This is a genomic window from Bradyrhizobium sp. CCGUVB4N (genome assembly GCF_024199945.1).
Classification (GTDB): Bacteria; Pseudomonadota; Alphaproteobacteria; order Rhizobiales; family Xanthobacteraceae; genus Bradyrhizobium.
On record NZ_JANADP010000001.1, the window covers coordinates 1,478,676 to 1,594,018 of the forward strand.

Consider the following 115,343-nt stretch of genomic DNA (forward strand, 5'->3'; position numbering starts at 1 on the left):
GGCACATCTGCGCCGCCTGGTTCGGCGCATTCGCCGGCGCTGGCCCGATACGCGTATCACCTTCCGCGGCGACAGCCATTACGCCTGCCCACAGGCGATGACTTTTTGCGAGCAGAACGGCGTCGATTACATCCTCGCGCTGGCCGGCACCAAGCCGCTCGCCAGAAAGGTCGACGAGGTCTGCGATGCTGTTCGAACCGAACGTGCGGTCGAGAACAAGATCGTGGTTCGCGGCTACACCGAGACCCGCCACGCGGCAGGTTCCTGGCATCGTGAGCGCCGCGTCATCGCTCGCATCGAGGCAACCCAACAAGGGCTCGACGTCCGCTACGTCGTCACCAGCCTGAATATCGGCTCGGCCGAGCGGATCTATGACAGCCTCTATTGCTCACGCGGACAGGCAGAGAACCTGATCAAGCTGCACAAGACCCAGCTCGCCTCCGATCGCACCAGTTGCCGCTCGGCGCTCGCCAACCAGGTCCGCCTCGTCTTCCACACCGCCGCCTATTGGCTCATCCTCGCCGTGCGCGATGCCATCCCGAAGCCGCGTGATCTGGCAACGGCCGAGTTCAACACGATCAGGCTCAGGCTTCTCAAGATCGCAGCCCGCGTCATCGAGACCGCCACCCGCGTCCGTCTAGCCTTCGCTGCGGCGTGCCCCGACGCCGACCTGTTCCGCGGCTTGGCCAACGCTCTGGCCCCGCAAGCGCCCTGAGGCGCGGGGCATGAGCCCCTGGTCACCCCGCCGCCGTCCTCCAACGCGTTCACGAAGTCCGGTCGAAAAACGGCGTCAAAGCCGTAGCGTTCGCGCACGCCTTCAACCCTGACCGAAAATGTTCCAGAAGCCCGCCCGGCAATCATGAATAAGACGGGCTAGGCCGGAATAAACGTGATCCGGCCGGATTCGCCCCGCTTCCGATGTGGCTTTACCGTTATTTCAACGTCTTGGTCGAACGCTGTCAGCATCCGAAGCAGCTTTTCCACTGAAACCAGCGTGAAACTCCGAGCATTCGGCATGCATGGCGCCTGCCGCGTGCACCCAGGCAACGATGGCGGCTTGCACCCGTGCGATGCGCTTCGGCTTAAGCCCCTTGCTCGGGGTGGATGGCGAAGGTGAGGCGATGCTGCCGCCGGGAGACGGCATCTGGCGATCGAGCGCGCTGGCGATGGGCGCGACGAATCGTCGAAGCCGATGTCCCTGTGAATCTGTCCGTCAAAGGCTTCGACGGTGCGCTCGAGCGCATAGGTCTTCCCCGCCAGGTCGAATATTCGACTGGCGGGCCGACCCGCTCGTCCTCCGGCGAGGTTGCATTCGTACGTCGCTCGGCGAAGCGCTCCTCCAATACCTTTGCCACGGCGTCGCGCGTCGTTCATTGTCGATTGGCTTGGTCGCCATCCTCAACCTCTGCTCTTTAGGCGTGAATGGCCGCAGCATGCGCTCGGATCGCGTGTTGGCATCCCTGCCTTCGTCGAGCAGCCTCGTCGGCGATTGAACCCCCGAACTTGCGATAGGAAGGGGTGATATCCCGATTCCAATGGCGATAGCGCCGATCGAAACCGCTAAACAGCCGATACATTGCTATTTGAGGTCTTGCCGAATCAGGCGAAAATCGATATGAATCGGCTGCAGCAGATTCATATGGCGGTTTTTACGATATGGAGCACTTCGCGGTTGTCCAAAGCATCATTCGCGCCGGCCTTGCCGGAGACCGAGAGGCTCTGGACAAGCAGGTACTGCGTCTTTGCGAGCGCCTGGAAAAGGCCGGAGAGGCGAAGGAGGTCGCCACTTTGCAGCGTCTGCGAGCTGCTACGCGGGATACGCAGGAAATGGTGCCGAGCCGCGTGGAGATGTCCCGTGGTCAGGTCTCTGGCGAGATACTCGAACCTGGCGTCAGTCCGCCGATTGATAGAGAAACGGGTGCCCGGTTGTGCTCGATCGATTTTCCGAGTCAAGGTAATCGCGCCCCTGTCTACTCTAGCAGTATGCTGGAGACGGTTGAGGGATTATTGCGCGAATGGACCAATGAGGCCGCCTTGCAAGCGATCGGGGTGTCGCCCACGCGCACTTTGCTGATTTATGGTCCACCCGGATCGGGAAAGACCGTCACAGCCCATTATATCGCTGGCCGATTGAATTTACCGCTTGTCACTGCGCGCATCGACGGCCTCATTTCATCGTTCCTGGGAACGACCGCGCGCAACATCGCCAATCTCTTCGATTTTTCTAATCGCTATGCCTGCGTCCTGCTCCTAGATGAGTTTGATGCGTTGGCGAAGCTCAGGGATGATCCGCAGGAGATCGGCGAGATCAAGCGCGTGGTAAACACCCTTCTCCAAAATCTCGATCTGCGGCGAAGCTTCGGCGTCACGATTGCTATCACTAATCATGATAGGCTTTTGGACCCAGCTGTTTGGCGACGATTCGAGACCCACCTTCAACTCGGTGAGCCCGATGACAGCGCGCGCGAAGGTCTGATTTCGCGCTTCCTGCAGCCAATCGATGCACCCAGTTCAACGCTGCGGGTATTCTCCTATTGCCTGGCGGGGCGCACAGGAGCCGACATCGAGAGGGTATGCACGGCGGTTAAGCGAACACTGGCGCTCAGCGGCGAATCGCACGATGGGCCAGGCTTGTTCCGTTCTCTGAGTGCCGTCCTGGCTCGCACGCCGCATCATGATCATGCTCCGGCGCGTATTCTTGCAGCTGATCAGGAGGCCTTCGTTAGCCTGATCGCCAATGATGGTGCCCTTTCGCTCAAGCAGACCGAAATCGGGGAGGCGACGGGTTACGGACAGTCGCGCGTGAGTGACCTCAAGAAGGCGAAGCGACACTTGCCGCTGATGGAGGCCCCGCATGCCCAATAATCCTGTCCAGATCATTCTGAACGACCGAGATTTTCATCAGGCGCCAGACCCCGGCCAGCCACCTAGGAATAAGGACTTCTTTGAAAGCGCCGACAGGGCGTTCGTCGCGCATCAGACCTCGCTCTTGGCCGCGGTCGATCGGATCATCGACGAGATCAGGAAGAGCCCCTACGGCCCAGCCGCATACCTCAAGGTCCAGATGCGGAACGAGGCACTGGCGAAATCGTATCGGCCCGTCTGGTGGTTGTTCAAGCCGGACCAGTTCCCGTGCGTGGGAGCTGACGCGGTAGGAACGCTCTATTTCCGAGCGCCGCTAATTTACTTGAGAGGCTTGCGGCGGCGCATTGAAGAGGCGGAGCCCTCGGTCGAGATCAAGTATCGGCGATCGGACAATCAGCCATACAAGGCCCCCACCATCGCGCGCGCCGAAGTCGGCGCCATTGAAACGATTGAGATTGCGCCTGCCGAGCAGAAGCGCTCGTTTTCCACCGCGGCCGCGCTCGCCGCGCTCGAGGATCCTCGGGCCGTTTCCGGGTACCAGGTCGAACTTTTCGAGACGCCACTCGAAAGAGTGATTGCGGATGACCCGCTTGGACGATTCGCACTGCGGCGCTCGCTCGAACATCTGCTGCTGTCGCTCGGTATGGGAGCGCGAAGCTATCTCGCTTTTGAAGTCGGGCGGACGCCTGTTCTTGAAGTGCAACTGACGACCCAGCGTGCGAGGGCACTGATCGACAACCGAACAGGAGTGGCAGGAAGCGACACGGGCGTTGCTGTCGATCTATCCTCCATGGATCGCAATCCTGAAAGACACGAGGCCGCCCTCACGGCGCTCCAGAAGCACCCTTTGGTGCGTGCGATTTTGCCCCCTGTGCTGCTCGAGCTGACCGACGACCGCTCAAGCCCGGAAGCGGACAAGGCTGCTGATTCTGTTTCAATCCCAGTTCCCCAGGACCAATCGATCTACCCTGTCGTCGGTGTCATTGATTCAGGGGTGGCTGCAATTCTTGATGACTGGGTGACAGGCCGCTTCGACTATCTCTCATCCGGGGAATACGACGCGGTTCACGGCACGAACGTTGCCGGCCTCCTGACGGTCGGCCAATCGCTTAATGGCGCAACCGTCGCGCCCGAGGCCAATGGTTGCAATCTCTACGACATACCGCTCTACCCGAGCGGACCATTTATGGCCCGCTACCCCAGGGGATTCTCCGACTTCCTTGAGGAGATCGAGCAGGCTGTCGCTGAAGCAAAGACCGAACACGGCGTCAGAGTCTTCAATCTCTCCATCAATGCAGTCGCGGCGGTTGAGCGACATCGATACGGTATCTATGCTTCCCGTCTTGATCAGATAGCAGACGCCTATGGGGTGATCTTCGTGAACTCTGCAGGAAATCTGCCATCGTCCCAAGCGCGCTCCGCTTGGCAAACGCGTCCGGTCGACGTCATCAATTATTTCGCGTCACGAACCTCGCCAGACACTATCTTTAAGCCAGCCGAGAGCGTCAGGTCGATCTCGGTGGGAGCCCTGAATCCACCGAACACCGATCAGATCACGGACGCGCCTACCATTTATACCACGCGCGGGCCGGGTCTCCAGGTTGGAGTCAAGCCCGATGTCGCGTGCTATGGCGGAGCAGGCGGCAGTCGCCCCGGACGACCGACCGGGCTTTCATCGGTATCGGCCGCGGGCACCAAGCAGAGTGTTGTCGGAACGAGCTTCGCCGCGCCGCTTGTTGCGCGCACCCTTGCGGGCCTCGACGTAGCTACCGAGGGAGGCCTGTCTGTTGAAGCCCTCCGGGCCATGTTGCTGCATCACGCAACGATGCCTGAGCCGCTTACGAAACGTGGTCTCAGGGAGATCGGCAGGCAATTTGCCGGCTTCGGCAAGCCGCAAGCCGTCAGCAGGATGTTGGAAACAGATGATCATCAGATCACTCTGTTATTCCAGAGCCGCCTTAGCATTGGTGAGAAGAAGCCTGTCATTCTCCGTTTCCCATTCACCTGGCCGCAGAGTCTCGTCACGGGCGGAAGATGCTCCGGTCGCGCTCGGATAACCCTGGTTTATGCGCCGCCCCTCGATCCAGCGTTTGGTGCTGAGTTCGTTCGCGTCAATTTGGAAGCTGCGCTAAAGCAGCGTCAGCCAGAGCCCGCGTCCGACGGAAGCGTTCGGTTCACCAATCAAATCGCAGCCCGATACCTGCCAAAGTCGACGAATCTCGCCATACCTGAAAAAGCTCTCATTGATCATGGTCTGAAATGGTGGCCGGCGAAGCAATATGAGAGCGCACTTGTCGAGAATGGGAGCTCGTCGCAATGGCGCTTGGAAGTCACAAGCCTCGTTCGGGCCGAAGCACAATTTCCTGTCGAAGGCGTGCCCTTCGCTGTTGTCTTCACGCTTGAAGATCCCGAGGGTGATCGGCCGGTTTTTCGCGAGATGCGGCAATGGCTGCAGGCGAGCAACGCCGTAGCGCAAGATGTTAGAACCGCAACGAGAGTGCGTCCTCGGGGGCGATAGTGCAGGCCGAGGCACCTAAGCATGCCCTAAGCGAGCAAGCTTCAATGATCCGAAGAAATTCGCCGCGGTACCGCGGGCGCAGGACGATATGAGTCAAGAAACGCAACTACTTTCGAGACCTTGCTATCTCAGCCGAACTTCTCGGGTTGCCCTTGCTTGCAGCCAGAATCGTTGCGGAAAGCCCACCCACAAAAGATGTCACCGCCATGGAACCGACGCGATGGGACGTGGGGCTTCGTAGCGCGACGCTCGGGAAAGCGCACGGTTTCTATGACTCGCTTGCCACGATCGCCGAAGGCGGCGCGGTCACAGGCCTCCGCGTGTTCGAGACAATTCTGAAAAATACTCCCGCAATCATCCGGGCAAAAGGCATCGAACCGTCGAGCGAAGCCGAAGTACGCGCCGCGATATACGACGTTCTGAAGTTTGCTTTTCATGACGCGGTACGAGAAATTCCGGTAGCCCAAGTGCTGAAGGTCTATAAGCCCGATTTGGGCGTCCGCTCATTGATGGCGGCGGCGGAATACAAATTTGCTGACACCGAGGCCGAAGTCAAAAAGGCGCTGGATGAGATCTATGCCGACATGAAGGGCTACAGCGGGCATGATGACTGGCGCACATTCTTTGCAGTCATTTACACAACCGATGCTCTTGTCCACCAAGATAAGCTAGAGGCAGAGTTCCGCGGCGTTAAGGCGGATGTAAACTGGGCGCCTATCATTCTTGTCGGCAAAGGAGGTCGAAAGAAGAAGGTTGCGCCATGATCAAGCATGCGAGGGCAAGTAAGAATATAATCGTTTGCCATCGCGATTTGAGGATCGATGGTTCTCTTGGGAGCTCTCCGACGCTAAAGCGCAAGTCTGTTCTCATTCTCTTTAGCGATCGATGAATCGTCGTCAGCCTTAACGATCTTGATAAAGGCCTCTGGCGATGCCATTGCCTCGTCGAGTAGCTCTCGCTCAGTCAGTGCCACAAATAGAGCGCATGAACGGGCCTGACAGTTGATGGACTTGCTTGGGTTGAACTCAATATCGGTGAAGCCGGCGAACCGTTCCTGCATAACAATCCGCTCTTTCAGCCACTCGCGGTGTGGGTAGATTGCTGTCAGGTACAGCCAATCATAGAACACGTTCGGCGGAACGAGAGGGAATGAGTGGCCCTCGAATTCAAAGCGGATCAATCGCCCAGAATCCCGCAAGCGCCCATCCCGTTTAGCTGTCCTGGCATCGACATCGTATATGTCTATGTAGGGTCAGCGAGGTCAAGACGGCGCTCCCATGACATTGGCCGGTGTCCGGTCCGCGCCGCGCTCGCCGCAAAGATGTGCATGCAGCGCGGCCACGCATTGATCCGCGTTCTTGTTGTCACGCTTTTGGCCCGGGACGATCGTGAGATCGGCAAGTTGATAGAACGGCGCGCGCTCGCGGATCAGTTGCGTGATCTTGTCCGCTCGGTCCTCGGTCTGCAACAGCGGTCGGGCGGTGTCACGCCTAAGGCGTCTCTTGATTTCGCCTGCGTCCGTATTGAGCCAGATCGAAACCCCCTTCTCGGCGACGCAGCGCCGCGTCTCCTCGCGCATGAACGCGCCGTCACCGATGGCGAACACCGCCGGCCCTCGCTCGAGAAACTCCGCGATCAACCTCGCCTCGAGGTCCCTAAAATGCCGCTCCCCTTTGGTTGCAAAAATATCCGCTATCGACAGACGAGCCATTGTCTCGATTTTCTTGTCGGAATCGATGAAAGGCAACCCCAGCCGTCGCGCAAGATGTGAGCCGATAGCGGATTTGCCGGCACCCGGCATGCCGACGAGCACGACCGGCCGCGCGCCCAGGGCGCCAACGACCTCTCTTGCGATCGCGGAGTGTGCCGTACGGCCCGGCGGCGACTTTTGCAACCGGCGAACGAGGCTGGTACCGGCTGTACCACCCGCGTCGGCTTCCCAATGCGGGATTGATGTGGCTCCTTCGGGAACGACAACCTTGCTGCAGGCCTGTCGTACGCGCTCCAAGAGTGGCTCGGCCATTGACTGGTCCGAGGGCTCTCGGCTCGTTCGCTGCCCCTCCTGCAGCTTCTGCAGCTCCTTGTAAGTGTCGTGATTGATGATCTTGGCGGTGTAACTGTCTGCCGTGTGGAACTCCACCTCGAAGCGGTAGCCGCTGGTCGTGGCGAAGACAGTCTTGATGCCGACGAAGGTCGGTGATCTGGCTTTGAACCAATTGGTCGTACTGACCTCAGCACAGCCGCTCTCGTCAAAGGCTAGAATGGCCTTCTTGACGGCACGCGTAAAATCCCGATCAGGGAGCTCGAGGACGTGGCGTACAGCGTTGCTGATCAGCTGAACGCTGGCCTCAGACGGGGCCTGCATGCCGGCGAGTTGGTCTGTCATCGAGCTTTCTGATCTCAAACGCTCAGCGAGATGGGGCATCTTCACCTCTATGTTAGCCCGTCTGAGGGCTTCGGCGACCGAGCCCACCATAGCGGTAATGCTGTTCTCTTCGGCCTGAGCGCGGGAAGCCTCCATTTGGGCGCGCTGTGCAGCCTGCTCACGTGTCAACGTGATCGTCGTCGCGGAATCATCGGCAGCAAGCTCTCGGCGCGAGGGTTCAGGCAGAATGCCTTGCTCGGCTGCAAGCTTGATCGAGACTTGCATAACTGAAGCCGCCAGCGTTGGATTGTCCTTGAGATCGTCCAAGGTGGCATCAACATCGAACTGACCCTGGTTGAGGGCAGCCGCGACGCTCTTGGCGTAAGGCACTGATTTCAACCCCGGTGTCTGTTGCAGCAGACGCTGAAGATACCCGCTCTTGATCATAAAGGTGTGGGCACCGGTGTCGGATTTATAGGCGTCAGTCCCGACCTTGATACCGAGGCTCAGTAGATTGCTTGCACTTTGGACGAGATCGTGCGGATTGTAACCATCCGGCCGCGGGTCGATGCGCACGGGGTAACGATCGACGATAAGCTGGATACGGTCGCGTGGCTGAGCCGTTGCCGGATAGACCTCCGCCAGCTCCGGGAACAGCTCGCAGAGCGGTTGGCTCAAGGCGAGCTGTGTCTCACTCACGCTGGCCGCTGTTTCGGGCACCAGTTGTCCGGGCAGGGCTTGCTCATCCAGCCTTTCGGTCCATGCCTCGAGCTCGGTGACGAGCAACTCGGCCATTTCGCGCGCGACCGGATGGTCTGCCAGCTCGATCTCGTGCCGCGCCTTCTTGAGTTTGTCCTGGACGTCCTGAACACTGACTTGCTCCTGTTCCAAGAGGTCTCCGATTCCTCGCTTGAGCTCTTGGTGAACGCCTTCATAGGTGCCGAAGATGGCACGCTCGGCAAACCACTGTCGGGCCTCATTGGATTGAGCCAGAAAGCCTCGCTGCAGGCCGGTGTATATTTCAAGAACATTCCGCGTGGCGGCGAGGATCTGACTGGCGCGACCGAACTTGTAATGACCGTCCTCAATCGCTGGGGTATGCGACTTTGGCGGCTTGAGCGAGCGCAATCCGCGAGCTTGCTCCTCTTGATCGAATTGCCCGACATGCTCGTAAAGCTGCGGCCGGTCGCCGATGATGAGAAGGCTATCCCCGTCGAAGTCGCCGTCAAGCTTCTTCTGTTCATCGGGCGGCACGGCAACCACCGAGCCTGAGGCAAACAATTCAGTCGCCTGGAGGATGCCGACACAGTCGATCGCTGTGTCTACTTTTGCGCGGTCTTTGCTCTTGGTCCAGTTCGAATGGCACTTGACGTCCTCGGCAGACATCACCAGCGCCCGGTCGGCGAAGTCGGTCGGCCACATCTCATCCGGCACCACGATCAGAAGCCCTTTTGCGAAGAACGTCGGATCGTTGGCTGCCAACTCCTTCCCCGACTTCTGGGCAACATTAAAACTGTATTGGATGGTCACGCACTGATCGAGGAACGTTGCGGTCGGGTCCACATCAGCAGGCGACCTGACCTGGTCGGGGGCGAGCGGACGCAGGTTAGGCTTGTCATAAGGTGATCGCCCAATCAGCACGCCGCCACCGCTCAACATCCCGCTCTTGAGCGTCGGCACATGAAGACGACCGTCTGCGGACGGGATCGCGATTGCGCCCAGACCATTGATATGTCCGGCGGTCACGGTGCGAAACAGCTCCTCAGATGTCAGCTTATGATCTTTCCGGCTCTCAAGCCAGCTCCTGGCCTTCTCGCGCACCTCATCCGCCACTTGCTCGCTACGGGGATAATGTTGCAGCGCCGAGACCGGCAGGACCGAATGCCTTGCCTCACCATATGCGAGCACCCGGTCAGGGCCTTCCTGTTGGCCGGTGCGACGCACAGCTGGCATAAGGTTGGCTAGCGAGGCCCTGATGAAGCCGCACCCATCATGCGGTCGCAACGCGATAGGGCCGTCTAGCCCCCTCAGCTTGAAGGGATGCTCCTCGTTGGTCGGGCGGTCCGGCAGCAATGCCAATTTGAACGCGCCTTCAAGCGCGTAGTCATGCGGAGATAGATCCTTGATCGCGGGAGGCGCCGCAAAACCCCTGCGCTGAGTGTAATAATAGGCCTCCTTGAAAGGGGCCCAGGCGCGAGACAGCTGCTCGAAGGCGGTGCCCGGTGCGGTTTCGGCATAGGGAATCGCCAGAAGCTTTCCCCCGGTAGGTTTTGCTGGCTCACCTGGAGCACGGGCTGCCACCTGAGACACGGTCAGTCGCGGCGGCTTCAACTTGCTGCCGCCGAACAGGTCCATGCGGTATGGGACTCCGTTGACGTTCACCGTACGCGCCAGCATGAACGCGCTCGGTGTTGCTGGCAGTTGCACCGCGACCACCGGAAGGACTCCGGAGGTCAGGCGATGAAAAATCGAATACCGCATCTCCGGCTCCTTGGCCAGCGGCCGCCCCTGCATGTCCACTACAGGCAGCTGCATCAGTCCCGCGTCACCCTGCGGAGTTCTTGGCGCGTGGTCCATGGATCGCAAGACCTGATGCACGTCGAAGACCGACGCAGGATGTTGCGCCTGGATCGCCGCCGCATCCTGCTCCATGAATAAGTCCAGCGCATCTACGGGACTGTCGGCCTCGATCTGCGCAATCAGATTCCAGCTCATGCTGGAAAGATCGCCTTGAATCAGGTCGCGCGCCCCGGCCAAGATCTCTCTGGTCCCATCGTGCAGCTCTTCCTGCCTGATCCGTAACTCGGGCCTCTTGCCCTCGACATACGGTGACCTGAACAATCTCTCCAGGACTGCACGAGCCTTGAGCGTCTGATAGATCGATAAAGCGGGACAGCGGCTTGCAAGCGGCCCACGGATCCGCTCGGCATCGTTTGCGTTCAGATGCGCCTCGATCTTGTGCTCGACCACAGGTTGGACGTCGTTGAGCAGGTTGAGGGCCTGCCTGCGGTGCCAGCGTAGCGGCCTCTGTGGGCTACGCGCCAGCGGCAGCAGAGCAGCACAGAGATTGCCCATGGTTTCCAGATCGTTCTTGGCCGAAAAGTCAGGGGCTTGACGCAATTCCGACAGCCGATTCAAGCCTGTCGGCGCGAGCAAACCGAGATCATCAACCAGCCGAGCCTTACCTAGCCCCTTGAAAATGGTTGTGATGTGCAGAACGTCTGCCTGTTCCAGACGATCATGATCATAGTACAGGTAGTGGGCGAGCTTGTGCAACCGATCCTTCGGGAGAGCAGCCTCCGTAATCTCCCCACTGTCCTCTGTGCTCATGATCGTTCGCGACAGAGCATTGGCGAGCATACTCAGCTGAGGCGTGGTGAACACACCGAATCGCCACTCTCGAACGCCTAGGCCGCGCGCAATGTCCATCGTGGACTGCCGGCACGCCGCCTCTTCCGGCCATTTGGCGAACCCGTTCACCAAGGTCGCCACTACCTGTGGAGCGAAATCAGCGTGCTGGCGCCGACGGGCTTCCTCGGCGATCGCGGCCGCGGCTTTGCGGCAGTCCTCCTCGTCCGGCCACTTGCTGAAGCCGTTCACCAGACTCGCCAGTCCCTGTGGAGCAAAATCAGAGAGTTCGGCGCGGCGAAGTACCTCGCTCGCGATCGCGAACGTGGCGTCGCGAGAGGCCGACGCTTCCGGCCATTTGCTGAAACCGTTCACCAGGTTCGCTAGCCACTGCGGAGCAAAATCAGAGAGTTCGGCGCGGCGAAGTACCTCGCTCGCGATCGCGAACGTGGCGTCGCGAGGGGCCGGCTCTTCCGGCCATTTGCTGAAACCGTTCACCAGATTAGCAAGCTCCTGGTGGGTAGAATCGCGGAGTCGGACATCGTGGCGAAGAACCTCGTTCGCTATCGCGACTGTGGCTTGCTGAAACGCCGCCTCATCTGGCCACTTGCTGAAGCCGTTCACCAGGTTCGCCAGCTCCTGCGAGGTAAAATCAGAAAACCAGATGTCGCGAGCAAGGACCTCCCGTGCGATTGCGACCGTGCCGCCCCGACACTCCGCCGCTTCCGGCCACTTGCTGAAACCGTTCACCAAATTAGCTAAGTGCTGGTGGCTAAAGTCAGAGAGCCACGCGCCGCGGCGACAAACCTCGTCGGCGATCGCGACTGTGGCTTGGCCAGAGGCCGCCATTTCCGGCCACTTGCTAAAACCGTTCACCAGGTTCGCTAGTCCCTGCGGCGTAAAGTCAGAGAGCTGGCGGCCGGGCACCTCCGCAGCGATTGCGACCGTAGCGTCGCGACAATCTGGAGTTTCCCGCCACTTGCTGAAACCGTTAACCAAATTAGACAGATGCTGATGGTCAAAGTCAGAAAGCGGGGCGCCGCGGCGGAGGATTTCATGCGCTATCGCGACGGCGGCTTGCTGAGACGCCGGCGCTTCTGGCCACTTGCTGAAACCGTTCACCAAGTTCGCCAGTTCATGTGCAGCAAAATCGGAGAGCTGGCGCCCGCGGATCTCCCCAGCGATTGCGACTGTCGCCTCGCGACAACCCGCTGCGTTCGGCCACTTGCTGAAGCCATTCACCAGATTAGTCAGGTGCTGGTGAGTAAAATCACGGAGCTGGGCGCCGCGGCGAAGGACCTCATGCGCGATCGCGTCGGCGGCTCGCTGATTTCTTGCCCCTTCCGGCCACTTGCAGAAACCGTTCACCAGGTTCACCAAGTCCTGGTGATTAAAATCGGAGAGCCCGAACTCGCCGCGCGCGGCGCGACGACGGACCTCACCGGCAATCGCTCCGGTGGTCTGGCGAGACCACTCGTTTTCTGGCCACTTAGTGAAGCCGTTTACCAGGTTTGCTAGGTCTTGCTGACGGAATTCAGAGAGACGGGCACGGCGGTCACGACGGAGCACCTCACTGGCCATCGCGCCTGCTGCTTGACGCGATGGCGCCTCTTCCGGCCACTTGCTGAACCCGTTCACCAATGTCGCCAGCGTCTGTGGAGTAAGATGAGACAACTGGTCGTCGCGGCGAAAGATCTCACTGGCGATTGCGAGCGCGGCGTCGCGACAGTCCGTCCCGTCCGGCCACTTGCTGAAACCATTCACCAGGTTCGTCAGATTTTGGTAATTAAAATCGGACAGTTGGCCGCGGCGGTCAATAACTTCGCCTGCGATCGCGATCGTGGCCTGGTGACAGTCTGCATCGTCCGGGCATTTGCTGAACCCGTTCACCAGGTTCGCCAGTTCCTGCGAAGTAAAATGAAAGAGCCCTTCCTCGTGGGCGCGGCGAGAGAGTTCTGTGGCGATGTTGGCTGTGGCTTGGCGACAGGGTGTCTCTTGCGGCCATTTGCTAAAACCGTTCACCAAATTCGCCAGCCCCTGGCGATCAAAGTCAGAGAGCCCTAACTCGCCGCGAACAGCGCGGCGAGCGACCTCACTGGCGATCGCAACACTCGCTCGGAGAGACGCCACCTCTTCCGGCCACTTGCTGAACCCGTTCACCAATGACGCGAGCGCCTGCTGAGTAAGATGAGAGAGCTGGTCATCGCGGCGACAGATCTCGTTGGCGATTGCCAGTGCGGCGTGGCGACAGTCCGCCCCGTCCGCCCACTTACTGAAGCCATTCACCAGATTCGTTAGATTCTGGTAAGTAAACTCAGACAGTTGGGCGCGGCGGCCAATAACCTCACTGGCGATCGCCACCGCGGCCTGGTGACAGTTCGCATCGTCCGGGCATTTGCTGAACCCATTCACTAGGTTCGCCAGCTCCTGCGGACTAAAATGAGAGAGCCCTTGCTCGGGGGCGCGGCGAGAGAGTTCTGTGGCGATGTTGGCTGTGGCTTGGCGACAGACCGCCTCTTCCGGCCATTTGCTGAAGCCGTTCACCAAGTTCGCCACGTCCTGGTGATTGAAATCAGAGAGCCCACACCCGCGGGCGGCGCGGCGAGCAACTTCACCGGCAATCGCTCCGGTGGCCTGGCGAGACGACGCCTCTTGCGGCCACTTGGTGAAGCCGTTCACCAGGTTCGCCAGTTCCTGCTGACTGAATTCAGAAAGCCGGGCGCGGTGGTCACGACGGAGAACCTCACCGGCTATCGCGCCTGCAGCTTGGCGAGAAGCCCTCTGTTCCGGCCATTTGCTGAAACCGTACACAAGGTTGGGCAGTTCCTGGTGAGTGAATTCAGAGAGCCGGGCACGGCGGTCGCGACGGAGGACCTCGTCCGCGATCCTGACTGCCGCTTGGCAAAAGGCCTCCTCTTCCGGGCATTTGCCGAAACCGTTCACGAGATTCGCCAAGTCCTGGTGATTAAAGGCAGAGAGGCCGAAGTCACTGGAAGCGCGGCGAAGGACCTCACTGGCGAGCGTGGCCATAGCATCGCGGCAATCGGCTGCATGCGGCCACTTGCTGAAACCGTTTACGAGGTTCGCTAAGTTCTGCTGATCAAAATCCGAGAGCCGAAAACGGCGGTCGGCGCGACGACGGACCTCACGGGCGACGGCTTCCGTGCCCTCACGAGTTTCCTCCCGTTGCGCCCACTTGCTGAAACCGTTCACCAGCAACGACAGACCTTGACTATTCAGCGGCCCAAGTGCCCCGTCTTCGTCGCGACAAAATTCGGCGATTCTGATCGTTCCATTGCGGCATGTCCTCGATTGCGGATGCCGACCAAATGATGCAGCCAAAAGCGAAAGAGTTTTTGGCTCGACTTCGTATAACAACGCACCATGACACTGCGACACGCGAGCCGCCATCGCCTTGCAAGCCCCGACACCTTCCTGACCTCCGACCTCGCGACTCACCACGTTGCATACCGTCGCGTAGCCCCACGATTTACCCCGGCGGATATCGTCCTCGAAGCGAGGGACAAATTGACTTCTGAAGTGGGCGGCGGCCTTTCGTACGAATGTCGCATAAATCTCGCCGCCAGCCCTTTGCAGCTGTTTGTCATGGCTAACCACGGCACATGAGAATCCAACGATGTCACGGGCGTAATAAATCGTGTCTAGAGCTGCATTGGATTGTTGTTCTGAGATTGCACTTTGCGTGCTCTGCGTGGCGACGTCATCCGTGCGCCGCCTTTTGGGTTCGCGCTCCAGGCCGGATACGGATTGCCTGCGCGAGGAGGAGGCAATCTGTTGTGAATTTCTGGACTGATCGGCACTTCGGCTCTCGGCGCCGGAACGCGACGGACCTTCTCGCCAATCTGGCGCGACGCGATACGGCAAATAGCGAGAACTTGGATGGTCGTCCCGCAGATGGTCGTCACGCGCATCAACGGTGCGGTCGGCCCATGCGCCGCATCGGACATTGCTACGTCGGACATTGCTAGCCGAAGGCGGCCTTTGAGCGGATGGCGCTTGAGCGGGTGGCGCTCCCAAATTTCGATTTTCGGTGCGCAAGCCTTGCACGACAGAACTGAACGTCGGGCCATCGCTTTCGCCGCCAACATCTGACGCTGCACTGGTCCAGTGCGCTTCTTGTTCACTGGATGCATTCCCAGGTCGGTCAACTCGAGTCAAAATTCGCCCTCCCGACAAGCGAGAATTGGCCGATCAGAAAGTTTGGCGCACACGCGGTCCAGCCGCGACAGCCTCAACGATTTTGTTTCGACAGCCGATCAGAAAGGAGCCTTTTACGCTGCGCCGACGAGACGTGGCTCGCCACACCCGAAAAGCGCAGACCATTTCTGCACAATTGATCGAAGTGTAGCATCGAAGATATCCACTTCAACTGACGTGAACCTGACCTGCGCACAGCCGGCAATCCGGAGTGGTGTTGCATTCGCCCAACTAAAGCCACTCGTCCGGAAGCCACTCGTCCGGGAGTTGCGAAGGCAAGATCGAGACAGGTGTGGCGCGGTGATCTTGGCTTTTCCCCTCCGCGACGTTGATGCGAGTAGGAACGGCGGTCCAAGTAGCTAATCGAGCAAGAGCTGGTCGAGTGCCAAGCGCGTAGATTGGTGTTCTCGAAGAACTTCGTCGGCACGGCTTCTTCGCCGGGTGCCAAAGGCTCTCGATGAGCAGCTCGCGTCGGAGACTGGCCGGCCGTTCCATCCGTCGTCCGCCCGCGAATATCCTACTGGCACCTATCGACAGCGCTTCGCGTGCCTCCGGCCGCGTCGTGAATCGAGGACGGGTCTCGGCTTGGACCATCTGATGTCCGCACCAGCTCCGCCATCGACGTCGCGTTGGTGGCCGAGCCAAATACAAGCTGGAGTGGCAGGTCGCCGCAGACGCTCAGCAGTTCGCAATTTCGACTCCTCCGCCTTGCAGCCCGATTTGAGGATCTTATAGATGACTTCGATCTTCCACCTCAACGCGTATCATCCGAGTGTCTCAATAGCGTCCTTGCGCGATTGGATCGGGAGATCAGTGAGGAGCTTCCAGTCGATCTTCTATCGCCGCTTCGGCGTTCCCCGCTCTTGAGCATGGATCACGGTTAGAGTGAGTGCGGGATATTTCTTCTGCTTGCCGACCGGCGGCAGAATTCGAAGCTTGCGGAAACGAATTTCGAGAAGCGCTTCATCCGGATCGCCTTTGTCGTCCTTGACTTTGATCCGATGTAGGCCTTTGACCGTAACCTCGTCCATTTCGTCGGCAATTGTATGATTGCCGTCTCCGGCAAGCCGATCAACACAGGTTCGCACCAGGAAATGCGTTCCAACCTCCTCGGCGAGGAAAAACAGTTCATAGATGTCGCTCTCGCGATCACCGATATGAACGCATCGTCCAGGGACCGCGAGAAGGTCGGTCGATTACCGTAAATTCTCCAGCCAGCGGATGCTCTCCTTCTGCTCGGTCGGAACAAGTGTCGGATTGATCTTTCGCTTCAGCGCCGTCGTCCCCTTGAACTTCTTGCGTGTCCAGAACTTGATTGCCGTCAGTCGAGATGGAGCCCCTCGGTCGTCCAGGTGAGGCTCGAGTGCATCAGGATGCCGCACTGTGTACGCACCGCTGTAGGACCTCCTCCGTGTGTTCCAAGGCTGGTCAAGCCCCTAGAGCCAATCAGTTCCGGTCTGTCGCGCTTGAAGCTGAATTCCGTCGTGTCATGGAGCACGAGGATCGGCCCCTCCGTCGTCGTCACGCGACCGCGCGTCGCCTCGAAATGACCGCAAAGAATATCCGCCTCGTTGGACAAGAAGCGATAGGCGGTCTTGGTGTTGGCCCAATCCTGACAAGCCAGCAGGATGCTTTGACCCATGTCGCTCCCGATTTGTGCGAGCAGTTTGCCGAACCGGCGGTCAAGCGACTCATCCTTAAAGTCACATCCCGCAACTTCCCGTTCAACCAACGTCTTGATACCGGTCCTCGATCGCGGAGCACGCGCCTTCGCGCGCTCCTTCAATACCAAGCCGATCGGGCACACCGCGCCTCCGAATCAGGTGCTCAATAAGGAATCACGACAGATTCTGCCGATTCAAGAATTTGTCCCGGGAGCGCCGTCTAAATCGGCGGTCAACTGTGGGTCATTGAAAGGTCTCTTTGCCGCTTACCAATATGCCGATATGGCGGACGAAACGGTGCCGACGTTGGCGACGAAGCGCCTGAGCCCACATACGGTTCGGCACATAACGGCCGTGCACCTGCTGCGCGCCGGCGTCGGCGTCAACACGATCCACGCTTGGCGGGGCACGCGTCATTGGACACCACGCAGATCTATGCTGAAGTCGACCTGGAGATGAATGCAGAGGCGTTGGCCAGGGTCGATATCAGCAGCCTGAGGCCGCCGCCTCGGCAACCCTCTCTCCCGTCATTGATGGTATTCCTGAAGGCCCTATAGGCCGAAAGGTCACATTCTTATGTTGCGGAGCGAGCCGAGGAGGTTGACGAAATCCTTTGCTCGCTCGACCATTGCCGGAATGGCGACGGCATCGCGGCGATCCGTGGAGATTTATTCGCGAAGAGAACTTGAGACGCGCCGAAGTCGATCAGTCGCCGGATGATCGCCTCCTCAAAGCCGCCGAAGCCCTCGCATGGCGTGAGGAGGACGATGAGATCGCCGCAACGATGCTTGGTCGCCGCTGCTCAACGCGGCCGCCGTACTTGCGTGGCGAAGGACGACACCAGTAAGAAAATGCCATAACGGCTTTTCTGCCGTCATCAACGGCAAGGATGCTACCTGCGACGCTTTCGATGTGGCCGCCGCCAAATCAATCGCATGGCCCGCGGCGAGCTGTCCCAGTTTTTCGGCAAGAAGGTCATCCTCGACCGCAAGGGCGGCTCAATCCCTTCGCGGGAGGATTTCTGGATAGGTGCTCCCCTAATCTCGACGCTCACGCATTTGGACGGCTTGGCCTAATTATCTGATCGAGCGCCTGACGATGTCTGCTTCCCTTTCCGCACCCCAGGCAGGCTCACCGTTTAGAAAAGGATAGATTATCGTAATTTAGCTACGATCCACGACTCGAATCTAAACTTGCCGATTTTTGGAATTGTTCCTAATATCGTAGTATGGCTACGACTCAAAGAGATAAGCTAAACCGGCTCTATTCCCATCTGGCACCGGGGACGCCGCTGATCTCCGAGGACCTCGCCGCACTTGGAATATCGGCGGATCTGGCCGTCCATTATGTCCGGGCGGGCTGGTTGGAGCGGCTGGCGCGTGGAGTCTATTGCCGCCCCAACGATCCGCCAGCATTGCATCCGAGCCTGGCGTTGCTGCAGCGAAGCTTTGAAGGCCTGCATGTCGGCGGCAAGTCTGCGCTTGACTGGCACGGCATCCGCCACTACGTGGCCCAGCAACCCGTCCTTCATCTCTATGGCTGGAAGGCGGGGCGTCTCCCCGAGTGGTTCATCCAGCGCTTTCCAGCCGAGTATCACCGCAAGCGGCTGTTCGAGGAGCGCCCCGACGCGCTCCTGCAGGTCCGGCCCTTCGAGAACCGCAAAGGCGCACCATTCGTCTCGGCACCGGAGCGCGCACTACTGGAGGTTCTGAGCGAAGTTGGCGTTCGTCAGCCGCTGCAAGAAGCGCGCGAACTGGTCGAGAGCAGCTACAGCTTGCGCGCCGACGTGCTCGGCGACCTGCTCAAGAGATGCGCCAGCGTCAAGACCGTGCGCCTCTGCCTGCAGCTCGGACACGAGCTTTCCCTGCCGTGGATGGGTAAGCTCGATCCATCCCAGTTGCCTAAGGGCAGCGATCGGCGATGGGTGTCGCGCTCGGCTGACGGGCTTCTGGTGCTCAAGCCATGAATCAGACCTATCTCGACAGCGCCCGATTGCTGACGCGAGTCGCGCCGCTGGTGCTCGTCGATGACACCTTCGCGCTCAAGGGCGGCACAGCGATCAACCTCTTCGTTCGCGACATGCCGCGGCTCTCGGTCGATCTCGACCTGGTCTTTCCCGATCACACGCTGCCGCGCGACGAGGCGCCCAAGCGCATCAACGAAGCCATTCGCCAATCCGTTGCACGCCTGACCAAGCGCGGCTTTCGAACCCATGCGCCCGCTTCGACAGATGCAGGCGAGACCAAGCTGTTGGTGCGACAGGGTGCCATCGAGGTCAAGATTGAGGTCAATTTCGTTATGCGCGGCACCGTCAACGCGGTGCGCGTGGCGTCGCTGACGCAGAATGCGCGCGACACGCTGCAGGCGGATCTCGAAATCCCGGTCGTTTCGCTCGAGGACGTGTATGGCGGCAAGCTCGTCGCTGCGATGGACCGCCAGCATCCCCGCGATCTGTTCGACGTCATGCAGCTCTTCGCCCACGAGGGGATCACGGCCGCCATCCGCCGTGCCTTCGTCATTTACCTCGCGAGCCATAACCGGCCTGTGCATGAGGTGCTGTTTCCGTCCCTGCGCGACATCCGCCAGGAGTTTGAGCACAATTTCATCGGCATGACCGCCGAGCCCGTCGAGCTCGGCGCGCTGCTGGCCGCGCGCGAGCGAATGGCGCACGAACTCCAGCAGGAGCTGACGGCGGATGAGCGCCGGTTCCTGTTGTCATTGGTCGCTGCTGAGCCAGAATGGAACCTGCTGGGCATCCCGCATCTGGAGCAACTCCCGGGCGTCCGGTGGAAGCTGCAAAACCTCGAGCGATTGCGGAAGGCCAATACCCAAAAATTCGCCGAGCAGTCAGACGTGCTCGCGCGACTATTGGAATAAGTTTTGGACTTGACCAATAGCTTGGTCGGTCAAATTGTCCGAGACCTAAATACGTTTCGTGGGCTGGAGCAGCTGCTGGCGGATTTTTGGCGCGACGTGAATAAACGGAGATAGAGCATGCGGACGGTTATCCTGGGCGTCGAGACACAAAGCGACCTGACGCGCCGCATCCTGGCGACTGCGCACGGGCAGCGTAAGGCTGGGGACGATCGAATTTCATTCGAGAGCGTCAGCAACCTTTGGCGGGTGCTGGCGCCCAAGCGTATGGAGATCGTGCGCGTTATGACCGGAGCCGGCCCGTTGACGATCCGAGAAGTTGCGCGTCGGGTCGACCGTGACTTTAAGGGGGTTCACTCCGACGTGACGCTGCTACTGGGCGCAGGGATTTTGGAGCGAACGGAAAGTGGGGGCGTGGAATTTCCCTATGACCGCGTGCATGTTGAGTTCGACATGATGGCGGCGTGACGTCGCTGCCTATCGCTACTGTCACCAGTACACATGTGAGATGTATAGGAGGGCACTGCGAGGAACTGATGACGTCGTTCAGGTACCGCGCCAAGCCGTAAGCCGGCGAAGCCAAGTTGTTGTGTTAAGAGTGGTGTGGCCCGATCATAGTAAGCTTGGTCCAGTGTATCACCATCGACCCAGATATTACCGGCGATCGCTTCATTGTGCGCATCCTCCGCCCACATGACCGGATTGTCCTTCGTGTCATTCTTCGCGACATCGCTGGTCAGCCAGCCTGCCTCAAGATCATCGACGAAAGTCGGCCAATTGTACTCCATCGTGCGTATCAGCGTCGTGTCCCACATCTTGTGAAGATTGTCGGGAGGCGTCGAGCAGTGGTCCGCCGTGCAGGTCTTGCCCTTGAACTGGATCACCTTAATGGCAATCCCGTTGCCGCCGCTGCTTTCCCAGATCGTGTGAAACGGCTGATGAATGTCGCCGACGAAGTGAGCGGCGAACTTGAGGGCTCGAAGCTGTTGATCGCCGGCGGTGCAACGCAGTTCATTCTTTAAAGCGCCCAGCGCATCCCGCGCCTCCTTCGGCAGCTCCCGCCACTCTGGAACCCCAACGGCGCTGTGCGTGATGCCACCTGCGAACAGGTCCATCTGATGCATGCCGAACAGCCGGTTGCGCCGAACCGGGTTCGCCGGTATCGCCGTCCTGCTTGCCATGAGCCTCTCCCGCTTCTGGTCGTGAGAGACTCCGCATGCACCGGAAATCGGTTCATTCAATGATGATGCCGGGCTCTTGACCACTGAATCGCGTTGAGCGCTTCCAGGCTGACAAGGGGCTCTGCCGTTAGGCTGCAACCCCGAACACATGCCGCGCGGTCGAACATCCAGGATGGGATCTCCAGAAAACGCTGCGTCTCCGATCTATCCAGCGTGCAGCGGAAAACAACGCCGTCCGCCTTGTCGATCACGGCATGGTCGAAAACGTACGCATTCGGCCAGCACCCCGGGCGGACGCGCCGGCCTGCCGTGGCGCTCAGGCGGCAGCCGCTTTGGACTGTCGGGTCGCCTTCCAATTCCACTGAAGCAGGTCGGCGCCTCTGTTGACAGGGTAATCTGGAAGTCTGGCCAGCACGTCAGCGAGCCAGGCTTGCGGATCGACGTCGTTCATCTTGCAGGTTTATGCGGCCCGCCGAACTATGCCGAACGGGTCCGGTATGGCACGTCGGGCGCCGCTTCTCGAAGCGCAGCCTCCATGCCTTGAACTGTTTCTCGTACGACATCCTCAATCTGAATTTCCCCAACCCCTAAGAACACGGCCGGGGCGCGGCTAGCTGGTCCAATCGGCGGTGACGGCGGTAGTCCGTGCCGCAAAAGCACCCAGTCCATTGCCAAGCGAGCGGTTCGTCCGTTGCCATCCTCAAAGGGATGCAGACTGGCCAGCCGCTGATGGACCTCAGCCGCGAACTCCACCACAGCCATCGGATCACTGGATGTCAAGTCACGCTCGTTGCCTGCGGCCCAATCGGCGAAAGCGGCCATTTCTTTGGAAAGTGTTTGAGGTGGCGGATATCTCTTGGCAGTCCAAGTATTCTCGTCTGCAGCCTGCACAAGCACCTTTCGCAGAGCGCCGATGTGCGTAGCCTCATCCGCATTTCCCAGCAATATACGATTTAGTTCAAAAATGCCTTCTTTCGTGAATGGAGAATTCTTCTTCGCCCACTCCTGCACTTTGGCTGCAGCATGCTGCCATAAAGAAGCGATTTCATGATTCTCCGCCAATGTTGTTGAGGCGGAACACCGCAGCTTGTCAATGCGGAAGCACGCATCGGCGGATAACTCACTTCCGACTTGACTCCATCTGCGTTTTATTTCCTCACATGTTCTAGACAAAGACAAGCGCTCCGGATGCTCTAACGCCGGAGGCCGGAATATCCGGGACATGAGTGCCAGCTGAGTCCCTGTAACGTAGACCGCCAAATTTCTAAGGTTCATGTCGGGAAGATTGCTCAATTTACTATTTGATGCCAAATCTAACGTCGAAAGATTTTGAAGATTTCCCAGTGTGCTGGGTAGCAGTCGCAGTTTGCAGCCTGCCAAGCTAAGGTTCTCAAGCGCTTCGCAGTCGCCTATTTCATCCGGCAGTCCACGTAATGAGTTGAAGGATAGTGAAAGCGTGGTTAGGTTCTTTAGCATCCCAATACTATGAGGCAGCTCGACAATTGAGCAAAGGTCCGCAATGAGCTCCGTCAAATGCTTGCACTGCGAAATTTCGTTGGGCAAATGGGTGAGCGCGGCGTTCTCCGAAATATCCAAGCGGCGCAGGTGATGAATCCGATTGAGCCCAGGGGGCAGCTGGGACAAATTCAGGTCACTTAAATCTAAGTCCGTCCCACCTTCGTCAAAACAGCGCAGGACATGATGCATGGCCGCTTGCCTTTGCTCGCGTGATTGCGACGCGCTTGCTTCATCTGACGTCGATGGAGCGCAACACAGTTTGCTGCGAAAGAATGCCGACTTGTTTTTCGTGGGTGCTTGATTGCACCACGCTTGAAGTTCCGAGCGCAATGCGCCGGACGATTCCGCTTGATCCATCTGCCGGCCAGAACTGGCTCGCGACATACTTGAGTGTACGTCGTCCTGAGCGCCCCCTGAATGTTGCGTCGCTTGATCATCACTTAGCTCCATGCCCGCAATCGTTTCTGCAAAGCGAACGGCATCTTCTGAGTCTCTCGAGTCATCCGCCTCGCTAGCGCTTGTGGACTGCGTGGATGAGGCAACCATTCGACCGTACATCAGATTCCTCGCCTATCGCCAAAATTGCACGTTGTCGAGCGAGAGCCTATGCAGATTAGCTGACCTTAACCTGACGCACAGGCGCCAAGCATGTGTCCGCGCTTACATGCGACGGCTTGGTTATCGCAATAATTCAAGCGCCCGCTTCACCGACTCTGAGCGGCGATCAGCGAGGGGCGCGACTGCTGGGGACGATGCCATTTGACTATTGCTCAGTCGGCTGATCAGTCAAAGGGAGGCTGGACGGCCAACGGAAATCCCGGCGAACGAGATCTTGCGGTACACTACACAAGGATGGCCTAACGCTGACCGTTATGGGGGCGGTGGTCTGCGGTCGCCCGATCAGGCCGGAGTCGATGCAAAAGCAGCTGACCAGCCGCTCTCCACTTACCTCGGCCACGCCTGCGTGCGTGATGCCTATTGGTATCTCTCCGCCTGCCCCGAGTCGATGGAAGAAGTTATGTGCTTCCACCCGAATTGCCGCGCGGCAGCTTCATCCGGACCCTCGTGCTCACCGACATCGCTACCGGCTGGACGGAGTGCGCTCCTCCGATCGTGCGCGAACAAACGCTTCGAGCACGGCGTCGACGGAATTGCGCAAACAATTGCCCTTTGCGCTGGCCGGCCTCGATACGGACAATGACACCGTGTTCATGAATGAGACGCTGAAGGCATACTGCGATGCGGCCAACATCGTCTTCACGCGTTGCCGGCCCTACCGGAAGAACGACCAGGCCTTCGTCGAGCAGAAGAACGGCGCCGTCGTGCGCAGGATGGTCGGCTATCGTCGGTTCGAGGGCCTGGAAGCGGCCAAGCTGCTGGCTGAACTCTATCGATCGGCGCGGCTGTTCATGAACTTCTTCCAACCCTCGTTCAAATTGATAGCCAAGCAGCGCGACGGCGCTCGTGTGCGCAAGACATACAGCGCGCCGGCAACGCCACACCAGCGCTTGGCCGCCGACGCCCGCACGCCCGACGCGCTTCGCCACCATCTCCAAGAAATCTATGCCGCTCTCGACCCGGTCGTGTTGTTGCGCGACATCCGCGGCGCGCAGGAACGCCTCGCAGCGCTCGCGGATACCCAGCCAATCGCCCATCCTGCTGCGGCATCGCAATCGATCGATCCCTTCCTGGCAAGCCTACGAACCGCCTGGAAGGACGGAGCTATGCGACCGAAGGATCGGCCAATCGTGAAACCGAAAAGAGGCCGGCGCCGTCCCGACCCGCTCATCCGGGCAACGCCTGATTTGCGAAAATGGTTTGAAGCCGAGCCCTGGCGGACTGGTAGCGAACTGCTCTCCCGGTTGCAGGTGGAATATCCTGGAGCCTATCCGAACAAGCTTCTTCGAACGCTTCAACGTCGGCTTAAATCCTGGCGCAGCGAAAAAGCGAACGCGTTGTTGTTCGTTCCTACGGAGGAAGCGCTGCTGGGGCATGAGGTCACAACAACCCAATGATGTGGCAGACGCCAGCGGAGGAGGCCGGGCGCTCCGAAACCTTGGCCATCTCCGCACCCGGCCTCCTCCTCAATCCAAGCCGGGAGCAAAATAAATGAGGCAACCGATCGCACTCGGGAGCCATCTGCCTGGAGACACGCGTACGGGCCTGAACCGGCTGAACTTGCCGGCACGGGCGGCTGGCAGCGCGGTCTCTCCGCTGTCGTCGGTCGGGCTGTGCTCGGGCGCGATCATCCTGCTCTTCTTTGGACTGGCGCATGACCTCTTCTGGACCGGCGTCGGCGCCACACTGCTGATGGGTCTCGGCACGGCGCGACCGTCGCGGCGATCGCAACGCTCGCGGTCAGCGCGCGCGACATCGCCGGCCGTGTTGCCAAGGCTCAGGCCGGCTTTGGCATGCTCGCGATCCGGGCGCTCGAGGTCGCGGCGTCGGTGGCGATTGTTACCTTCGGTGCCCTGCTGCTAGCCGGCTACAGAGCAACTCTGGATTGTCTCGCGGTGATGGCCGCAACGAAGGAAGCGGAGAAGAGGTTACGGCCTGCAAGTCGGCACGGGGCTCGCGGACCGCTCAGGATCCCGGCGGTAACGAACGAGGATCGGCTCGAGTATCTCATTCGACCAGAATATCGGAGCGCCGATCTGCTTCAGGCAAAGGGCGTTCCAATAAAGGCCATTGGATGAAAACGATCGGCGCGCCGAAACGGCTTGCGCAACCGCCTTGATGTCCTGCGATTCCGGGTAGATGTAGATTGTCGTCGGTTCATCGAGCAGCGGAATGATCTGTTCTGCGTCGGATCGCGACCAGCTCGTGCATCCATTGCTGCGTCCGCTCGCGTAGTCCACGAGGGTTCCGATCGGAACGCAACCATTCACATTGGCATACGGACTGCGCGCCATGCTTCGATAATGGATGCCCTTCAGGACAATGGCTGGATGTCCGCCGATCGCACGCTCCCTGGCATTGGCGGTCTCTCCCTCGCCATCGAACTGAACGAACGAACGCATCAGGATGGCCTCTCGTTTCGCGGCGTTGCGAAAGTAACCCTTGAAGGAGGTTTTCGTCTCGGCCGTCACATAGGCGCCGCCAGTCGTCAGATTCGAGTCCAGTGCATTGCCGAAATTTTTCGCGCACACCTTTCCGTTCGCGAAATTCACCGCGCCCTTGATGTTGCGGCCGCTGCCATGCCCCGCGGACATCGCGCGAAATGACCGGTCGGCTTCGCAGATCTCGTAGAAGCGCTTCCCCAATCCGCCATCGCTCGGCCGCGTCGCGTCCATGGCGAAATAGCAGGGGTTTTTGACGACGGCTGCCGCGACCTTTCGCAGGTAGAGAGCGCGCGCTCTCTGTAGGACCACTGGGACGATCTGTCCCTCGCCGTTTCCGACATGGTTCTTCAACCAGGCCGGAGTTTCCGACGGCTGTTCCACCGCCAAGGCTCCAGCCGCAAGCCAAGCGGCGATCGTCACGCCGAGCGCGAACCGCCCGAGCACGGCCAATCCAGCCCGCAACGGATCGCCGCCACGGCTGCCGTTCAGGCGGCCTGATCGGCGCGTCGCCAGGCTGGAAATGGATCTGACAGCTTTGCCCATTCGGCAACATCCATTGCAGGCCTGCCCGGCACGAGGCAGGCATCGAGGCGCGCGCGGATCGCCCCTTCGTCCATGCCGACGCCGATGAATACGATTTCCTGGCGGCGGTCGCCATAGATCTCGTTCCAGTGCTTCCGCAGATTTTTGCGCCAGAAGGGATCGTCGGGCCAGCGTTCGGCAGGAACGGCCGCCCACCAGAACCCCAATGCTCCGGTTCGCACGATCGAACCCGCCTGGCTGATCTCGCCGAGCCATTGCGGCCGGGTCGCCAGCCAGAAATGACCTTTCGCCCGGACGACACCCGGCCAAGGCTGCTTGATGAACTGGTCGAACTTGGCGGGATCGAACGGCCTGCGGCCGCGGTAGACGAAGTTCGTCACGCCGTATTCTTCGCTCTCGGGCACGTGCTCGGCGAAGCCATAGAGCTCCTTGTACCAGAGCGGGTGCTGCTGGGCCTTCTCAAAGTCGAAGCGGCCGGTGTCGAGTACGCGATCGAAGGGCACACGGCTGTAGTTTGCCTCGATGATATCGGCCTCCGGATTGAGCGAGCGGATAATCTTGCGCGCTACTTCGCGCTGAGCTTCCGTGGCGTCGTCGACCTTGTTGAGCACCACCACATCAGCAAACTCGATCTGCTCCACAAGCAGGTCGACCAGCGTTCGTCGGTCGTCTTCCAGTGCCTCGCCGCGATCCTGCAGAAAGTCGGTCGACGAATAGTCCTTGAGTAGGTTCACGGCGTCGACCACGGTGACCATGGTGTCGAGGCGTGCCACGTCGGAGAGGCTTTCGCCGTCTTCGGAGCGGAAGTCGAAGGTTGCCGCCACCGGCAGCGGCTCGGAGATGCCGGTGGATTCGATCAGAAGATAATCGAAGCGGCCGCTCTCGGCGAGGGCGCGCACCTCCTTCAGAAGGTCGTCCCTCAGCGTGCAGCAGATGCAGCCGTTGGTCATCTCGACGAGCTTCTCATCGGTCCGGGACAGGTTCGCACCGCCATCGCGAACCAGATCCGCATCGATGTTCACCTCGCTCATGTCGTTGACAATCACTGCCACCTTCAGGCCGTGCCGGTTGTTCAGGACGTGGTTCAGCAAAGTGGTCTTTCCAGCCCCGAGGAAACCGGACAAGACGGTGACGGGGAGTTTTTGCATGGAGATCGAAGAGCCTTTTCAAGGAGATAGGGTGAGAGCGGTGGAGTGGCGCACGAGGAGCCTACAAATGTAATGTTATAACGTTACACTGATTGACCTCAATTCGTCTGTCAAGGCGCATGACTGCCTAAATTAGGCTTCATCGCAAGTGGCCCGCGCAGCCCGCAACCCGGCGCGCCCTACACCTACGTCATCACCAAGGGGGTTTGGTGCATTTCGGCTGGCGACGCTGCGCGATCTGCCGGACATGGACACGCTGGAGGACGCCGGCCTGCTCAGCAAGGACAAAATGTTGGCGGGAGAGTTGCCGGATTCCTTGCCGGCAGATGATGAAGAGCATGACGATGACGAAAAAGCTGCAGATTGGACAGAGACAGGCTAGCCTCAGTGAGCGGCCTCTTTCGATTCTATCCCCCACCCGCAAGTGTCCCGCCCCGAGACATAAAACCTTGGCACAGGTTGTGCTGACTAATGGGAGCCGGGATTTTGCATCACCCTCCCGGGGCTCGATAAGCGCCGCCTGCAAGCTATTTCAAGCAGGTGGCGTTTTTATTCGGTGTCCCAATTCGATTTTGCAAGTGTGCCAATTAGGACAAGAACTGACGGGCGGGGGCGGTGGCCACGCCCGGGGGGAATCTTCAACGCTGCACCTTGCCGATCTCATTCATCCCTAAATTGAGGGTGAGTTACCGATGCAGCGACCGAACTTTGGACCACTCGAAACTAGAGTTTTACGACTCTTTGAAGCGAGACCGAAGTTTGGACCACCCAGAACTAGAGTTTTACGGCTCTGAACACGCTGGTGGGCTGGTGGCACCATCGCGGGTTTGCAGCAAAATCGGCGGTCGATTGCCGATCGCCCCGTGAGGCCTTTCCTCATTATACAACAAGGCTTGAGAACGCCCACGGGACCGTGTGCCGTGAGGTTCTCCAGAACGGGCGACAGGCGCTTAAAGTCAGCGCGCAACCTATCTCGAGCGTTACCACCGTCAAGAAAAGAACGAGAGGCCAATTGACATCAATCTGCAATTAAAGGGTCGAATGGCACATCCAGCTACCCCGTTGGATGCAACAGATATCACAATGCATGTTGGACCCACACATTCGGCTCCACGTAAACTCCATAATTCTGCTCAACCGATACAAGTACCGGTACCAATGCACCCTCGACCTCTGCCTGGCCCGAACAATTGAAGGCTGCCCCTGTCCATTGCGTCCACTCCGCGATGGTCCCAACGATGGTCATGGAATAGGGAGCGATCTTCAATATCTTGCCTCCGGCGCGGACGTGAGTTCGCAACCACGTGTCCGTTGGCAAACCGTCGGCACGGTGCAATGTGACATACTCGCGCATTGCCTTCCGCGCGTCGAGTTGCTTTTGGCTGGGCCGGACAGGGGCAAACATTTCTGCAAAGCCCATTTTCTTCGCGCACGCCTTCAAGGCATCCAACATCGCCAGTGCATTGCCAATGCCCCTCGCCTTGGGGACAAGGGCGATTTCGAGCGCGCTTATCGTCGTCGGCCTACGTCCAACAAGCCTGTCTTCGTGAGCCCAGCGGATAACCTGGTCCCAGCCGCCGTCAGGCAATTCGGAGCGGCCCTCGATGTTGAAGGCAAATGGAACACCAAAAGCGCGCCCGACGATCTCGCCATCGAGAAGTGCTCCAAAGGCGTAGTCGAGGTAATCGAAAAACACAGATCGCCCAAAGTAGAGCTCTGACGTCGCGTCATGTCGCATGAACTCGGGCCACACCTCCTCCAAGTCATTCGAAAAGACCGACGGGATCAGATCTGGTCGTTCCCGCAATGAGAATATCTGTATCTTCATTCTTCGTAACACCATTGCAGCGAGCACGAGAGCTTGTCTTAGAGACTCTGTAACCAGATTTCTAGCTCGTCTTAATCATGAGTGCCGGGCGGGCTGCTGGAACATTTCTGGTCGCGAGTGAAGGCGCGCGCGAACGCTACGGGCTTTTTCGCCGCTTTTCGACGGGACTTCCTGAACGCGTTGGAGGACGGTGGCGGGGATGACCGGGGCTCATGCCCCGAGCGTCAGGACGCTTGCGGGACCAGAGCGTTTGCCGCGCTGCGGAACAGGTTGGCGTCGGCGCACGCTGCAGCGAAGGCCAGACGTACGCGGGTGGCGGTCTCGATGACACGGGCTGCGATCTTGAGAAATGTGAGCCTGATGGTGTTGAATTCGGCGGTTGCCAGATCACGCGGCTTCGGGATGGCGTCGCGCATGGCGAGGATGAGCCAATAGACGGCGGCGTGGAAGACGAGGCGAACCTGGTTGGCGATCGCCGAGCGGCAGCTGGTGCGATCGGAGGCGAGCTGGGTCTTGTGCAGCTTGGTCAGGTTCTCGGCCTGTCCGCGTGCCCGGTAGAGGCGATCATAGATCCCCCCGCCGTGCTGATATTCAGGCTGGTGACGACGTGGCGGATGTCGAGCCCTTGTTGGGGTGCTTCGATGCGGGCGATGACGCGGCGCTCAAGATGCCAGGAACCTGCCGCGTGGCGGGTCTCGGCGTAGCCGAACCACGTTCTTGTTCTCGACCGCACGTTGGTTCGGACTGCATCGCAGACCTCGTCGACCTTTCTGGCGAGCAGCTTGGTGCCGGCCAGCGCGAAGACGTAATCGACGCCGTTCTGCTCGCAGAAAGTCATGGCCTCGAGGCAGGCGTAGTGGCTTTCGCCGCGGAAGGCCAGCGCCGGCGAATGCGCCGAACCAGGCGGCGCAGATGTGTTCGCGCCTCAATGCCGCTCGGCGTCTTGCCGGGCGCAGCATGACCGCAATGGGCCGGCTGTGCTCGGTGTCGTGGACGTGGATCGGCAGGAAGTAGTGTTCGTCACATTGGGCAATGAACAGCGCGAGTTGCTGACGGCCATGCACCACGTCGACCATGTCGTCGATGTCGAGCGTGATTGCGCTCGGGTTCGCGCTTGTCCTCGTCGGACAAGCGTAGATGTGCTCGAGCAGCAGCCCGATGACGAACCGTCTCTCGGTCTCCGGCCGGTCCTTCTGGCAGCAGACGGTGCGATCTCGTGATCGACCGATCGACCCAGTCCCAGTCGGGTCTTGCCGCCAAGCTGCGCCAGCACATGCTTAACATTGATAATGATGCAGCCTGCCTCGATCGCCTTGAAGTCGTCGTCGGTTGCTTCGGTCGCATCACTTCCGTTGCGACGAGGGAATCACGATCGCTGACTCGAGGCTATCTTGAGAGTGGACCCGCAGGCTTTCGAGGCGTCAACTCTCGAAAGCCCGCAATCTCAAACCCACCAGCGTGCCAGAAACCGAATCCCGCTCAGCGGTTTGCACACTGTTCCACGGACGACACATTATGCGAAGTGATCGATGCGCGGGATCTTGCATCGGCACGAGTGATGGTACCTGCCCTCGCTAGGGGCTCGCACGACCGCCGCTGAAACGACGAGATAGCAATCACGTTCAGGTGCGACCTCGTCGTTGCGCCCGACTTCACGGGCAATACTCAGCTGAAAGTAAGAGCGCGCTCAAGATACCAAGAAGGGTCATCGCCAGTCGAGTCTGTCTCTACGCTTGCTTCACTCGGATTCGCCTCAACACCTGCTTCAGTATCGCTGTCATCGCCTTCAGCCTTTGAAAGATACAGTGCAGGTTTGTCTGACCGCTGCCATTCATTGTCAGCGTTCTTCGTCCACTTTTCGGGATGCTGGGTCGGATCAAGCACCCAGTGATTGCGACCCATATCAACAAACCCCATCTCCGCTAGACGGGGTTCCATACCTTCTATGGCAGGACGTGACATGACCGACGGCTGATCGCCGTCTTGCCGAAGTTGATGCTCCAGCAGAATATCGCCTGCGTTCTCGACAAGCGGATGGCTAAGCCGAAGATCTACAACGGACGTGAACTCATTGCGCCCGAATTGTCGCTGAAGCCGGTCCCCTCTAACAATCATCGGGCCTCCTGCTCTTAAAAGCCCAACAGTTGTGTCCCCCAATCGATAGCGGAAAAATCGCGGCTCCGTCACCGCATTGTCTGCCGTGCTGGCGTAAACTCTAGCGACCATTGCCGCGCGCTCAGCTTTTGTGGATACAAAATCCGTGTACTCTTGTGGATTATCGGCGATGTATTTGATTTCGTCGCCGAAAAATTCCCTCACTTCTCTGTCAAAGGTAGATCTTGCGATCTGCTCAATGGGTGGGGCGGAAACAAGAGAGTATGGCCGCGGGTTAGCCGACGACGAACTGCCTGGCTCCATGCCTGCAAGGGTTCGTTCAAAGCGCTGACTATCGCCTGACTCCCCTGATTCATCAGTCCGGCTGGCGCCTGCGGATTGGCTGGCTGAAATGCCGTGGCTATGCATCCGATTTTCGCTCCTACTGGCAGAGTTGTTACTACGGAGCTCTTGGGAGCCCTTGCCGTTCCACATACAAGCTCCAGCTGACCGTTATCTGACACGCAGACGTCACGCATCTGTCCCCGCATTTGGCGGACCAGGCTATCGTGATCGTGGCAACACGCCCGACTCGAGCATCTCCCGTCATCAGCGAGTGAAAGATCGCTACGAACTCGATGATGATATCATCACCAGCAATACGAGTAGGCTTGGACTTAATCGAGTTTCGACGTCGGGCACGTCCCAATCACGCAAGCCTACCGTTGCTTGTTCGGCGCGCTCGACCAGAGCGGAGCGTGTGTTGCATGGCAGCCGATGAACCAGCCCGACCGACCGCCCAATGACGTAGATCTGCTCGATCAGATCTGCGCTACTTATTGAACCACGGCGTCGTTCCGAACCGCCCCGTTGTCCAATACACCGCATGTCCAGGTTGGCGTTCGGCGAACCTCAGGGGCCATCCGCTGCATTGCAGAGCTGAATAGTTGGCCGCCCTGTCCAGCAGGATCGCGCATCCTTCCATGCCCTCAGCGCTCTCGGTTCTGGATTTAGAGATGTTCGGACGTCGCAAGTCGATCAATGCCGGTCAGTCTGCGCGCCGGCTCGAAGCCTCTGACGGAGCGACCGGCGCATCAACTGGCTATTGCCGCGCACGATCGGCGGCTCGAACAGTACCCACTGCACATCATGTTGGTTCAAGGACCACATACTTTGCACTTGCACCATAGCTTGCGAGCTTCTGGTTCAAATCCACGTCATCGAGCGTTCGGAAGCCGTGCTTCTCCCAGAACTTTCCTGAATTGCTGACAGCGACCAGCGAGAGGTTGGGAAAGCCGGCCTTTGTCGCGTGTCTGACCAGCTTAAGCACGACCTCGGAAAGCCGCAGCGTTGCTGCGCGCTTCCGGCAACAACGCGATGTCGTGATATTAGGTCGATGCAGGCTCGGTCACGGCGCCCACAAGCGCATTCAGCGCGGGCGGCTCCTTGAAGCGCCAAGGATGGTGACGATATAGCCGGCCAGGTCGTCCCGCGAGCGCTCAAGCACAAAACATCCCTCAGGGTACATCTCCGGCCGCTCCGGGAAAACGGCCTCATCCTGGCGATAGTTTAGGTGGACGCGATCTGCGATGGCGCGAACTTCAAGAAGATGGTCGGGCTCAATCGCTCGCCACGGCATGCAAAAGTACTTTCAATGAACCTTCCAATCCTTAGACAACCACCAGCACCAAAGTCCTGTCCAGGACAGACCGGGTCCGCCGCTAAGCTAATCAAACCGTGTAACAACTGTGTTCGTTTTGCTTTGTGCGATTGGGGTCGTGACGAACATTGGCCTCGCGGAATTGATGGAGGCATCGGACTTAGCCAATGAGTGCCCCCAGAGGAAGCTTCAAGGGAAGCCCCAGGTGCAGAACTGCTCAAAGTCAGGGAAACCTTCACGGGCGATCCCGAGCCAACCCCTCCCATGGGCAAGGTGTATGGACTGATCTTAGTGTCCCGAGCCACACGTTCGCAATCATAGATCCGCAGTAAATTCGCGTCGCTGTGCCAAGGATGGAGGCAAGCAGCGACGGAGTCCCCAATGGCAATCCAGCAACTTCCTGCCCGATATTGAGCGATGACGAGCGCGCCGAATTGACGTCGCTGACGATGCGGCGGAACGGCGCTGGCTCTTAAGAGTCCGGATCATGCTGATCCTGTGCGGAAGGTGGGCAGAACACGGGAGTGGCGGCCAAGCTAGGGCTGGAGCAGCAGACCGTAAAAAAGTGGCGGCGGCGTTTTATGGAGCAGCGCGGGGCCGGACTGCGCGACGAGCCCCGCACGATTGAGGATGCCCGCATCGAAGCCGTGATCGTGAGAACGTTGGAGAGTTGCGCTGAGCACGCCACCCATTAGAGCTCTCGCGACATGACGAAGACCAGCGGCCTATCGGTATCGACGGTGCAACGCATCTGACCGGCCTTCGCTTTCCAGTCGCACCGGATGGAGACGTTCAAGCTCTCGACCGATCCGAACTTCGTGGCCAAAGTGCGCGATGTCGTGGGTCTCTGCGTCTCACCGCCGGTGCACGCCATCGTTCTGTGTGTGGATGAGAGGTCCCAAATCCAGGCGCTGGACCGAAGCCAGCCGATGCTTCCGATGTATCCCGGCCAGGCGGCCCGAAGATGCCATGACGGACAAAAGCCATGGCACCACATAGCTGTTCGCCGGCCTCGATATTGCGACCGGACGGGTCATTGGCAAGTGCTGCGGGCGCCATCGCACCGCCGAATTTCGCAAGGTTCTTGACGAGATCGAGGCTGCCGTACCGCGCGAACTCGACGTCGATCTCGTCACGAACAATTACGTCACGCACAGGACCGCAATGATCCGCAGATGGCTCGCCAAAAAGGTCGCGTTGGCACGTGCACCTGACCGCGACCAGTTCGTCAGGACTCAACCAAGTCGAGCGCTTCTTCGCGCTCCTCACCGATAAGACGATCCGGCTCGGCATCTATCGCAGCTTGGCTGCCCTTAGGGTGGACGTCGCCTCGTTCATCGAGCGACACAACGCCGATCCCCAACCGTTCCGATGGACCAGATCAGCCGACGACATCTTTGCTTCCATCGAGCGCTTCTGTCGTTACATTGTCCCGGCAAAATCACGCCCCAATGCTCCAAACTTCCGGTTCAGGACTCGAGACTGGCAGCACCTACAGCGACATCGCCAATGTGAAGAGATAGTCCAGACCATGAGCGCCCGATGAGCGGCGACTAAAGCCGAAGCGGTACGACAATTCGTGGAGCTCCAAGGCCTGTGCTGGTTCGAGTCCGGCCGCCCGCACCAATGAACTTGGGGGAAACTGTCGGCTTCCATTCCCATATCCCGCGTCAGACAGCGCGGACTTCCCCGTCACTGGGCAACTAAAAAATCCGACGCGAAGGGCCATATCTGTCGGATTAACCGCGACTGCGTTCGACCCTTCTGCCGGCTTCCAGGCAATCCGGCTGCAGCATCGCGTTTTTGCGATCGAGGAGAAGGCGAGCAGCGTGAATACCAAGACCTAATTGTCCTATGAGAGCGTTCGATATTAATAAGTTTAAGAAGACTATACGAAGGTTTGTAATGCGCCTTCCTTCGGCTGTGCTGTTCAGCACCCGGTCGCGAAACCACCCAGGAGCACCTATCGGGGTCGAAATGAATTGTTGTATTCTTGCTCAATTGTTAACCCGCTCGAAGGCCGGACCGCTACAAGCATGTGTAACCAGCTCACCACGTTTGGATGTTCAGCGATGCAGCTGGTTTTCGGAAGCGTTGCGCTAGCGGCGGTGACGCTAGTGTCCGTTTATATTCACAGCCCTTTCGCAGCGACGGCGTTCGCCTATCTCGCGGTGATATTGCTGTTTTCGCTGACAGGCGGCTTCATCGCATCGTCGGTGCTTTCTATCGCCTCCGTCGCTGCGTTGGCCTATTTGTTTACGTCCCCGACGTTCAGTCTCCGGATCGATGACCCTCAGGACCTTTTGGTGATTGTCACCTTCCTAACCGTCTCAATTGTCGGAACGCACCTGATCGGAAAGGTCCGCCGCGAAAGGGAGGCTGCGCGTGAGTCCGTAGCCAAGCTACGGCACAGAGCGGCCGATCTGCATGGCCGCGAGAAACGCTGGCGCGCAATCTTTGAGCATAATCCATTTATGTATTTCATGGTCGATGAAGCCGGAACGGTCCTCAACGTCAATACTTTCGGCGCGACCCAACTCGGCTATGCTCCTGGGGAGCTGGCAGGCCTATCTGTGCTGAATGTCTTTCTGAAAGAAGATCGTGAGGTCGTTCGCAAACGTATCGGGGAGTGTCTTACAAATATCGGCCAATCGCGCACCTGGGACATCCAGAAGATCAGGAAAGACGGTTCGGTGCTGTGGGTGCGCGAAAACGCCAAAGCCATGCTGTGGGCCGATGACAAGCCCATCGTCCTCATTGCCTGCGAAGATGTCACCGAGCAGAAGCGGACCGCACTTGCGCTGCAGCGGAGTGAGGCCCAATTAGCCCAGGCGCAGGAATTGAGCCACGCCGGCAGCTTTGGCTGGAACGTCGCCACCGGCGAGGTCACTTGGTCTAAGGAAATTTTTCGGATTTTCCAATACGATCCGGAGACGAAAGCGACACTGCAGCACGTCCTTAATCGCGTCCACCCAGAAGATAAGGCCGCCGTCCGAGAGACGGCAGATCGAGCGTTTCAAGGCGAGGATTTCGAGCATGAATACCGACTGCAGATGCCCGACGGGTCGGTAAAGCATATTCACACGCTGGCACGGGCTACGAGAACCGCGTCTGGCGATATCGAGTTCGTCGGGGCGGCGACGGACGTCACAGCAGCCAAGCAGACGGAACAGCAGCTGCGCCGTAGCGAGGCCTATCTGGCCGACGCGCAGCAGCTGAGTCGCACAGGTACTTGGTCCTGGGACTGCCGTCGTCACTGTTTTGCGTATCGCTCCGCCGAAGTCAGTCGTCTGTTTGGCTTCGATTCGGACGAGCCTGTATCGCTTGAGGCCATCCAGTCGCGTATTCATCCAGATGACTTGGCGCCGCTGCAGGAAGTGCAACGTCAGGCTATCGAACAGAAGGCAGGTAACTTTGAGTATGATTTCCGAATCCGTCTTCCCGATGGCTCGATAAGGCACATACACTCAGTTGCGCACGCTGTGTTGGGAAGCGATGGCGACACTGTCGAACTCATCGGAACGCATATGGATGTCACCGAGCAACACGCAGCCAGGGAACAATTGGAAAACACCCTTGCCGCGCTGCGTGAGAGCGAGCAGCGCTTTCGTGACTACGCCGAAACTGCTTCCGACTGGCTCTGGGAGACCGGGCCGGACCATCTGGTCACCCACTTATCGGAGCACGCCGGCGCTACGGGCATCATGGCCACAGGACTCATCGGCCTGCCTCCTTGGAAAATTGCGTGCGACGTCGAAGAAGACCCCGAGAAGTGGCGACAGCATCGGGCGACGCTAGACGCACATCTGCCATTTCGTGATCTCGTCTATCGCGCCGTCAATAGGACCGGGACTCCGATCTACGTCCGGACCAGCGGCAAGCCGTTTTTTGATGTCAGCGGCAACTTTCTGGGCTACCGAGGCGTCAGCACCGACATCACCGCGAAGATCCGCGCAGATCAGGCCGAACAAGAGCTGCGGAAGGCACAGGCGGATCTTGCTCATGTATCGCGCGTGACGATGCTGGGGGAGCTAACAGCCTCCATCGCCCACGAAGTAAACCAGCCGCTCTCCGCCATTGTCAGCAATGCCGATGCGTGCCTCGCTTGGATGGGGCGCGAAGTTCCTGAGCTTTCCGCCGCGCGCAGATCGGTGGAGTGGATCGCCAAGGACGCGATCCGGGCAAGCGAGGTGATCCGCAGGGTCCGCGCACTTGCGAAGAAAGGGGAGATCGAGATGGTATCTCTCGATATCAATGACGTCGTTAAGGAGGCCATCACGCTGGTGACACGTGAGCTGGTCAATCACCAAGTGGCCTTGCGAACCGAGTTGACCCCAATGCTTCCCACGATTCTTGGTGACCGGATTCAGCTGCAACAGGTGATCATCAATCTGGTGACGAACGGGATCGAAGCCATGCAAGCGGTTGACGATCGAACGCGCGGACTGGTGATCAGATCTTCCTGGAACGGTGATGGGCGCGTGCAGCTCTCCGTGACCGATTGCGGCGCCGGGATCGCTGAGGAAGATAGGGATCGCATCTTAGATCCGTTTTTCACCACCAAAACGAGCGGTCTTGGAATGGGTCTGTCGATCTGTCGTTCGATCGTGGAAGCTCACGGAGGGCGCCTGTCAATCGTCCGCAACCAAGGGCCGGGCGCGACCTTTCAGTTTGCCCTGCCGATCGTGTCGTGAATGGACGCTTTGACGCGCTCGCGAAAGCCGGAAGGCCGACGGACCGACAAGTGCGATCGTCTTCATGGCCGGGAAGACGCCTCGATGCGTCACTCGAATGTTGCAAGAGTTGATGCAAGGTCATGGCTGGTTTCCGATGTGTTTCCCGATGGTGACGATGTGGTCATTCAACGCCGACAGTGGCTTATGTGGGCTCAGTTTCAAGCCTCGTCTTCAGGTCGTCCAAATAGTTGTCCGCATAGGATTGCGCTTGCGAGACCGTCAGGTCGATTCCGCTCGTTGCAGCCCCTTCCATCACTGTCTTCATTAGCCCTTCGCGCATCGCGAATTTGACCTCGGGCCCAGAGATGCAGCCAACGGCCTGCGCCGCGACGTTGAGGCCAGCTTCTTCCAGCGCTTGCTTCATATTGCCCCCGCTAATGGCGGTGTGCAAAAGGTTCGCTGCTTGCGACTCGCACTCGAGCGCCATTGATGCTGCATCGGCCAATTCGCCCAGACCCGGAACGAAACCGAGCAGACCGACCGCCGTGGCGGTCCAATCAAGCACCTTCGAACCCACTTTGGCCACGCCGTCGAGCCCATGCATGAGGGCCCCGCCGTTCTTCTTCTGAGACTTGATGTCGGGCTGGTCGGCCGCGCCCGTTAGCATATCCGCGACAGCGTTCTGTTGGGCCAAGGTCTCGGGGAGGTGGGTCTTTGTCTGCTGGACGGTGTGGTTCGCAGCCGACAGGTTGCTGTAGAAGTGCGTGAAGTCGTTGTTGCTGATATTACCGGAATCGACCGTATGCCCGCCGCCGAAGTCGAAGAACTTGTGATGGGTCTTGTAGCCCGTAATCGAGTTGTTTAGCAGACCGAACAACACGGGATCCGAGAGCAGTTGTGACGCCGCTTGTCGTACCTTCGGGTCGAGAGTTTTGTCGCCCGCCATGCTCGCCAACTTCTCGCGTGTCAGGACGCCGCCTCCGAAGAAGGCATCCTCATTCTTGTTGATCGTACCGAGCGTGTCCAGCTCGCATTGCGAGAGGTTCATCGACGACGAGGCGACTTGCAGGAAGTCTTCCTTGTGGACCTTATCAATCGCACCACCGTAAAGCTGCTTCCAGGTGTCCGGATGGTCGAGGAAGTATTGAGCCGCCGCGATCACCTGGGGCGGACACTTGCCGGTTTGGGCGTTGCCGTCGACGATCCCCTTGAAATCGTCCAGGCTCAAATTCTTGGGCAGGTAGTCAGAATACTTGTACAGCTCGCGCAATGCATCACTCAAGGTCATGACCGACGGTTGTCCATTCCCGGTGCCGTCGGATGGAATATAGTTCTGCTCGTAGCTGCGCGCCTGCTGCTCCTGGAATGTGGCCACCTGCGAGTGGCTGTCGGAAAACTCTGACAGATCCTTGTCCTTGATCTTGCCTCCGCAGCGGCCGTCGCCTTGGGAGCCAATTGCGTAGAAGAGCTCTGGGTCGCGCCGCAATCCATTGATCGCCTCCTTCAGATCCGCGGGCGTCGACGGATCGTTGGCCTTGTCTGCCAGCGAGTCCCAGCTGAGCGGGCATTGGTCCTTGTGCCGGTTCAGCACTGCCACGATCTGCAACTCGGCATTAGTCAGCGTGCCGCCATTCCACGTGATCCTTGAGCTTGGCACCGGAGCAGTCGGTAGATCAGCTGCGGGTTCAGCCGTCGCCGATGTGCCGCTTGCCGATGTGCCGCTTGAGGAGGGAAGGGGCTCGCCCCGCTCCATGGCCTCGATCGCCGCCTTCACGTGCGCGGGCAGGTGGTCCAGCGGATCCTCCGGCATAGGCAGCTTTGGGTGCAGTAGGTCCGGTGACGGGGGGGGCGCGTCGGCTTGGTCGTCCCGCGTGCAAACGGACACCATTGCCTCGAATGTCGAAGGTTCCCCTTGCCGAATCTGGCCGGGTGTGTGCGCGGAAGGTCCCAACGCCGACAGAGCTGGATTTGCACTACCTGGTAGCAAAGAATTATTGAGCTGCATGTGAGTTCATGTTCCATTGCGGTCAACGGGCGGGATCGGCGGTTAGAGATCGAGGCTACGGGATAGGCACGCAAGCTTTCGAAAAGCTGACGAGCCTCAGAATCAAAGAACGCTTGCGCAGTGCCGCGCGACCATCTTGATGACACCAGGCGGCGCTGAGTGTTCTGCTGCGGCCCTGAACATGCGGCACGACGATCTCCTGATGTGGCATGCTGGAAGAACAAGGCCCCTCCGGTCGTCCAGTTGCGAATGACCATCGTCGAGGAGCCGCAAATAACATCACCGCCGAGCCTCGCGTCGGCATTTCCGACTGCGCGTGGTTGCATCTACGCCTCGCCATTCGCCATCGAGAGTGCGATCCACGAGCATGACGATGTGCCCGTATGGCAATGTGTGAATGGATCGAGCGAAGGCTGTCGGGTGCACGTCGGAGATGCCGTAGAGCTTAACAGGCGCGGTCCAGAACGTGCTTAGTGGCGGGTCCCGCATGTACCCGCGAATCCGTCCTCCTGCCTCGGCGGCGAGGTTGAATGAGATACTTTCCCGATCCGTCGTTCGACGTCAGCTTCTCGACAGCTGATCTCGTTAGCGTAAGCAACGTGGATCGCGAGGTGATGCCACCTTTCTGATGGAACTAAAATATAGAGGCACCAGATGGCCGGAGCAATCGAGAACGTGACTCGTACCAATTCTGATAGTGACAGCTCGTCGTCTGCAGCTGATCGCCAAAACTTAGAATCGGCTTTTGGTTCGGTTCTTAGCATGGTTGCGATCCAGTCTGTGGAGCGAAACATGGAAAAGTTTCACGAGACTGTGGCTGAAACAGAAGAGGAAGAGGGTTCTTGACGTCGAAGTGTCCGGCGTCAAGGGTGCGTCGCCATTCGTGGCGGCAGATTCAAGCAGAAGGTGAAACGACATGACGAAAGTAAATTCTCCTGGCTCTTCTGGAGCTGGCCACGACATCAACAATGAGAGCAAGGTCGAAAACAAGCCCGGAGGTGGCGGTGGCGGTGGCGGTGGCGGTGGCGGTGGCAATATCAACGCGCCTGCCGCCGGATCGGCGGCATCGGGTGCCGCGTCTGCGCTTGATACTGTTGGTAACGCGGCAACCTTCGAGGCGCTGATCGCGCAGTTGAAGGCTGTTAATCAGCAAGCCATGGTGCAGGACATGCGGTTGCGTGCGCTGTCGACCGAGCTATCGAGCGAGAAGAAGGCGGCGGCTGAGCGGGCCAGCGGTTGAGCCTGGAAAGCGGGGCGAGCTCTCGCTCCGCTTTTTCCGCCGAGGCGACGATGTTAAGCCGTGCGGCCTGGATATGAATCGTGCAGCATTCGCCTGCACGTGCTCCCTGGTTCGGAGGATTGTCCGTGAATGAGGCTGCTGCCTCCTTGCATTTCGAGGTGCTATCGGGGCTTTATGCCGGACTAAGCGGGAAGGCGGCTGCCGGAGCGAGCCTTATCGGTAGTGGCCTCGACGCAGATATGGTCTTCGTCGAACAAGGGCTTGAGCCGCATCACCTTCGTTTCACGCTTGTTGGGAATTCAATCGAGATTGAGGCTCTTGCAGCCGTAGGCGCCCCGGAGGGCGAAGAGGATATCGCCGCAGGTGGGCGCGTTGTCCTTTCTCTTCCCGCTGTCGTTCGCGCGGGTGCGATGTCCATTCGCTGGTCGATCCAGAACACGGTTGAGGCTCGGTCGATCAGCCTATCGCGTGCTTCGATCTTAGCGCTCGCCATCGCGCTGCTCGCCTTTCTTGGTCTAGGCGCTCTCTCGACCATATTCTTCAAGGCCAGCGGAAGCGCACCGAGCACCATTGCGTCGCCTGCCGGCAAGCTTGTACCCAAGCTGGGCTTGAACAGACCAGATGACCGGCGAGCTGAGGCCGCAGCTGAAGTGCTGAAACAGGAAGTTGATAAGGCCGGCCTGCTCGATATCAGGGTCGGTTCTGGGCCGGGGTTTGTGAGCGCTGAGGGAATAGTAACGCCTGCAGCGGTTACGAAATGGCAGGAGCTCCAGCAATGGTTTGATGGTCGTACAAACGGCGCGGTGGCACTGGTGAACGGAGTCGTGGTCAAGGAGGACAAGCAGCCATCCTCAATCGCTGTCGAAGCTGTTTGGCGCGGAACCCAACCCTATCTTCTTATCGGTGGACAGAAGTATTTCGTCGGCGCTCTGTTGGCCGACGGATGGGCGGTCAATCGAATCGAGGAGGGGCGTGTGCTGCTAAGCCGCAATGGCCGCTTTGCCGCCATTCCCTATTAGACTTTCTGGGCTCGAAAGAAAGATAAGGAGAGCGTCATGTCAAAGCTGTCCCATTACGATGTCGGGCCCAGCAGTGTTTCGCGGCGGCCAAACGAGGACCATCATGTGCCGGTCATCGGGCCGACCATTTGCCAACCCAACAAGATTGAGATCGACGGTGCTTGCACTGATGGTGGGAAGGAGCCGGCGTCGATCTGGCGCGAGCTGAGTGCGTCGCATATGCCGCCGGATGTAGCGATAAAAGCCATAGGGGAGGCCAAAGAGATTGATGCAGTCGGGCGCGTCAGTCTCAACGAAGTACGCACTCACCCTCATGAGATCGAGCCGCCCGCGGTGTTGGCGTCGGCCTATGGGCGCGATATCGCGCATGATCTGCTCTCTTTTGTCACACCAACGCTGCGTCATCCCGACATGCTGCGGGCAGAGCGGTATAGCACTCTTCTGGAACGTCTCACCCATAAGCTGGCGGCCGCGCCTGCGGATTCGATGGCGCACGAAGGTGTCGTTGTCCTACAGCGGGGACTGCAGTGGCTGGCGCTGCTGCGGCAAAACCGGAACAGCCTGATCGAAGCCTAGCAATGTCCAACTCCGATGGAGCGCAACGGACGACAGATGTTTCCAATTCCGATAACGTCTCGCTGAGTTCCGGACAGGAGCGCGATTTGCTCTGTGCACTTTCCTATCTGCATCTTGCGTGTGGGCAAAGTGCAGAATGCTTGGCTCTCTTGCGGCTCATCGTCCGCGACGACACTCAAGATGTCGATCTGCTGCGGATTCTCGCCTACGCCCTCATCTCGGAAGGCCTTGGCGATGAAGCACTGCCGATCCTGGATAAACTAGACGCACTTGATGATGGATCGTCTTCGCGCATCTCTTTGATGCTGTTGCGTAGCCAAGCGCTGCGGCGGGCCGGCCTCATGGACGAGGCGCGCGCGGTTTTCCAAACCTATGTTTCGTTGCGTGACAACACCGGCCCTATCAACCAACGATCGGAAGGTCCCCATGGCTAGCGTCATGCGTCACATCATTGCGCGCGCGTCGGCCAGCTCCGATTTGATGGTTGCGTTGGCGCTGCTTCTGACGGTCAGCATGATGATCATGCCGATCCCGATAGTGGCGATCGATACGCTGATCGGCTTCAATCTGGGCTTCGCCATATTGCTGCTGATGGTTGCTCTCTATATCAGCACGCCGCTTGATTTTTCGTCCTTGCCGAGCGTCATCCTGATTTCCACGGTGTTCCGTCTGGCGCTTACCATCTCGACGACGCGGCTAATCTTGGCCGAGGGGGATGCCGGCAGCATCATTCACACGTTCGGTGATTTCGTCATATCGGGAAACATCGTCGTCGGCATTGTCATATTTTTAGTCGTGACCATGGTGCAGTTCATCGTCGTCGCCAAGGGCGCTGAACGCGTGGCGGAGGTGGCGGCGCGCTTCACGCTCGATGCTCTGCCGGGCAAGCAGATGGGGATCGATGCGGAGCTGCGCAACGGCCATATCGATCAAAACGAAGCCCGCAGCCGGCGCGCTACATTGGAGAAAGAAAGTCAGCTTTATGGGGCTATGGATGGCGCCATGAAGTTCGTGAAGGGCGATGCCATCGCAGGCTTGGTGGTCATCTGCATCAACATGCTGGGCGGGATCACCATCGGCCTGCTCTCCAAGGGCATGTCTTTCGAGGCGGCGCTGCATCAATATACTCTGCTGACGATAGGTGATGCGCTCATTTCACAGATTCCCTCGCTGTTGCTTTCGATTACTGCCGGGACGATCATCACTCGTGTCAATGGAGTTGCAAGGCTCAATCTTGGTACGGACATCGTAAATCAGCTCACGGCCAATCCGCACGCATTGCGGCTATCTTCCTGCGTCCTGGTTGCAATGGGGGCCATTCCGGGTTTCCCGCTCCCTGTCTTTCTTCTGTTGGCCGCAGTCTTTGCGGCAGCGAGCTTTGCCGACGGCTTCATCCAAAGCGCCAAGAAAAACGCCGATGTCTCTCGTCCGGCTTCCGAACAGTCCGACAAGCAAACTGTGCCCGCGGGGGCACTTCCGGTCGCGGTGTTCCTTGCGCCCAGTCTGACACGGGCGATCGACAAGGACGAATTGCAACAGCACATTGCGCGCGTTTCGGGACTTGTCTCAGCTGATCTTGGCATCACGATTCCGCGCATCCCCGTTGAGGTCGACGAGCGCTCGCCGGAGTTGCAGTTCAGGGTGGATGTCGAGGGCGTCCCGGTCGATCAAGGTTTGATTGATCCAACGCAGCTCGCACTCCACGACGATCCGGCCAACATTGAATTGAGCGGCATCCCGTTTCGGCATGACCCGGAGACGAACCAAATTTGGATTGAACAGAGCAACGCACCGGCTCTCAAAGCAGCCGGCATCGGCCATCACCGTCCCATTGAAATCCTGGCCTTGCGCGTCCATTCGGCGTTGACCCGTTATGCACAGTGCTTGGTGGGTATCCAAGAGACGCGCCAATTGCTGGCCCGGATGGAGACGGAATATTCCGATTTGGTGAAGGAGGTACTACGTACGACGCCGATCCCAAAGGTCGCCGACGTCTTACGGCGCCTCCTGGAAGAGGGTATTCCGATCCGGAACACGCGGCTGGTCTTGGAAGCATTGGCCGAATGGAGCGGACGTGAACAAAACGTCGTCTTGCTCACGGAATATGTTCGCTCCGGCCTGAGACGGCAGATCTGCCACCGCTATGCCAACGCACACCGTGTCGTGCCGGTCTTCATCATCGAACGTCAAACCGAGGATATTGTTCGCAGCGCGGTGCGTGACACTCCCAAAGGGCCCTACCTGGTATTGACGGACTGGCAAAGCGAGGCGCTGCTGTCAAAAATGCGTCAGATCCATTCGAACGCAGTCCGAGGTCAGATCCAGCCCGTTATCCTTGCCTCGATGGATATAAGGCGGTTTGTCCGCGGTTTTCTTACCCGCAATGGGATCGATCTTGCTGTTCTATCCTATCAAGACCTTGCCTCGGACTTCACAATTCAGCCGGTTGGATCCATCACACTCGCGGCTGCGAAGGACAAGGCTCCGTCGGAGGAACTTAGCAACATGCTCGTTGCAGCCGATTCACAGGCGCAGCAGTCAATATAAGAAGGGCCGAATGAATTCACGTCAGAAAGCAATCCGGTGGCGCTTGGGTTCAGTTTTTCTGCTCTCATTCTCAGCTCTCCTCGGTATTCTAGGACTCGGCGGTTGCGCTAGCTGGGATAGACCAGCTCTTCAGGTGCAGGAGACGCCGCCGCCAAAATTGCTTGGCGCAAAAGATATCGATCAAGCTATGCGAGAACGTATTGAGTGCGCGGTCGACCAGAATCCAGACCAGGAGCTTTGCGCGACGCGCTGAAAAGCGAACGGAAGAGTGCGCGGCGAGCGCATAGGTATTGGGCCGCGTGTCGCTGCGAGGGCCTGTTAACGGCTGCGAGGAATCGCGCATAATGGCGCAGTCTCGGTAAGGCGCGTAGCGGGCATTGGCGACCGGCCCCGGGCGAGCCGAGTGGGCTGCCGTCAAGCTGGGGCCAAGTCGCCGCCGGGGGCGACCAACATGGCGACGCGGCGGGGCCAACAGGCGCACAAGCGCCGAGGCCGATTGCGAACAACGATGACAGGGGGGCGGAGGCGAGGTGCGTTGACCGCGAGGCGGATTGCTCGAAGCAGTGTTGAGTGTGGCCAAACGTAATTGTGACTTGGTCACGAGAGGACCGTGGTCCGTCACAGCCTCGCTGTTGCGCGATACCGGCGGTTCCGGTTGGCGTGCATAGCTCGGCCGGTCAGTTGCCTGTTATGTAGAAGTTTCGGCTTGATTTTACGACATGGTTCGAAACTGGCAGGGAACGAAGCTGCGGGCGAGCAGGGGCGCTCACCCAAATGGGCGCTCCCGCACAGCCCGCATCGTCTCACAGGAGACGTCCCATGACACAAGAGCAGAAGGTCATTCGCGCGAAGGTTGGCATGCTGGAGCTGGCCAAGCAGCTGAGCAATGTCAGCCAAGCCTGCCGGATGATGGGCTACGACCGCGACAGCTAACCCGTCTTCGCGGATTGGCGGGTTTTGTAAGCACTCGCTCGTTATAACTCAACGAGTTAGGTCAAAAGGTCTTCACTACGGAGTTTGGGCTGGCGGCGGCGGCGGTGGTGATCCTGGGTGGCGGTTGCGGTGGCAGGCGGAGCTTCAGGCGATCGAGCAGAAGCTGAAGTTCGGGCTCGGGATGGGTGTAGCGGGTGAGCAGGATTTCGCGCCCGTCGGTGGTCGGCAGGTGAACATCGATCATTTGGACGGCGGCAAATTTCTCCAGCGCGCTGCGCGCGGTCAGTCCCGGGGCCAACGCGTGGAGGCGACGCGTCAGCGTGATCTGCATGCAGTAGGCCAGGAACGCGATGAAGATGTGGGCCTCGATCCGCGCCTCGTCCTGATGGAAGACCGGGCGGATCGCCAAGTCGCCCTTGAGGTTGCGGAAGGCCTCTTCGACGGCCGTAAGCTGGACGTAGTATTGCCAGAGCCTGGCTGGATCGTTGTCGGTGAGATTGGTGCGTAGCAGATAGCGGCCTTCGCGCCGTCGCGTTCGACGCAGCTTCCCGCGATTGAGCGAGAAGATGAAGTTCGGTCGATGTCTGTCGACCTCGATGTCGACCAGGCGCCAGGCTGCCGGCGCATGTGAACGCGCACCACCCAGCTTCATCAGCAGCTCTTCGCGCGTCAGCTCCATGGCGGCGATCTGGCGGAGCCGCCTCCACAGCCACTTCAATTGCCGCCGCCGCATCGCGCGCTCCTTGGTGACGCGATCGACACTCTGGGCAAAGACGTAGAGTTCATCGTCCTCGGCCAGCAGCTTGACCTTGACGCCCTCGCGCGCGTCCTGCCACGGCCTGTCCAGCAGGTGCTTCTCCAAACGGTTCAAACGGCCCTTCGGCGTTCCCACCAAGTACTGTATCGGCGGATCGCTGTTGCGCATCTCAGCCAGCACGGCTTCGGTCGGCACGCCGCGATCCATCACCCAGACCCGCCGCGCCTTGCCGTATTGCAACTCGATCTTGTCGAGGAACGTCCGCAGCGTCTTGCTGTCGGCGGTGTTGCCGGGCAGCACCTCGTAAGCCAGCGGCAAGCCGTCGGGCGTCACCACCAGCGCGATCACCACTTGCGGGCAGTCCGGCCGCTTGTCGCGGCTGTAGCCGTGGCGGCGCTTGGCTCCTTCCGGCAGGTCCGAAGCGTTGACCTCGAAGTAGGTGCTGGTCAGATCGTACAGCAGCACGTCGAAGTCGGCATTGAACAGATCGCGCCAGCGCCCGACCAGATGCGAGAACAGCGCGTCCTTGTGCGCAAGCAGCAGATCGTGGCAAGCGTAGAGCTTGTGCTCTTCCGCCAGGCCGAAGTCCGCGCCCAACAGATCGGCCATCGCACTGCTGCCGAACCATTGACGATGCAGTCGCCACTCGCTGCCCGGCGCGATCAGCCGGTAGGTCGCCAGCACCTGCAGGATCTGATCCCACCTCGTCTTCTTGCGGCTTGGCGGCAGCCGATCGGCCCAGAACCGATCGAGCCGAAGCTCCTGCCACAACTGCCCGGCCAGCCAGCAGGCGCCCCATTGACGCGGCCGGCGAAGCTGCATCTGCGATAGGCGAAGCTGTACGACGGATCCATCGCCTGCCACCGCCTCGCATCGATCCTCCGGGAACAGCGCCAACGTCCGCGCGCGGCCGGCGTCCTCGTCGAAGACCTCGATCGCCTTGCGCCAGCTCGCCGCCTGCGAGGAATTGATCTCGCCGAGATACAGCACGTGCCGCTGCACCACCCGGCCATCATCAAGACGCTTGTTCTCAACCACGTTCCAGTAGTGGTGCGTCTTGCCGTTCTTCTTTCGCTCGGTGCGTCGCAGAAACATGGCGCGACGAATCTATCCGCCCCGCCGCCACCTTGGGAATCGGGTAGGTCTTCACTACAGCCGTTTTCGGCCAAAAACGACCATCCCACTCCTTGCAGATCAAACACTTAGCTCACGAAAAAATCCCAAAATCGCGATTTGCGTCCGCGAATCCGCGAACTCGGGCTAATACCGGTTCGAGGAGCTGTACGACAAGGGCGGCAAGCTGGCGCTGATCGAGATCAGCCGCATGAAGCCGCTCCTAAAAACCGTGTAGCGCCCGAGATCGAGGCCGCGGTCGTGGACTTGGCGATCGAACACCCGGCTTTGGGGGCAGGTGCGGGTCAGCAACGAGCTCCGCCGTCGCGGCCTATCGGCCTCACCGTTCGGGGGGCGGGCGGTGTGGCCGCGTCACGACCTTGCCAACGTCAAGAAACGGCTGACGACGCTGGAGGCCACGAAGGCCCAGGATGGCCTGGTGCTGACCGAGGCCCAGCTCGTCGCGCTGGCGAAGGCCAAGTCCGAGAGGGAGGCGCATGGCGAGTTCGAGAGCGAGTGCGCCGGCTATTGCGGCGCGCAGGACACCTTCTATGTCGGCAATATGAAAGGGGTGGGGCGGATCTATCAGCAGACCTTCATCGACACTCATAGCAAGGTGGCGTTTGCCAAGCCGTATGACTGCAAGGCGCCGATCACGGCGGCAGAGCTGCTGAATGACCGCGTGGTGCCGTTCTTCGATGCGCAGGCCATCCCGCTGAGCCGAATCCTGACCGATCGAGAAATCGGCGTAACAGTTTCGCCTTAGTCCCCTTTACATGCGGGCTACGTCACCCTGCCAGTTGAGAGCAGGTCACCTCCGCTCGGGCTGCTGCTTCCCCACAGCAGGAAGCCGGCGCGTCAAATCCCTCCTTTCTCAATGCGTTCCAAGCCCGGCTTTGTGGTTCTGGGCTTCGGCCCCAGCGCCGCGATGCCCATCTTGCGCATCAACCGCTGCACGCGTTTGCGATTGATGCGGCGGCCTTCGCCATTGAGCATCGCCGTCATCCGCCGCGAACCTAGGAAGGGCCAGGACGTGAACAGCTGGTCGATCCGTCGCATCAGCTCAACGTCGTTGTCATTGGCCGGCCGCGGCGGCCGATGTACGCTCGATTGCGCAACGCTCAGCAGTTGGCATTACCGGCGGATCGATAGATTTTCATGATCGCGGTGAAGCAATCCTCGGCGATCCGGCGCGATCGTCTTCCGGACCTCCTGGATAAGAAATCCCACTCGACCGTCAATTGTCCGATCTTGGCGGGGAGCTTCTCGACCTCCAGTTCGCGAGCCGCCTCGCCATCCCGACCAGCGCCCGCGTCGAACGCCTGAACCGCTTGATCCTGAAGCTGCAGCTTCCACACATAGATCTGGTTCACATGGACCTCGTAGCGCTGCGCTAGATCCGTCACCCTTGATTGTTCACGCAGCGCGCCAAGGCGGTCTTCACCTTCAGCGCCGCATCGATCTTCTGTCTCGTCTTCTTCATGATCCGCTCCCTTTATCAATACGGAATGGCATCCGCACCGCCTAAGCCGCGGGTCCAAATCCGGGGTCCATTTCAAAAGGCGACCCCGCATACCTTCGGTCTACGACAGCGTATGTCAGCTGCGTAATCGCCGCGGTTGCCTCAAGTGCAAGCGAGATCAAGTAGGGGCGGTGCTTGTTCGGAGCGCGAAGAGCGCGCTCGTCGCACGACCCTCAGATTCCCGGACACCTCGCACCCCTGCTGTCATCCGAAATGACAAACTGAGCAGCCGGTCCATCTTTGTTCTTGCACGGGTCAGCTTCTCGAAAGCCAAGCTTCGTAGCATTCGAACCTGCCTTCAGATGAGGCCACCTAAGACTGAACTGCTCAGCCATTCCAGGATACCCCGCTGGCAGAAAGAAGAAGAGAGCACTATGGATTTCAATCGGATAAACAGTGCCCGCTCGCCAGAATGCCCAATGGGGTACGCTTACTCACAGGAGGAACATGATCTTTTTAGCCAGGCTGTGAATAATGTCAGGTCATCGGCTACCGCCCTGCCGGCACAGGCCCTGATTTGGAGGTCGAGCGATCCATACGGGAACCATTCAAGTGATGGCTATACCTGGAACAACGACGTGTGGGGCAGTGGTGCGGGGCCTCAGACCATTTCGGTGCATGAAGCGAACCGATGGAGCGTGTGGTCGAACCAGCCTGAAACAGGCGGCATCAAGAGCTATCCGCACGAGGCTGTCCATATCGGAAAGCCGCTCAGTGCAATCAACACTTTGAGTTCGACCTTCAATCAGGACGTTCCTAAAAGCGGTGCTTGGGACACTGCCTATGATATTTGGGACAGCTCAAACCAGCAAGAGATCATGATCTGGACAAACTACACCGGAAACTCGGACGGTAGCGGGAACGTTAAGCCCATATCGTATAAATACACCCCTTCCGGGGCGTCGATGCCGGTCTATCGCAATGTCGCTCTAGGAGGGACGACCTGGAACGTGTTTGAAGGGAATAATGGTCACAACGTCATCTCGCTCGTGCCCATTTCCAAGAGCAACAGCGGGACAGTGGATATCAAAGGCATCCTCGAGTGGATCAAGTCGAAGGGTTACTTCGGCGACATAAACGTCGGTAGCGTCCAATACGGCGTCGAGATCACCTCATCGCCAGGCGGAATGAACTTCAACTTCGACAATATGACCGTGACCTCGAAGTGAAGATTCGTGGGGCGAGGTGATCTGTGCTCATATTGTAAGCTACGCCGACTAACGGTCTCAGCCTGCGGCTTACGACGTCTAAGACCGGCGTGTCGGCCCTTTAATTGCAGTTTGTTGTCAAAGCTTACATTTTCTGAACTCACCCACGGCATACGGTGGTAGCGCTCGCGTCATCGGAGCTGGACGGGGGTCGCGGAGATGGCGTGGGCACGGCTGATACACGCTTTGCCGGCCAGGCATTGGATCGCCGGAGCTGGTGCTGATGTCTTCGCTGGGGTCATGGTCCTTTCCGAGGTCGCGCAGCGCCTCATGATAATGTCCGGGTCGGGCGCCTCAACGTCTGCAGCGGAGTACAGTCAAGCCGCCCACCAGCCGATTGAACAAGGTCGCCAACACCGGTCCCAGCGGAACATCGCCAGTCCGGCAAACCGGACCAGGAACTTTACAAAATCGGATCAAGCTTCCTTCGGCTGCCCCCAGTCGAACGATGTGCCGTCGACCCAGATACGTGAAGAATGATGGCGATTTGAGAATCTTGCGGGCATACGAGGCGCGGTCGGGAACGCGATGCAGAAGCACGTCGCACCGCGACCGCGCATTGTGTTACCTCAGCTGGATGCGCGCTCAGCGAGCAGATTGAAAACCTGCCTCGATCCCTCCCGCCGGATGATTTCGAAGTGGCTTGGGCAAGGAGTTCGATCCGCCCTTCGTGCTGCTGGTGGGCGCCAATTCCTGTGTGCCTGACGAGTAGCGTGTCAATCGGTACTGGAACGGATCTTTACGGGATCCAAAAGCTCCATGCCCGACAAGCTACTGGAGGCGCTCGCAGAGCATGCCAAACTCAGGCAACATGGCATTCAAGATCGCGGTCCATATCGTTCCGCATCAAACGCGAATGCTGAATCTGGCACACGCGAGCTCAACGCCCGAGCTGATGGGCAAGAAAAAAGGGCCGCTTGATTGACAAGCGGCCCAAGTCTAGGGAGGAAACGCCCAAGGAGGGCAGCGGCAGCGAGACGCTACCGCGCTGCAATAGTACGCGACCGCACTGCACACGCAAGTCTTTTTCGCCAAGTCTTTTTCGCCAGTCCGTGCGAGGTTCGCCAAGTCTGTGCGAGGCACCATCCTTGCGTAGATGTTCACCTAGCGCGTCAGTGGCGGAAATCGTTCCCTGGACGAAACGAAGTCACGTCCGCTGTAGATCTTCCGATCGTTCATCCGCTCGTCGATAATGCGGGCGATATCCTGGAACATCAGCTTCGGCTCGACGGCGATAACGCGTTGCTCCATTCTCGTCCTGCTAATCAAGAAGACAGAGCCCGTTCGCTGCAGTTGGCTTTGTTGACGACGGGCACCACAATGATGTCGCCCGCGTGAACACATAAGGCTGATTACCGTCGAACGACCGTTTAGTGAGCCGCCTTCAATCTCATTGCATCACCTCATGGATTGTCAGTGGTTGCCGCAAGGCTTGTCATCCAAAGGGCGCAACGGGTCGGCCGGCGCGGACGGCATGAGGTGACGAACGTCCCGGCGAACTTGCAAGGCCGATCCTGACAACCTCTTGGCTTGGACCAAATCCGGCCGGAGCATCGCGCCGCCGGTGCAACGGAACTTCAGCCTGGGCGGCTGGTGCCGAACGGTGATCGGCCATCCCGAGACTGCAAGACAAGGTGGCGCAGCGGCAATTCTCGTGTGTCTAGCGCCGATTTACGAGACGCAACGTCTTGCCATCCTTCAACGGCGTTTGACCGGGACGATCGGTCAAAGCTCCCTGCACAACCCCGCGTAACGGGCTCATTGGGGGCCGCTGGCAGGAATTCGCCAACAGCGCCTCAGTATCATCTTTGGCCCGCCGTGTATGCGGGCAAGGCGCCGTCCTGGTGCGAGGTATCTGAAGAAGAGGGGCTTTCAGCTCGCCCATCTCGAACAACCGTCGCTGAGGACCCGCGATATAGCAGCAGCACAGAGTCCCGCGACGGCATCTGGGCGGAGCGTGGTCGCGCCTGCGCTTCCGCCACAAGCCCTTTGAGCGTCTGCTCCACCAGTGCGATGAAGCGCGGCGGCCCGGACGCGAGGACGAGGCCATTTCCCGGTGCTGGCCTCAAGATGTAGCGCTCGTCAGAAATGTTGAGCGTATCCAAGGTCGCCTTGAGAGCGTCGAAACTGATTGAAGTTAGAAGAAGCAGACGAGTTTGCGCTTCCTTCGCGGTAGACACGTAGAGCACGAGCCCATCGTAATACCATTGAAGATTGTAGAGCTGCGTCAGATGATCGAGAAACTCGCGCGGTGGCAGATCCGGCATGTGCCCGCGAATCCGTCCCTTCACCTCGGCGCTGATGGTGACTCTGATATTGAGGTTGTCGCCGAATTCCTGCAGCGCGGCGGAAAGCTCCTGATCCAGAACAGTATAGCGATAAGCGGTCGAGGGCAGCGACAGGGAAGCGCCGGACGCCATCTGTATTCCGGTGGAAGCGAAAACACTGAAACAGAGGACTCCGTTCAAAACGTATCGGATTATGAATCGAATGAGCATTCACGGCTCTCTCTGACTTAGACAGGAGTAACGTTGCGTAAACGTGAACGCGAAACGTGATCTTTAGATGACCATGAACGGGCGAACTCGTCAGCTTGCCGTCAGCTGACCTCTCTAGGACATTGAACCGCTATGGGCTTGAGCGACTGGTCGCATCACATCTCGAAGAGAGCGAGGTCTTTCCATGATGATGTTAGGCGCTGCGCCGATGTCTCACACTCTAACCGAAGGGTTGTCCAAGACATGTTCGGCAACAGCGGTCGACGAGCAGGCCCAGTTTCAACAGAGTCTCTTGCAGGCGGCTTCAGTTCAAGACGCTGTGCCTCCAGTGGCAGGGCCTCCAGTGACAGAAGTGGCGCCAGTTCCGCCGACATCCGAGGTATCACGTGCAGCAACACAGGCGAGCCCGCTCGGCGATCGCATCCTCCAGAATCTTTCGTCAATGTATCGGGTCAACGCAGTTCCAAAGGGTGCGGAGCCTGGGCCGGTGTCGGAGCCCCTGTTGCTGAAACCGGGCGCGGCAGAAACACGTGAGCCGGTCGCTCCCCATGGCCCAGTTGATTTCGAGGCGATGATGACGAACCTGAAGGATGTTTCTGACGGCGTCATTCAGGTTACGCTGATTTCAAATGGCATCGGCAGTCTCGGTTCGTCCCTGAACAAGCTGATGTCGGCCGGCTGAGTGGGGCGAATGATTGGTTCATTCTGTTGTCGCCAAAGCGGCCAGGCTCGTCCATCCAGCAAGCGATTTCGCGTTGTGGCCCTGTTGCCGCTCCTGCTTCTCCTCATCGGTTGCAAAGCCGATCTCTACACCAAAGTTCAAGAGCGTGAGGCGAACGAGATGCTTGCGGTCCTCCTCAAGAGCGGGATCGATGCGGTCCGCGTTGCTGCCAAGGACGGGACCAGCACGATCCAGGTCGAGCAGAATCAGATTGCCTCCTCAATCGATCTGCTGAATGGAGAAGGGTTGCCGCGCCATGCTTTTAAGAGTCTGGGCGAAGTGTTCAACGCGGCGGGTCTGATTGCTTCGCCGACCGAAGAGCGCGCCCGTTACGTCTATGCGCTGAGCGAGGAATTGTCGCGCACGATCAGCGATATCGATGGTGTCCTGTCAGCGCGCGTCCATGTTGTTCTGCCGAAGAATGACCTGCTCCGACGTGACACCACCCCATCTTCGGCGTCGGTTTTCATCCGGCATGACTCCAGGGCAAATCTCTCAATTCTGCTGCCGCAGATCAAGATGCTCGTCGCCAACAGCATCGAGGGCTTGTCCTATGACAAGGTGGCTGTGGTTTTCGTGTCGGTCGAACGGCCTGCACTGGAACCGCGACCGGTGCCTGCAGCCGGTTTCGGCCAAGCATCAGGATTGATTTCAACCCCATTGCTTGCGGTCGGCATGGCTCTCGGTGGCTCTGTATTCGGCGTACTATCCTGCGTCTTGCTCAGCGCTCGTATGCGTCAGCGCAGGCAATCATCTCACAAAGCGGGCACGGTCCCGGGGCGTTCGGGGATGTCCGCCATCGAGGCCGTGCGCAAAGCGATCAACCCTAATGCGGCGTAGTGTGGTTTTCCGATATGGCGAGACCGAATTCATCCTCCGAGCGGCATCGTCCGCTCAAATTGCCCTCTGTAGGTGTTCGTGAGCTTGCCGCCTCGATTCATCCGACCCGCCTTGCCGCACGTCTTGACGCGAACCTCTCGGCTGCGACGTTGCTACGGCTGCAGAAGAGTCCCAGGCTGCAAATAAGATTGCCAGGGTTGCTGCTCGACAATGAAATGGACTTGAACGGAAGTGGCTTCGGGCCAGACCTTCTATTCGGACGCGATCCGGGCAGGGCTGCTCGGCTCGCTGGCGGTATTTGGCATGCCCGTTCGCTGACAAGGCTGATCGCAAAGCACGATGTCACTATTCTGATCGGGCGCGTCGGGAGCGAGGTGCAGGCTTTCGGAATCCGACATGCAGCGCATGCGGTTTCAACCAGAGTTATTGCCGATCCCGAACAACTTGCGCAAGAGATTGAGGACGATGGACATGCCTGTCTCGGCGCTTGGCTCGATGAAGTGTCAGCGCTTGATCGCCGCCGCGTGCTTCTACGCCTAGCTGTCGGAACGGCTGCTGACAATCCTGCCACAGAGCACCGCGATGTCGCAGGCCGATTGTTTTCCCTGGTGTTGGCGCAATTGACGACGGAGGCCCCAGCGGGATGACGGCCGACGACTCCGCGCCGCCCAACACTCCGCACATCCGCCCGCTTGGGCCACTGGTGGCGGCAAGCGATCTTAAGATCTGGCAGAACGCCGTCGAGGCGTGTGCCGCAGCAGAGCGCCATCTAGCGCGGGTTCGCACCTGGGCGCGCGGAGCTTATCAGAAGGAGCGAGCGCGCGGTCATGCCGAGGGGGTGAAGGCCGGCACCGAGGAAATGGCACAACTGATCGCTCAGGCTGCTTCGGAACTGGCACGACGAAAGGCCGTTCTGGAGCAGGAATTGTCAGCGCTCGTGATGGACATCGTAACCGGCCTATTGGGCGCGTTCGACCCCGGCGAGATGCTGGTGAGGACGGTTCGTCACACGATCTTGCAAAAATATGGTGGGGCGGAACTTTCTCTTCGTGTGTCCCCCATGGATGCAGATGCGCTTACGCGCGAATTTGCTGCCTGCGACGGCCAGGAAGGCCGCCCGGCGGTCCGAATTGTTCCGGATCCGGCGCTGCTTCCGCACGAATGCGTACTGTGGAGCGAATTTGGCAATATTAATCTCGGACTCGACGCGCAGCTCCGCGCCCTGCGTTTGGGCCTTGGGTTAGGTCATGAGGTAGGCGAACAGTGACGGCGCCCGGAAGAAATCATGCCGGCCCTGATGGAGAGGAGACTCTGCACGCGGCGCTGGCGCGTCTGCGATCTACAGCAGGGCAGGTGGACACGCGTGCCGTACGCGGACGGATCACGCGAGCGATCGGCACGCTAATCCATGCGGTCTTGCCGGATGCTCGTATTGGAGAGCTTTGTCTCCTAAAGGATCCGCGCACCGGATCCTCTCTTGAGGCCGAGGTGATCGGTCTGTTGCACGATGGCGTGTTGCTGACGCCCATCGGTGACCTGCAAGGCATGTCCAGCCGCGCGGAAGTCGTTGCCACCGGACGGATGCACGAAGTGCCTGTCGGCCCCGATTTGCTTGGCCGGGTGATCGACAGCTTCGGCCGTCCGCTCGATGGCAAGGGCGCAGTCAAAGCCACGGAAACTCGCCCCCTGCGCGGCAAAGCGCCAAATCCGATGACGAGACGCATCATCGCGCGCCCCCTGCCACTCGGCGTTCGCGTCATGGATGGTCTTCTGACCTGCGGCGAGGGCCAGCGGATCGGCATTTATGGAGAGCCCGGTGGCGGTAAGTCGACGTTATTGTCGCAGATCGTAAAAGGCGCGGCCGCCGACGTCAGCGTGGTCGCGCTGATAGGCGAGCGTGGACGCGAAGTGCGTGAATTCATCGAGCGACATCTTGGGGAGGCGGCGCTTCGCCGCACGGTCGTCGTCGTTGAGACCTCCGATCGCTCAGCGATGGAGCGGGCGCAGTGTGCTTATACGGCAACCGCGCTCGCCGAATATTTTCGCGAGCAACGCCTGCGCGTCGTTCTGATGATGGATTCATTGACGCGATTTAGCCGCGCCATGCGTGAAATCGGTCTGGCTGCTGGTGAGCCGCCGACCCGCCGGGGCTTTCCTCCCTCTGTCTTTGCCATGCTGCCAGGTTTGCTGGAACGCGCTGGCATGGGCGAACACGGTTCGATTACGGCCTTCTATACCGTGCTTGTAGAAGGTGACGGCGCCGGCGATCCAATCGCCGAGGAAACGCGCGGCATTCTCGATGGTCATATCGTTCTCTCACGATCTCTCGCGGCACGGGGGCATTTCCCCGCCATCGATGTGCTGTCGAGCCGCAGCCGCGTCATGGATACCGTCGTGTCTGCGCCGCATCGCCGGGCCGCATCCGTGTTCCGTGATCTGCTCTCCCGCCATGCAGAGGCGGAATTCTTGATCAAGGTTGGCGAATACAAGCAAGGCAGCGATTTGCTGACGGACCGAGCTATCGCCTCGATCGACGATTTGCGCGAGTTTTTGCGCCAGGGTGAAAACGATGCGTCCACTTTTGAGGAAACCGTTACATGGATGTGCCGTCTGACCGCATGAGTTGCATTCACGCTTCGAGATTGCGCCACGTGAAGGATATGCGTGAGCGCAGTGCGCGCAGTGAGTTGTCCAATATGGAAGCCAAACGTCATATCGCGACCTTGGCCGCGGAACACGCATGGCAGGAACTTGCAATTGCCGAACAGCATCACACACAGGCGGAGGCCGAGGTTTACCAACAGTTGACATCGCTCGGTACCTTGTCCGTCGCCGAACTGGATCGTTGCGAGCTCACCCTTGAGCGGCTCGCAAGTGAGATCACGTCGAAACGCCAGGCGCTTGAAGAGGCGCGCATCGCTCAAAAGCAGGCCGAGACATCGGCATCGGAGAAGCGGGCGCACTGGGCCAAACGTTCCGCCGCGACTCACAAATGGCGACAAATCGAGACCGACGTCCGGCGTGCGGCCGATACCCATTCGGAAGCGACGGCCGAGCTAGAGGCCGATGATGAAGTCTTGCTTCGCTATGGGAGCGGCTTGCTCACGGCAGTGGCGGAGAGTTCAATCTGATGACAACAGCTAGTCCTGATGGGCTGCAAAGGTGCTGTCCTGTAGACCCAGCTCCTGCAAGTCGTGCGGACGAGTACGCCAAGTATGAGCCGTCCCAGGTTCTGACCCATACTCTCGTCTCATGGCTCAATAGAATAGCCGGGCCCCGCACGTCGTTGCGCAGTAACCTTGGCGATAAGCCGCTATCGGTGCGCGTGGGGCGACTTGTGTGGCAGCAGGAGCCTTCGGCTAGCTCGACGCTCGAGTGCGTTTGGGGCGTCGGAGGTGATGCGATTGTCTTGTCGGTACCGTATGCGCTTGCCGAGGCGTTGATCTCGACAGTTCAGAATGGCAGTAGCCTGGCTCAATTGTCCGAGCCAAGTCGTTCGCTCGTTCTCGAACTTGCACTCGAACCGTTACTCGCTCGTCTGGAGACTGAGACACAGCAGAAACTGCAACTTCTCCGTGTCGGAAATGCCGAGACAAAAGGGCCTTATATCGAATTCGACATCGTCTACGGCCCGGTCAAGGGTAAAGGTCGTCTTTTTCTTTTCTCGCCTCTTGATGGACCTATACCGCAGGCGTTCCGCGCCTTAGGCGAGCTGCTCGCCAAGTTGCCGCCAGAGATGCGCAAGCTTTCCGCAGAGCTACCCATCATCGTTGCAGGAGAGGTCGGCGCGCTCCGCGCTTCAGCCTCGCTTCTTCGCAAGACAAGTGCAGGTGATGCGTTGTTGCCAGAGGTCATGCCATTCGCTCATGGCCAGATTATCCTCACTGCGGGTCGGCTATGGACCGCGGCAGATGTGGCCGGCAACCGCCTGATCCTGTGCGGACCATTTCATTCGCGACCGCGACCCCTGGAGTATGCGCCTATGACGACACAACCCGGTCAATTGCAGCCGCCCTCGGAAGCCGATCTCGAGGATATCGAGATCTCACTTGTCTTCGAATGCGGCCGCTGGCCGATCACGCTGGGAGCACTGAGAAGCATCGGCGAAGGACATGTGTTCGAACTTGGCCGGCCGGTCGATGGCCCGGTCGATATCTTTGCGAACGGGGTGCGCATCGGATGCGGCGACATAGTACGTATTGGGGACGAGCTCGGCGTCAGACTGCGTGGCGGGTTAGCGGGCAATGACTGACATTCAACCAGCAATCGTGGCGCTTCTTGCGATTACGGCCGGGCTCGGCCTCCTGGTCTTCGCGGTCGTCACGACCACAGCGTTCATAAAGGTATCTGTCGTTCTCTTCCTCGTTCGCAATGCACTAGGGACCCAATCAATACCTCCGAACATCGTTCTATACGGCGCCGCATTGATCCTCACCGCCTTCACGAGCGCCCCCATCTTCGAGCAGAGCTACAATAAGATCGCCGATCTGCAGCTGCGCTATCAGACGCTTGAGGATTTTGTAACCGCTGCGAAGGAGGGGCAGGAACCGCTGCGCGGCTATCTCAAGAAGTTCACCAATGAAGAACAGCGAGACTTTTTCCTGTCCTCGACCGAACGTGTCTGGCCAGAGGAGATGCGCGGCAGGGCCACGGCCGATGATTTTGCTATTCTTGTGCCATCTTTTCTAATCTCAGAACTCAAGCGCGCCTTCGAAATCGGATTCCTACTCTATCTTCCCTTTATCACGATCGATCTGATCGTAACGACGATTCTGATGGCCTTGGGCATGTCAATGGTGTCTCCGACAGTGATATCTGTTCCATTCAAGCTCTTTCTATTCGTGGCCATTGATGGCTGGTCGCGTCTCATGCACGGACTCGTGCTGAGCTATACAACGCCTGGAGGTTGAGCATGGATGAGACCACTATTCTCACTCATATGAGCCGATCGCTGGTCCTTTTCATGATCTGGGTTCTGCCGCCACTCATTGCGGCGGCGGTCGCCGAAACCGTCGTCGGCATCATCCAGGCGGCAACGCAGATCCAGGACCAGACATTGCCACTCACAGTGAAGCTTCTGGTCATTGTTGGGATTATCGCTCTGTTTGCGCCGGTCCTGAGCGCCCCGCTTATCGAGCAAACCAAGCAGATATTCACCGATTTTCCCGCGCTCACAACGGGCTACTAGCAGCCGTCGCCATGTATGGTTTGTCAATCGCCGAGACTCCAAATCTGATCCAGGCGGCTATTGAACTTGTCGTTGCTGCCGGCCTTGGTGCGGCTCGCCCCGCGGGCATTATGCTGGTGCTTCCCGTATTTACGCGTCCGCAGATCGGCCGGCTGATCCGCGGCTGCCTGGCGGTTGCGATCGAACTACCATATTTGGCGCAAGTCGCCGATGGCCTGAAGGCGCTGGACCCGGACACGCGTCTGCTCAAAATCACACTCCTCGGTCTTAAGGAGGCGTGCGTCGGACTGATGATCGGTGCCCTGCTCAGCATTCCACTCTGGAGTCTTCAGGCCGTCGGCGAAATTATCGATACGCAACGAGGCATCAGCAGCGTGGTCACGCCCGCCGATCCCGCGACGCGCAGCCAGGCTTCAGCGACCGGTCTGTTTATCGGTATCACCGCGATCACGATCTTCGTTGTATCGGGGGGGCTGCAAACCATGATCAGCGGGCTTTACGGCAGCTACCTGATTTGGCCGGTTTATCAGTTCGGACCCACGCTGAGCATGCAGAGGACAATGGAGTTGTGGGGCGTACTCGATAGCATCATAAGTACCACCCTCCTGGTCTCTGGGCCTGTGGTGGCGTTTTTGTTGCTGGTCGACATATCTGCGCTCTTGCTCGAGCGCTTTGCGCCGCAATTGAACCCGAAGGATCTGACTTTGACGATCAAGAATATCGGCTTTGCGATCATCATGGTCACTTACGCGGTCTATCTCATCGAATACATGCAATCGGAAATCACGCAGTCGGGCCGCGAGCTGGAGCGGCTTGAAAGGCAACTGAAATGAGCGACACGAGCGAAGAGAAAACGCACGCCGCCAGCGACAAGAAGCTAAAAGATGCGCGCAAGAAAGGAACGGTTCCGCACAGTGCTGATCTCGTCAAAGCCGTCAGCGCTTGCGCCGGTCTTGGCTATCTCTGGGTGGAAGCGGGTTCCATCCAGGGCAAGTGCCGTGAAGCGCTCATGCTGACCGACAAGCTGCTGAGTGAGCCGTTCAATATTGCGGTCGATCTGGCGCTCGGCGTCTTGCCCGAACTTGCCTTCCGAGTTGTTGGTCCGCTCCTTGGGAGTGTTGTCATCTGCGCGATGCTGACGGCAGTCCTGGCCAATGGTGGACCAGTGTTCTCCACGGAGCCGATGACCCCGAAATTCGAGAACATTGATCCCATCAAGGGGTTGAAGCGCATCGCGTCTTTGCGTTCCCTCGTCGAACTTGGCAAGAGCTTGTTCAAGCTCGTCTGTCTCGGCGCGATCTTTTTCCTTGTCGTTGTCGGCGGGTGGAAGACACTGGTCTATCTGCCGGTTTGCGGCATGGGCTGCTTCGACTTCCTCTTCATAGAGGTGAAACTGTTGATCGAAATTGCCTGCGGCGCGTTTCTTATCGTCGGATTGATCGATCTCCTCCTGCAGCGCTGGCTATTTTTGCGCAACATGCGCATGACTGAGAGCGAAATGAAGCGCGAGCACAAGGAGCAGCAAGGTAATCCGGAGTTGAAACGGGAACACCATCGTCTCCGGCGGGAGCAGGCGAATGAGCCCCCGCTCGGCTTGCATCGCGCAACATTGATCTTGACTGGGCCAAAGATGCTGGTCGGGCTGCGCTACGTCCGTGGCGAAACCGGCGTGCCGGTCCTGGTTTGCCGCGGCGAGGGCGAAGCGGCATCACGGATCTCGGATGAGGCGCGAGCCCTTCGTCTCAGTATTGTCGATGACCACGGCCTGGTCCGCGAGCTTATCCGCAGCGCCAAGCTTGGTAGCCCCATTCCTATGCAGTATTTTGAACCTGTCGCAAAAGCACTCCTTGCCACCGGCCAAGTCTAGCTTGTGTTGGGAAGGACGTCGCATGACGGGTAGGGCGTTGATCGCTACCGAGACGGCTGGGCGGCCTGGGTTCCGCTTGAGGTGGAATCTGATGAAACCTTGTTGTTAGCTGCGCCTAGGTTGCCGCTATTGCCTGTCGCGAAGCTTTTGTATGTGGCAACGGGAATGGCCGCACGATTACCATCACTCGGCACAACGGCCTGATTGTCGAGCAAGTCGTGCGGATCGTTGACCATCCCGGCCAGATTGTTGCGGATCGAACAGCCAAGCGTCGGGTCGAAAGAATTGTCGTTCACTGAAGGGCCAACGATCGACATTGACGGACAGACCGGAGGGTGTGCCTCATACGTAATCGCCTCGATTCGCGCGCCCGAGCCATCGCGCCGGTCGACGGATGGGCCGTAAAAGCGGATATTGTAAGGGTCGACGCCCATTGCGCGGGCCTCACTGGCAATCTGCGCTCCGAGCCGAGGTGAGCCGGTGATATCGAGATGGAGCGCGTCACGCCGACCGCGACTGGTATTGGCTATGAAATACCGCAGGCGCTGCCGCTCAGTCCCTCGAAGGCTCTGTAACAGCAAGACGTTCTTCTCCTGTTGAACCGTGATCGCCTGCGAAATCGGCTCGGGGGAGATCGGCGCGGTGCTTGTGCAGCCACCTAGGCTGGCCGTCAGAGCGATCAGGGTGGGCACGATTCGAAATGTCATTGGTCGATCCTCATTCGATGACGTGGCCGCCACCCCGTGTCGTGCTTGGTACGCTGGTCGGGGGAGCACCGCGCCCAGGCGGGCGAGTTGCCATCGTGTTCGTCAGACTGCGCGCGAGGTCCGAGGGCGGTGCGATGCGGTCGGTGGGGGCACTCATCGGCCTCGTGTTCGATCGTGGCCGCACGACGTAGGGCGTGACGATAATCACGAGTTCCGTCTCCTCCTGTTGGAATGAGGATGAGCGAAACAGCGCACCAAGAATCGGCACGTCGCCGAGCCAAGGGAAAGTCGTAATATCAGTGCTGAAGTTGCGCCGAATGAGCCCGCCGATTGCAAAGCTTTGGCCACTGGCGAGCTCGACGACCGTGTTGGCACGCCGAGTGGCGAGAGCCGGCACGGAGATGCCGTTGATGGTGACCGCGCCTTGTGTCGATAGTTCGCTGACCTCGGGCTTCACGCGGACGTTGATCTGATTGTTACTGAGAACGGTCGGCACGAACTCCAGGCTGACGCCGAAGTGACGAAACTCGACGGAGACCTGCCGATTATCCTGCAAGACCGGAATGGGAAATTCGCCGCCGGCCAGGAAGCTGGCGGATTCGCCGGACATTGCGGTGAGGTTCGGTTCAGCGAGTACGGAAGCGAGGTGCTCGTGGGCCATTGCATCGAGTACAGCGCTGACGTTGACATTGCCAGTGTTGACTCCGATCCTAGCCGTACCGCCGCCCTGCGCCGCGCCGTTACCGCCGCCACTGCCACTGACCAAGCCGAGCGTGAAAGGGCCAGCTTGACCGGAAGCGGAGAGGTTGACGCCGAGCTCCTTCATGGCGCTCCGGGAGACCTCCGCCACGCGCACGCTCAGATTGACCTGCAATGACCCAGCGACCTGGATCTTGTTGACGACGAGCGCACCGATGCCGAGAAATTGCTCAGTCACTTTCACTGCGCTATCGACGATCTCCGCATTGGGCGCCGTACCGCTAAGGATGGCGCCGCGCGGGGTATAACTGACCTGGATCGGATAGTCGCCGACCTGTGCTTTCAGCGTGGCGCGCAGATCCTCGATCGGCTGCGTGACGACAACACGCAGCTCAACGAGAGCCTCCCCACTCTCGTTCAGTGCGAACAAGCTGGTCCGGCCCGACTTTTTGCCAAAAACGAAGATGGTATTGTTCGACGGCGCCTGATAGTCCGCGATCGTAGGATCGGCGACAAAGATGCTCGCAGCTGGCGCGGGCAGATGGATTGTCTTGCCGAGCGAAGAGGAAAGGGTCAGTGTCCCGCTAGTGCCATCGGGAGCCGTACGCGGCGGCCCCCCTCCATCAGTTCGCTTGATCTGAGCCGCGGCAGCGAGCGGGTATAGCAGAACGACCACGCACAAAAGATGCGAAAGACAAGGAAGAAAGATGGATAAAAGTGCGCTCACAGCGATCGAGACTCGACTGACGCCCGCATGTTTATCAAAAATGATGTTCAAGACAGTCTTTTCTTTCAAGTTCGATTGACTAGGCGGCCGACGCCGCGCCTTTTAATTCAAGGACGTAGCCGATCCCGCGCGCGGTTTTGATCCGTAGCGTTGCGCCGGACTTACTCAAATGGCCGCGTAAACGATAGATTCCGACCTCAAGCGCATTCGTCGAAACCTCGTTGTCAAACGCATAGAGGCCATCCTCCAATGACGCGCGCAACACGGTGCGGCCTGCGCGGCTGAGCAGATGCTCAAGAATGCATACTTCGCGGCGCGCGATCTTCAGCGGCCGACCATTAACGGAGGCCTGCCGACCGATCGGATCGAATCTTAGATTGCCAAAAGTAACGACAGGGGCCGTCATCTGCGTTGATCGGCGCAGAGTGGCGCGCATCCGTGCGATGAGTTCATCAGTAGACACGGGCTTGGGCAGGAAGTCGTCCGCACCGCCATTGAAGATCGCGATCCGCCTGCCGAGCTCGTTAAGGCTGCTCATCATTACGGCAGGCATCGAATACCCGTCGCGCCTCAGCTGCTTCAGCCACTCCAAGCCGTCTCCATCCGGTAGAAGCAACTCGAGCAGAAGGATGTCATAGCGGGCACAATCAAAGGCGGCGGCGGCCTCATCGAGCGTGCACGTTACGTCAACGGCAAAACCGCAGTCCGAGAGCGCCTGGTGCACAACGCGCGCTGGGTCCGTCTCATGATCAACCAGTAGCGTTCGCATGTCATCACCTCTTACCAAGTCATGCCAAAACACTCAGCGCGTCATGTTCAAACATGACTTCGAGCGACGTTGAGCAGTCCGGCTTTCGCGTAAGCGTTTGCAGCCGGAATAGACGAAGAAGAACGGTACTGACCAATCGCGCACTTGATCCGATCCAATGTCAGCTCGACTCGCATTTTCGACGGCCTCATCTGGCTCGCATGCATCCCGGTGGACCTCCAGTCTGGCCTTGCCGCAGAGGCATCGACCGCAATCAATCAAACGCATCGACAGACTTGGCTGAACCCTCGTTCATCGCCGCGACAATTTTGGCAATTGTCAGCGACATCAGGGGGGCAATATGATTGCGAGAACACGTGATGGTGAAATCGATTGTTTGGATGAAATGCATTCATATTCCGGATCGGTAATAATGTTCCGGAGGCTGGATCTAAATCTCCTCATCGTGTCGATGCCTTGATGACCGAGGGGCGCTGCCTCACGGCAGCAGGTTTGATTGCTGATGAGCGGTGATTTCGGCGATTTACATCGTTGCGCTCTCCATTTGGCAAGCCCTCTCGCGCTGGTGGAGTTTCCGTGCGGGACCTGCGGATCCACCATTCGGCCACTCGAGCCCGTGAGCGGTTAGCTCCTGCTACATCAAAGTCTCGATCGCCGCGTGGACGACCTGTCGTCAGGTTTACAAGGCCGCTCACTTGCTCGGCCTTTATCGCTTCGAGCCAATCTCTCTCGCTGCAAAGGACACCCCCTCGATGGGCGCCGAAACCTCGCCAGACCCAACATTCAGCCACGTCCGATACGCTGGCGGCGATGCACCCTTCGGGCGCCGAACCATTGGCGAGCGCATTTCGTATCCTTCGTTGTGATGCGTGCCACTTAGGCGGCTGAGCTGCCGACGTTCCACCGATTCTGGCCAACGGGCACGAAGGTCAGATATCGGACTTTGATTGAGACGCAACTTCAAGCCAGTTGGCGCGCCGGCGGACCGCTCGTCCGGTTTGGGCTGCAAGTGGGGCAGAGCTGACACGGCGTCAAGGTCGCATTGGCTGCGCAGGCAGCAGGGGCTTGGGTGGCGTGGCCAAGAAGCTTGAGGGATGAGAGGCAGGCGAGCTTGGGGCATTTGAGACATTCTATCTGTCGTGAATGTGCGAGGGCCGGAGACCGCCAAGAGCCGACTGGATACGTACTGTACTTGTTTCGGATCGTACAATCTGACGCTCCGTCCGATTCAAGCCCCTATGAGCGCTCATAGCTTGGCTTATATCGAGCGCGCATGCCTCCAGATGGGGTGACGGTATTGGAATTTGCATAAGCGCGGCTGCTCCGAAAGGCGTCTTGTCCGAACCGAGCGATTGTTTCTGGCTATGTTCGTGGTTCCATCGCCTCTGGATGGGAAGACGATGCTCGTCAAGCACGCAACGTCTTCTGCGGGGGTCGGCAAGCTTACGAAGATGTAGTGTCCGCTTGCTCGTTCGAGGCGTCTTGCAGCGGCGAATCTTTTGGCCGTCGTCGGTTCGCGGCGGAGCAACAGTGACCTCGTTCACGGGGCGCCAGACCAGCGACGACGAACCAAGTGGTCTTTCTCGACAATATCGGGTTTGAGAAGGCGGCCAAAGGCTTCGTCGTTCTTCCATGTCTGCATTAACATGGCATGGTTCTGCCGAGCGGCTTGCACGAGTTTTCGTCACGAAAGCATGTCCTCCAGCGCCGCGCATTGATGTGGGGACGAATTCGTTAAATCGTATAAGGGAGGATTTCAGAAGCGGTCATGTGGCTGGACGCGTTGCTCAATCGGTGCAAGCTGCTTGTGAGACTTTCTTTCGGCTTGGTCTTGCCGCGAGACCTGTGATTCTAGTGCCATGGCCCGCGGAACCAGCGTTTGGGCCGCTAGCGGTGAGTGTCCGCGGCGAATTCGTCAGCTTCTCGTCAGCTCGCCCCTTTAGCTGTGTGCCGCCTTCGACAGTACAGCTAGGATCATCCATTTTGCAGTGAGAATTCCCCAGCCTATAGCCCTCCAACCGATCTGCTCCAACGTGTCGTCGTGGAGGGTATTGGCGGGTATCTCCAATCTCAGCAGGGTCTTTCGCGCGAAATTGCTAGTTCGCGCCGGCAATCTTGAGTGAGAGATGGTAGTCCTGATCCGTCGTTCGACGTTCATCAGCTGACACCAAAAATCAACTTTCACGGAATGCTGCAAGCCCGGCAGAGTTAGTGGCGCTGCCGGGCGGCAATGAGCGTCGAATAGAGCTTACCTCGACATCGAAGCGGGCTAGCAAATGTTTTCTGTCTTGCGACAGATGCACCCTTAGCGATGAACGACGGTGCTCGCTCGAACTGCTCGAAACGCCCGTATCCAGCCGTCCATTATGTGTGCAGCAGCTTTAGCATCGTCATTTGGTGCTTCTGCCCTCTTGGAGGAGCCGCCACGACGGATCGGTCCGACACGCAGCTAAGGCGATAAGCGTTTTCGCCCGCGCATTCACATCCTCTTCGGAGAACACGGCATGAGAGACGTCACCAGGCGTAGGAACGCACAGATTTCTAACTTCGAGGCGGGCAGCACCGCTCGGGATGATGAATCTCAATTCGCGTCTTGGCGCGGCGATGGAGCTAGCGGAACGTTCGGAACTGTGCTTGGGCGGATGCGCTCTGGGCCTCAAGATGCTGAGGCTCCCTCAACACGCAGCGCGTCCGTGCCTGGCGATGATCGTTGCGATACTTCGTCCGATCCTAGCCTTGACGCAGATGGAACCGGAGCGGGTGCGCCGTACGTAGCCAGTGGCGGGCGCGATCGGTCCGCGGGACACAAGCGTGGCGCCCAAACTCGGAGGCCGAGCTCCTCTCGTTCCGGTGTTGATCCCTTCGAAGTCGATCTGCCGCCGGAAAGCTCGCAAACAGGTGCGATGCAACTGCGCCGAGGTGTGTCGGGACGTGACGCGGAACCGGGAACGCATCGTGGCAGCGAAGAAGGAGGTCATAGCGCCCCCGATTGGCGTCATACCACCTATCGCAACGCGCAAGATCCCGAAGGCGGCTTAACCCATTCTCGTCTTGCGGATCGGCGAGGTAACGGAGCCACTGAAAGTTCGCGAACGAGCAAACTTGCGCCGCACGCGCAATCGGCCTCGCTGCTTCCCTCCAGGGCAGGTAAGCGCCGCTTCGACGAGCTGGCTGGGCACCACCCGCATGCCGCGACTTCGGATCGGTATGGACGTGCAGAGTTCGAGAGCGGAAAAGTTCGTGCAGCGATCGAGACCATTGACCGGGCTGCTCGCGCGCATGACTTTTATCAATTCTCTCGAACCGTGGTCGATCATACACAACAGAACAATCGCAAGCAGTTGAAGATGCCTGGGCTGGCAGCTTTTCTGCAAAGGGCCGCGACTCTTTTCAAGACTGAATTCGTCCCGCTATGGGAAGACAATCTCCGCTACCGGCAATCCTGGGGCTACGCTACGACCTGCAATGCAGTGAGCCGGGAGGCCGGAGGTCAAGCGGGTATAGACGCTTGCAAGGCCATGGCAGCGCGACTGTCGGGACTTGATGACTCCCTCATGAGGAAAGTCGACCTCAAGGCGTTTTCCCTTTTTGCGACGTCATTCGGGCGGCACACACAATCGAGTAGGTGTCGAAATGGAACAGTCAGGATCGCCGAGTTCTTTCGCGATGATCATGAAGCGCTTCAGGAGCTGAACGAACAGAGTCTCGCCTTGCTCGCGAACGGATTTAGCAAGTGGCCGGAACGGGCGGAGTGTCGGCAAGCCACGGTCGCGATTGCGAGCGAAGTCTGTCGCCGCGCACGCGGTGCGGGGATCTCCCATGCCACTCAGCAGCAACTGTCCAATCTGGCAAACGCCTTCTGCAAATGGCCCGACGAGGCGAAGTGCTGCCGGGCGACCGTCGTGATTGCCGATGACGTGTCCGGTCGCGCACAACTTTCCGACTTCAATCCGCAGGCACTTACGAACCTAGCGAATGCGTTCGGCAAGTGGCCGGACCGAACAAGCTGTAAGCTCGCGACGATCGCCATCGCCAGGGAGGTTGCCGGGCGCCGGCTGGGTAATTTTGAGCCGCAGGGCCTAGCGAACCTGGTGAACGGCTTCGACAAGTGGCCGGACGAACGGCCTACCCGGCAAGCGGCCGTTGCAATTGCCGGTGAGATCTGCCGCCGGGACATCTCTGCGTTTAATCATCAGAACCTATCCCTCCTCGCAAACGGCTTCAGCAAATGGCCGGACGAGGAGAACTGTCGCGCGGCCATAGTGGCCATCGCCGCGGAGGTCCTCCGCCGCGGGCTCGGCCATTTCACGCCACAGGCATTGGTGAACCTCGTGAGCGGTTTCAGCAAGCGGCCCGAGGAAGCGGACTGTCGCGCGGCGACAGCGGCAATCGCCGGCGCGGTCCTGGGCGGGCGATTGCGTGGTCTTACTCCGCAGGGCCAGACCGTCCTGGTAAACGGCTTCAGCAAATGGCCGGAGGATCCGACCTGTCGTGCGGGTACCGTGGTCATAGCCTCTGAGGTTCTTGAGTTCGCCCGCCGAACCGATGGTCTTTCTGACTATCCTGTACAAGCTCTCGCTGTGGCGGCGAATGGTTTCAGCAAGTGGCCGCATGAGAGGGGCTGTCGTCAGGCAACCGTCGCGATTGCCGACGAGATCCTCAGGCTTCCTGGCCGCCTTTCTCATTGTACGCCGCCGGAACTGGCCAGTCTGGCAAACGGTTTCAGCAAGTGGCAGACAGAGCCGGCCTGCGGCGAAGGTATAGGCGCAGTCGCCCGAGAGACCCTCGGCCGTGCCGACCGCGACAGTCGGCTCACTGGCTTTACCGAGCAGTCGCTCTCGAATCTGGCGAATGCTTTCAGCAAATGGCCAGACCAGATGCCTGTGCTTCAAGCCACGATCGCAATCGCCGGTGAGGTTCTCAGCCGCTCCGGTCGGCTTTCGGCTTTTACCCGCCAGCAATCCGCGAGCCTGGTGAACGGCTTTTGCAAGTGGCCGACTGATGAGAGCTGTCGCCGCGCAACAGCGGCGATCGCCCGCGAGCTATGCGACCGCAGCAGGCTATCCGGTTCTGATAGCCAGGGACTGTCGAACCTGCTGAACGGCTTTGGCAAGTGGCCTGCAGACGAAGACTGCTCCGAAGCCGCCGCCGCGATCGCTCGGGAGATCCTCAGCCGCCGGCGCCTCTGCTATTTTACTCCGCAGCAACAGGCCGACGTGATGAACAGCTTCATCAAATGGCGTGGAGAGATATCGTGCACCCAGGTGATGGTACACCTTGCGCGGGACCTTGGTCGGGGAGGGGAGCGATTCGCTGCTTTCAACACGCATCAGCTCAGCATGATCGCCAACGCTGTGGGACGAAGTTTCATCAGGGCTGAGGAAGGTGGAGAGATTGGCGACGCCACTTTGCTCAAAGACCGGTTACAGCAGCTGGTTCACTACTTGCACTATGCAAATGATCGGCTCGAGCAGGCCGATGTCTTGAGCATAACCAACATCTTCAAGGCGATTGGAAAGGCCCGGCTTTTTGACGAACTCGGTTTGCTCGCACCGACAGGCTTGACTAGGCTCGAGGAATTGCTCCATGCCTCGGGCTTTGCTCACGAGAACAACCTCGAATCCATGGGCAATATTTGTATCGCCCTGCTGCCGTTGGCGCGCAGCCCACAGAAGTCGATGCAGTGGCACCGCAGGCAGGCTCTCAACCTGCTCAACGATCTGCAACCAGTATTGGAGCAAAAAATAGCGGCTTATCTGGCGGCAAGCAAAGCCGAGCGGCGGACCCAGAGTTCGTTTTCGGCCCGCCGTCCCGCACTCTCGATTTTTCAGGTGCTCAAAGCGCGCAAGGTCTTGGAGACTTTGTACCGTCGGCCGTATGTCGAGGGCAACAAGTCTGATTTGGCGATGAGGCGGCAACAGCTGGAGCATGTGACCAAGAAGATCCTGGCAGACACACGAGCCCTGATCGAAGGCGATCTTTCCAACATGAGCTGGAATCTGATCGCGCAGATCGAGGCGGACGATGTGGTTGACGCGCTAGACTCATTCATGTCGTTCGATGAGGGCGCGATCCAAGCTCAACATCCCTCGTCCGTCTTCGATACGCACCAGGTGTTACGAACCATGGATCACGAGCCTAGACCGCCGCAGGGCAAGGCAGGACTGATGCAGTTGACGGTCGTGGACATGCAGGGGCGCCGACTGCCCATGGCACCCGAGACGCGATATTCGATGTTTCATCGCTTGACCTCGGGAGCGTTGCCGGTCGTTGCGGTGCAACTGCCGAAAAAGCCAAGCCCCTTCATGTTGAGGCGCGTGTTCTGTGTCGACGATGTGCCCTACCGGATGGACCTGTTCGGCGGGAGTAAGTTAAAGGCACCGAAACCAACCCTGTCGCAGATTGCTGCCGTCGCTCCAGGCGAGCAAAGACCCGCGGCTTCCGGCGGGAAGCTGTTGGCGATTCCGTATGCCGACACCGCACCGGGCACGGCGTTCGAGCGGCTATCGCGCGCCTGGGCCCCTTTTAAGGAAGCATATTATTATACTCAGCGCAGGGGATTTGCCGCGCCACCTGTGATCAAAGATCTTGGCCCTCATGACTACGCCCTGGAAGGAACCTTTAAGTTGTCGCTGCTGCCGGACCGCGCTGCCGGCGAGGAACATCCCTTTAAGCTGATTGGACCAGACGGGCCGATCGCTTTGCGCCCGCACGATGGCTGCGGCTTCATCAGAGCCTCGTTAGCCGAGCGCATGTTAGCTGTTCGCCGAGGTGGTCAGCAGGAAGGTCCTGATCGGCTACTTGCCTACGGTGAGGAAAGGAAGGCGTCGCTGCCCGCCGCGGCGCTGCAATTTTATTCGCGCAGCGAGCAAGTGGCGCAGGAAGTGAGCGAGAAAACCAGGAGCTGGCTTGAGAGCAGAAACGGGGAGCCACTGAGTTCGGAACAGCTGTATCGTACCGTGACGGCCGGACACATCGAAGCCCCCGGCGCGATCGCCGTGCCCTCCGATGATGGCCATCTGCACGTGCCTAAGCTCAAGAGCGCTACATTGGCTGGGGCGGCTGGTGTGCTGATCGGCCGCTCGCCATACGACAAGGCAAACCTTCGCCCGTTCACCACCGAGCGCGTAAAGACGGCATCTGAAGGTGACCCCACAGCGGCGTTCCTCGATAAATGCGTGGCGATGCAATACAGCTTCAATGTTGCCGAGAAGTCGGGTGATCAGCTGGCGGCCGACGATCCGACCTTTTTCGCAAAAGGCATTCTGATCGTGGTGCCTGATGAGGCGTGGCCGGCCAACTATCGAGATCGCGGGCTGGTGATGTCGGCTGAGGACGTGAAGTCCCATTCGAACTGGACCGAGCGCAAGGACCGCGTGACGGCGGACACCTCACTCGATTGTGTCGGCATGCTCCAAGCCACCGAGGTCTTCGCTCCCGGGTCCCTGGTTGCCGTCCCGCCCGATGAACAGAAAAAGCTCGACGGCGATTTCGATGGGGACACCGTCATTATTATCGGGGACCGGCCGCAACTTTATGAGCATGTCCGGCAGTTTGATGCCGAGGAGCAGGCTCGCGGAGTCCGCTCACTCAAGCCGCCGAAGTCGCATACCCCCGCGATCGAGAACGGCAGGTACCAATTCAGTCGTGGCAACCAGATCCTGGCAGCCACCCAGGATACCTTGGAAACTTATAGCACTCTGCAGAGAAACTTTCTGGCTCAATCCGATCAAGCCCGGCGCTGGTTTGCGGAACGGGCCATCTTTGGCATCTACGAGGGCGTTGACCACGAGCTCAGGCAAGAGATCCGAGACTTATTGAATCGGGAGGAGACGAGCGGGCAGGATATTCAGGCGACGCTGGAAAGGGCGATGCGCGAGATCGACCTCGCAGATCACCCAATCGCTCGCGAGGTCACCGAATTGCTCGTGGCCGACTTAGAGGCGTGGGCTTCGAGCGCGGATACGCCGGTCCCGGTCGAACAAGAAAGCGCCACCGATCTCGACCCTGGGCTGAGCCAAACGGCTTGCGAGCTTTTTCCGGACTTGGCGGACGCCTATCGGGCCTCCGCTCACCCGAGAGACCGCGTCGTGGCCTTACTCGATCAATATCCTGCGCGCATCGATCCACGACCGGATGGTTACGAGCCGGACGACGTCGTACAAAGCGCAATCAACCTTCTCAGCCTCGGTAACAAGGTCGGGACCGACGCCTATAAATCCGATACAAGTGCCCGCCTATTCCTTAAAAAAGGCCAGCACCTTCAGCGCCTCCTGCACAAGACGCCGGGCCTGAATGCCGTGCCCTATATCAAAGGCGTAGCTGCCACACTCATGCATGGCAGGTTCGATGTCGATACGTCCCTGGACGATCTGAAGGACAACCCGACACTGGCGGCTTCAGTCATGGAAGCCTCAATCAAGCTTGCTGCCGACAAACACATCCTCCCTAAGAGCTCCGGTCGACAGCTCTCGACGGAGGATTCCGCTATGGCGATGATTTTGACCAGCGCGGAGGCTGCCGACCGCGCCAGGGCGGAGTCTGCCAGGGCCGTTGAAGAAGAGACCGACATTACCTCGGCGACCCTTCGGGTCGCCGAGATACTCAGGCGGGCGGATATCGAGGTGAGCATGCCTCGTTTAAATCGCTGCTTGAGATCAAAGGAGTCGATGACAGACCAATTGACCGGAGCGATCATCAAGTCTGACGGCAACGCCCAGCTGATCAGCAGCGCCGTGCGTCATCTCTTCACGATCCCTGACAAGGATTTCACACGTGGTTTCAAGAAGGCCATATTGGCGTTCGATGAGCGGGGCTACGCCGAGGTCAGCACCAGGAATTGGTTCAGGATGCGAGATCCAACCTTCGTCGGCGTCACGACTGTGCTGACCACGCCGGACGGCTATCGCTTTGAGATAGAGTTCCATACGCCACAGAGCTTTGAAGCCAAGATTGCCAATCACGATACCTACAAGGAGCGAGGCCGGCTGCGGCTGCGAGCGAGTGGGGATGCTCTGGACGAGGCTACGCAACAACTCGCCCAGCGCGCGCGGGAGGTCTGTAAGGGCGTGCCGATCCCGGAGGGCGCCAGAGAGATTTCCCACTGGGGAAACGAACTCGACGCTCGATCCGCTGCCAGCGCCGTCTTTGGCCCGCGAGTTGCCGAACGGTCAAGAATGCCCGAGAGGTCACAGATCGCAAAAGAGGTTGTCTCTGTTCTGGGTTCGCGGCCGGTTGTGCTTGTCGGACTACCGGCCGCCGGAAAGTCCCGCATCGGCCCAGCTCTCGCACGACGACTGGGGCTCGCCTTCGTCGACACGGACAAGAAAATTGAAAGGGAGACCGGTATGGCGATTACGCAAATTTTTGCCGCCAAAGACAAAGGCAAGCAGTGGTTCAGGAACCGCGAGGCGAGCTTGATCGCGCAGTTGGTCGAGAAAGGGAACTTGATCCTTGCAACCGGCGGTGGCTCGTTCGAGCACGAGGAAACGCGGCGCCTCATCCTGGATAAAGCGGTCTCGATCTGGCTCGATACCGACCGCGGCGAGATTTGGAAGCGCCTTGCAAACGACACCAGCCGGCCGTTGTTGCGGACCGACGAGGCGGAGGAGACCTCGGGCGAGGGGAATGCGAACGCGGCGGCCATCAAGAAGGAGCTCTTCGAGGAAATCGTCAAGGAGCGAATTCCGCAGTATCGCCAGGCAGATATCACGGTCGTTCCGCCTCATAAGAGGAGCGATAACAAGAACGCGGATGCGTGTGTGACGGCGCTGCACGGCCATCTCTGTGGTGGCGCCGGGGAAGAAGCTTCGTTGGCCAGCTCGCTTCAGGAGCTTTCCACAGCGTCAAACCCGCCGAGCGCGGAAGCTTCAGTTCGGCTCAAGGCGCAGAGGCAGGGACCCGCCGCACCATCACTTGCGAGCGCTCCGGGGGCAGACGTCGACCGCAGCCTTGTCGCGGTGGTTGATTTGCCGTCGACACAACAGATCATGCCCGATGATGCTCCTGATCCGCGGGTGTTTCCGCGCAAGACATCCGATGCTCAGGTCGGTTCTTTGGATCCGACAGCCTCGCTTCACGCCAGCTTGGTACCTGGCGCCACGGAATGGCTGGGCGACGAGCATATCGCGGCGGACTACGCGCTCCTTAACGAGCAGCTGCAGAGGGTCAATCCGGCTCTGGTGGCGCAGATGCGGTTCGTTCAGCCGGCCCAAGCCCATCTGCTGCGATTGACCCAGAGCCCGATCGGCTGGCTGGAAACGTTCCAGCGGATCGTACATGACCGGGATGGTCACGATACCGCGAGGTTCCTGCTCGTGCCCGTGAGCGATGGTGATGCTGGTGGCGAAGGCTCGCATTGGTCGCTGCTGTTCGTGGATCGCTACGCGCCGGAGGGAGCGCTTGCGTACCACTACGACTCCGCCGGGGCACACAACACCCCAGTTGCAGAACAACTCGCAGCACGACTCGGCGCCCGTCTGCAGGTCGCTCGAATAACCCGGCAGCAGAACGGTTATGATTGTGGCGTCTTCGTCGTGGACGCCACGCGGGCGCTGGTTAGACGATTGGCGCAAGGAGAGCGGCCAGGGCGCGAGCCGCTGCACCTTGACCACCTCGTCGCCGATCGGCCGGCGCTCCAGGACCGACTTGGAGCTGATGCCCGCTGAGGCTGATGAAGTTGGCTCCAACAGCTCTCGCCGACACGAGGATGGCAGGCTCGCCTGAACGGGCCGGCGGGTCCTTTGCCTTGCGATTTGAAGATCCGCCGATACGTCGGCCAAGATGCGCCCCCCTTTCCAAGTCGCAGGCAGGCTAGCGAGCAACAAGTCGATCGGCAGGTCGCCGCAGGAGTGGATCGCCGCCGGCCGTACCGCCGGCGGTCTTTAAGATGCCGTCGGGGTTGCGTCATCGACGGACCTCGCGCTCAGACGAGTTCGCCGCCGGCTCCAGCACGATCCGGACCCGAAGGGCCGCGTTAGCGCAAAGCGTGGCACGGTTTTCCCCCGCGACAAACGCGAAACGCGTTTGCACGGAGATTCATGCTAAAATATCAACCTAAGGCGCGATGGCGATTCATCCTGATCTCATCGCGCTTTGGCTTACCTTGCTGGGGGGCGATCAGCTTGAAAAATTTTGGACGCCGCCCCGCTTTAAGCTTGGGGCGGCAGATTTTGCTTTGGCGCAATCTTGGAGCAGCTCTCCTCGTTGTCGATTGATTCTTCTTGGATCAGATCGATTTTGCCAGAGCCGTACATTTGCCGGCCTGACGCGCTCGAGGCGGGTGATCTGCTCCTTTTGTCTGACTGTTGGACCAAGGTGAGATCATCGCGGCCGAACCGCCGCTGCATCACTCGAACCGCCATGGACCGAATGAGGCAATGAGGCTCGCGGGCCGAACGCGTTCGATCCACACGACATTCTTCGATAGCGCGCGCGACGGTCACCTCACAATCGCACTACCGACCTAAGGATAGCCGGACAAAGGCGAGCCTTGCAGTCCAATAGGAAAGGGTCTTGGAGGCCAGTCATCCTCATCGAGAGTGGCAGATCGTGGCGGTCAACCGAGCGCATTTCTCGTTAGCGTCAAGCATTCGGCCAAGCGTGCAAAGCCAAGAAGAGACGTGGGCCGCATAGAACCTTTACGGTCAGTGATAGCGTATCCTTGCGCCGGACGAAAGAGAAAGTCAGTAGCTATGAGAACTTTGAAACCGCCCACGCGCTCTCTTCGACGCGGCGTAATCATATAGGCAAGCGGAAGCGAGATTTCGTCCTGTGCAGGAATGGTGTGTGTTCTATTCTCGGTCTTCCAGAAGAGTTCTCTTAAGTTCTGAGCATCTCGGAAAAGATCTTCGCTGCCGTGGCCCTGGGACTAGCCTTCGGCAGATTGCGAATATGTAAAACCAGCAGATCTGGAGGTGTTGCTGCCGTTCAAGATTCGCGTTCACTTGCATCAAGCGCAGCCATTCCACCTAAGTCTTCCTGCAAATCGTCTTTTGCTGACGCCGCATCTTCAGCGAGATCGCCCTGAGGCGGCTTGCAGTGACAATGCGCTGCCCTCGTACCCGCTCGGCATGCACAATAGCGCCAGACGGGTGTCAACAGATGGGCTCCGGCGGTTCTCCATCATCCGATACGTGATGAAGCGCAGCGTCGTCTGCCGAGCATAGAGCGGAACGAAAGAGACGCGGGCCGACAAGTGAAACACTCAGGTCGCCGTAACGTCGCCGTTCTGGGCACATTCGCGGGGCGGATGTCCGAGTTCGCGCTTGAGACCGTCATCACGCGATATTCCCCGGCTGTCGTGTTTCAGTCGTGTTCGGCTCTCGACGCCGATGTCCAGAATCGAACGGTTGAGCACAAGTCTGTGCGGCGCGTGGCGAAGCCGATCGTTTGCGCGCAGCTTCAAGCAAGCCGCGCAGGACTTGTTTGATGGCACGCCAATTGCTGGACACGAGGAAGGCTGAGCAACATGGTACTCTCACTGTCCGGGATTTCAAATGAGCGTGGTCGACCGGTCCAAATCGATGCGATGGACGCTGCATCCTTGAGCCCGGTCCCGCTGGAGGTTCGCTGCCGCACGCTGGTGCCGCTGTCATTATCCATGCCGAATTATGGCCAGCGGTGTCGCGCTGTAGATGGCAACGCAGGATACGATCTGCAAGAAGCGAGGCTATTCTGTGTGCTGGCGCGAATTGCGCCGCGACTTTATCGACACGAAACCGAAGCTCGCCCCTCTGACGCCCGTGTGTCGTCGCCCCTGCCTTCGTACGATAGCTAAAGGAGAAAAACAACATGGGTGTGCCAAGCTATTGCGAGGCTCTTGAGTTCGCGATCGACCGCTCGTACGACATCAACCTCGACATGCTGAGAGCTCGAAAGCTACACCTTGACATCTACAATGATTACCCTGTCGGTACCTATCCGCCTCTCAAAGCAATGGGTACGCTGAATCCCGAAAGGCTGTTGAGCGAGATTGCCTCGTCGATCGATCTTTATTTTCACATCCCGTTCTGCAATCAGTATTGCACCTTTTGTCACTTCGCCAAGGAAATCAATCCACGTCCCGGGCGAGTGGAACGTTACCTGGCGGCTCTCGATAAGGAAATGAGTTGGTCGGACGCACCGCTCGCCGGTAGATCTATCGAGACAGCGTTCTTCGGCGGCGGCACCTCGTCAATGCTGACAAATCCACAACTCAAAACGCTATTTGACATGATCAAGCAGCGCTTTGATCTATCGAAGTCCGAAGTCAGCTTCGAATTACATCCCTCTCTTGCAAGGCAGGTGGATGCGGCAGATCGCATATCCACTCTGCTCAGCAATGGCGTAAACCGCTTCGTGCTGGGCGTTCAAAGTTTTGATCAAAACATCTTGCGTATCTTGAATCGCGGCCACGGTGTGCACGAGGTCAGGCAACTCGTCAAATTGCTGAACAAGATGGGCGCTCATAATTTGTCCCTGGACCTCATTTATGGGCTGCCGCGGCAAACGCTCCGGAGCTGGTATGATACGCTCATTGGTCTATTGGATATCGGCGCGGAGACATTCAACATATTCCCATTGTTGTTCAAATCGACGGACCCCATAGCTCGCCATTTGAGCAGAGGGCAATATCAATTCGCCGGGGCGAAGGAGCGCATCATCATGCATTTCATGGCGGAGCACATCCTCACGAGACTTGGCTATCGCCACGGCCCGATCTTCTACTGGACTAAAAGGTCGCAGCCGCACGCTGTTCAGCAGACCCGCAAATACGATTCATGGAACGACAATAATCTGATCCCGTTTGGGGTAGGCGGAGTTGGCTACGTCAGTCAGTGCCAGTTCTACAACGAGGTAGATTTAGATCGCTACTTGCTTAGGGCCGAGCGTGGCGAGAAACCAGTATGGAAGGGCATCGTCCTGTCACAGGACGATCTGATGCGCAGAACGGTGATGCTGGCGTTGCGAAGTAGCGGAGTGTCGCTCTTTCGTTTCGAGAAGGAATTTGGCGTGTCCTTGGAGGAATACTTTCGCCGCGAGCTCAAAAAACTAAGGGAAGCGGGGCTCATCAATATCTCAAACGAAGGTGTTTTGACGTTAACCACCGCTGGCATCATCAATTCGAGCGCGGTATCGCTGCAATTCTTTTCCAATCATGTTCTCGATCGGGCCGCACGCACCGACAGCAGGATCTCAGACAAACGAAGTGATCTTATCGAGAGGCACGACTACTCGCCGGCCGCCCGATACGGGGCGACCGCCGAAATGCAAGCCGTTTTTAGCCAAGGCCGGTGAGTGCGCGGGCCGTCTTTAGGTGCTTAATAGTGCTGATCTCAGCATTGGCGAGCCGAGATGCCAATGCAAAGCGGATCGACGCGGCAAAGCCCACGATCGAATAGACTGCGGCATTGCCGGATTGAGCGTCGCGCACGGATCTTTGACGATGCCGGTGCAATCGACGACCGCGCCGACCTGGATGTCGAGAGGATCGGAATACGGTGCTTGCCTACGGAACACCGAACGGGGTGTATTTTCGCGCGGTTCCTGTTCCTGTCAGCGTCCCCGCAAAGGGAATACCTGAATATAGCGAGCTTCAAGGCGACGTCGCACGTGTGGATGCGCGAAAATGCGCGATCCTCTCAGAGGCGGTTGAAAGGGAGCGCGAGCTCACTGGCATACGCATGTCAGGGCCTAACGATCCCTGCTGGTGTGGAAACGGTAAGAAATACAAGAATTGTCATAGGGGCCTGACGGCGCGGCGGATCATCAAGAGGAGCCGTTCAGGATACGTAAGCAGTCCTTTGCCCTTGCAATCAACTTTTTGGCCAAACGTTCGATGATGGCGTTCTCAAGCCCTGCAGCTCGTGCCGTTGCGCATACGTCGGGTATGCTGTCGGGAATAAGCTCAGCCATCGAACTCAAGCCGCCGATCACTTTGTCTGGATCAAGGCGTGCTTCGCGAGAAAATTGTTGCCAGTCGCGTACGCTGATCTCGTTCAATTTGTATTCGCCGCCGATTTTCATGGCGAGCCTGGTCTTCTTTAGATCGATATCGTCATAGGGAAGAATGCTGGCGACATCGTAGAGCGGCGCAAGCCGCACGGTAGGACCGCCGGCCAGAAGTAGTGAATAGTTCTTGGCATGTGCGTCCGTCCCCGCAATGAGCCAGTTGAAGGCGAGGGCGTCGACAAATGTATCAACGTCGGTAACGCGATCCGTGGAATGTGTACGCAGCAGTTCAATGATGTCGCTTGGTGTCGGCCCTCCTTCGCTCTGATATTTTTGTGTCGGCATCGTGCCGCGAGCCTGGCACATGTCTTCCTGATGGACGCGAATAACATCATTGCCGCTGATCTGTCGGTCGTAACGTGTGATCACAATGGCAATTTCATCCTCAAATCGCATGACTCTGGTTTCGGCAACGGGAAAGCCAAGATCGCGTGCGAGATTGAGACAGATGTGCTCGTTCTCGGCATGCCCGTCGAAATGGCCGGTCGGAGGTTTCAGAAGGTGCGTTGTGGGAATGCGCCCGGCTGGCAGCCCCCACTTGTTGTTTTGCCAGAGCAGCGCTGTTTTCGGTTGAGCACCGGCGAGGCTGAATTGTCCGGTATCGCGCGGCAATCGCCACGCGGCGTGGTCCTCTCGCAGCGTCTTCAAACGCTTTGCGATTTCTGCTTCATCGAGCCACTCAATCTTGTCGGCATTACCGCTTCGCAACACTTCCAAACGGTCGGGCGTGACAAACTGGATAGCGCCAGCGCAATCCTCGCCGACATGCGAGATAAGGGCGAATACGTTGCGGGCCGAGACCTGAAATTTCTTAGCCCAACGCTCTAGGACGTGTTCGTTATCCGGCAGGAGTCCCCAGAGAAAGGCCTGAATGGCGGAAGGGCCATGTTCCTCGGCCGCAAGTGGCATGGAAAGCGATAGCGGATAGGCCCCCTGCGCATTACGCCAATCGCTGTTGTAGACAAAAGTCAGCCGGCCGCGAGCATCATTGTGTACGAGGCCGACTTCCTTACCATCCAAGAGAGCAATGAGCTGGTTCGTCATGTCCTGCTCTTCTTTTTGGCTTTAGCTACAATCGCATTGATATCGACGGCAGGCTTTTCTGCCGTGCGGCTATTGGTGGGCTCGCTGCTTGCGTCCACGCGAATGTCCAAAGCGTCGAGCGCGCGGAGTACAAGGCCGAGTTCGGCGCGCGGATGGCCCTGCTCGATCTCGATCACCCACTGACGGCTGACGCCAATGCGCTTAGCGAGACTTGATTGATCAAGTTTCAGCCGCTTGCGTCTATCGCGAATGACGGCTCCAAGATCGGTGGCGGTACGGATAAGCATGGAAAGTCCAAATGTCAGCGTTCGTTAACATTACCCCATGTCAGCGATCGCTGACAATTAGAAAATGTGATCGCTCGCCGACATTCCCGAAAGTCAGCGATCGCTGACATCAAGAGGTTGCCGCGCTGTTCAAGAATTACAAGGAATATCAATCACTTAAGTCAGAAATTCGGCTTGATACAGAAAGTCCTAAGCGTCCGTTGATAACGAGTTAGCATGGCGCAATGGGCCTTCGCAGGAGTGCCGATCCTCGTTGCCGTATACGAAGAGATTTGGTTTTGGCCCGTCCATCAAGACTCTCATCCGAGGATCATAGGTCCCGCCGCCACAGCCCATGGCTATGAGAACGCCTACGCCATCGCACAAGAGAAGGCTGGCAGATTCAACCGTTCCGAATTCGTCGGAAACGCCCGATTTCCGTAGTGGTGGGGCCACGACAAGGATGCCCCACAATTGCATCGGTACGTAATCAGAGCTTCGTAGTACCCGTGATACCCAAGATAAAAGACACGCAAACATTGCGTTAGACTTGTCTCACACGCCGTCCATCCAATAAGGTATTTGAAACCGGGAGGAGACGCGACCATGAGATGGCATGCTTTTATGATATTCGTAGGTCTTGTCGTCGGGACCATGAATTCCGCATTTGGGCAGCAGATCAATTGCGGGCCGCCTCCAACACTCAGCCAAGAATTGCAAAATAACGAGGCCATCAAGGGTAATTTGCAAGGCAAGGCACAGCTTCTCTCAAAATATGTTGGACAAGCAGAGCTAGGTGGACAGATCGAGACGACGAAGAGCGAAATATACACTCAATCCCAGGACTACTACCCTGCGCAACAAGAAGCTTATCTTAGCTATCTCTTCTGTTCGATTATCAGCGCCGATCCCAAATTCACCACGCCTGAGAAACTAGACGCGCTTATCAAATACAAGGCAGCTCGTCAGAAAAGTTCGTCGAATGATCTGCCGCCATGCGTGCCCAGCGTCCTGAAGAACATCCCGTTGCCGAACGTGCCGACTCTGGACGGGAACGGCAATCATGTTGGCGATCTCTCTGGCATCGCCGTGAGCGTCATTCAAGAATGCCCAACACCGGCAGCGTCTAAGCAAAGAGCACATCTCGCGTTCGGCTACTATAATGGATCGGGAACGTGGAGAGGCGAACAACATCTAACATTGGTTCTGAAATCGAGCGAAGGGGCGGTCCTCAAGTCACAAACAGTTCCTCTCGACCGCTCCCGTTGCATCTATGGTCATGCAGAGCAGCGAAATGCGGACGATACTCTTGACGGCGGAATCGGCTATCTCGTGAACTCTGCTGAACTAACCGTGTCACGCGTCTCCGGCACTCAAACCCCCTGCTAAGTTGGTTCGTCTGACGCTCAAAACGGTTATCTCAAGAATCTAATGCAAGCAGTCGGAATCCGGCAATCAGTCGAAGGGCCGAGGTATTAAACTATTGCAACGTACGATCGCGTAGCCGACCGCTTTGGATTCCGCCTGAAATCTAACAAGCTGGAAAATTTCAAGGCATAGCCTTCCCGTGATTACCAGGTCCACGCGATGAATTGGGCCGAAAGTGGAAGAGTGAGTTTGGCGCCGGTCGAGCGACTTAGGTCGCCACGTCGACCGCGCCGTGACTAGCCGCAGGTCTCCGGGTGGCCAACTTGATCGATCTTTATGCCTCTTTTGAAAACCGAGTGGGTGCAGTGACGGCTTTGGCCGCTTGACGACGAGCGCCGCGTTCATCCCTATGTTCGACCGGATGAGAGACCATCCCTCCGTCCCGACCTGCCTTGCCCGGTGCAAGGGGGCGTTCGGCGGTCAAGGATGGCCGCAGGCCACCGCACCGCGGCGCGAAGCGTCCTTGAGGGCCGACCGCCCCCTTGCGATGCTGGGTGCAGGTGGGGCTCTGGGAGGCGTGTGGGACGGTGCAAAATCAGCTCTTCGAATCGGCGCTTGGGATTACCAAGCCGTGGTACGTTCGGGGCGTCGACTTCGACGCTGCCAAGAAGGTTCTGACGATCACTGTCGATTTCGTCGCCGGGACGCGATTTGCGGTCGCCGGTGTCGCGGGCGTCCACCCGGTTCATGACACCCAGATCAAGCGGCTGCGACATCTCAACTTCTTCCAGCACGAATGCTTCCTGGAGGTTCGGACGCCGCGGGTGAAGCTGCCCGATGGGAAGGTCGTCCTGGCCGAGCCCGCTTGGTTCGGCAAGCTCGCCGGCTTCACCCTGCTGTTCGAAGCGCTGGTGCTGGCCATGGCCCAGCAGATGACCTTTGCGGCCGTCGCCAAGCTGGTCGACGAATCCTGGCATCGGGTCCACGCGATCTGCTCGCGCTATGTCAATCTCGCCTTGGCCGAGGCGGACCTTTCGGCAGTGACCGCCGTGGCGATCGACGAGACGTCCTGCCGGCGCGGCCACAATTATCTGACCATCACCGCCGACACCGATGAGCGGAAGGTAGTGTTCGTCACCGAGGGCAAGGACGCCAAGACGGTGGCCGATTTCGCCGCCGATCTGGCCGCCCACAAAGGTACCGCCGAGCAGGTCCGTTTGGTCAGCATCGACATGTCGCCGGCCTTCATCAAGGGCGTCGCAGATCATCTGCCCAACGCCCGCATCACCTTCGACAAGTTCCATGTCGTCGCCCACGCTTCCACTGCCGTCGACAAGATGCGGCGCCTCGAACAGCGCACAGATCCAAGCCTCAAAGGGCTGCGCTGGACGTTGCTCAAGGACCGCGGCCGGCTGTCGGACGAAAGTCGCGCCGATCTCGACACCTTGATTGCTCAGGCCGCGACCAAACGCACGGCGCGTGCCTGGCTCTATCGCGAGCATCTGCGCGACATCCTCGATCGCAAGCAGATCAACGTCGTCTCCGCCATGCTCAAACAGTGGTGCACCAACGTCCTGCGCTCCAGGGTCGAGCCGATGAAGGAGGTCGCCAGAATGATCCGCAAGCACTTCGACGGCATCGTCGCCTGGACGCAAACCCGCCAGACCAACGGCTACATCGAAGCCCTCAACGGCCTATTCCAGGCGGCTAAACGCAAGGCCCGCGGCTATACCCGTTTCACAACGATGCGCACCGTCCTCTTCCTCATCGCCGGAAAACTCGACTTCACTCCGATCAACCCCCATGCCGCGTAGCCCACTCAAAGTTCAAAAGAGCCATCTTTATCTCGCTGCTACCGAAGACCTCTTGCTAGAGTACGGAAAGCGAGGAATACCCGAATGTCCGGACCAAGGCCTGACATCGATCCGCATCCGCTCAGCCCGTATGTTGCCTGGGCAGGCAACCGCAACAAGGATCCGATCCTGGAGACGTTCGAAGAATTCTTTCCCAAGCAAGGCGACGTGCTTGAGCTGGCGACAGGGGCTGGATTGCATATCAACTACTTAGCGCCTCATTTTCCGAACGTGCGATTTCAGCCCTCCGACTACGATCGAGACGTCTTTGCGTCCATCAAGAGATGCCGCGCCGAAGCCGGCAACAAGAACGTTGCCGATCCCGTTCTCATTGATCTCTCTGTTCCTGCGACTTGGCCGGGTGCCGATGAGCGGCTTTATGACGTCATCTTCGTCATCAACATCTTCCAGGTTGCGCCGGTCTCGATCGCCGACGGTGTCGCTGCGCTTGGCGCAAAACTTCTCAAGCCATATGGTTTCGTCGCCGTCTATGGTCCCTTCAAACTTGACGGGAAATACACCGCGGCATCGAACCTGGCCTTCGACAGGGAGATTCGGGCGGCCGGTGTACCCGGATGGTGTCTCAAAGACGTGCGGGATCTCCAGAGCGCGAGCGAGAAGTATGGACTGACGCTCAAACAAAAGTTCGAGCTGCCCGCCAACAATTTCGTTTTGCTCTTCTGCAGACCCTGAAGGGGATTGCGCGGCAAGTCCTGGAAGTCTCTACGTTGGCGCGTTGCGGAGCCAATTCGGCTAGGTCAGAGCGATGATCCCGCGTGCCTGCAGGCAATTTAGCACCGTATAAGCCAACTGCTCTGGTTGCAGGCCTAGTGTCTTCAGATGGACATCCGGCTCACTTGGGGCTTCGTATGGCGCATCGATACCGGTAAAGTTCATGATCTTGCCGGATGTTGCCTTGGAATAGAGGCCCTTTGGATCGCGCCGAATGCATTCATCTATCGGCGTATCCACGAAGACCTCGACGAATTCTTGCTTCCCCACGAGCTTGCGCACCATGTCGCGGTCGGCCTCGTAGGGTGAGATGAAAGAGCAGATGACGATCAGGCCGCTTTCGAGCATCAATTTAGCCACCTCGCCGGCACGTCTGATGTTCTCGGCGCGATCTGCTTCAGTGAACCCGAGATCGCAATTGAGGCCGTGACGAAGGTTGTCGCCGTCCAGGAGCATCGTGTGATGCGACATTGCGTACAGCTTCTGGTCGACGATATCGGCAATGGTCGACTTGCCGGCGCCTGAAAGCCCAGTGAACCAGATGACGCACGGCTTCTGATGCTTGAGCGCGGAACGCTCCCTCTTGCCGACCGACACTGGCTGCCAGAGCGTATTGGCCGCCCGCCGGAGCGGAAAATCGATCATTCCCGCCCCAACCGTACGGTTGGTATAGCGGTCGATCACGATGAAGGATCCCGTGCGGCGGTTGACGTGGTACGGATCGAAACTAGCAGGCACGACGGTCGCCACGTTGCAACGGCCGATCTCATTGAGGCCCAACGTGGTCGCGGCGAGACGCTCGCGCTTGTTGACGTCTATCTTGTACTTGATGCACGTGACGCTGCCGGAGGCAATCGTTTGCGTGCCAATCCGAAATGCATAGGAGCGGCCAGGCGCCATTGGCTCTTCGTCCATCCAGATCAGATGAGCGGCAAACTGGTCGGCAATCTCGGGGCACTGCGTGGGGCTTGCAAGGACATCGCCGCGGCTGACATCGATCTCATCTTCGAGCGTGATCGTGACCGCATCGCCAGCCTCTGCAGCCGCAAGATCACCATCAAAGGTCACAATCCGCTTCACGCGTGAGCTGCGACCGGAGGCCGCCACGACAATTTCATCGCCAACCGCGATGCCTCCCGAGGCGATCGTGCCCGCATATCCGCGGAAATCTAGGTTGGGTCGGTTCACCCATTGTACGGGAAATCGGAAGGGCAGGTCGGTCGTCTTAGACCGAATGTCGATGGTCTCGAGGTAATCCAGCAGGGACTGGCCATGATACCAATCGGTGTTGCCGGATCGGTGTGTGATGTTGTCACCGTATCTGGCGGAGATCGGCAATGGGACGATCGACTTGAAGCCGAGCGACGAAGCAAAGGCGACATAGTCGCGCACGATGCCGTCGAAGACTTCTTTCCGGTAGTCCACGAGGTCGATTTTGTTAACGGCCACGAGGACGTGCCGGATGCCCAATAGCGAGCAGATGAACGAGTGGCGTCTGGTCTGCACCAGAACACCCTTGCGTGCGTCGATCAGGATGATGGCGAGCTGCGCGTTGGAGGCGCCGGTCGCCATATTGCGGGTATATTGTTCGTGGCCCGGCGTATCGGCGACCATGAAGGATCGGCGTGGTGTGGAGAAGAACCGATAGGCGACGTCGATCGTAATACCTTGTTCGCGTTCGGCTTCGAGGCCGTCGACCAGGAGCGCAAGGTCGATGTCCTCGCCCGTCGTGCCATGCTTGGCGCTGTCGCGCGCGAGCGCCAGCAGCTGGTCCTCATAGATCATCTTGCTGTCATGCAGGAGGCGCCCGATCAGCGTCGATTTGCCGTCGTCGACCGAGCCGCAGGTGATGAACCGCAGTTGATCTTTGCGAACGGCCTCGCCGAGGTGGCACACCGCGTCCGTATCCATCAAAAGTATCCTTCCCGCTTCTTCTTCTCCATCGACGCCGCCTCATCCGTGTCGATCAGACGCCCTTGGCGTTCCGAGACTTTCGCAAGGCGCATTTCGGCTACGATGTCCTCGATGGTTGTGGCCTCCGACTCGATCGCGCCGCTCAGGGGATAGCAGCCGAGGGTACGGAAGCGGATCGTGCGCATCTCGGGGGCTTCGTTTGGCTCGAGCGGGAGCCGCTCGTCGTCCATCATGATCAAGGCGCCGTTCCGATGCACCACAGGTCGCCGTTTGGCAAAGTAGAGAGGGACGACGGGGATTCTTTCGAACATGATGTATTCCCAGATGTCGAGCTCCGTCCAATTCGACATCGCGAACACCCTCATCGTTTCACCTTGCCGGATGCGGGTGTTGAAGAGATTCCAAAGTTCGGGCCGCTGGTTGCGGGGATCCCAAGCATGTCCTGCCGATCGGAACGAAAATATACGTTCCTTGGCGCGGCTTTTCTCTTCGTCCCGCCGCGCCCCGCCAAATGCCGCATCGAATCCGTACAGGTCGAGCGCTTGCTTAAGCGCCTCGGTCTTCATCACCTGCGTATGCAGCGCGGAACCGGAGTCGATCGGATTGATGCCGCGCGCGATACCTTCCTTGTTCACATGGACGATCAAATCGCTCCCGATGCGCTTGGCCGTCGCGTCACGAAAGGTGATCATTTCGTGGAATTTCCAGGTCGTATCGATATGCATCAGCGGGAAGGGCAGCTTCGCCGGATAGAATGCTTTTAACGCAAGATGCAGCATGACGCTGGAATCCTTGCCGATCGAATAGAGCATCACCGGCTTTTTGAATTCGGCGACAACTTCTCGCATGATTTCGATCGACTCGGCCTCGAGCCGCCGCAAATGCTGTGGCAGCGTGTGTGGTTTGGGTCCGGTCATGTCCTGCGCGTCCATTTTGAACATCCTCGAGAAGTGCCCCTCGCTACGAAGCTGCGTTGCGCTATTCATGCCGTCGCTGAGGCCCGACTATGAGATCAGTGATCGCCGCTGGCAGCTAGCGAGAAGGACCGCGGGCTCAGCCGTGGTATCCAGTCCATGGTCGGTCCAAGCGGGATAGACGTTCGCTTCACCTTCGCCTCGGGCATAGAATTCTGGGAGTGAGCCCGCGGCTGTAGAAGGGAAGCTGACTGATGGTCAATCCATTCCTTGGTTGCTGTCTCAACATACGCTGGTTTATCGTGTCGCAAAGCCGTTGCGGGGGACGACCGGCGCAGCGCGATCGGTTCGTCTTGCTAAAGGAAAGGGCATGATCATCCATGCGCTTTCGAACTTGCGGGGGCCCTTGCCATCAATATAGAGCAGAGCCGCCGAAAACCGCGCCGACAAACGGGGGCGGTGTCCATGACGACATACTCCTTGTAGCGTTCCCGACCGGAAACCTACCATGCGGCTCAATGGCTGGCGTTTTTCCTACCCGGCAGTAGGTGAGTTGGTGAAATCGATTTTCTGGATGGAACGCATTCACATCGCCAGTCGTGACAATGCGCCCCTGACGGCTTGGACTTGATCTCCTGATCGATTCGATAGCCTGGTGATCGAACACAGTCTCATGGCGGCAGGTCTGGCGGCCGGCGAGCGTTAATTTTCGGTGGATCGGCGCGCCGTTTGCACGGCACACGTGGATGGCAGACGACTTCTATTCAACTAGCAAACCCACCTGATGGTCACTCAACCCGCTATCGGGGCAGTTGGCTCCTGCAAATCAAAGTTTCGATCGCCACGTGGGTGCGTTGGTCTACAGACCACCAAGTTAGTCGATCTCTATCGCGCTGGCGCCCGGTATCTTCTCGCCGGGAAGCAATATCCGGGGAGAGCCAATTCTTATACCTTCCAGTCAGGCTCGCCCAACCGGCTAGCCACGCATTCGGCTAGCCACGCATTGGCCAGATTTCGCCTTGCGCCCAAGTCAACTACCAGCCCTGGGAATTGATTGAGAAGACGGGCACTGGCACTGCATGAGCGTCCCGCGTGTCTTCGGGATCCAACATCAATATCGCCACACCTGATGGGTGTGCTGTCTTCTCGCCTGCAGTCATGACATGCGATCTTCTCTTTTCCTGAAACGCCATGATGGACTCTTTTTGTGCCCGCCGGCCGCTCACATGCAGGGAAGGTTAAAGCAAACGGGGCGTCATTGTCGTGCGAGGCCTGTCTTTGCGGCGAGTTTTTCGAAGGAGGTCTTCCTCGAGCAAGATGCTAGCATGAGCGAATTCTTAAAGCGCCTGATACTGAATGAGGGGAGGCCTCATAGGACCGCCAGGCTTCCACGAGAAGCTATGGAGCGGAGTTCGATCGGTTTGGAGAATTGGCATCGAGTGCTTCGCCTAGCCAAGGCATGCCGACGGAGCGCCGGTGTTCGATCGCACCTGTGTAACGCGGAGCTCAGTTCAGATCACGCCGATTTATACCCTAGCAACGGCCGGATTGCGGCATGACCGTTCTAGCTGACAAACGTCCTATCGCGATCCGAGCGGTGCTTCCGTTCGTTTTTCGCCACTGGCTGCACCAGCCCTACCGCGCCGCCGTTGTGCTGGTGGGCTTCCTCGGGTCAACGGTGGCCGACCTGTTCATGCCGGTCTACTCCGGCCATCTAGTCGACGCATTGACGTTAGGCCCTCATAATCAGAGTGCGCGAGATGCGGCGCTGGCCGCCTTCGGCGGCATCGTTGCACTCGGCCTGGTTTCGATGATCCTGCGCCTCATAGGACTGCACGCAATCGCTCCGTTCACACTTCAGACGATGGCGGACGTGGCCCGCGACACGTTCACGCGTGTCCAGCGGTTCTCAACCGACTGGCACGCCAACTCTTTTGCTGGTTCCAGCGTGCGGAAGATTGCGCGCGGTATGTGGGCCCTCGATCTGCTCAACACGACGATCCTGATGTCTCTGTTGCCGTCCCTGACGATACTGGTCGGTTCGATGATCCTGCTCGGGCTGCATTGGTCTGCGCTGGGCGGCGTGGTCGCGATTGGTGCGGGAATCTATGTTGTCGTGACTCTGACATTCTCGGTCCGCCATATCGCGCCTGCCGCACGGATCTCCAACGCCTGGGACACCAAGATCGGTGGCACGCTGGCCGATGCCCTGACCTGCAATGCGGTAGTAAAATCTTTCGGGGCGGAAGTGCGCGAGGATGCTCGGCTCGCCCGCACCATCAACCGCTGGCGAATACGGCTGCGGCGAACCTGGCTGCGCCACAGCTACGCCGCGATGGCTCAGCACTCGCTGCTATTGTTCCTGCGAGCGGCGGTGATCGGCGGCGCGGTGCTGCTCTGGATGGCGGGGCTCGCCTCGCCAGGCGACGTTACCTATGTGCTGACCAGCTACTACGTTATTCACGCGTATCTGCGCGAGGTCGGCATATACATCAACAACCTCCAGCGTTCGGTCGACGACATGGAGGAGCTGGTCGCGATCCATGATGAGCCGATCGGGATCGCGGACGTGCCGGAGGCAAGTCCTATCGCCATCGACGGCGGTGAGATCGTATTCGACGAAGTCACCTTCCAGTACAGCGGCGACGGTGCGCCGCTCTATGACAGGCTATCGGTTGATATAAGCGCCGGCGAGCGGGTTGGTCTGGTCGGCCGCTCCGGCTCCGGAAAGACGACCTTCGTCAAGCTGGTGCAACGGCTCTATGACGTCACGGGCGGCCGCATTCTGATCGACGGTCAGGACATCGCTTTTGCCACGCAGCAATCGCTCCGCAGCCAGATAGCGGTCGTGCAGCAAGAACCGATCCTGTTCCATCGTTCGCTCGCCGAGAATATCGCTTATGGCCGGCCCGGAGCCGGTATGGGGGCGATCGAGCGGGCGGCGCGGCTTGCCAATGCGCACGAGTTCATCCTTCGGCTTCCCAGGGGGTACGGCACGCTGGTCGGTGAGCGTGGCGTCAAGCTGTCTGGCGGTGAGCGGCAGCGCGTCGCGCTGGCGCGCGCCTTCTTAGCGGATGCGCCGGTGCTGGTCTTGGACGAGGCAACCTCAAGCCTTGACTCGGAATCAGAAGCTCTCATTCAAGAAGCGATGGAGCGGCTGATGAAGGGCCGCACCTCGATTGTGATCGCACATCGGCTGTCGACGGTGCGCAGCCTCGACCGCATCCTAGTGTTTAATGGCGGCGTCATCGCCGAGCAGGGTACGCATGCTGCTTTGACCAAGCGGCCCGGCGGGATCTATCGGCGCCTCTTGGAGAGTCAAGCTGCCGAGCTCGGCCGAGTCTCTGCGGCAGGCTAGCGAACAGGGGGGCACTGGGACATCGGTCGTTGAATCGACGCGCAAATTGAAGGTTCAGCCGACGGGAGAGGCGCAATCACGAAAGGCTCTACACGGCCGAAGCTCAAACAGAATCGGTGACGTTAGGCAGGGATACAGATGGCGAGCGCGACTGGCTAGGACCTCGTCACAGAGGATTTGACACTTTGAGCTCGGCCTAGCTTGGTGATAGGTTTTGGGTAGGTACGGCCCATTTTGTGCGCGGGCTTTCTCGGTTGTGAACATCTATTTTGTCCAGGGCGCGTTCCGCTATGGCGCAGCCCTCAGGATGAGAGCGTCTCACCTTGATCGTCGCCGCCCACAATGCGTTGATCGAGGGTATTTGCGGACCAGAAACGCTGATCTCATTCTCCGCGATGAGATCCAGCTGGCGCGCTTGGGGCCGTAGCGGAACGAGACCGTCACCCTGCGCCAAAGGCTGTTTACATCCAAGATCACGAACACGCTCGCGGTGCCCTTGTGCCGGTACTCACAGTCGTAAGGCTCGATCTGCCCCGGTTTGGGTCTGATCGGCGGGCGCACTTCGCCGATCAGCAAGCACGAACTCCAATCGAGGGGGGCGCCACTTCTGCAACAACCGCTACTTTCTGCCCCCGTCAGCTTCTCGAAAGCTAACGATCGTAGTTTGATAATGTTGGATCTTTCGGTGCCGATACTGCCTTGAGCAGCATGCAACAGCTCGAACGGATATTCATCCGAGCACGTCAAGCAGCTCGGAATAGTTTGTCTCTCGCAGGTTAGATGAGGATAGAAATGGGCGGATGCATCTCTCGGTTGAGCGGAAGTCATGACACCTCTCAGCACGATCAATACGTTCAGGAGACCGAGTTTGCCGCTCACGTCCGGTCCTTACGGCCAAGCCAGTCTCGATCCATTCAACGCCAGTCGCCAGGGTCATCTCGCCCCACCGACGACGGGACTACATCGACCGCTGATGAGGCCCCGCGCATTGGCGAGAAGCTCCAATTGCTCTCCCAAACGCTGCAGCGTGCGAGGCAAGCGCACCTTTCATCTGGCCTGATCGAATACGGTCAGCAGGTCGCTTCCTATTTGTCTGCCAACAGACAGCCCGACGACCAACTCCTGTCGTTGGACATTGACAATTTTCATCAATTGGCGGCCAGCTATAACCAGCGCTCCTCGGACCTTAACCTTAGGCACATAGATTCGCCCGCCCAGTTTCTCGCTGCGCTGGCCCACCAGTCCTCAGATTGCGCCTGGCGCGCTGTCGTGCGACTGAAGGACGGTGAAATGCACCACGTTTCCGCCGATGTTCGGATGCGCGCGGGTGCGGCTCCGACCATCATCGTGATGGAGCCTGCCAACCTTTATACGTTCATAACTTTCTATTTGGGACTGCGGCAGCAATCGATACAACAGCTTGGAACGGAGCCGAAGTGGGCCTTTATCGATGTCGGTGCCCAGAAGTCTGCTGCAGACTGCGTAATTTTTAGTATGCAGTTTGCGCTAGCCTCATACAGGCATGCGCAAACCTTCGACCAGTGGCATGACAACCTTTATCGGCATGGAACGATAGCGGACAATAGCGGCGATCGCAGCGCCTACATGCCTTCGCCCGACGCCATGCTGGAGTATGCCCAAATCAACTTGTTCCACGGCGAAAGGTTTCTTCCGGCATTGTTTTACAAGCACTCGCACTCCAGCGGAGCAATTGAAGACGTCGCAGTTCATCAGCCCCGCATCAAAGAAATAGACTTGAGCACTAGCAGGCGAGCCCCAAAAACGGAGCCATTGAGCGAACGCCTCGAAGCCTTTGCCGTTAGACGGGACTCCCGCCAATATAGCGCATCTATAGAGACGTCGAGAGCAACGAAAATCCGCACCGCGCTGGACGGGATGATGCTACCCGATAGCCCAACATAGGCCGCGGGGAATTACTCTTGATAGGTCGGCGCTAGAGAACTCGTTCTCGGCCTGGCTTGGGCTCACCGTCTCGCACGACAGGCTCTTACGAGCGCTCAGTTTGACCATTTGCCTGCAGCAGTTCCAACGGGAGCGGCCGGCTTGGAGGATTCGAGCAGGCGTTTGTCACCAGCAGTGCTTCTTCCTTGCCCGTGAGGGCCCGGGCCGAAAGCGAGATGCAGGACTATACTATTTTCGCGTCAGCCCCCTTGGTTCACCAAATGGTGCTGATGCTGGAACGAACTGGCGCCATCAGAAGGCAGCCGAGGACAGTGATCCCAAAAGCCTGCTGGAGCCAATCTGACCGCCCTGGACGCAACCCGTCAAAATCACTGTGACGAGCCACTAACAGCTCCCCAACCTCGGCGATCCGTCGCCAGGCCTAGAAAGGCGCGCCTGACGGATGATGATGCAGAGATCGACACCCTTGGTCTGAGAGCGATATTGCAGTTCGACTTCATCAAATGATCAGCGGGTGAGGCAATGACCAGTCGGCGACACAAAGAAGTGGCCGAACATCCCGCGAGACGGCAACGCCGGATCGGCTGCAAGTCAGCGGCCTCGGCGAATGGCTTCATGCTCGCCTGGCATCCGGCGCTTCGGGGAGTTGCCGCATGCGTCGCTGAAATCCGATAGAGGTACGCATGAGTGGAAATCCCTCTAAATGCGCATTCTGCGCCGAATTTCAGCGCCAATATGCGAACCATTGCATCAATAAACATTGTCAATTGGCTACGGTGCAGCGGCAAACGGACGCGCGCTGATTTCGAGGCATGTAGAAGGCGATGTGCCGCTATGGCTTTCTGATCCCAGAAAGTCGAATCGGCTTGAGCCGGTAGGGCAAGACGTTGACGCGCTTTCTGCTGAACTCGTTCGTCGTATTTTTCCTCCCGCGACGAACACACTGGCCGCCCCGTTTTGGGGCGGCTCTTTTTTTCTTTCTCGACTGAACCCCTCGATCCATCAGACCGCTAACCCATGCCTTCCAGCCGCAGTTCGGAAAGTCCGCGGGCAACACAAAGGCCCGGTGCGGAGCGGGCTGAGACCGCCGCTGGCGTCAATTAAGGCTGTCCCGGAGTAAATCTTTGACCCTCGACTACAAGAAAATCAAATCCGGCCTGCCGTCAGCAAAGCCGACGGATCCCCGCAAGATATTCACCACGCTTAAGCGCGACACCACGAAATTCAAGCGGCCGTCGGACGAGCAGGGTGATGTCTTGGATGCCTGGTATGGCAAAAGGACCCGCGCCGATAACACTCTTAAGATGAATACCGGTTCCGGGAAGACCGTCGTGGGGCTGCTTTGCCTGCAGAGCAGCTTGAACGAAGGTGTGGGACCAGCAGTCTATGTCACGCCTGACAAGTACCTCCTTCACCAAGTGGTTGCCGAAGCCGAATCCCTGGGCATCGCTGTGACCGAGGATGAGCACGATGCGGCCTTCGTCTCCGGCACTGCAATTCTCGTCATAAACATCTGGAAACTGGTGAATGGCAGATCGGTGTTCGGTGTCGGGCGCGGTGGCACAAAGATCGAGATCGGCAGCCTTGTCATAGATGATGCGCATGCATGCCTTGCCACGGTAGCCGATCAATTCAAGATTCGGCTTTCCTCGGATCATCCTGCCTACGCTCCTCTCTTGGAACTGTTCAGGCCCGACCTCGAGAACCAGTCGGCGTCAGCGTTTCTGGACATCGCCGATCACGACCCGCAGATCGCGATGGCGGTCCCGTTCTGGGCGTGGAAGAACAAGCAGAGCGATGTCCTGCGCATCCTTCATCCTCATCGCGGCGATGAGGCGCTCAAATGGCCGTGGCGGCTGGTCGAGGATGTCCTCGAGCTCTGCCAATGCGCATTCGGCGGCGGCAGCGTCGAAATTGCTCCGCGATTCATTCCGATTGACAACATCCCCGCATTCACCGGCGCGAAGCGGCGTATCTACATGACCGCGACGCTGGCGGACGACGGCGTTTTGGTGAGCCACTTCCAGGCCGATGCCGAACAAGTCGCCGATCCCATTCGTCCCAAGGGCGGCGGCGACATCGGGGACCGCATGATCCTTGCGCCACAGGAAATCAATCCGGACATCACGGTCGAGGAGGTCAAGGCGCTCGTCGCGGCCAAGGCGAAGACCATCAATGTCGCGGTGATCGTGCCGTCGAATAAACGGGCTGAGTTCTGGGCCGACGTGGCCAACCAGACTCTGACGGCCGACAGCATCGAGGAGGGGACCGACAAACTACGCAAGGGGCATGTCGGCTTGACTGTGTTCGTCGGGAAGTACGACGGCGTCGATCTTCCGGCTAAGGCGTGCGAGATATTGGTGATCGACGGTCTGCCCGAGCTTTACGGATTGATCGAGCGGATCGAGCAGGAAGCGCTGGACGGAACGCATCGCCTGCTTGTTCGGCAGGTGCAGCGTATTGAGCAGGGGATGGGACGCGGTGTTCGATCCAGCCAAGATCACTGCGTCGTACTCTTGATGGGTTCCAAGCTGACGCAACGCCTGCATCGGCCCGATGCGCGAATACTCTTCTCCTCGGCAACGCGCGCGCAGTTGGATCTCGGAAGGGAGGTCACGGCGCAGTTGAAGAGCAAGCCCCTTTCCGAAATCGCGTCGGTGATGGATCTTTGCCTAACAGGCGACGACGAATGGCTCGATGCCAGCAGATCGGCCGTTGTCAACGCCGATGCGGGCGACGCAAGCCACGTCGACGAGACTGTGGTCGCACTGCGCAAGGCCTTCGATTTCGCGCGCTCGAAGAGGTTCGATCTCGCAGAGCAGACGGTCCAAGAGGCCGCCCGAACAGTGACGGAAAAGAAGGCTCTTGGATATCTGAAGCAGCAGCTTGCTGAATACGTCCACCACACCGACCAGGTGAAAGCGCAGGAACTCCAGCTGGCCGCGGTCCAATTGAATCGCGCGTTGGTCCGCCCGGTCAGTGGCATCGCTTACAACAAGCTAAGCGTTCCCAAGGATAGTCAGGCTGCCTCGGCGGTCGCGTTCATGAAGCGGTTTCTTGAGAAGAACGACCTGATCATGTGGGTCAACGCGCTGAACGAGTCCCTGGCGTGGGGCGAGGAGAACAGCAAGAAGTTCGAGTCCGCAATGTTAGATCTTGGCCTCTTCCTTGGCTTCGGTTCCCAGCGGCCCGAACAAGAGACCGGCCGCGGGCCCGACAATCTTTGGGCGCTCGGTGCTCTGAAATACCTGGTCATTGAGTGCAAGAGCGGTGCGGTGAAGGCCAGCGCGATTAACAAGCACGACTGCAACCAACTAAACGGCTCGATGGCCTGGTTCGCCGAAAAGTACGACAAAAGTTGCAGCGCCACGCCGGTCATGGTGCATCCGAAAATCGTGCCCGAGCATGCTGCCACCCTGCATGCCGATGCGAGGATCGTCACGCAAGACTGCTTGGCGCGTTTCGCCGCGACAGCGAGGAGCTACTCGGTAGCGATCAGTCAGAAAAACGGCTACGCAGACGCGAAAGTGGTAGCCGATCAGTTGAACCATTTTGGCCTGACGCTAAACGACTTCGTCACGAAATTCACCGTCCGCTCTAAGAAATCCTGAGTGCGCTGAAGAGGGCTGAACGAAGGCCAGGTTGGGCGAGGGGAAGCGCAGGCAATTCGGCCTGCTCCATCGGGAGTTGCTGTGCATCTTCTGCGGCGGCATCGCGCCAGCGTCGACGGGCGTCCACCAACCGGACCGCGCGTTCTTCGACGTGAAGCATGCTCCGGAAGGCGACGAATACCCGGCGTGCGCGCCGTGCAACAAGAAGTCGAGGGAATACGTTCTCACGGCTCTCGTTGAGGGGCGACGGGGAGCCGAATGCCCGGCGATACGCGTGTCTTACGCCGATAGGGCAGGATCCCTCTGAAGAGAAGAAAACTGACGCGCGCGCTGAAGATGTCGATACGTCTGAGGAAGTCGACGCTCGTGAGCGACATGAGGGAGGTAAAAAGGGGCGGGAGAAAGGTAAAAGAGAGAGCGGAAGGCCCGGTGAACCGCCCCGGGTTTGCCGAAGGCCATTTGGTTTAAGTTATGCCGCCATGGCCGGTTGCTCCAGCATGGCGTAGTAGCGTTGCTCTGCCTCGGCGGGCGGGATATTGCCGATAGGCTCCAGGAGCCGCCGGTTGTGGAACCAGTCCACCCATTCCAGGAGCGCGAACTCGACGGCTGCTGCCGCGCGGCAGCATTCAGGAGCAGGCTGCCTTTCTGTTTGTGGACGCGCGGCTGGCGCGGGACGCGACGTTCGAACTCCTTGAGTACGAGAAGCTTGGCCCAGCCGACTTCGACGTTCAGGAGAGCGACTACATCGAGCTCCGTGACGAAATTCGAGCTCGGCTGATCAAGCGGGCGCACGACCTCAATGCGTCGCTGGTGGAGCTGCATTCACACCCCGGTCCTTGGCCTGCCGGATTTTCGACGTCAGATCGGCGTGGGCTGCGGGAGACGGTTCCACACATGTGGTGGCGACTGCCGAAACGCCCGTATTTGGCAATCGGTCTCGCTCCGAGTGGTTTCGATGCCCCCGTGTGGCTCGACAATCCGAAGGTGCCGCGCGCGCTCGACGAGCTCGTGGCCGGCACCGCCCTACTGAAGCCGACGAATAACTCGCTCGTGGGCTGGCAATGAAGGACCTGCCGGAAAGGTATGACCGCAACATTCGGTTCTTCGGCGAAGAGGGGCAGCGGAAACCCGGCGTCGGCGGTCTCGGCAGTCCGCTGGTGCAACACCTCGCACTTCTCGGAGTCGGCGGGATAGATCTCGTCGATGACGAAGACCTAGCTGAGACCAATCGCAACCGGTTCGTCGGCGCTCGCCATGACGACCCGGTGCCTGGCAGCCCAAAGGTACGCCTGAGCAAACGGCTGGCCAATGAGATCGATCCAACAATCAAAATCACAGAGGTTCCCAACGGTCTTGTATCCGAGAAGGCATTCGCCGCCGTCAAGGCCGCTGATGTCGTGTTCGGGTGTTTTGATGAAGACGGCCCGCGCGCCATTCTCAACGAGTTGTGTGCTGCGTATCGCAAGAACTACATCGATCTCGCATCTGACATACCCGAGCCTGGAGTGTATGGGGGCCGGATCTGTACAGCGTGGGATGGTGACGGTTGCTTATTATGCATGAGCGAGCTCGATCGCCGCGCCGTGCAAGAGTATCTGCAAAGCGACGCCGAGCGACAGATACGAAACCGCATCTACGGCATTGACCAGAACGTGCTCGCGGGGAAAGGGCCTTCGGTGTCTCCGATCAACGGAGTCGTGGCCTCTCTGGCAGCTGTGGAGTTCATGGTTGCAGTCACGGGACTTCGAAAGCCCAAGAAGTTGCTGAACTATTCCGGACATCTGGGGACGATGAACGTCAGGAGGGAGCAGGCACCCGATTGCTCTGCAAGAACCTTCGCGGTCAGGGTGAGGCTGCAGACGTCGAGCGCTATTTGCGAATCCCGCATCTGCGGAGGCGGCGTGATGCCACGATTCTAGCATAGCTGTAGGTCGCGCGTGCTGCCAGAGGACTGAACGTCCGACCAGCATGCGCTGCGCCGTAACGGCTTTCATGCGCTCTTGGAGCGCCTTTGGGCTTGATTGCAAGGGTACTTTGTAGTGTGGTGTCCTCAGTCCTAGGAAACAGGACAACAAACAGAGCCAAATGGTTTTCCTGGATGCATCCGCGTAAGGGCATTGCTGCCTGAAACAACCCCCCATCGGTCTAAGCGATGAACCTGTTCGCCCTTTCCATGTACGCCTGAAAGAGCTTGTCAGCCGCTGCAGACGGCGCCGTCGGTGCCGAAAGCTCGCTGATGTTGATCGCGAACGTTTTCTGGATGGTTGTTGTTACTTTTGTGGACTGGATCGAGATGCGCCGCCTCTCAGGTATCTTTGTGACCATGGCAGATCGCGCACTCACCGTTAGCTTCGTTAATTATTTCGCGGCGAATTCCCGTTGGGACGTGCGGACGCTTGCCTTCTTTATGAGGCCACGGCTTCTTTAGCCAATTGTTGAAGTCGAGAAGTTCGCTTTCTTCGAAGAAATACGTGTCGCCCTTGATATCCGCGACCTTCTTTATTTTCGCTACCTTGAGTTTTCGCTTTATTCCTGCTTTTGGAGCATTGGACGTTAGCCAACGCAGCAGCTCGGGTGATATCCCCGTGACGCAGGCAGCCTCGTGTTCACTTAGCTTTTTCTAGTTGGCCGTCACTGTCTCATGTCGTAGTCAATGGCCACCACGTGGACTGCAAAAGTCTATCAGTAGAGTAATGTTGCCTGCGTCGGCAGCTTTGAGCGCCACAATGTAGGTGGTGCGGCGATCATTCATCTTTTGAAGATCGTAGCCGCCCGCCCAGTCGATAGGCTTCGCTCCGTAGACGCGCTCAAGCATCGTATCCGCCATGATCCGGGAATGCCGTCCGTTTCCGTTTGGAAATGGATGAATCTGAACAAGCCGGTGATGAAACCGGGCCGCTGCCTCTAACTCAGGATAAGTCTCATTCTTTGACCAGTACTGCGCGTCATCCATCAGCGTCCGCAGCTGAACTGGGATGTGAATGGGATCGACGCCGATATTCTTGCCTGTCTTTCGGAACGTACCTGCCCAATCCCACACGTCACCGAACAGGCGCTTGTGAAGGGCAACTGCAAAATCGTCCGTCAGAACATCGCCGCGATGGCGACCAAGCCATTGCAGGCCAGACTCAATATTCGCCTGCTCAAGCTCGTCCAGCTCTTCGCGGGTCGTAATGTGCTTGAACTTCAACCCCCCGAGTTCATTGGGATCTAAGGGTGTCGCGCCCTCCGGATATTCTGTCAGTCCGGTCATTTGTCGCTCCAGAAATCAGACGGCATCTCCCGCACAAGATTGGCTGCGATGCGCTCCACTTCCGCAGCCATCTTGTCTTTTGAGAGCGCTTGGTCTTCGAGCGCCATATGTGTGCTTGCCCGACGAACCAACGCCTGCGCCTTTTTTAGCGCATGAGCAGCTATTGCATCTTGGATGGTTCCGACGGGAAGGACGGCGTAGACAAATCGGCATCCCATTGCTTCGGCTGCAGCCTGCATCGACTTCAGGGTGGCTGCCCCCGAAAGCTCGGCTTGCTCAATTTGGGGAATGCGGGCGCGTGTGACGCCCAACTTCTTCGCTAGCTGGGAGCCGGACATGCCGAGGGCGTTTCGAACCGTGCGAAGCCAGCCCTCCGGGGGTGTCCGTAGGACCGTGTGGCTTGCCGCGCTGTCGACAAGCCGTTGATATTGCTTTTGAACTACGTCTTTGACACCCATTTGTATACTCATAGCTTTGCAAGCGGATCATTTTCGCATAGCTATAGATATACGGGAAGGAGGTATTTGTAAATTTATAGATTTACATATCAAGTTAAATATAAAGCATAAACTATACATACGTCACAAGCGGTCGTCCCGTCCTATGCGGCAGCCCAGCTTCTGATCGGCCGATTTGAGTTTCCTTTAGGATCCCTGTGTTCAAGTGCGTCTATCAGGTTGTGGCTGCACCGCAATGAGGTCGCGTCCTAAGTCGGGAGTTCAAAAAGAGCTCTCAGCCCACCGCCACTCCGATTCTTGAGCGTGACATCACCGCCATGTTCGCGAGCGACCGTTCGGGCAATGCTTAGACCCAAGCCGACCCCCGCCTTTGTCGGATCGCGCGCGGGCTCGCGCCGATAGAACGGCGCGAAAACCTTCTCCTGCTCTCCTTCCGGAATGCCGGGCCCGTCGTCATCGACGACAATGACCAAGCGATCGGCCTCGTGAACGATCTTGACGCGCGCTCCAACTTCGTACCGAATCGCCTCCTACGTTTTGAGGCGATCAACTGCAAGAGGTTTTTCCCGATGAGCAATAACAAGGACAAGATGTACGTTGAGCGCCGCGATCAGGGTGATTACGCGGTTCGCCGCGGTGGCTCCGAGCGCGCCAGCGATGTGTTGCCGACCCAGCGCGAGGCCATCGAGCGTGCCCGTGAACTAAATCCCGGTCACAGCCCCGTCGTTGAACGGGTCAAGCACACCAATGTTGGTAAGCCGGATCAGTGGCGTAAGGCCTAAGTTTCTCAACAAGATGGGCGTGACCGAGATGGTCGGGCTTTAGGCGTTGCCCGGAGCCGCGCGGATCTCCGTTGGAGATGTGCTTCGTCTCCGCCCATGCGGGTAACAATCCCTCACGCTGGAGGCCTCCGGCCTACTACGCGCGCATAGATCGCGATATTGCGTCCCGGAAGCTCGCTTACGAGCGAGCTCGCTTTAAGGCCTCAGCCGTCGTACAGGCCAAAATTGAGATCGTGAATAAATTCGCGAGGATCGGCATTAGTCGCCTCGCAAAATAGCAATATCTCTATCCAAGGATTGTCGCCGTCCTTACGGCTCCAAAGTGAAACGTTCCATGTCCGGTACCCGGTCCCTTCGTCGATGCTTCCGAGGCCGTGGTGATCCAATATGCCCATCCTGCGCTTCAGTGCCTCGGCGCCAATATTGAAGGCTCCTTGCACGTCGTCAGTGGGCAGAACGTCAACTCCGCGTCGTTTCATACGTTCGGCTAAGCTTAGTGCAAATTCTCGCTCCGAACGCGGGACTTCTCGAAGCTTATCGATGAACGCGTGAATTCCCTTGATTTGCTTAGGGTCCTTGTACATCGAATCCCACTGCAACGCAGCAGCCAAAGCCTTTAGATGCTTCGGATACGTCGGCTGAGCGATCTGTGTTGAATCAACGAACTGGTCAATGAGCTGACGTTCGGCCTTCTTGAACCGATTTTCGTGGTCTCTCTTATGTTGTCTAAGAAGGTCGGGTGGCCAGCCCGGCTCGTTCTTTTTGTCGTCGATGATATCATGATGCTTGCTGCAGATGATGAATAGGTTGGCTTCCGCTCGTCGATCCTCGTCGGTCATCGTGGTTTCGTAACGAGCGCCGCCCGGCTCTGCGGCGCAGATATGCGCGATCTTTCCGAGCATGGTGCCGGAAGGATCAACAAGCAGTTCTGTACAGTTCGGCATCGCGCACTGGTTGCCGGTGTACGCAAAAAGCTTCTTAATCGTACTGGGGGTGGGTGGTAGCCGAGCCATTTGGAGATCATCAAAAAAGAACCCCATTGGGGCTGTCGCAATACACGTACTATTTCAAACCATCGCTTTGCGTGCAATCGCCGGAAGAAGAAACCACAGAAAATAGATCGCGTCCCGTGCTAGCGCGATCGATCTCTAGGTCATGTCGATGAATGGGCCCGATGAGCCCCACGCCAGCCAGGTTATCGGTGAGCATGGGGCGTGGCCTTCGGTCGGGCTTTAGGCGTTGCCCGGAGCCGCGCGGATCTCCATTGGAGATGTGCTTCGTCTCCGCCCATGTGGGTAACAATCCCTCACGCTCGACAATGTACCGCTCGCCGGAGGCACTCGGTCACGCATTTGCCTGCGGGCATCGCTATCACTAATGCGCGCGCCGGGTGCCTTCTTTACCGGTCTCGCGGTTGCACTCGGTCCAGCATCCGCCTGCGGCTATCGCTATCACTGATGCTGTCCGGGTGCATATTCCGGCTCCGCGTTGCTTCGCTGTTTGATAGGCGAGAGCCACACCGGTCCCGACCGCATCAAGGCCAAGCCCTGCGGGCGCTACGCGGCCTTGACCCGGCCGTGCCGGTGAGGCGAGGGGCTTTCCATCGGCTTTAAGCCGGATTCCGGCATGAGCCGGTCAAGGTGAACTAAGCACTCGCGTGACGCTGCAAATAGCGCTCCCGAGTGCGGGCGAAGCCCCAGGGCGCTTTTGCGACCACACCGACCGCATCGGCGCGATGAACAATCCTCACGGGGCCCCTACTTATTTGGCGCGAGTATATCTAAGTAAGAAGCTACAAATTGCTGGAGGGTTGAATGCCGCACAAGCTGAAGGGGCGCGACGGGGTATCGGTCACTATTCCAGACGGCGGCCATGGGCTCCAAGGTCGCGACGGTCACATGGTGGCGATCCCAAAGGGAGGTCATGGCTTGGAGGGGCGCGATGGCCGGATGGCCGCTATCCCCGCCGGAGGACACGGTTTGCAGGGTCGAGACGGCCGGATGGTGGCAATTCCGAGAGGTGGCCATGGCTTGGAGGGCCGAGATGGGAGGATGGCCGCCATACCAGCGGGCGGTCATGGTCTCGAAGGTCGCGACGGCCGAATGGCAGCGATACCGAAGGGATGTCACGGTCTGCAGGGGCCGGACGGTCGAATGGTCGCAATTCATCCTGGCAAACACGGAGTAGCGGACGCGAACGGCCGGATGCGCAACAAGTAGCTTTGCGAGAGTGAAAGCACGCACTAAGCCGCAGTTCGGTTGGACGACGACAACTCCACTTTTAGAGTCCGACGCGCGTCACTTCAGCTTGCCCGCCAAACAACGTTTCCATCCGAGGGTCTGCGCTCACCCTAACGACAAAGGCGCCGACTGCCGATGCGACGAGGAGTGCAACTTGGTGTTCGCGTTTCCAGCCAAGTGGATTCATCGCGCTTTCGTCTTCCCAACCATGTTGCGGTCATCTTCCTCGGCTCGGCGGGACGCACTCTTTAGCCTGTCCTGACAAAAGACCACTCTGAAATGTCGTCAGGTAGGCCGCACGTGGATGGGTCCAGACCGTTCGAAGGAAAGTAGGTGTGCCCTCCAACGAGGTCGTCCAGGGCGGCCGCAGCTGAGTGATAAGCCCCCAGATCCTCGTCTTCGAAGAACGGATGAAACGACCGCGCTCGCGGGACGATTCGAAATGTGCCGCGCTTGGTCCGGTATTCCCAATAGCCGGACATTATTTCAGCCGCCGCCAATCACGCTCGCGATCAACTGCTTCGTGATCTTCAGTGTAGCGATCATCATACGCATCTTTCGGCGCTCGTCGGACGAGCTCAAGCTTGGCCGTTGACACCCCACGTCGCCTGACTCCTTGAAAATCGATGTCGACCCATTGGCCGACGAGCGGGATATCCCGTCGTGGCTCGAGTACAACACCGGTGACGTAGTCAACCTCCGCGGCTTCCTGCGTGTAGGGTTGAAATCTGACGCGGTCGCCAACACCATATCTCTGAATCGTCATTCGGGCGGGTCCCTTCACGATTGCCCTGCGAATCGGCGGGTGGGTATCGATTTTACAGTCGAAGGACGTCGCTCTGAAGTGGGCGCTTATCGCGAAGTTTCCCTGCAAGGGGATTGATTCTCATCGAATCGAGATGAGAGCCGCATCATCCGCTAGTCGGAGCTAAGGGGGCAGGTTTTGCTTTTGCAAAGCCCGTTCCAGTATCAACGCGCGAATTCTCGGGTCGCCGATTGTAGGTTGCCGTGGTAGTAAGCTGCATGCCATTCAGTGATTATGTCGTTTATGTCGATGAGAGCGGCGACCACAGCCTGCAATCGATCGACCCCAATTTTCCAGTGTTCTCGCTGGCATTCTGCGTTTTCAGGAAATCCGACTTCGTTGAGACGGTCGTGCCAAGCGTTCAGCGCCTCAAGTTTGAATTTTGAGGACACGACGCAATCGTACTGCGCGGATACGAGATCAGGAAGCAACACGGCGACTTCAATATCCTGCGCGAGGCTAAAACCCGCGCCGCGTTCATCGATCAGGTGAATAAGGCTATTGAAGGGGCGCCGTTACTGTCATCGCGGCAGTAATCGACAAAGTCGCTCACAAGAAGAAATACACCGAGCCGCGCGATCCCTATGAAATTGCCCTCGTGTTCTGCATGGAACGGCTTTTCTATTTTTTGCGCGACCTGGGGCAGCTGGACAAGACCACTTTCTTGCTCGTCGAGTGCCGTGGCGCCAAAGAGGATGCAAGACTTGAGTTGGAGTTCCGCCGAATCTGCGACGGAAACAACCAGGCCGGAAAAATGCCGAACTTCGAGATTCGGTTCATGGATAAAAAGCACAACTCGACCGGGTTGCAATTCGCCGACCTGGTCGCACAACCGATTGCCCGGCGCGTCATCACGCCTGACCAGCCAAATCGCGCCTACGATATTATCGAGAAGAAACTGAGGAAAGACGGCAAGGGGAGTGCGACCGGCTACGGCTTGAAAATCTTCCCCTAAAAAGCGAAAGGCCCCGGTTGCCCAGAGCCACGACGCCGACCGAGAAAGCCCGATCCATTTGCATATATTATGGGTATCGAGGGCTGAATCGTCAAGCCCCCAGCTTTTGCGAGCCCTATTATGGCCCTATTCTATGGAGCGCGAAGGGGCCTTCGCCAAGTTGGTCTCAAACTTTAGGCCCTCTCTACCGATTTCAAGCCGGTAATTCCACGCACCCGCCATTCCGGCAAGGATTAGAACCGCGAGGACAAGTATCAGCCGGTTCGGATCAAGTCTCATTGTACTTCCCATCCAAATTCGGCATCCAATAAGGCTGTCCATCCATCGGCTTCAACCGGGATATTGTCGAGCAGCTTACGTTGAAAGCGCTGGCAATAACTTGATGCTTCTCCCCCGCCGCGCGTCGCGCCAACGCGGATTGACGCTGTGCCAGGGTGAGTTTTGGGCGGCGCCCCAGCTTGACCCCCGCTGCGACCGCTCTGGCCCTCCCTTCGTTCGTTCGGGCGCGGATCAGCTCGCGCTCGAACTCGGCCATGCCGCCCATGATGGTAACGATAAGCCGCCCCTGCGGCGTCGTTGTATCCGCCCACGGGTCATTCAAAGACCGGAAACCCGCTTTCTTATGATCCAGCTCGGCGAGGATGTTCAGGAGGTCGCGTGTTGATCGCGCCATGCGGTCTAGGCGCGTCACGACCACCACGTCGCCCGCTCTTACACTGCGAAGCAGCCTCTTGAGGTGGGGCCGGTTCGACTCGGCGCCGCTGATTTTTTCGGCGAATATCCGGCTAGCCTCCAGGCCAAGGGCATCGTGCTGGGCCGCCAATGACTGGCCTCCAGTGCTGACCCTGGCATAGCCGTAGATCATGCCGCAGCCCTTGCATTACTCCTGATTTACGCCTTCGGCCCTGAAGCGCACAATAATTCCGAAAAGGAAAAGCGCGCCGATGCTCAACCAAGCATGCAACGTATTGAAACGACTCGGCAAGCGGCGTTGGCGTCTTAAAGATGCCTAGCGGTTTTCCTCGGGGGGACCTTCCATGATTGCCGTAGCTATCCTGCTGCCTTGGCTGGCGCTGTTCATCCGTGGCCGCATCGGCCAGGGAATACTCTGCCTGCTTCTCCAGATCACCGTCATCGGCTGGCTGCCCGCCGCCATCTGGGCGGTGGTTGTCGTCAACAACGATAACCAGGAGCGTCGGCATCGCGAGATGCTCGAGGCCGTGCGCGAGGGCAGGCCATGAAGACCGTCGCTGTCCTCCTCGCGTGCGGCGTTACAACGGCTTTAACGATCGACATGGCGGGCGCACAAGGTGCGCAAAGCTATCCGTTTGAGGGTATCTGGGCTCAGACCGCTACCGCCGACGGATGCAGGATCGCTGGCTCCGTCTACAACCGGGCCTATGTGCGCAGCACGTCCGATGACGATGACAGTTGCAAAGTCAACAAGGTCGAAAGTCAGCCGGACTTCGGGCGAAAACTTGCTCGTCGTCTTGCTCATCATGGCTCCATCCTCCCAGGAGTTGGAATCTCCAGCAAACCCCGGGCGGTTCAATTGGTGTGTCCCCGGGAAACGAACAGGCCTCCCGACTTTGCTAGATACGGTTTAAAAGGCGAAGGCGGCGAAACCACGCGCGCGTTGCGATGCATTTTGCCAAACCTTTGGTCGGCGCAACGCGCGGGGCAGACTTTGGTGAGGGACGTGAGCTTGGACATGGCGGCGGGGCGAACAACCGGGCAACAACTCCTATCCCACGAGACCGCCGTTCCTTTCTTTGGCTACGCCAGACTACGCTTTCAATTTTCCGGCGATTGAAACGAGCAGCCGTCCTGCCCTTTGTGTCGTCCCATCATCGGTGGGGCAATCACTGTCATTTCGAACCGATTCCGCTGCGCTCAACCATGGGCGTGCTGGACCTTTTCTGTATCCGGGAGGAGCCGGGCATGAGCTTTGAAACGGCGCTCGATGAAGCAAACGTGCCAAATTTGACCCGAGCCGATGCTGCCGAGAGCACGAGACAGCAAACCCCTGCCGTAACGAGAAAGGTCAGCGTCCAGCTTTCCGAACAGATTTTCCGCCGTCTCGAAATTGCAACGCACCGGCCTGGCGTTGGGAAGAGCACGGTCGTGGAGGCAGCTCTTGAACGCTTTCTTGATCCCGCGCCGCCGATCGAAGATCTCATTCATGAGGCGCTCGATCGGATAAACGGGCAACTTGAACGGTTGGATGGCGAGGTCCGCATGATTGCCGAGACGGTTGCGCTGCACGCCCGTTATCATCTCACCGTCACACCTCAGATACCGCAATCACAGCAGCGTGAAGCGTGTGCACTTGGCCAGGAGCGATTCAAGACGCTGGCCGAACAGGTCGACCGGCGCGTGGGCTCGAACCGGTCTTTACTGCGAGAGACGATCGGCCAAATCAACGCCTCGCATGCTCGCAGCTATGCGCCTGACGATGTTTCGCAAATTTCTGCGGACTCTGCCCAGGAGGGCCCTGCCGCCATCATTCCAGACGCAAACGCCGACATGAACGCTGCCGCCGAGGAGGGCGGCAGCAGCGGCAACTTTCAACATCTGCCAAACGCGTTCGGCTAAATCGGCCGGCAACCGCGGGATCCGCGCGCAAGAAGCCACGAACGGCCTATCCAATCTCAATACTTCCCAATCCGACGCTAGCCGCCAACTTCCGACGTGGCGCTTGATCGGCTGTGTTTTCCTTCCTTTCGTGGCCGGCTATTACCTTTCCTATTTGTTCCGGACCATCAACACGCTGATCTCGGGACAGCTCTCAGCTGATCTGGGTCTCGATGCTGCCAATCTTGGCCTGCTGACGTCGGTTTATTTTCTGGTGTTCGCGGGCGTCCAGATTCCGATCGGAACACTGCTAGATCGGTTTGGTCCACGTCGGGTCCAGAGCGTGCTCCTCATGATTGCCGGCGGCGGGGCGGCTCTATTTGGAGCGTCCACGGGATTTCTGGAACTTCTGGTCGCGCGTGCCATGATCGGCATCGGTGTCTCGGCTGCAGCCATGGCTGGGCTGAAGGCCATTGTCACCTGGTTTCCAAGGGAGCGTATTGCCCTGGTCAATGGCTACATGATGATGTTCGGCGCCCTCGGTGCAGTGACTGCAACAACGCCAGCCCAGTGGCTGTTGGAATATACGGGCTGGCGTGGTCTGTTTGAGCTCTTGGCGTTTGCGAGTTTCGCCTCGGCCCTCCTCATCTTTTGGACGGTTCCTGAGGCCGCGCGACCACGGGTAAGTCAGCCGACCGCAATTGAGCTAAGCGCGATCTACACAGACCGGCGCTTCTGGCGGATAGCACCGCTTTCGGCAAGCTGTATTGGGTCAGCCTGGTCATTGCAGGCCTTGTGGGCAGCACCTTGGATGACGAACGTCGAAGGGGTCAGCCGCGAATCCTCGATCACCCGTCTCTTCATCATGGCACTCGGGACCAGCGGCGGCGCCTTGCTACTTGGTGCGTTGTCTGATTGGCTAGGCCGACGTGGAATTGGCTCGGAAGCTCTGTTCGGAGCTGTGACAGTGCTATTTGTAGGGGCTGAGCTTGCGTTGATCCTGCGGGCGCCGTTGCCATCGCTATTGCCATGGATCGTCATCTCGATAGTCGGTGCAGCGACGGTCCTCAGCTATGCGACCGTAGCGGAATATTTTCCAAGAGAGCTCACCGGCAGAGCAAATGCAGGCTTGAACGTTCTTCACTTCGGCTGGTGTTTCATCGTCCAATACGGGACCGGACTCGTCCTTGACCAATGGTCCGTTCAGGAAGGCCACTATCCGATCATTGCTTACCAGGTCGCGTTCGCATCCGCCGTTGGGGTGCAGGTTCTGGCGCTAGGCTGGTTCATATTCCCATGGCTTGATAGTTTGGGCGGCCGGCTCGCCAAATTCTTTCTCCGCGATCCCGAACCAAATAGAGCCCCGGTTGAGGCATCCGCGACATCAGCAGAAGCTGACGTCTTCGAGCCTGAAGACGTGGACTGGTAGCGCGAGCCGTATCGGCTAATTCCACTCCCTCGCCTGATCGGCGAGAGCGTCAACGACTCTGCGAGTCCAAGCATCTTTTTCGATCTTTCTTTTCCTACGCCAACCTACGATCGCCACGCGCCGTGCGTTGCGCCAATGAAGGCCCTGCTCTTCTAATCATACCCATCTGAGGCCGCCTGAGGTGCCTCAGCTCTTGGGGCATCGATGACGATGAAGTCGTTTCAGCCGGAGGTGGTCTCACGCGGAGCACGCATGCTGCGCACTGCGCTTGGTCCCGCGATCGGGCGCTTTTTGGAAGATCCTTTGATTGTCGAGGTGATGCTCAACCCAGACGGTCGACTGTGGATCGATCGGCTGTCGAGTGGCCTGACCGAGACCGGCGAAGGCCTGTCCGCTTCCGCCGGGGAACGGATCATTCGGCTGGTCGCTCACCACGTCGGCGCCGAGGTTCATGCGGGTGCGCCACGTGTCTCGGCCGAGCTACCGGAGACCGGGGAGCGATTTGAAGGTCTGCTACCGCCCGTCGTTACCGCCCCCGCGTTCGCGATCCGCAAGCCGGCCGTGGCTGTATTCTCCCTGGACGACTATGCCGCCGCCGGGACCATGACCACTGCGCAGGCCGGCGCTCTTCGAACGGCCGTCGCCGCTCGCCACAACATCCTTGTCGCGGGCGGTACCTCCACTGGGAAAACCACCCTGACAAATGCACTTCTCGCGGAGGTCGCCAAGACGTCGGACCGCGTGGTTCTCATTGAAGATACGAGAGAACTTCAATGTAAAGCGCCGAATCTCGTTGCCTTGCGCACCCGCGACGGCGTGGTCTCGCTGTCCGATCTTGTCCGCGCCTCGCTGCGCCTGCGGCCCGATCGTATTCCGATCGGCGAGGTGCGCGGCGCCGAAGCTCTTGATCTCCTCAAGGCCTGGGGGACAGGCCATCCCGGCGGCATCGGGACCATCCATGCCGGCACCGCTCTTGGTGCGCTGCGCCGGCTTGAGCAGCTCATCCAGGAGGCTGTGGTCACGGTTCCACGCGCGCTCATTGCCGAAACGATCAATGTCATCGCCGTGCTTGTTGGCCGCGGCGCCGATCGCCGCCTCGCCGAGCTTGCTCGCGTCTCGGGGCTCGGGCCCTCCGGTGACTACAGCCTTTCAGCAATAGGAGATCAACCATGAGCTTTCGATCGCCCCGCAACAAGCGCCTCATTGCCATCGCGGCATCTGCCCTCTCGTCCACCTGCGCGCTTCCCGCCTGGGCCGCTGGCTCGAACATGCCGTGGGAGCAGCCGCTCAACCAGATCCTGCAATCGGTTGAGGGGCCCGTCGCCAAGATCCTTGCAGTCATCATCATCATCGTGACCGGGCTGTCACTGGCATTTGGCGATACCTCGGGAGGATTCCGGCGGCTGGTGCAGATCGTGTTCGGTCTATCGATCGCCTTTGCCGCCTCGAGCTTCTTCCTGTCGTTCTTCTCCTTTGGCGGCGGAGTGGTGATCTGATGGATGAAGTTCCAGGTTTTGTCGCGCCTGTCCATCGCGCCTTGACGGAACCGATTCTGATGGGTGGCGCTCCGCGGTCGGTCGCGATCCTCAACGGCACCCTGGCGGCGGCGCTTGGCTTGGGCTTGCGGCTTTGGATTGCGGGCCTCCTGCTCTGGTTCATCGGCCATATGGCTGCCGTCTGGGCCGCCAAGCGCGATCCCGAATTCGTCGAAGTCGTGCGCCGCCACGTCCGCGTCCCCGGCCACCTCAACACGTGAATTGTCCCATGATGAATCTCGCCGAATATCAACGCTCAAACACGCGTCTTGCCGACTTTCTGCCCTGGGCCGCGCTCGTCGATGAGGGGGTCGTCCTCAATAAGGATGGCTCGTTTCAGCGTACGGCAAGGTTTCGGGGGCCTGATCTCGAGAGCGCCGTGCCGGCAGAACTTGTCGCCGTTGCCAGCCGATTGAACAATGCGCTGCGCCGTCTCGGATCCGGCTGGGCTGTGTTCGTGGAGGCGCAGCGCCATGCCGCAGGCGCCTATCCTCCGAACACCTTTCCCGACGTGGCCTCTGCCCTGGTCGACGCCGAGCGAAAGGCCCAGTTCGAAGAGGAGGGAGCTCACTACGAGTCGAGCTACTATCTGACCTTCCTCTATCTGCCGCCAGCCGAGAGCGCCGCTGTTGCAGAACGGCTGCTCTATGAGGGGGGGCATCGGACGGCTGGTGCAGATTCGCGGGAGTTGCTGAGCGGCTTTCTGGATCGCACCAATCGCGTCCTCCAGCTCGTCGAAGGATTCATGCCGGAATGCGGTTGGCTCGATGACGAGGCCACGCTGACCTACCTGCATTCCACCATTTCGACCAAACGGCATCGGGTCCGAGTGCCCGAAATTCCCATGTACCTTGATGCCTTGCTCGCTGATCAAGCGCTAACCTGTGGGCTAGCGCCGATATTGGGCCACGCCCACATCCGTGTTCTAACCGTGGTGGGGTTTCCAACTGCGACGACGCCGGGGATTCTCGATGATCTCAACCGCTTGGCTTTCCCATATCGCTGGTCGACCCGAGCCATCATGCTCGACAAGGCCGATGCGGCAAAGCTTCTCACAAAAATCCGGCGTCAGTGGTTTGCCAAGCGCAAGTCGATCGCGGCGATCCTCAAAGAGGTGATGACCAACGAAGCGTCGGCTCTTCTCGACACCGACGCGAACAATAAAGCGATCGATGCCGATGCAGCCCTTCAGGAATTGGGCTCAGATCAAATCGGCGAAGCCTTCGTCACTGCAACCGTGACCGTCTGGGACAGCAGTTCGCGCGCAGCCGACGAAAAGCTGCGCCTCGTCGAAAAAGTGATCCAGGGGCGCGACTTCACCTGCATGGTCGAGACGGTCAATGCGGTCGAGGCTTGGCTCGGCAGCCTGCCCGGACACGTCTATGCCAACGTCCGCCAGCCGCCGATTTCGACCCTCAACTTGGCTCATATGATCCCTCTATCGGCCGTATGGGCCGGGGAGGTGAGGGACCATCACTTCAAGGCGCCGCCTCTGTTCTTTGGCAAGACCGAGGGATCGACGCCGTTTCGGTTTTCCTTACATGTCGGCGATGTCGGCCACACTCTTATTGTAGGGCCGACCGGCGCCGGCAAGTCTGTGCTCCTGGCGCTGATGGCCCTGCAGTTCCGCCGCTATCCGGAGGCACAGATCTACGCCTTCGACTTTGGTGCCTCGATCCGGGCCGCGGCCATCGCAATGGGCGGTGACTGGCATGATCTTGGCGGCGCGGTCGCGGAAGAATCCGCTGACTTTGTTGCCTTGCAACCGCTGGCAAAAATCGACGACGTCTCCGAACGCGGCTGGGCGGCCGAGTGGATTGCCTCGATTCTATCGCGAGAACGGGTCGAGGTCACGCCTGAGATCAGAGAGCACATATGGTCTGCGCTCACCTCCCTGGCCTCCGCGCCTGCCGGTGAGCGCACCCTTACAGGGCTAGCGGTGCTTCTTCAGTCCAATATGGTGAAGCGTGCGCTGCAACCCTATTGTCTGGGCGGTTCATATGAACGCCTGCTTGACGCGGAAGGCGAGCATCTCGGCGGCTCCTCCGTCCAGGTGTTCGAGACCGATGGGCTGATCGGAACTGCGGCCGCCCCTGCCGTCCTTTCCTATCTGTTTCATCGGATTGAGGACCGCTTTGACGGCCGACCCACCCTCCTCATCATCGATGAGGGCTGGCTCGCGCTCGATGATGCCCATTTTGCCGGGCAACTGCGCGAATGGCTGAAGACGCTTCGCAAGAAGAACGCTTCAGTCGTGTTTGCGACCCAGTCGCTTGCCGACATCGATGGCTCGCCCATTGCACCGGCGATCATCGAAAGCTGTCCGACCCGAATCCTGCTGCCCAACGACCGCGCCATCGAGCCGCAGATCACGGCAATCTACCGCCGCTTTGGGCTCAATGACCGGCAGATCGACATTCTCGCTCGCGCAACACCGAAGCGGGACTACTACTGCCAGTCTCGTCGGGGCAATCGCCTGTTCGAGCTGGGCTTAGGTGAGGTCGCGCTCGCGTTCACGGCGAGCTCCTCGAAGGCCGATCAGGCCCTGATGGATCAGGTCCTAGCCGAGCACGGCCGGGAGAATTTCGTGACAGCTTGGCTCAAAGCGCGAGAGCTCGCCTGGGCCTGCGACCTTATTCCACAACTTGCAAAGATGGGGAGCCTCTGATGCGACTTCTAATTCAGCTTGTAGCGGCGGGTTCAATCGCCGCTGCCATCGTCCAAGTGCCAGAACGGGCCACGGCACAGTGGATCGTGTTCGATCCCAACAACTACGCACAGAACGTGCTGACGGCAGCCCGCGAGTTGCAGCAGATCAATAATCAGATCACATCGCTGCAAAACCAGGCGCTGATGCTGATCAACCAGGCCAAGAACCTGGCGAGCCTGCCGTATTCTTCATTGCAGCAGCTCGAGCAGTCAGTTCAGCGTACCCAGCAATTGCTCGGGCAGGCGCAGCGGATCGCTTATGATGTCGGGCAGATCGACCGCGCGTTCTCAACCACCTATGCGCCGGCTTCTTCGAGCCAGCCGGATCAGGCGCTGATCGCAAATGCGCAAACACGCTGGCAGAACGCGGTTGCCGGCTTGCATGACTCCATGCGCGTGCAGGCGACCGTGGTCGGCAATCTCGACACCAACCGCACCCAGATGTCGGCCCTTGTGAGTGCAAGCCAGGGCGCCAGTGGTGCGCTGCAGGCCAGCCAAGCCGGCAATCAGCTGCTCGCGCTGCAAAACCAGCAGCTCACAGATCTCACGGCGGCAGTTGCCGCCCAGGGGCGTGCTCAGACCTTGGAGCAGGCAGAGCGCGCGGCCGCCCAGGATCAGGGCAGGGAGCAGCTCAGGCGATTCCTCAATCAAGGGCAGGGCTACCAACCCACAACAGTGCAGATGTTCCACTAATGTCGAAGAACAGACTTGAACGAATCCCGATCGTATTGGCGGTGACGCTTGCTGTCCTGGTTGTTGCGGCTTGCGCGATCCGGCTGCGCGGCGATCAAGATCAGACTCTGTCCGGGGCGTCGATCGCCCAAGGGTCCTCTGAGGCGATCGCCTCAAAGCTCGAGCGGTGCCGGACGGTTCAATACGAGCAGAAAGATGATCTGTCCGCGTGCCGAAAGCTCTGGGACGAGAAGCGCCGTGCGTTCTTCGGCTTTGGCCGCGGGTCGTCAGGGGCTCGCATTAGCGAAACTAATCCAGATGCAACATCGCCTCTGCGCGGCAAGGACGAGAGCCGTCTGCCGTCCGGCTATCCCTCCCTTCCCAACAATGACGAGTGAACCATGGGCGGCACCGGCGTCATCGACCAATTCCTGGAGACCTTCACCCGCTACATCGACTCCGGCTTCGGGCTGGTCGGAGGTGAAGTCGGATATGTCGCAACGACGCTCGCCGCAATCGACATTACGCTCGCCGGCCTGTTCTGGTCCTGGGGCGCTGACGAGGAGATCATCGGCCGGCTCGTGAGAAAAACGTTGTTTGTCGGTATGTTCGCATACCTCATCGGCAATTGGAACAGCTTGGCTCGAATCGTGTTCGAGAGTTTCGCCGGTCTTGGATTGAAAGCGTCCGGAAGCGGCCTTTCGTCGGCGGACTTTTTCAGGCCAGGAAAGATCGCTCAGGTTGGTCTCGATGCCGGGCGGCCGATCCTTGAATCGATCTCGGGGCTGATGGGCTATGTCAGCTTCTTCGAAAACTTCGTTCAGATCACCGTTCTGCTGTTCGCCTGGATCGTGGTGCTGCTCGCCTTCTTCATCCTGGCGATCCAGCTGTTCGTCACCCTGATCGAGTTCAAGCTGACGACACTCGCCGGATTTGTGCTGATCCCATTTGGGCTGTTTGGAAAAACGGCCTTTGCCGCCGAGCGGGTGCTCGGCAACGTCATCTCTTCAGGAGTCAAGGTCCTGATGCTTGCGGTCATTGTCGGCATCGGATCGACCCTGTTTGCACAATTCACGGCCGGCTTCGGAGGCAACCAGCCAACGGTCGAAGACGCCATGGCGCTGGTCCTTGCTGCATTGTCGCTGCTGGGCCTCGGGATTTTCGGACCCGGCATCGCCAACGGCATCGTTTCCGGCGGACCGCAGCTTGGTGCTGGAGCAGCGGTGGGCACGGGTCTTGCGGCAGGAGGATTGGTTGCCGCCGGAGCCGGCCTTGCTGCAGGTGGCGTTGGACTGGCCGCCGGCGCAATCGGAACTACGGCAAGGGGGGCGACCGCCATCGCGAGCGGAACCTCTAGTGCATTTCGGGCAGGCGGCCTCGCCGGAGTCGCGGAAGCAGGCGCCTCTGGCGCGGCAAGTCCTTTGCGTCTCCTGGCTACCCGTCTCGGCGCCGGCGCCGC

At 58.9% G+C, this 115,343-nt stretch carries 85 protein-coding genes and 8 pseudogenes (2 of these 93 cut by a window edge); 57 read left to right on the plus strand and 36 right to left on the minus strand.

Translation table 11 applies throughout. The annotated features are described in order from the left end of the window. The 4 genes and pseudogenes from NLM31_RS06760 to NLM31_RS06775 all read left to right on the plus strand — a co-directional run. A pseudogene (locus NLM31_RS06760) lies at positions 1–715 on the plus strand (IS1380 family transposase) (it extends 631 nt beyond the left edge of the window). A gap of 941 nt (positions 716–1,656) precedes the next feature. After that, the gene (locus tag NLM31_RS06765; protein ID WP_254128566.1) at positions 1,657–2,865 is read left to right on the plus strand and encodes an AAA family ATPase; all 1,209 of its coding nucleotides are present in this window, start codon (positions 1,657–1,659) and stop codon (positions 2,863–2,865) included. Then, entirely contained in the window at positions 2,855–5,383 is a 2,529-nt protein-coding gene (locus NLM31_RS06770; RefSeq protein ID WP_254128565.1) for a S8 family peptidase, read from the plus strand. Before NLM31_RS06765 ends, NLM31_RS06770 begins: the two co-directional genes overlap by 11 nt. A 152-nt stretch (positions 5,384–5,535) precedes the next feature. After that, positions 5,536–6,147 (plus strand): hypothetical protein, encoded by a 612-nt coding sequence (locus NLM31_RS06775; protein ID WP_254128564.1) that lies wholly within the window; start codon positions 5,536–5,538, stop codon positions 6,145–6,147. Between the two features lie 83 nt (positions 6,148–6,230). On the opposite strand, the gene NLM31_RS06780 is transcribed toward NLM31_RS06775, so the two are convergent. From NLM31_RS06780 to NLM31_RS06795, 4 genes are all read right to left on the minus strand, one after another. Further along, on the minus strand, positions 6,231–6,629 hold the full coding sequence (locus NLM31_RS06780; RefSeq protein WP_375167535.1) for a hypothetical protein: 399 nt from the start codon (positions 6,627–6,629) through the stop codon (positions 6,231–6,233). 15 nt (positions 6,630–6,644) lie between these two features. Further along, positions 6,645–14,714 (minus strand): shikimate kinase, encoded by an 8,070-nt coding sequence (locus NLM31_RS06785; RefSeq protein WP_254191827.1) that lies wholly within the window; start codon positions 14,712–14,714, stop codon positions 6,645–6,647. A 44-nt stretch (positions 14,715–14,758) separates the two neighbouring features. Continuing rightward, on the minus strand, positions 14,759–15,241 hold the full coding sequence (locus NLM31_RS06790; RefSeq protein ID WP_254191828.1) for a hypothetical protein: 483 nt from the start codon (positions 15,239–15,241) through the stop codon (positions 14,759–14,761). Positions 15,242–16,150: 909 nt separating this feature from the next. Further along, the gene (locus NLM31_RS06795; protein WP_254128561.1) at positions 16,151–16,345 is read right to left on the minus strand and encodes a hypothetical protein; all 195 of its coding nucleotides are present in this window, start codon (positions 16,343–16,345) and stop codon (positions 16,151–16,153) included. A 15-nt stretch (positions 16,346–16,360) separates the two neighbouring features. Here NLM31_RS06795 and NLM31_RS06800 point away from each other — a divergent pair, with 15 nt between their 5' ends. Continuing rightward, the gene (locus tag NLM31_RS06800; protein ID WP_254128560.1) at positions 16,361–16,519 is read left to right on the plus strand and encodes a hypothetical protein; all 159 of its coding nucleotides are present in this window, start codon (positions 16,361–16,363) and stop codon (positions 16,517–16,519) included. Positions 16,520–16,635: 116 nt separating this feature from the next. Here NLM31_RS06800 and NLM31_RS06805 read toward each other — a convergent pair whose 3' ends face one another. After that, positions 16,636–17,121 carry a transposase DNA-binding-containing protein gene (locus NLM31_RS06805; protein WP_254128559.1) on the minus strand — a complete coding sequence of 162 codons (486 nt, stop codon included), beginning with the start codon at positions 17,119–17,121 and terminating at the stop codon, positions 16,636–16,638. Positions 17,122–18,206: 1,085 nt separating this feature from the next. On the opposite strand from NLM31_RS06805, the gene NLM31_RS06810 reads away from it, so the two are divergent. The 3 genes from NLM31_RS06810 (at position 18,207) to NLM31_RS06820 (ending at position 20,320) form a co-directional block, all read left to right on the plus strand. Next, a complete protein-coding gene (locus NLM31_RS06810) occupies positions 18,207–18,944 on the plus strand; it encodes a type IV toxin-antitoxin system AbiEi family antitoxin domain-containing protein (protein WP_254128558.1) in 738 nt (245 codons plus the stop codon). Next, a complete protein-coding gene (locus NLM31_RS06815) occupies positions 18,941–19,855 on the plus strand; it encodes a nucleotidyl transferase AbiEii/AbiGii toxin family protein (protein WP_254128557.1) in 915 nt (304 codons plus the stop codon). The genes NLM31_RS06810 and NLM31_RS06815 overlap by 4 nt, the downstream gene beginning before the upstream one ends. Before the next feature lie 117 nt (positions 19,856–19,972). Then, positions 19,973–20,320 carry a transcriptional regulator gene (locus tag NLM31_RS06820; RefSeq protein ID WP_254128556.1) on the plus strand — a complete coding sequence of 116 codons (348 nt, stop codon included), beginning with the start codon at positions 19,973–19,975 and terminating at the stop codon, positions 20,318–20,320. Here NLM31_RS06820 and NLM31_RS06825 read toward each other — a convergent pair. The 3 genes and pseudogenes from NLM31_RS06825 to NLM31_RS06835 all read right to left on the minus strand — a co-directional run bounded on the left by NLM31_RS06825 (position 20,278) and on the right by NLM31_RS06835 (position 22,740). After that, complete coding sequence (locus tag NLM31_RS06825) at positions 20,278–21,033, minus strand: S1/P1 nuclease (RefSeq protein WP_254191829.1); 756 nt, start codon at positions 21,031–21,033, stop codon at positions 20,278–20,280. The genes NLM31_RS06820 and NLM31_RS06825 overlap by 43 nt on opposite strands. Before the next feature lie 316 nt (positions 21,034–21,349). Further along, a pseudogene (locus NLM31_RS06830) lies at positions 21,350–21,493 on the minus strand (transposase domain-containing protein); the annotation flags it as partial. A 17-nt stretch (positions 21,494–21,510) separates the two neighbouring features. Further along, complete coding sequence (locus NLM31_RS06835) at positions 21,511–22,740, minus strand: Fic family protein (protein WP_254128552.1); 1,230 nt, start codon at positions 22,738–22,740, stop codon at positions 21,511–21,513. Positions 22,741–23,592: 852 nt separating this feature from the next. Here NLM31_RS06835 and NLM31_RS06840 point away from each other — a divergent pair. Continuing rightward, positions 23,593–24,566, plus strand: a pseudogene (locus NLM31_RS06840) (ISNCY family transposase); the annotation flags it as partial. A gap of 531 nt (positions 24,567–25,097) precedes the next feature. Here NLM31_RS06840 and NLM31_RS06845 read toward each other — a convergent pair. Both NLM31_RS06845 and zigA read right to left on the minus strand, forming a co-directional pair. Then, positions 25,098–26,156, minus strand: coding sequence for a murein L,D-transpeptidase catalytic domain family protein (locus tag NLM31_RS06845; RefSeq protein ID WP_254191830.1), 1,059 nt, complete (start codon positions 26,154–26,156; stop codon positions 25,098–25,100). After that, positions 26,099–27,304 carry a zinc metallochaperone GTPase ZigA gene (zigA, locus tag NLM31_RS06850; RefSeq protein WP_254128571.1) on the minus strand — a complete coding sequence of 402 codons (1,206 nt, stop codon included), beginning with the start codon at positions 27,302–27,304 and terminating at the stop codon, positions 26,099–26,101. Before zigA ends, NLM31_RS06845 begins: the two co-directional genes overlap by 58 nt. A 132-nt stretch (positions 27,305–27,436) precedes the next feature. Between zigA and NLM31_RS06855 the strand changes: the two are divergent. Then, positions 27,437–27,686: pseudogene (locus tag NLM31_RS06855) on the plus strand (segregation and condensation protein B); the annotation flags it as partial. Between the two features lie 696 nt (positions 27,687–28,382). Here NLM31_RS06855 and NLM31_RS06865 read toward each other — a convergent pair. The 6 genes and pseudogenes from NLM31_RS06865 to NLM31_RS06885 all read right to left on the minus strand — a co-directional run bounded on the left by NLM31_RS06865 (position 28,383) and on the right by NLM31_RS06885 (position 33,578). After that, a complete protein-coding gene (locus tag NLM31_RS06865; protein ID WP_254135244.1) occupies positions 28,383–29,042 on the minus strand; it encodes a hypothetical protein in 660 nt (219 codons plus the stop codon). 314 nt (positions 29,043–29,356) lie between these two features. Then, positions 29,357–29,704, minus strand: coding sequence for a transposase (locus NLM31_RS43310; protein WP_375167536.1), 348 nt, complete (start codon positions 29,702–29,704; stop codon positions 29,357–29,359). Beyond that, positions 29,659–29,970 carry a transposase gene (locus tag NLM31_RS43315; protein ID WP_375143532.1) on the minus strand — a complete coding sequence of 104 codons (312 nt, stop codon included), beginning with the start codon at positions 29,968–29,970 and terminating at the stop codon, positions 29,659–29,661. The genes NLM31_RS43310 and NLM31_RS43315 overlap by 46 nt, the downstream gene beginning before the upstream one ends. Before the next feature lie 103 nt (positions 29,971–30,073). After that, positions 30,074–30,361: pseudogene (locus NLM31_RS43320) on the minus strand (transposase); the annotation flags it as partial. A gap of 436 nt (positions 30,362–30,797) precedes the next feature. Next, complete coding sequence (locus tag NLM31_RS06875; RefSeq protein WP_254191831.1) at positions 30,798–31,655, minus strand: host specificity protein; 858 nt, start codon at positions 31,653–31,655, stop codon at positions 30,798–30,800. A 1,767-nt stretch (positions 31,656–33,422) separates the two neighbouring features. Continuing rightward, entirely contained in the window at positions 33,423–33,578 is a 156-nt protein-coding gene (locus NLM31_RS06885) for a hypothetical protein (protein WP_254191832.1), read from the minus strand. A gap of 1,380 nt (positions 33,579–34,958) precedes the next feature. Between NLM31_RS06885 and NLM31_RS06890 the strand changes: the two genes are divergently transcribed. After that, a complete protein-coding gene (locus NLM31_RS06890; RefSeq protein WP_375167468.1) occupies positions 34,959–37,580 on the plus strand; it encodes a PAS domain S-box protein in 2,622 nt (873 codons plus the stop codon). A gap of 184 nt (positions 37,581–37,764) precedes the next feature. On the opposite strand, the gene NLM31_RS06895 is transcribed toward NLM31_RS06890, so the two are convergent. Then, positions 37,765–39,567 carry an HrpF/NolX family T3SS translocon protein gene (locus tag NLM31_RS06895; protein ID WP_254191834.1) on the minus strand — a complete coding sequence of 601 codons (1,803 nt, stop codon included), beginning with the start codon at positions 39,565–39,567 and terminating at the stop codon, positions 37,765–37,767. Between the two features lie 654 nt (positions 39,568–40,221). On the opposite strand from NLM31_RS06895, the gene NLM31_RS06900 reads away from it, so the two are divergent. The 7 genes and pseudogenes from NLM31_RS06900 to NLM31_RS06930 form a co-directional block, all read left to right on the plus strand. Beyond that, the gene (locus tag NLM31_RS06900) at positions 40,222–40,413 is read left to right on the plus strand and encodes a hypothetical protein (protein ID WP_254128576.1); all 192 of its coding nucleotides are present in this window, start codon (positions 40,222–40,224) and stop codon (positions 40,411–40,413) included. A gap of 70 nt (positions 40,414–40,483) precedes the next feature. Continuing rightward, positions 40,484–40,807 carry a hypothetical protein gene (locus NLM31_RS06905; RefSeq protein ID WP_254191835.1) on the plus strand — a complete coding sequence of 108 codons (324 nt, stop codon included), beginning with the start codon at positions 40,484–40,486 and terminating at the stop codon, positions 40,805–40,807. Between the two features lie 125 nt (positions 40,808–40,932). Then, positions 40,933–41,826: a hypothetical protein gene (locus NLM31_RS06910; protein ID WP_254191836.1), complete on the plus strand. Its 894-nt coding sequence runs from the start codon at positions 40,933–40,935 to the stop codon at positions 41,824–41,826. Positions 41,827–41,862: 36 nt separating this feature from the next. Continuing rightward, positions 41,863–42,402, plus strand: a complete 540-nt coding sequence (locus NLM31_RS06915) for a hypothetical protein (RefSeq protein WP_254191837.1) — start codon at positions 41,863–41,865, stop codon at positions 42,400–42,402. 2 nt (positions 42,403–42,404) lie between these two features. After that, positions 42,405–42,836: a M48 family metallopeptidase gene (locus tag NLM31_RS06920; protein ID WP_254128580.1), complete on the plus strand. Its 432-nt coding sequence runs from the start codon at positions 42,405–42,407 to the stop codon at positions 42,834–42,836. Further along, positions 42,829–44,949 carry a type III secretion system export apparatus subunit SctV gene (gene sctV / locus NLM31_RS06925; protein WP_254128581.1) on the plus strand — a complete coding sequence of 707 codons (2,121 nt, stop codon included), beginning with the start codon at positions 42,829–42,831 and terminating at the stop codon, positions 44,947–44,949. Before NLM31_RS06920 ends, sctV begins: the two co-directional genes overlap by 8 nt. A gap of 819 nt (positions 44,950–45,768) precedes the next feature. Beyond that, positions 45,769–45,879 (plus strand): annotated as a pseudogene (locus NLM31_RS06930) (IS481 family transposase); the annotation flags it as partial. 64 nt (positions 45,880–45,943) lie between these two features. Here NLM31_RS06930 and NLM31_RS06935 read toward each other — a convergent pair. Next, positions 45,944–47,734 (minus strand): IS1634 family transposase, encoded by a 1,791-nt coding sequence (locus NLM31_RS06935; RefSeq protein WP_254191679.1) that lies wholly within the window; start codon positions 47,732–47,734, stop codon positions 45,944–45,946. A gap of 184 nt (positions 47,735–47,918) precedes the next feature. On the opposite strand from NLM31_RS06935, the pseudogene NLM31_RS06940 reads away from it, so the two are divergent. Further along, positions 47,919–48,491 (plus strand): annotated as a pseudogene (locus tag NLM31_RS06940) (IS481 family transposase); the annotation flags it as partial. 119 nt (positions 48,492–48,610) lie between these two features. On the opposite strand, the gene NLM31_RS06945 reads toward NLM31_RS06940, so the two are convergent. After that, a complete protein-coding gene (locus NLM31_RS06945) occupies positions 48,611–48,811 on the minus strand; it encodes an IS3 family transposase (RefSeq protein ID WP_254128582.1) in 201 nt (66 codons plus the stop codon). A 62-nt stretch (positions 48,812–48,873) separates the two neighbouring features. Continuing rightward, entirely contained in the window at positions 48,874–49,125 is a 252-nt protein-coding gene (locus NLM31_RS06950) for a hypothetical protein (RefSeq protein WP_254191838.1), read from the minus strand. 523 nt (positions 49,126–49,648) lie between these two features. Here NLM31_RS06950 and NLM31_RS06955 point away from each other — a divergent pair. Continuing rightward, positions 49,649–50,443, plus strand: a complete 795-nt coding sequence (locus NLM31_RS06955) for a glycosyl hydrolase (protein ID WP_254128584.1) — start codon at positions 49,649–49,651, stop codon at positions 50,441–50,443. A 1,143-nt stretch (positions 50,444–51,586) separates the two neighbouring features. Here NLM31_RS06955 and NLM31_RS06960 read toward each other — a convergent pair. Both NLM31_RS06960 and NLM31_RS06965 read right to left on the minus strand, forming a co-directional pair. Beyond that, positions 51,587–51,733 (minus strand): hypothetical protein, encoded by a 147-nt coding sequence (locus tag NLM31_RS06960; RefSeq protein WP_254128585.1) that lies wholly within the window; start codon positions 51,731–51,733, stop codon positions 51,587–51,589. Positions 51,734–52,284: 551 nt separating this feature from the next. Continuing rightward, positions 52,285–52,902, minus strand: a complete 618-nt coding sequence (locus NLM31_RS06965; protein ID WP_254128586.1) for a secretin N-terminal domain-containing protein — start codon at positions 52,900–52,902, stop codon at positions 52,285–52,287. Between the two features lie 286 nt (positions 52,903–53,188). Here NLM31_RS06965 and NLM31_RS06970 point away from each other — a divergent pair, with 286 nt between their 5' ends. The 11 genes from NLM31_RS06970 to NLM31_RS07020 all read left to right on the plus strand — a co-directional run bounded on the left by NLM31_RS06970 (position 53,189) and on the right by NLM31_RS07020 (position 61,596). Beyond that, positions 53,189–53,662: a nodulation protein NolB gene (locus NLM31_RS06970; protein ID WP_254196143.1), complete on the plus strand. Its 474-nt coding sequence runs from the start codon at positions 53,189–53,191 to the stop codon at positions 53,660–53,662. 9 nt (positions 53,663–53,671) lie between these two features. Continuing rightward, entirely contained in the window at positions 53,672–54,541 is an 870-nt protein-coding gene (gene sctJ / locus NLM31_RS06975; RefSeq protein WP_254191839.1) for a type III secretion system inner membrane ring lipoprotein SctJ, read from the plus strand. 14 nt (positions 54,542–54,555) lie between these two features. Further along, positions 54,556–55,188, plus strand: a complete 633-nt coding sequence (locus tag NLM31_RS06980) for a nodulation protein NolU (protein ID WP_254128588.1) — start codon at positions 54,556–54,558, stop codon at positions 55,186–55,188. Continuing rightward, positions 55,185–55,808 (plus strand): type III secretion system stator protein SctL, encoded by a 624-nt coding sequence (gene sctL / locus NLM31_RS06985; protein WP_254191840.1) that lies wholly within the window; start codon positions 55,185–55,187, stop codon positions 55,806–55,808. Before NLM31_RS06980 ends, sctL begins: the two co-directional genes overlap by 4 nt. A gap of 44 nt (positions 55,809–55,852) precedes the next feature. Next, positions 55,853–57,163: a type III secretion system ATPase SctN gene (sctN, locus tag NLM31_RS06990; protein WP_254135246.1), complete on the plus strand. Its 1,311-nt coding sequence runs from the start codon at positions 55,853–55,855 to the stop codon at positions 57,161–57,163. Then, the gene (locus tag NLM31_RS06995; RefSeq protein WP_254191841.1) at positions 57,139–57,672 is read left to right on the plus strand and encodes a hypothetical protein; all 534 of its coding nucleotides are present in this window, start codon (positions 57,139–57,141) and stop codon (positions 57,670–57,672) included. Before sctN ends, NLM31_RS06995 begins: the two co-directional genes overlap by 25 nt. A 278-nt stretch (positions 57,673–57,950) precedes the next feature. Further along, on the plus strand, positions 57,951–58,793 hold the full coding sequence (gene sctQ / locus NLM31_RS07000) for a type III secretion system cytoplasmic ring protein SctQ (protein WP_309143676.1): 843 nt from the start codon (positions 57,951–57,953) through the stop codon (positions 58,791–58,793). Continuing rightward, the gene (sctR, locus tag NLM31_RS07005) at positions 58,786–59,451 is read left to right on the plus strand and encodes a type III secretion system export apparatus subunit SctR (RefSeq protein ID WP_254128592.1); all 666 of its coding nucleotides are present in this window, start codon (positions 58,786–58,788) and stop codon (positions 59,449–59,451) included. Before sctQ ends, sctR begins: the two co-directional genes overlap by 8 nt. A 2-nt stretch (positions 59,452–59,453) precedes the next feature. Further along, positions 59,454–59,729, plus strand: coding sequence for an EscS/YscS/HrcS family type III secretion system export apparatus protein (locus NLM31_RS07010; protein ID WP_254128593.1), 276 nt, complete (start codon positions 59,454–59,456; stop codon positions 59,727–59,729). 11 nt (positions 59,730–59,740) lie between these two features. Next, positions 59,741–60,562, plus strand: coding sequence for a type III secretion system export apparatus subunit SctT (gene sctT, locus NLM31_RS07015; protein ID WP_254191842.1), 822 nt, complete (start codon positions 59,741–59,743; stop codon positions 60,560–60,562). After that, positions 60,559–61,596, plus strand: a complete 1,038-nt coding sequence (locus NLM31_RS07020; protein ID WP_254191843.1) for an EscU/YscU/HrcU family type III secretion system export apparatus switch protein — start codon at positions 60,559–60,561, stop codon at positions 61,594–61,596. The genes sctT and NLM31_RS07020 overlap by 4 nt, the downstream gene beginning before the upstream one ends. A gap of 44 nt (positions 61,597–61,640) precedes the next feature. On the opposite strand, the gene NLM31_RS07025 is transcribed toward NLM31_RS07020, so the two are convergent. The 3 genes from NLM31_RS07025 to NLM31_RS07035 are packed head-to-tail and all read right to left on the minus strand — an operon-like array spanning position 61,641 to position 64,498. Next, complete coding sequence (locus NLM31_RS07025) at positions 61,641–62,303, minus strand: CpaD family pilus assembly lipoprotein (protein WP_254128596.1); 663 nt, start codon at positions 62,301–62,303, stop codon at positions 61,641–61,643. 10 nt (positions 62,304–62,313) lie between these two features. Beyond that, positions 62,314–63,780 carry a type II and III secretion system protein family protein gene (locus tag NLM31_RS07030; protein WP_256561103.1) on the minus strand — a complete coding sequence of 489 codons (1,467 nt, stop codon included), beginning with the start codon at positions 63,778–63,780 and terminating at the stop codon, positions 62,314–62,316. 28 nt (positions 63,781–63,808) lie between these two features. After that, positions 63,809–64,498: a response regulator transcription factor gene (locus tag NLM31_RS07035; protein ID WP_254128597.1), complete on the minus strand. Its 690-nt coding sequence runs from the start codon at positions 64,496–64,498 to the stop codon at positions 63,809–63,811. Between the two features lie 2,903 nt (positions 64,499–67,401). On the opposite strand from NLM31_RS07035, the gene xopAD reads away from it, so the two are divergent. From xopAD to NLM31_RS43325, 3 genes are all read left to right on the plus strand, one after another. After that, positions 67,402–75,165, plus strand: coding sequence for a XopAD/skwp family type III secretion system effector (gene xopAD, locus NLM31_RS07040; RefSeq protein WP_254191844.1), 7,764 nt, complete (start codon positions 67,402–67,404; stop codon positions 75,163–75,165). A 2,125-nt stretch (positions 75,166–77,290) separates the two neighbouring features. After that, on the plus strand, positions 77,291–78,775 hold the full coding sequence (locus NLM31_RS07045; protein WP_254191845.1) for a coproporphyrinogen-III oxidase family protein: 1,485 nt from the start codon (positions 77,291–77,293) through the stop codon (positions 78,773–78,775). A 386-nt stretch (positions 78,776–79,161) separates the two neighbouring features. Then, entirely contained in the window at positions 79,162–79,320 is a 159-nt protein-coding gene (locus tag NLM31_RS43325; RefSeq protein ID WP_375143631.1) for an SEC-C metal-binding domain-containing protein, read from the plus strand. On the opposite strand, the gene NLM31_RS07050 is transcribed toward NLM31_RS43325, so the two are convergent. Together NLM31_RS07050 and NLM31_RS07055 are read right to left on the minus strand one after the other, a co-directional pair. Continuing rightward, on the minus strand, positions 79,247–80,533 hold the full coding sequence (locus tag NLM31_RS07050) for a type II toxin-antitoxin system HipA family toxin (RefSeq protein WP_254128601.1): 1,287 nt from the start codon (positions 80,531–80,533) through the stop codon (positions 79,247–79,249). The two genes, NLM31_RS43325 and NLM31_RS07050, sit on opposite strands and share 74 nt — an antisense overlap. After that, positions 80,530–80,820: a helix-turn-helix domain-containing protein gene (locus NLM31_RS07055; protein WP_254128602.1), complete on the minus strand. Its 291-nt coding sequence runs from the start codon at positions 80,818–80,820 to the stop codon at positions 80,530–80,532. The genes NLM31_RS07050 and NLM31_RS07055 overlap by 4 nt, the downstream gene beginning before the upstream one ends. A gap of 585 nt (positions 80,821–81,405) precedes the next feature. Here NLM31_RS07055 and NLM31_RS07060 point away from each other — a divergent pair. The 3 genes from NLM31_RS07060 (at position 81,406) to NLM31_RS07070 (ending at position 84,713) form a co-directional block, all read left to right on the plus strand. Beyond that, the gene (locus tag NLM31_RS07060; protein WP_254128603.1) at positions 81,406–82,188 is read left to right on the plus strand and encodes a hypothetical protein; all 783 of its coding nucleotides are present in this window, start codon (positions 81,406–81,408) and stop codon (positions 82,186–82,188) included. 566 nt (positions 82,189–82,754) lie between these two features. Next, the gene (locus tag NLM31_RS07065; protein WP_254127840.1) at positions 82,755–83,981 is read left to right on the plus strand and encodes an ISL3 family transposase; all 1,227 of its coding nucleotides are present in this window, start codon (positions 82,755–82,757) and stop codon (positions 83,979–83,981) included. Between the two features lie 84 nt (positions 83,982–84,065). Then, the gene (locus tag NLM31_RS07070; protein WP_254191846.1) at positions 84,066–84,713 is read left to right on the plus strand and encodes a DUF938 domain-containing protein; all 648 of its coding nucleotides are present in this window, start codon (positions 84,066–84,068) and stop codon (positions 84,711–84,713) included. 60 nt (positions 84,714–84,773) lie between these two features. Here the strand turns inward: NLM31_RS07070 and cysN are convergent, their stop codons facing one another. Then, complete coding sequence (gene cysN / locus NLM31_RS07075) at positions 84,774–86,663, minus strand: sulfate adenylyltransferase subunit CysN (protein ID WP_254191847.1); 1,890 nt, start codon at positions 86,661–86,663, stop codon at positions 84,774–84,776. Then, a complete protein-coding gene (cysD, locus tag NLM31_RS07080) occupies positions 86,663–87,598 on the minus strand; it encodes a sulfate adenylyltransferase subunit CysD (RefSeq protein ID WP_254191848.1) in 936 nt (311 codons plus the stop codon). Before cysD ends, cysN begins: the two co-directional genes overlap by 1 nt. Positions 87,599–89,135: 1,537 nt before the next feature. On the opposite strand from cysD, the gene NLM31_RS07085 reads away from it, so the two are divergent. The 3 genes from NLM31_RS07085 (at position 89,136) to NLM31_RS07100 (ending at position 96,472) form a co-directional block, all read left to right on the plus strand. Then, complete coding sequence (locus NLM31_RS07085) at positions 89,136–90,938, plus strand: ABC transporter ATP-binding protein (RefSeq protein ID WP_254191849.1); 1,803 nt, start codon at positions 89,136–89,138, stop codon at positions 90,936–90,938. Between the two features lie 1,005 nt (positions 90,939–91,943). Continuing rightward, positions 91,944–92,861: a YopJ family acetyltransferase gene (locus tag NLM31_RS07095; RefSeq protein ID WP_305884443.1), complete on the plus strand. Its 918-nt coding sequence runs from the start codon at positions 91,944–91,946 to the stop codon at positions 92,859–92,861. A gap of 1,124 nt (positions 92,862–93,985) precedes the next feature. After that, positions 93,986–96,472, plus strand: a complete 2,487-nt coding sequence (locus NLM31_RS07100; protein ID WP_254191850.1) for a helicase C-terminal domain-containing protein — start codon at positions 93,986–93,988, stop codon at positions 96,470–96,472. Positions 96,473–96,941: 469 nt separating this feature from the next. Here the strand turns inward: NLM31_RS07100 and NLM31_RS07105 are convergent. Further along, a pseudogene (locus NLM31_RS07105) lies at positions 96,942–97,079 on the minus strand (IS3 family transposase); the annotation flags it as partial. Between the two features lie 44 nt (positions 97,080–97,123). Between NLM31_RS07105 and NLM31_RS07110 the strand changes: the two are divergent. The 3 genes from NLM31_RS07110 (at position 97,124) to NLM31_RS07120 (ending at position 98,900) form a co-directional block, all read left to right on the plus strand. Beyond that, positions 97,124–97,537, plus strand: coding sequence for a hypothetical protein (locus tag NLM31_RS07110; protein ID WP_254191851.1), 414 nt, complete (start codon positions 97,124–97,126; stop codon positions 97,535–97,537). Next, a complete protein-coding gene (locus NLM31_RS07115; RefSeq protein ID WP_254191852.1) occupies positions 97,534–98,391 on the plus strand; it encodes a ThiF family adenylyltransferase in 858 nt (285 codons plus the stop codon). The genes NLM31_RS07110 and NLM31_RS07115 overlap by 4 nt, the downstream gene beginning before the upstream one ends. 272 nt (positions 98,392–98,663) lie before the next feature. Further along, positions 98,664–98,900 (plus strand): hypothetical protein, encoded by a 237-nt coding sequence (locus NLM31_RS07120; RefSeq protein WP_254191853.1) that lies wholly within the window; start codon positions 98,664–98,666, stop codon positions 98,898–98,900. A 222-nt stretch (positions 98,901–99,122) separates the two neighbouring features. Here the strand turns inward: NLM31_RS07120 and NLM31_RS07125 are convergent, their stop codons facing one another. The 3 genes from NLM31_RS07125 to NLM31_RS07135 form a co-directional block, all read right to left on the minus strand. Further along, positions 99,123–99,725, minus strand: a complete 603-nt coding sequence (locus NLM31_RS07125) for a mobile mystery protein B (RefSeq protein ID WP_254191854.1) — start codon at positions 99,723–99,725, stop codon at positions 99,123–99,125. Next, a complete protein-coding gene (locus NLM31_RS07130; RefSeq protein ID WP_254191855.1) occupies positions 99,722–100,183 on the minus strand; it encodes a mobile mystery protein A in 462 nt (153 codons plus the stop codon). Before NLM31_RS07130 ends, NLM31_RS07125 begins: the two co-directional genes overlap by 4 nt. A 248-nt stretch (positions 100,184–100,431) precedes the next feature. After that, complete coding sequence (locus NLM31_RS07135) at positions 100,432–100,656, minus strand: ATP-binding protein (protein WP_254191856.1); 225 nt, start codon at positions 100,654–100,656, stop codon at positions 100,432–100,434. Between the two features lie 12 nt (positions 100,657–100,668). On the opposite strand from NLM31_RS07135, the gene NLM31_RS43180 reads away from it, so the two are divergent. Continuing rightward, complete coding sequence (locus NLM31_RS43180; protein WP_254128609.1) at positions 100,669–100,965, plus strand: DUF2188 domain-containing protein; 297 nt, start codon at positions 100,669–100,671, stop codon at positions 100,963–100,965. A 203-nt stretch (positions 100,966–101,168) separates the two neighbouring features. On the opposite strand, the gene NLM31_RS07145 is transcribed toward NLM31_RS43180, so the two are convergent. After that, positions 101,169–102,005 carry a hypothetical protein gene (locus tag NLM31_RS07145; protein ID WP_254191857.1) on the minus strand — a complete coding sequence of 279 codons (837 nt, stop codon included), beginning with the start codon at positions 102,003–102,005 and terminating at the stop codon, positions 101,169–101,171. Between the two features lie 1,681 nt (positions 102,006–103,686). Then, positions 103,687–103,971, minus strand: coding sequence for a hypothetical protein (locus NLM31_RS07150; protein WP_254128616.1), 285 nt, complete (start codon positions 103,969–103,971; stop codon positions 103,687–103,689). A 257-nt stretch (positions 103,972–104,228) separates the two neighbouring features. On the opposite strand from NLM31_RS07150, the gene NLM31_RS43330 reads away from it, so the two are divergent. Further along, entirely contained in the window at positions 104,229–104,396 is a 168-nt protein-coding gene (locus NLM31_RS43330; protein ID WP_375143534.1) for a DUF3800 domain-containing protein, read from the plus strand. A gap of 221 nt (positions 104,397–104,617) precedes the next feature. Beyond that, the gene (locus NLM31_RS07160; RefSeq protein ID WP_375143535.1) at positions 104,618–104,965 is read left to right on the plus strand and encodes a DUF3800 domain-containing protein; all 348 of its coding nucleotides are present in this window, start codon (positions 104,618–104,620) and stop codon (positions 104,963–104,965) included. 268 nt (positions 104,966–105,233) lie between these two features. Here the strand turns inward: NLM31_RS07160 and NLM31_RS07165 are convergent, their stop codons facing one another. Then, positions 105,234–105,830: a recombinase family protein gene (locus NLM31_RS07165; RefSeq protein WP_254191859.1), complete on the minus strand. Its 597-nt coding sequence runs from the start codon at positions 105,828–105,830 to the stop codon at positions 105,234–105,236. A 172-nt stretch (positions 105,831–106,002) separates the two neighbouring features. On the opposite strand from NLM31_RS07165, the gene NLM31_RS07170 reads away from it, so the two are divergent. From NLM31_RS07170 to trbL, 11 genes are all read left to right on the plus strand, one after another. Next, entirely contained in the window at positions 106,003–106,206 is a 204-nt protein-coding gene (locus NLM31_RS07170; protein WP_254191860.1) for a YqaE/Pmp3 family membrane protein, read from the plus strand. Continuing rightward, positions 106,203–106,778, plus strand: a complete 576-nt coding sequence (locus NLM31_RS07175; RefSeq protein ID WP_254191861.1) for a hypothetical protein — start codon at positions 106,203–106,205, stop codon at positions 106,776–106,778. Before NLM31_RS07170 ends, NLM31_RS07175 begins: the two co-directional genes overlap by 4 nt. Positions 106,779–106,906: 128 nt before the next feature. Next, positions 106,907–107,560, plus strand: a complete 654-nt coding sequence (locus tag NLM31_RS07180; RefSeq protein WP_254191862.1) for a hypothetical protein — start codon at positions 106,907–106,909, stop codon at positions 107,558–107,560. Between the two features lie 103 nt (positions 107,561–107,663). Continuing rightward, a complete protein-coding gene (locus NLM31_RS07185; RefSeq protein ID WP_256561109.1) occupies positions 107,664–108,968 on the plus strand; it encodes an MFS transporter in 1,305 nt (434 codons plus the stop codon). Positions 108,969–109,220: 252 nt separating this feature from the next. Next, positions 109,221–110,141 carry a P-type conjugative transfer ATPase TrbB gene (gene trbB / locus NLM31_RS07190; protein ID WP_254191863.1) on the plus strand — a complete coding sequence of 307 codons (921 nt, stop codon included), beginning with the start codon at positions 109,221–109,223 and terminating at the stop codon, positions 110,139–110,141. After that, a complete protein-coding gene (locus NLM31_RS07195) occupies positions 110,138–110,464 on the plus strand; it encodes a TrbC/VirB2 family protein (protein ID WP_254191864.1) in 327 nt (108 codons plus the stop codon). Before trbB ends, NLM31_RS07195 begins: the two co-directional genes overlap by 4 nt. Then, positions 110,464–110,724: a VirB3 family type IV secretion system protein gene (locus tag NLM31_RS07200; RefSeq protein ID WP_027528758.1), complete on the plus strand. Its 261-nt coding sequence runs from the start codon at positions 110,464–110,466 to the stop codon at positions 110,722–110,724. The genes NLM31_RS07195 and NLM31_RS07200 overlap by 1 nt, the downstream gene beginning before the upstream one ends. A gap of 8 nt (positions 110,725–110,732) precedes the next feature. Beyond that, on the plus strand, positions 110,733–113,171 hold the full coding sequence (gene trbE / locus NLM31_RS07205; protein ID WP_254191865.1) for a conjugal transfer protein TrbE: 2,439 nt from the start codon (positions 110,733–110,735) through the stop codon (positions 113,169–113,171). Then, positions 113,171–113,905, plus strand: coding sequence for a P-type conjugative transfer protein TrbJ (trbJ, locus tag NLM31_RS07210; protein ID WP_254191866.1), 735 nt, complete (start codon positions 113,171–113,173; stop codon positions 113,903–113,905). The genes trbE and trbJ overlap by 1 nt, the downstream gene beginning before the upstream one ends. Further along, positions 113,905–114,282: a putative entry exclusion protein TrbK-alt gene (trbK-alt, locus tag NLM31_RS07215; RefSeq protein WP_254191867.1), complete on the plus strand. Its 378-nt coding sequence runs from the start codon at positions 113,905–113,907 to the stop codon at positions 114,280–114,282. Before trbJ ends, trbK-alt begins: the two co-directional genes overlap by 1 nt. Positions 114,283–114,285: 3 nt before the next feature. After that, positions 114,286–115,343, plus strand: partial view of a P-type conjugative transfer protein TrbL gene (gene trbL, locus NLM31_RS07220; RefSeq protein WP_254191868.1) — the 5' portion only. It continues 181 nt past the right edge of the window; the window shows 1,058 of its 1,239 coding nt (coding positions 1–1,058); the start codon lies at positions 114,286–114,288; the stop codon falls past the right edge of the window.

What these genes read in the sequence shown, in the direction of transcription:
- NLM31_RS06845 (WP_254191830.1), bottom strand. Translation starts at nt 26,156, where the DNA reads ATGGGCAAAGCTGTCAGATCCATTTCCAGCCTGGCGACGCGCCGATCA.
- NLM31_RS06800 (WP_254128560.1), top strand. Translation starts at nt 16,361, where the DNA reads ATGATTGCCGTCTCCGGCAAGCCGATCAACACAGGTTCGCACCAGGAA.
- NLM31_RS06815 (WP_254128557.1), top strand. Translation starts at nt 18,941, where the DNA reads ATGAATCAGACCTATCTCGACAGCGCCCGATTGCTGACGCGAGTCGCG.
- NLM31_RS07085 (WP_254191849.1), top strand. Translation starts at nt 89,136, where the DNA reads ATGACCGTTCTAGCTGACAAACGTCCTATCGCGATCCGAGCGGTGCTT.
- NLM31_RS07160 (WP_375143535.1), top strand. Translation starts at nt 104,618, where the DNA reads ATGGAACGGCTTTTCTATTTTTTGCGCGACCTGGGGCAGCTGGACAAG.
- NLM31_RS06890 (WP_375167468.1), top strand. Translation starts at nt 34,959, where the DNA reads ATGCAGCTGGTTTTCGGAAGCGTTGCGCTAGCGGCGGTGACGCTAGTG.
- NLM31_RS43330 (WP_375143534.1), top strand. Translation starts at nt 104,229, where the DNA reads ATGCCATTCAGTGATTATGTCGTTTATGTCGATGAGAGCGGCGACCAC.
- trbB (WP_254191863.1), top strand. Translation starts at nt 109,221, where the DNA reads ATGCTGCGCACTGCGCTTGGTCCCGCGATCGGGCGCTTTTTGGAAGAT.
- NLM31_RS06885 (WP_254191832.1), bottom strand. Translation starts at nt 33,578, where the DNA reads ATGGGTGGCGTGCTCAGCGCAACTCTCCAACGTTCTCACGATCACGGC.
- NLM31_RS07010 (WP_254128593.1), top strand. Translation starts at nt 59,454, where the DNA reads ATGGATGAGACCACTATTCTCACTCATATGAGCCGATCGCTGGTCCTT.
- NLM31_RS07165 (WP_254191859.1), bottom strand. Translation starts at nt 105,830, where the DNA reads ATGATCTACGGCTATGCCAGGGTCAGCACTGGAGGCCAGTCATTGGCG.
- NLM31_RS06915 (WP_254191837.1), top strand. Translation starts at nt 41,863, where the DNA reads ATGTCAAAGCTGTCCCATTACGATGTCGGGCCCAGCAGTGTTTCGCGG.
- NLM31_RS06825 (WP_254191829.1), bottom strand. Translation starts at nt 21,033, where the DNA reads ATGGCAAGCAGGACGGCGATACCGGCGAACCCGGTTCGGCGCAACCGG.
- NLM31_RS06810 (WP_254128558.1), top strand. Translation starts at nt 18,207, where the DNA reads ATGGCTACGACTCAAAGAGATAAGCTAAACCGGCTCTATTCCCATCTG.
- NLM31_RS06795 (WP_254128561.1), bottom strand. Translation starts at nt 16,345, where the DNA reads ATGGACGAGGTTACGGTCAAAGGCCTACATCGGATCAAAGTCAAGGAC.
- sctT (WP_254191842.1), top strand. Translation starts at nt 59,741, where the DNA reads ATGTATGGTTTGTCAATCGCCGAGACTCCAAATCTGATCCAGGCGGCT.
- trbJ (WP_254191866.1), top strand. Translation starts at nt 113,171, where the DNA reads ATGCGACTTCTAATTCAGCTTGTAGCGGCGGGTTCAATCGCCGCTGCC.
- NLM31_RS06765 (WP_254128566.1), top strand. Translation starts at nt 1,657, where the DNA reads ATGGAGCACTTCGCGGTTGTCCAAAGCATCATTCGCGCCGGCCTTGCC.
- NLM31_RS06820 (WP_254128556.1), top strand. Translation starts at nt 19,973, where the DNA reads ATGCGGACGGTTATCCTGGGCGTCGAGACACAAAGCGACCTGACGCGC.
- NLM31_RS06905 (WP_254191835.1), top strand. Translation starts at nt 40,484, where the DNA reads ATGACGAAAGTAAATTCTCCTGGCTCTTCTGGAGCTGGCCACGACATC.
- NLM31_RS07025 (WP_254128596.1), bottom strand. Translation starts at nt 62,303, where the DNA reads ATGACATTTCGAATCGTGCCCACCCTGATCGCTCTGACGGCCAGCCTA.
- NLM31_RS07060 (WP_254128603.1), top strand. Translation starts at nt 81,406, where the DNA reads ATGAGATGGCATGCTTTTATGATATTCGTAGGTCTTGTCGTCGGGACC.
- xopAD (WP_254191844.1), top strand. Translation starts at nt 67,402, where the DNA reads ATGCAACTGCGCCGAGGTGTGTCGGGACGTGACGCGGAACCGGGAACG.
- NLM31_RS07125 (WP_254191854.1), bottom strand. Translation starts at nt 99,725, where the DNA reads ATGACCGGACTGACAGAATATCCGGAGGGCGCGACACCCTTAGATCCC.
- NLM31_RS06970 (WP_254196143.1), top strand. Translation starts at nt 53,189, where the DNA reads ATGTCTCACACTCTAACCGAAGGGTTGTCCAAGACATGTTCGGCAACA.
- sctJ (WP_254191839.1), top strand. Translation starts at nt 53,672, where the DNA reads ATGATTGGTTCATTCTGTTGTCGCCAAAGCGGCCAGGCTCGTCCATCC.
- trbK-alt (WP_254191867.1), top strand. Translation starts at nt 113,905, where the DNA reads ATGTCGAAGAACAGACTTGAACGAATCCCGATCGTATTGGCGGTGACG.
- NLM31_RS43325 (WP_375143631.1), top strand. Translation starts at nt 79,162, where the DNA reads ATGTCAGGGCCTAACGATCCCTGCTGGTGTGGAAACGGTAAGAAATAC.
- NLM31_RS07050 (WP_254128601.1), bottom strand. Translation starts at nt 80,533, where the DNA reads ATGACGAACCAGCTCATTGCTCTCTTGGATGGTAAGGAAGTCGGCCTC.
- NLM31_RS06945 (WP_254128582.1), bottom strand. Translation starts at nt 48,811, where the DNA reads ATGCGACGGATCGACCAGCTGTTCACGTCCTGGCCCTTCCTAGGTTCG.
- NLM31_RS07175 (WP_254191861.1), top strand. Translation starts at nt 106,203, where the DNA reads ATGAAGACCGTCGCTGTCCTCCTCGCGTGCGGCGTTACAACGGCTTTA.
- NLM31_RS07170 (WP_254191860.1), top strand. Translation starts at nt 106,003, where the DNA reads ATGATTGCCGTAGCTATCCTGCTGCCTTGGCTGGCGCTGTTCATCCGT.
- NLM31_RS06835 (WP_254128552.1), bottom strand. Translation starts at nt 22,740, where the DNA reads ATGCATCATGTCCTGCGCTGTTTTGACGAAGGTGGGACGGACTTAGAT.
- cysD (WP_254191848.1), bottom strand. Translation starts at nt 87,598, where the DNA reads ATGGACGCGCAGGACATGACCGGACCCAAACCACACACGCTGCCACAG.
- NLM31_RS06875 (WP_254191831.1), bottom strand. Translation starts at nt 31,655, where the DNA reads ATGCATAGCCACGGCATTTCAGCCAGCCAATCCGCAGGCGCCAGCCGG.
- sctL (WP_254191840.1), top strand. Translation starts at nt 55,185, where the DNA reads ATGACGGCCGACGACTCCGCGCCGCCCAACACTCCGCACATCCGCCCG.
- NLM31_RS07115 (WP_254191852.1), top strand. Translation starts at nt 97,534, where the DNA reads ATGAAGGACCTGCCGGAAAGGTATGACCGCAACATTCGGTTCTTCGGC.
- sctV (WP_254128581.1), top strand. Translation starts at nt 42,829, where the DNA reads ATGGCTAGCGTCATGCGTCACATCATTGCGCGCGCGTCGGCCAGCTCC.
- zigA (WP_254128571.1), bottom strand. Translation starts at nt 27,304, where the DNA reads ATGCAAAAACTCCCCGTCACCGTCTTGTCCGGTTTCCTCGGGGCTGGA.
- cysN (WP_254191847.1), bottom strand. Translation starts at nt 86,663, where the DNA reads ATGGATACGGACGCGGTGTGCCACCTCGGCGAGGCCGTTCGCAAAGAT.
- NLM31_RS07195 (WP_254191864.1), top strand. Translation starts at nt 110,138, where the DNA reads ATGAGCTTTCGATCGCCCCGCAACAAGCGCCTCATTGCCATCGCGGCA.
- NLM31_RS06935 (WP_254191679.1), bottom strand. Translation starts at nt 47,734, where the DNA reads ATGTTTCTGCGACGCACCGAGCGAAAGAAGAACGGCAAGACGCACCAC.
- NLM31_RS06955 (WP_254128584.1), top strand. Translation starts at nt 49,649, where the DNA reads ATGGATTTCAATCGGATAAACAGTGCCCGCTCGCCAGAATGCCCAATG.
- sctR (WP_254128592.1), top strand. Translation starts at nt 58,786, where the DNA reads ATGACTGACATTCAACCAGCAATCGTGGCGCTTCTTGCGATTACGGCC.
- NLM31_RS06995 (WP_254191841.1), top strand. Translation starts at nt 57,139, where the DNA reads ATGGATGTGCCGTCTGACCGCATGAGTTGCATTCACGCTTCGAGATTG.
- NLM31_RS07130 (WP_254191855.1), bottom strand. Translation starts at nt 100,183, where the DNA reads ATGGGTGTCAAAGACGTAGTTCAAAAGCAATATCAACGGCTTGTCGAC.
- NLM31_RS07035 (WP_254128597.1), bottom strand. Translation starts at nt 64,498, where the DNA reads ATGCGAACGCTACTGGTTGATCATGAGACGGACCCAGCGCGCGTTGTG.
- NLM31_RS06900 (WP_254128576.1), top strand. Translation starts at nt 40,222, where the DNA reads ATGGCCGGAGCAATCGAGAACGTGACTCGTACCAATTCTGATAGTGAC.
- NLM31_RS07020 (WP_254191843.1), top strand. Translation starts at nt 60,559, where the DNA reads ATGAGCGACACGAGCGAAGAGAAAACGCACGCCGCCAGCGACAAGAAG.
- NLM31_RS07145 (WP_254191857.1), bottom strand. Translation starts at nt 102,005, where the DNA reads ATGGGGTTCTTTTTTGATGATCTCCAAATGGCTCGGCTACCACCCACC.
- NLM31_RS06965 (WP_254128586.1), bottom strand. Translation starts at nt 52,902, where the DNA reads ATGGCGTCCGGCGCTTCCCTGTCGCTGCCCTCGACCGCTTATCGCTAT.
- NLM31_RS07070 (WP_254191846.1), top strand. Translation starts at nt 84,066, where the DNA reads ATGTCCGGACCAAGGCCTGACATCGATCCGCATCCGCTCAGCCCGTAT.
- NLM31_RS07045 (WP_254191845.1), top strand. Translation starts at nt 77,291, where the DNA reads ATGGGTGTGCCAAGCTATTGCGAGGCTCTTGAGTTCGCGATCGACCGC.
- NLM31_RS06865 (WP_254135244.1), bottom strand. Translation starts at nt 29,042, where the DNA reads ATGCGACATGACGCGACGTCAGAGCTCTACTTTGGGCGATCTGTGTTT.
- NLM31_RS07150 (WP_254128616.1), bottom strand. Translation starts at nt 103,971, where the DNA reads ATGACGATTCAGAGATATGGTGTTGGCGACCGCGTCAGATTTCAACCC.
- NLM31_RS07055 (WP_254128602.1), bottom strand. Translation starts at nt 80,820, where the DNA reads ATGCTTATCCGTACCGCCACCGATCTTGGAGCCGTCATTCGCGATAGA.
- NLM31_RS07180 (WP_254191862.1), top strand. Translation starts at nt 106,907, where the DNA reads ATGAGCTTTGAAACGGCGCTCGATGAAGCAAACGTGCCAAATTTGACC.
- NLM31_RS06895 (WP_254191834.1), bottom strand. Translation starts at nt 39,567, where the DNA reads ATGCAGCTCAATAATTCTTTGCTACCAGGTAGTGCAAATCCAGCTCTG.
- NLM31_RS06980 (WP_254128588.1), top strand. Translation starts at nt 54,556, where the DNA reads ATGGCGAGACCGAATTCATCCTCCGAGCGGCATCGTCCGCTCAAATTG.
- NLM31_RS06920 (WP_254128580.1), top strand. Translation starts at nt 42,405, where the DNA reads ATGTCCAACTCCGATGGAGCGCAACGGACGACAGATGTTTCCAATTCC.
- NLM31_RS43315 (WP_375143532.1), bottom strand. Translation starts at nt 29,970, where the DNA reads ATGACTTTCTGCGAGCAGAACGGCGTCGATTACGTCTTCGCGCTGGCC.
- NLM31_RS06960 (WP_254128585.1), bottom strand. Translation starts at nt 51,733, where the DNA reads ATGGAGCAACGCGTTATCGCCGTCGAGCCGAAGCTGATGTTCCAGGAT.
- NLM31_RS07200 (WP_027528758.1), top strand. Translation starts at nt 110,464, where the DNA reads ATGGATGAAGTTCCAGGTTTTGTCGCGCCTGTCCATCGCGCCTTGACG.
- trbE (WP_254191865.1), top strand. Translation starts at nt 110,733, where the DNA reads ATGATGAATCTCGCCGAATATCAACGCTCAAACACGCGTCTTGCCGAC.
- NLM31_RS06770 (WP_254128565.1), top strand. Translation starts at nt 2,855, where the DNA reads ATGCCCAATAATCCTGTCCAGATCATTCTGAACGACCGAGATTTTCAT.